The 115,343-nt window shown below is 68.9% G+C and carries 80 protein-coding genes and 2 pseudogenes (2 of these 82 running past the window's edge); 49 read left to right on the top strand and 33 right to left on the bottom strand.

Features of this window, described 5'->3' with window-relative positions:
- Together KEG38_RS04165 and KEG38_RS04160 are read left to right on the top strand one after the other, a co-directional pair.
- Nucleotides 1–36 carry the 3' end of a hypothetical protein gene (locus KEG38_RS04165; RefSeq protein WP_272417677.1) on the top strand. 327 nt of this gene lie to the left of the window's left edge, so the window shows 36 of its 363 coding nt (coding positions 328–363); its start codon lies beyond the left edge, outside the window; it ends in the stop codon at nucleotides 34–36.
- 18 nt (nucleotides 37–54) lie between these two features.
- Nucleotides 55–486, top strand: coding sequence for an acyl-CoA thioesterase (locus KEG38_RS04160; protein ID WP_272417676.1), 432 nt, complete (start codon nucleotides 55–57; stop codon nucleotides 484–486).
- On the opposite strand, the gene KEG38_RS04155 is transcribed toward KEG38_RS04160, so the two are convergent.
- Entirely contained in the window at nucleotides 476–1,735 is a 1,260-nt protein-coding gene (locus tag KEG38_RS04155) for a PAS domain S-box protein (RefSeq protein ID WP_272417675.1), read from the bottom strand. The two genes, KEG38_RS04160 and KEG38_RS04155, sit on opposite strands and share 11 nt — an antisense overlap.
- Complete coding sequence (locus KEG38_RS04150; protein ID WP_272417674.1) at nucleotides 1,732–3,258, bottom strand: leucine-rich repeat domain-containing protein; 1,527 nt, start codon at nucleotides 3,256–3,258, stop codon at nucleotides 1,732–1,734. The genes KEG38_RS04155 and KEG38_RS04150 overlap by 4 nt, the downstream gene beginning before the upstream one ends.
- A gap of 86 nt (nucleotides 3,259–3,344) precedes the next feature.
- Between KEG38_RS04150 and KEG38_RS04145 the strand changes: the two genes are divergently transcribed.
- On the top strand, nucleotides 3,345–6,239 hold the full coding sequence (locus KEG38_RS04145; RefSeq protein WP_272417673.1) for a vWA domain-containing protein: 2,895 nt from the start codon (nucleotides 3,345–3,347) through the stop codon (nucleotides 6,237–6,239).
- A gap of 71 nt (nucleotides 6,240–6,310) precedes the next feature.
- A complete protein-coding gene (locus KEG38_RS04140; RefSeq protein ID WP_272417672.1) occupies nucleotides 6,311–7,831 on the top strand; it encodes a GMC family oxidoreductase in 1,521 nt (506 codons plus the stop codon).
- On the opposite strand, the gene KEG38_RS04135 is transcribed toward KEG38_RS04140, so the two are convergent.
- Nucleotides 7,832–8,872 (bottom strand): hypothetical protein, encoded by a 1,041-nt coding sequence (locus KEG38_RS04135; RefSeq protein ID WP_272417671.1) that lies wholly within the window; start codon nucleotides 8,870–8,872, stop codon nucleotides 7,832–7,834.
- Between the two features lie 16 nt (nucleotides 8,873–8,888).
- Nucleotides 8,889–10,220 carry a hypothetical protein gene (locus tag KEG38_RS04130; protein WP_272417670.1) on the bottom strand — a complete coding sequence of 444 codons (1,332 nt, stop codon included), beginning with the start codon at nucleotides 10,218–10,220 and terminating at the stop codon, nucleotides 8,889–8,891.
- Between the two features lie 242 nt (nucleotides 10,221–10,462).
- Here KEG38_RS04130 and KEG38_RS04125 point away from each other — a divergent pair, with 242 nt between their 5' ends.
- From KEG38_RS04125 to KEG38_RS04115, 3 genes are read left to right on the top strand one after another with little or no spacing between them, the layout of a single operon-like run.
- Nucleotides 10,463–12,973, top strand: a complete 2,511-nt coding sequence (locus tag KEG38_RS04125; RefSeq protein WP_272417669.1) for a S1 family peptidase — start codon at nucleotides 10,463–10,465, stop codon at nucleotides 12,971–12,973.
- A 22-nt stretch (nucleotides 12,974–12,995) separates the two neighbouring features.
- Complete coding sequence (locus KEG38_RS04120) at nucleotides 12,996–15,083, top strand: caspase family protein (protein ID WP_272417667.1); 2,088 nt, start codon at nucleotides 12,996–12,998, stop codon at nucleotides 15,081–15,083.
- Nucleotides 15,084–15,120: 37 nt separating this feature from the next.
- Nucleotides 15,121–15,567, top strand: a complete 447-nt coding sequence (locus tag KEG38_RS04115) for a CoA-binding protein (protein ID WP_272417666.1) — start codon at nucleotides 15,121–15,123, stop codon at nucleotides 15,565–15,567.
- A gap of 9 nt (nucleotides 15,568–15,576) precedes the next feature.
- On the opposite strand, the pseudogene KEG38_RS04110 reads toward KEG38_RS04115, so the two are convergent.
- Both KEG38_RS04110 and KEG38_RS04105 read right to left on the bottom strand, forming a co-directional pair.
- Nucleotides 15,577–15,996 (bottom strand): annotated as a pseudogene (locus tag KEG38_RS04110) (hypothetical protein); the annotation flags it as partial.
- Between the two features lie 12 nt (nucleotides 15,997–16,008).
- Nucleotides 16,009–16,401 (bottom strand): hypothetical protein, encoded by a 393-nt coding sequence (locus KEG38_RS04105; RefSeq protein ID WP_272417665.1) that lies wholly within the window; start codon nucleotides 16,399–16,401, stop codon nucleotides 16,009–16,011.
- A gap of 82 nt (nucleotides 16,402–16,483) precedes the next feature.
- Here KEG38_RS04105 and KEG38_RS04100 point away from each other — a divergent pair, with 82 nt between their 5' ends.
- The 6 genes from KEG38_RS04100 to ftsH all read left to right on the top strand — a co-directional run bounded on the left by KEG38_RS04100 (nucleotide 16,484) and on the right by ftsH (nucleotide 25,645).
- Nucleotides 16,484–19,219: a serine/threonine-protein kinase gene (locus KEG38_RS04100; RefSeq protein WP_272417664.1), complete on the top strand. Its 2,736-nt coding sequence runs from the start codon at nucleotides 16,484–16,486 to the stop codon at nucleotides 19,217–19,219.
- A gap of 12 nt (nucleotides 19,220–19,231) precedes the next feature.
- On the top strand, nucleotides 19,232–20,626 hold the full coding sequence (locus KEG38_RS04095) for an FHA and sigma-54 interaction domain-containing protein (RefSeq protein ID WP_272417663.1): 1,395 nt from the start codon (nucleotides 19,232–19,234) through the stop codon (nucleotides 20,624–20,626).
- A gap of 196 nt (nucleotides 20,627–20,822) precedes the next feature.
- Nucleotides 20,823–21,368: an AgmX/PglI C-terminal domain-containing protein gene (locus tag KEG38_RS04090; protein WP_272417662.1), complete on the top strand. Its 546-nt coding sequence runs from the start codon at nucleotides 20,823–20,825 to the stop codon at nucleotides 21,366–21,368.
- Between the two features lie 46 nt (nucleotides 21,369–21,414).
- Entirely contained in the window at nucleotides 21,415–23,268 is a 1,854-nt protein-coding gene (locus tag KEG38_RS04085) for an FG-GAP repeat domain-containing protein (RefSeq protein ID WP_272417661.1), read from the top strand.
- Between the two features lie 49 nt (nucleotides 23,269–23,317).
- Complete coding sequence (locus tag KEG38_RS04080) at nucleotides 23,318–23,632, top strand: hypothetical protein (RefSeq protein ID WP_272417660.1); 315 nt, start codon at nucleotides 23,318–23,320, stop codon at nucleotides 23,630–23,632.
- A gap of 111 nt (nucleotides 23,633–23,743) precedes the next feature.
- Nucleotides 23,744–25,645, top strand: coding sequence for an ATP-dependent zinc metalloprotease FtsH (gene ftsH / locus KEG38_RS04075; protein ID WP_272417659.1), 1,902 nt, complete (start codon nucleotides 23,744–23,746; stop codon nucleotides 25,643–25,645).
- Here the strand turns inward: ftsH and KEG38_RS04070 are convergent.
- On the bottom strand, nucleotides 25,540–25,989 hold the full coding sequence (locus tag KEG38_RS04070; protein WP_272417658.1) for a hypothetical protein: 450 nt from the start codon (nucleotides 25,987–25,989) through the stop codon (nucleotides 25,540–25,542). The two genes, ftsH and KEG38_RS04070, sit on opposite strands and share 106 nt — an antisense overlap.
- 214 nt (nucleotides 25,990–26,203) lie before the next feature.
- Here KEG38_RS04070 and KEG38_RS04065 point away from each other — a divergent pair, with 214 nt between their 5' ends.
- The 12 genes from KEG38_RS04065 (at nucleotide 26,204) to KEG38_RS04010 (ending at nucleotide 38,542) form a co-directional block, all read left to right on the top strand.
- Nucleotides 26,204–26,968, top strand: a complete 765-nt coding sequence (locus KEG38_RS04065) for a class I SAM-dependent methyltransferase (protein WP_272417657.1) — start codon at nucleotides 26,204–26,206, stop codon at nucleotides 26,966–26,968.
- A gap of 135 nt (nucleotides 26,969–27,103) precedes the next feature.
- Nucleotides 27,104–27,583: a chemotaxis protein CheW gene (locus KEG38_RS04060; RefSeq protein WP_272417656.1), complete on the top strand. Its 480-nt coding sequence runs from the start codon at nucleotides 27,104–27,106 to the stop codon at nucleotides 27,581–27,583.
- Nucleotides 27,580–29,076 (top strand): CheR family methyltransferase, encoded by a 1,497-nt coding sequence (locus KEG38_RS04055; RefSeq protein WP_272417654.1) that lies wholly within the window; start codon nucleotides 27,580–27,582, stop codon nucleotides 29,074–29,076. Before KEG38_RS04060 ends, KEG38_RS04055 begins: the two co-directional genes overlap by 4 nt.
- Nucleotides 29,077–29,103: 27 nt before the next feature.
- Nucleotides 29,104–30,579, top strand: a complete 1,476-nt coding sequence (locus KEG38_RS04050) for a CHASE3 domain-containing protein (protein WP_272417653.1) — start codon at nucleotides 29,104–29,106, stop codon at nucleotides 30,577–30,579.
- A gap of 190 nt (nucleotides 30,580–30,769) precedes the next feature.
- A complete protein-coding gene (locus tag KEG38_RS04045; protein WP_272417652.1) occupies nucleotides 30,770–31,360 on the top strand; it encodes a chemotaxis protein CheW in 591 nt (196 codons plus the stop codon).
- Between the two features lie 22 nt (nucleotides 31,361–31,382).
- Entirely contained in the window at nucleotides 31,383–33,461 is a 2,079-nt protein-coding gene (locus KEG38_RS04040) for a hybrid sensor histidine kinase/response regulator (RefSeq protein ID WP_272417651.1), read from the top strand.
- On the top strand, nucleotides 33,458–34,624 hold the full coding sequence (cheB, locus tag KEG38_RS04035) for a chemotaxis-specific protein-glutamate methyltransferase CheB (RefSeq protein WP_272417650.1): 1,167 nt from the start codon (nucleotides 33,458–33,460) through the stop codon (nucleotides 34,622–34,624). Before KEG38_RS04040 ends, cheB begins: the two co-directional genes overlap by 4 nt.
- A 31-nt stretch (nucleotides 34,625–34,655) precedes the next feature.
- A complete protein-coding gene (locus tag KEG38_RS04030; protein ID WP_272417649.1) occupies nucleotides 34,656–35,753 on the top strand; it encodes a response regulator in 1,098 nt (365 codons plus the stop codon).
- A 31-nt stretch (nucleotides 35,754–35,784) separates the two neighbouring features.
- On the top strand, nucleotides 35,785–36,114 hold the full coding sequence (locus KEG38_RS04025) for a hypothetical protein (RefSeq protein WP_272417648.1): 330 nt from the start codon (nucleotides 35,785–35,787) through the stop codon (nucleotides 36,112–36,114).
- Nucleotides 36,038–36,859, top strand: coding sequence for a Smr/MutS family protein (locus KEG38_RS04020; RefSeq protein WP_272417647.1), 822 nt, complete (start codon nucleotides 36,038–36,040; stop codon nucleotides 36,857–36,859). Before KEG38_RS04025 ends, KEG38_RS04020 begins: the two co-directional genes overlap by 77 nt.
- A gap of 112 nt (nucleotides 36,860–36,971) precedes the next feature.
- Nucleotides 36,972–37,892 carry a branched-chain amino acid transaminase gene (locus KEG38_RS04015; protein ID WP_272417646.1) on the top strand — a complete coding sequence of 307 codons (921 nt, stop codon included), beginning with the start codon at nucleotides 36,972–36,974 and terminating at the stop codon, nucleotides 37,890–37,892.
- Nucleotides 37,893–37,894: 2 nt separating this feature from the next.
- Nucleotides 37,895–38,542 (top strand): hypothetical protein, encoded by a 648-nt coding sequence (locus tag KEG38_RS04010; RefSeq protein WP_272417645.1) that lies wholly within the window; start codon nucleotides 37,895–37,897, stop codon nucleotides 38,540–38,542.
- Here KEG38_RS04010 and KEG38_RS04005 read toward each other — a convergent pair.
- The 3 genes from KEG38_RS04005 to KEG38_RS03995 are packed head-to-tail and all read right to left on the bottom strand — an operon-like array spanning nucleotide 38,539 to nucleotide 41,107.
- Entirely contained in the window at nucleotides 38,539–39,159 is a 621-nt protein-coding gene (locus KEG38_RS04005) for a hypothetical protein (protein ID WP_272417644.1), read from the bottom strand. The genes KEG38_RS04010 and KEG38_RS04005 overlap by 4 nt on opposite strands.
- Before the next feature lie 17 nt (nucleotides 39,160–39,176).
- The gene (locus KEG38_RS04000; RefSeq protein WP_272417643.1) at nucleotides 39,177–40,265 is read right to left on the bottom strand and encodes a hypothetical protein; all 1,089 of its coding nucleotides are present in this window, start codon (nucleotides 40,263–40,265) and stop codon (nucleotides 39,177–39,179) included.
- On the bottom strand, nucleotides 40,265–41,107 hold the full coding sequence (locus KEG38_RS03995; protein ID WP_272417642.1) for a hypothetical protein: 843 nt from the start codon (nucleotides 41,105–41,107) through the stop codon (nucleotides 40,265–40,267). The genes KEG38_RS04000 and KEG38_RS03995 overlap by 1 nt, the downstream gene beginning before the upstream one ends.
- A gap of 554 nt (nucleotides 41,108–41,661) precedes the next feature.
- Here KEG38_RS03995 and KEG38_RS03990 point away from each other — a divergent pair.
- Nucleotides 41,662–42,519, top strand: a complete 858-nt coding sequence (locus KEG38_RS03990) for an OmpA family protein (RefSeq protein WP_272417641.1) — start codon at nucleotides 41,662–41,664, stop codon at nucleotides 42,517–42,519.
- 39 nt (nucleotides 42,520–42,558) lie between these two features.
- On the opposite strand, the gene KEG38_RS03985 is transcribed toward KEG38_RS03990, so the two are convergent.
- Nucleotides 42,559–43,314 (bottom strand): hypothetical protein, encoded by a 756-nt coding sequence (locus KEG38_RS03985; RefSeq protein WP_272417640.1) that lies wholly within the window; start codon nucleotides 43,312–43,314, stop codon nucleotides 42,559–42,561.
- Between the two features lie 56 nt (nucleotides 43,315–43,370).
- Here KEG38_RS03985 and KEG38_RS03980 point away from each other — a divergent pair, with 56 nt between their 5' ends.
- A complete protein-coding gene (locus KEG38_RS03980; RefSeq protein ID WP_272417639.1) occupies nucleotides 43,371–44,768 on the top strand; it encodes a cytochrome P450 in 1,398 nt (465 codons plus the stop codon).
- A gap of 1 nt (nucleotide 44,769) precedes the next feature.
- Here the strand turns inward: KEG38_RS03980 and KEG38_RS03975 are convergent, their stop codons facing one another.
- Nucleotides 44,770–45,447, bottom strand: coding sequence for a VTT domain-containing protein (locus KEG38_RS03975; RefSeq protein ID WP_272417638.1), 678 nt, complete (start codon nucleotides 45,445–45,447; stop codon nucleotides 44,770–44,772).
- A 153-nt stretch (nucleotides 45,448–45,600) separates the two neighbouring features.
- A complete protein-coding gene (locus KEG38_RS03970; protein ID WP_272417637.1) occupies nucleotides 45,601–46,221 on the bottom strand; it encodes a hypothetical protein in 621 nt (206 codons plus the stop codon).
- Nucleotides 46,222–46,734: 513 nt separating this feature from the next.
- On the opposite strand from KEG38_RS03970, the gene KEG38_RS03965 reads away from it, so the two are divergent.
- The 3 genes from KEG38_RS03965 to KEG38_RS03955 all read left to right on the top strand — a co-directional run bounded on the left by KEG38_RS03965 (nucleotide 46,735) and on the right by KEG38_RS03955 (nucleotide 50,592).
- A complete protein-coding gene (locus tag KEG38_RS03965) occupies nucleotides 46,735–47,493 on the top strand; it encodes a hypothetical protein (RefSeq protein ID WP_272417636.1) in 759 nt (252 codons plus the stop codon).
- 120 nt (nucleotides 47,494–47,613) lie between these two features.
- Entirely contained in the window at nucleotides 47,614–48,702 is a 1,089-nt protein-coding gene (locus KEG38_RS03960) for a hypothetical protein (RefSeq protein WP_272417635.1), read from the top strand.
- Between the two features lie 129 nt (nucleotides 48,703–48,831).
- Nucleotides 48,832–50,592 (top strand): N-acyl-D-amino-acid deacylase family protein, encoded by a 1,761-nt coding sequence (locus tag KEG38_RS03955; protein ID WP_272417634.1) that lies wholly within the window; start codon nucleotides 48,832–48,834, stop codon nucleotides 50,590–50,592.
- A 6-nt stretch (nucleotides 50,593–50,598) separates the two neighbouring features.
- Here KEG38_RS03955 and KEG38_RS03950 read toward each other — a convergent pair whose 3' ends face one another.
- Genes KEG38_RS03950 through KEG38_RS03940 form a run of 3 tightly spaced genes read right to left on the bottom strand, consistent with a single transcriptional unit; the run spans nucleotide 50,599 to nucleotide 55,582 of the window.
- Entirely contained in the window at nucleotides 50,599–51,408 is an 810-nt protein-coding gene (locus KEG38_RS03950; protein WP_272417633.1) for a nucleotidyltransferase domain-containing protein, read from the bottom strand.
- A 7-nt stretch (nucleotides 51,409–51,415) separates the two neighbouring features.
- Complete coding sequence (locus tag KEG38_RS03945; RefSeq protein WP_272417632.1) at nucleotides 51,416–52,735, bottom strand: DNA polymerase beta superfamily protein; 1,320 nt, start codon at nucleotides 52,733–52,735, stop codon at nucleotides 51,416–51,418.
- A gap of 9 nt (nucleotides 52,736–52,744) precedes the next feature.
- Nucleotides 52,745–55,582, bottom strand: coding sequence for a CHAT domain-containing tetratricopeptide repeat protein (locus KEG38_RS03940; RefSeq protein WP_272417631.1), 2,838 nt, complete (start codon nucleotides 55,580–55,582; stop codon nucleotides 52,745–52,747).
- A 50-nt stretch (nucleotides 55,583–55,632) separates the two neighbouring features.
- On the opposite strand from KEG38_RS03940, the gene KEG38_RS03935 reads away from it, so the two are divergent.
- The 5 genes from KEG38_RS03935 to KEG38_RS03915 are packed head-to-tail and all read left to right on the top strand — an operon-like array spanning nucleotide 55,633 to nucleotide 65,659.
- Entirely contained in the window at nucleotides 55,633–59,373 is a 3,741-nt protein-coding gene (locus tag KEG38_RS03935) for a DUF4132 domain-containing protein (RefSeq protein ID WP_272417630.1), read from the top strand.
- Nucleotides 59,370–60,455 carry an AAA family ATPase gene (locus KEG38_RS03930; protein ID WP_272417629.1) on the top strand — a complete coding sequence of 362 codons (1,086 nt, stop codon included), beginning with the start codon at nucleotides 59,370–59,372 and terminating at the stop codon, nucleotides 60,453–60,455. Before KEG38_RS03935 ends, KEG38_RS03930 begins: the two co-directional genes overlap by 4 nt.
- Before the next feature lie 4 nt (nucleotides 60,456–60,459).
- On the top strand, nucleotides 60,460–62,700 hold the full coding sequence (locus KEG38_RS03925) for a DUF5682 family protein (protein WP_272417628.1): 2,241 nt from the start codon (nucleotides 60,460–60,462) through the stop codon (nucleotides 62,698–62,700).
- A complete protein-coding gene (locus tag KEG38_RS03920) occupies nucleotides 62,697–63,830 on the top strand; it encodes a VWA domain-containing protein (protein WP_272417627.1) in 1,134 nt (377 codons plus the stop codon). Before KEG38_RS03925 ends, KEG38_RS03920 begins: the two co-directional genes overlap by 4 nt.
- Nucleotides 63,827–65,659 (top strand): YehQ family protein, encoded by a 1,833-nt coding sequence (locus tag KEG38_RS03915; protein WP_272417626.1) that lies wholly within the window; start codon nucleotides 63,827–63,829, stop codon nucleotides 65,657–65,659. Before KEG38_RS03920 ends, KEG38_RS03915 begins: the two co-directional genes overlap by 4 nt.
- Nucleotides 65,660–66,322: 663 nt before the next feature.
- Here KEG38_RS03915 and KEG38_RS03910 read toward each other — a convergent pair.
- The gene (locus KEG38_RS03910; RefSeq protein WP_272417625.1) at nucleotides 66,323–71,833 is read right to left on the bottom strand and encodes an AAA family ATPase; all 5,511 of its coding nucleotides are present in this window, start codon (nucleotides 71,831–71,833) and stop codon (nucleotides 66,323–66,325) included.
- Between the two features lie 53 nt (nucleotides 71,834–71,886).
- Here KEG38_RS03910 and KEG38_RS03905 point away from each other — a divergent pair, with 53 nt between their 5' ends.
- Both KEG38_RS03905 and KEG38_RS03900 read left to right on the top strand, forming a co-directional pair.
- Nucleotides 71,887–72,207 carry a hypothetical protein gene (locus KEG38_RS03905; RefSeq protein ID WP_272417624.1) on the top strand — a complete coding sequence of 107 codons (321 nt, stop codon included), beginning with the start codon at nucleotides 71,887–71,889 and terminating at the stop codon, nucleotides 72,205–72,207.
- Nucleotides 72,208–72,292: 85 nt separating this feature from the next.
- The gene (locus KEG38_RS03900; protein ID WP_272417623.1) at nucleotides 72,293–73,516 is read left to right on the top strand and encodes a 1-aminocyclopropane-1-carboxylate deaminase/D-cysteine desulfhydrase; all 1,224 of its coding nucleotides are present in this window, start codon (nucleotides 72,293–72,295) and stop codon (nucleotides 73,514–73,516) included.
- A gap of 7 nt (nucleotides 73,517–73,523) precedes the next feature.
- On the opposite strand, the gene KEG38_RS03895 is transcribed toward KEG38_RS03900, so the two are convergent.
- Both KEG38_RS03895 and KEG38_RS03890 read right to left on the bottom strand, forming a co-directional pair.
- Nucleotides 73,524–74,225 (bottom strand): hypothetical protein, encoded by a 702-nt coding sequence (locus KEG38_RS03895; RefSeq protein ID WP_272417622.1) that lies wholly within the window; start codon nucleotides 74,223–74,225, stop codon nucleotides 73,524–73,526.
- Nucleotides 74,225–75,031 (bottom strand): hypothetical protein, encoded by an 807-nt coding sequence (locus tag KEG38_RS03890; protein ID WP_272417621.1) that lies wholly within the window; start codon nucleotides 75,029–75,031, stop codon nucleotides 74,225–74,227. Before KEG38_RS03890 ends, KEG38_RS03895 begins: the two co-directional genes overlap by 1 nt.
- 115 nt (nucleotides 75,032–75,146) lie before the next feature.
- Between KEG38_RS03890 and KEG38_RS03885 the strand changes: the two genes are divergently transcribed.
- Nucleotides 75,147–76,928, top strand: a complete 1,782-nt coding sequence (locus KEG38_RS03885; RefSeq protein WP_272417620.1) for an FG-GAP repeat domain-containing protein — start codon at nucleotides 75,147–75,149, stop codon at nucleotides 76,926–76,928.
- Nucleotides 76,929–77,019: 91 nt separating this feature from the next.
- Complete coding sequence (locus KEG38_RS03880; protein ID WP_272417619.1) at nucleotides 77,020–77,889, top strand: SDR family oxidoreductase; 870 nt, start codon at nucleotides 77,020–77,022, stop codon at nucleotides 77,887–77,889.
- Nucleotides 77,890–77,899: 10 nt separating this feature from the next.
- On the opposite strand, the pseudogene KEG38_RS03875 reads toward KEG38_RS03880, so the two are convergent.
- Nucleotides 77,900–78,205 (bottom strand): annotated as a pseudogene (locus KEG38_RS03875) (ArsC family (seleno)protein); the annotation flags it as partial.
- Nucleotides 78,206–78,405: 200 nt separating this feature from the next.
- Here KEG38_RS03875 and KEG38_RS03870 point away from each other — a divergent pair.
- The 3 genes from KEG38_RS03870 to KEG38_RS03860 all read left to right on the top strand — a co-directional run bounded on the left by KEG38_RS03870 (nucleotide 78,406) and on the right by KEG38_RS03860 (nucleotide 81,512).
- The gene (locus KEG38_RS03870) at nucleotides 78,406–79,710 is read left to right on the top strand and encodes an APC family permease (protein ID WP_272417618.1); all 1,305 of its coding nucleotides are present in this window, start codon (nucleotides 78,406–78,408) and stop codon (nucleotides 79,708–79,710) included.
- 279 nt (nucleotides 79,711–79,989) lie between these two features.
- Nucleotides 79,990–80,778 carry a C-type lectin domain-containing protein gene (locus KEG38_RS03865; protein WP_272417617.1) on the top strand — a complete coding sequence of 263 codons (789 nt, stop codon included), beginning with the start codon at nucleotides 79,990–79,992 and terminating at the stop codon, nucleotides 80,776–80,778.
- Nucleotides 80,775–81,512: an alpha/beta fold hydrolase gene (locus KEG38_RS03860; protein WP_272417616.1), complete on the top strand. Its 738-nt coding sequence runs from the start codon at nucleotides 80,775–80,777 to the stop codon at nucleotides 81,510–81,512. The genes KEG38_RS03865 and KEG38_RS03860 overlap by 4 nt, the downstream gene beginning before the upstream one ends.
- Here KEG38_RS03860 and KEG38_RS03855 read toward each other — a convergent pair.
- Nucleotides 81,509–82,822 (bottom strand): glycosyltransferase family 4 protein, encoded by a 1,314-nt coding sequence (locus tag KEG38_RS03855; RefSeq protein ID WP_272417615.1) that lies wholly within the window; start codon nucleotides 82,820–82,822, stop codon nucleotides 81,509–81,511. The two genes, KEG38_RS03860 and KEG38_RS03855, sit on opposite strands and share 4 nt — an antisense overlap.
- A gap of 149 nt (nucleotides 82,823–82,971) precedes the next feature.
- Between KEG38_RS03855 and rseP the strand changes: the two genes are divergently transcribed.
- Together rseP and KEG38_RS03845 are read left to right on the top strand one after the other, a co-directional pair.
- Nucleotides 82,972–84,645 (top strand): RIP metalloprotease RseP, encoded by a 1,674-nt coding sequence (rseP, locus tag KEG38_RS03850; protein ID WP_272417614.1) that lies wholly within the window; start codon nucleotides 82,972–82,974, stop codon nucleotides 84,643–84,645.
- Nucleotides 84,638–85,987: an RsmB/NOP family class I SAM-dependent RNA methyltransferase gene (locus KEG38_RS03845; protein WP_272417613.1), complete on the top strand. Its 1,350-nt coding sequence runs from the start codon at nucleotides 84,638–84,640 to the stop codon at nucleotides 85,985–85,987. Before rseP ends, KEG38_RS03845 begins: the two co-directional genes overlap by 8 nt.
- 21 nt (nucleotides 85,988–86,008) lie before the next feature.
- Here the strand turns inward: KEG38_RS03845 and KEG38_RS03840 are convergent, their stop codons facing one another.
- The 4 genes from KEG38_RS03840 to KEG38_RS03825 form a co-directional block, all read right to left on the bottom strand.
- A complete protein-coding gene (locus tag KEG38_RS03840) occupies nucleotides 86,009–87,415 on the bottom strand; it encodes an FAD-dependent oxidoreductase (RefSeq protein ID WP_272417612.1) in 1,407 nt (468 codons plus the stop codon).
- A gap of 50 nt (nucleotides 87,416–87,465) precedes the next feature.
- Nucleotides 87,466–88,020 carry a hypothetical protein gene (locus tag KEG38_RS03835; protein ID WP_272417611.1) on the bottom strand — a complete coding sequence of 185 codons (555 nt, stop codon included), beginning with the start codon at nucleotides 88,018–88,020 and terminating at the stop codon, nucleotides 87,466–87,468.
- Between the two features lie 4 nt (nucleotides 88,021–88,024).
- The gene (locus tag KEG38_RS03830; RefSeq protein WP_272417610.1) at nucleotides 88,025–90,199 is read right to left on the bottom strand and encodes a flotillin domain-containing protein; all 2,175 of its coding nucleotides are present in this window, start codon (nucleotides 90,197–90,199) and stop codon (nucleotides 88,025–88,027) included.
- A gap of 100 nt (nucleotides 90,200–90,299) precedes the next feature.
- Nucleotides 90,300–91,124 (bottom strand): OB-fold-containig protein, encoded by an 825-nt coding sequence (locus tag KEG38_RS03825; RefSeq protein WP_272417609.1) that lies wholly within the window; start codon nucleotides 91,122–91,124, stop codon nucleotides 90,300–90,302.
- A 177-nt stretch (nucleotides 91,125–91,301) separates the two neighbouring features.
- Between KEG38_RS03825 and KEG38_RS03820 the strand changes: the two genes are divergently transcribed.
- The gene (locus KEG38_RS03820; protein WP_272417608.1) at nucleotides 91,302–92,258 is read left to right on the top strand and encodes an amidohydrolase family protein; all 957 of its coding nucleotides are present in this window, start codon (nucleotides 91,302–91,304) and stop codon (nucleotides 92,256–92,258) included.
- On the opposite strand, the gene KEG38_RS03815 is transcribed toward KEG38_RS03820, so the two are convergent.
- From KEG38_RS03815 to KEG38_RS03805, 3 genes are all read right to left on the bottom strand, one after another.
- Nucleotides 92,250–93,017 carry a DUF1295 domain-containing protein gene (locus tag KEG38_RS03815; protein WP_272417607.1) on the bottom strand — a complete coding sequence of 256 codons (768 nt, stop codon included), beginning with the start codon at nucleotides 93,015–93,017 and terminating at the stop codon, nucleotides 92,250–92,252. The two genes, KEG38_RS03820 and KEG38_RS03815, sit on opposite strands and share 9 nt — an antisense overlap.
- A gap of 3 nt (nucleotides 93,018–93,020) precedes the next feature.
- On the bottom strand, nucleotides 93,021–94,004 hold the full coding sequence (locus KEG38_RS03810) for an NAD-dependent epimerase/dehydratase family protein (RefSeq protein WP_272417606.1): 984 nt from the start codon (nucleotides 94,002–94,004) through the stop codon (nucleotides 93,021–93,023).
- Nucleotides 94,005–94,076: 72 nt separating this feature from the next.
- On the bottom strand, nucleotides 94,077–96,554 hold the full coding sequence (locus tag KEG38_RS03805; RefSeq protein ID WP_272417604.1) for a tetratricopeptide repeat protein: 2,478 nt from the start codon (nucleotides 96,552–96,554) through the stop codon (nucleotides 94,077–94,079).
- A 446-nt stretch (nucleotides 96,555–97,000) separates the two neighbouring features.
- Between KEG38_RS03805 and KEG38_RS03800 the strand changes: the two genes are divergently transcribed.
- Entirely contained in the window at nucleotides 97,001–97,795 is a 795-nt protein-coding gene (locus KEG38_RS03800) for an enoyl-CoA hydratase/isomerase family protein (RefSeq protein ID WP_272417603.1), read from the top strand.
- Nucleotides 97,796–97,846: 51 nt separating this feature from the next.
- Here KEG38_RS03800 and KEG38_RS03795 read toward each other — a convergent pair whose 3' ends face one another.
- A complete protein-coding gene (locus KEG38_RS03795) occupies nucleotides 97,847–98,728 on the bottom strand; it encodes a 3-hydroxybutyryl-CoA dehydrogenase (RefSeq protein WP_308216876.1) in 882 nt (293 codons plus the stop codon).
- Nucleotides 98,729–99,055: 327 nt separating this feature from the next.
- Between KEG38_RS03795 and KEG38_RS03790 the strand changes: the two genes are divergently transcribed.
- The 3 genes from KEG38_RS03790 to KEG38_RS03780 are packed head-to-tail and all read left to right on the top strand — an operon-like array spanning nucleotide 99,056 to nucleotide 111,884.
- Nucleotides 99,056–110,293, top strand: coding sequence for a tetratricopeptide repeat protein (locus KEG38_RS03790; protein ID WP_272417601.1), 11,238 nt, complete (start codon nucleotides 99,056–99,058; stop codon nucleotides 110,291–110,293).
- Complete coding sequence (locus tag KEG38_RS03785; protein ID WP_272417600.1) at nucleotides 110,290–110,985, top strand: lysophospholipid acyltransferase family protein; 696 nt, start codon at nucleotides 110,290–110,292, stop codon at nucleotides 110,983–110,985. Before KEG38_RS03790 ends, KEG38_RS03785 begins: the two co-directional genes overlap by 4 nt.
- Nucleotides 110,986–111,005: 20 nt before the next feature.
- Nucleotides 111,006–111,884, top strand: coding sequence for an aminotransferase class IV (locus KEG38_RS03780; protein WP_272417599.1), 879 nt, complete (start codon nucleotides 111,006–111,008; stop codon nucleotides 111,882–111,884).
- An 84-nt stretch (nucleotides 111,885–111,968) separates the two neighbouring features.
- On the opposite strand, the gene KEG38_RS03775 is transcribed toward KEG38_RS03780, so the two are convergent.
- The 4 genes in view from KEG38_RS03775 to KEG38_RS03760 are tightly spaced (at most 36 nt apart) and all read right to left on the bottom strand, a layout consistent with a single transcriptional unit that may run on beyond the window.
- Complete coding sequence (locus KEG38_RS03775; RefSeq protein ID WP_272417598.1) at nucleotides 111,969–114,041, bottom strand: hypothetical protein; 2,073 nt, start codon at nucleotides 114,039–114,041, stop codon at nucleotides 111,969–111,971.
- 36 nt (nucleotides 114,042–114,077) lie between these two features.
- Nucleotides 114,078–114,458, bottom strand: coding sequence for a RidA family protein (locus KEG38_RS03770; RefSeq protein WP_272417597.1), 381 nt, complete (start codon nucleotides 114,456–114,458; stop codon nucleotides 114,078–114,080).
- Between the two features lie 16 nt (nucleotides 114,459–114,474).
- Complete coding sequence (gene recR, locus KEG38_RS03765; protein ID WP_272417596.1) at nucleotides 114,475–115,146, bottom strand: recombination mediator RecR; 672 nt, start codon at nucleotides 115,144–115,146, stop codon at nucleotides 114,475–114,477.
- Nucleotides 115,146–115,343 carry the 3' portion of a YbaB/EbfC family nucleoid-associated protein gene (locus KEG38_RS03760; RefSeq protein ID WP_272417595.1) on the bottom strand. 126 nt of this gene lie beyond the right edge of the window, so 198 of the gene's 324 nt are visible here — the last part of the coding sequence; the start codon falls outside the window, past its right edge — the gene reads right to left on this strand; the stop codon is at nucleotides 115,146–115,148. The genes recR and KEG38_RS03760 overlap by 1 nt, the downstream gene beginning before the upstream one ends.

Here is a 115,343-nt window from a genome sequence, read left to right as displayed (position 1 = left end):
GCGTGGGCCGTGCAAACGGTGGACTCTTCCCGCTAGCTGCTATTCTCCGCCACCATGACCCGCTTTCACGAGACGCTCATGGGCGTCTACTTCGACGACCTCGACGCCTTCCAGATCCTGCACAACGCTCGGTATCTCCTCCTCTTCGAGCGCACGATCGGCTCCTTCTGGAAGCACCTCGGGTGGGGCGGCGTCCTCGACGCCCAGAAGAACCCCGATCAGTTCCACTTCGTCCGCGCCAACAACATCGAATATCTCCGCCCCGTCGTCGGCGTCCGCGACGTGCGCGTCCGGGTCTGGATCGAGAAACTAGGGCGTTCGAGCCTCACGTTCGGCTTTCGCGTGCTGCCCACCGATCAGGACGAGGACTTCGCCCGCGGCACCCGCACCGTCGTGCGCGTCGATCCCACGACACACCGACCCGTGCCCTGGACCGACGCCTTCCGCGCCACGCTCGAGCCCTACCGCGCCGACCTCAACGCCTGAGCGCCCAGGCGATCCCCGCCCGCAGCGTCGAGCGCGTGGTGAGGCCGCCGAAGCCCTCGCCGAGGTGCACGAGCGTCTGCGCCAACTCCCCGCGGATCCCCGTGATCACCACGCGCGCCCCGAGCAGCTCGGCCGCGCGCGCCGCCCGCACGAGCGCGCCCGCGACGTCGATGTCCATGTTCCGGACCCCCGTCACGTCGAGGATCGCCGTATGCGCCCCGTACCGGTTCACGCCATCGAGCAGCGTATCCATGATCTCCTCGGCCCGCTGCGCATCGATCGCCCCCACGAGCGGCAGCGCCACGACCCCCTCGGCGAGCGGCATCAGTGGCGTCGACAGCTCCCGCAGCGCGGCCTTCTGCGCCTCGATCACCTGATCGCGCAGCAGGGCTTGCTCCTCCTCGGCGCGCCGGCGCTCCGTGATGTCCGTGCAGATCACCGCGATCGCCATCGGGTTTGCCTGCGCGTCGAGCACGGGGAACTTCAGCGCCAGGTACGAGAGCGGCCCGTCCGGCGAGGGCAAGGTCTGCTCGTACTGCATGGCGCGGCCCGTCCGGAGCGCCTCCTCGTCCTGCCGGTGGAAAAACGCGGCCACGTCGCGCGAAAAAATGTCGTAATCGGTCAATCCCGCGATTTCGGCGCGTGATTTCCCGAGGTACGCCTCGACCTGCCGATTGACGAGCAAGAACCGCCCCTGCATGTCCTTGACGAACACGTAGCTCGGCGTGTTGTCGAGCACCGCGAGCAAAAGCCGCTGGCTATCGCGCAGCGCGCGCTCCGTCGCCTGCTGATCGGTCACGTCCTCGACCTCCGACAAGACCTCCGTCGGCTGCCCCTCCGCATCGCACAGCACCGTGTGCGACCATTGCACCTGGAGGGCCCGCCCGTCGCTCGTCATGTACTGGGCCCGCATCGTCGCCGTCGGCTGCGACATCATTCGATCGGCCCATTGCCGAAGCTCCTCCGGCGTCCGCTTGTGGGTGCCCATCAGGTCCGTGATCAGCATCCCCAGCGCCTGCTGGCGCGAATAGCCGAGCAGCCGCGCTGCCTCCTCGCTCCAGCGCGTCACGAGCCCTTCGAGGTTCCAGCCGATCGTCGCCCGCCCGAGCGACCCGATGAACGCCTCGTCGAAGCTCACCTCGGCGGAAGCCGGTCTTCCCGCGGCCTTTGCTTCGAGCTCCGCGACGCGCGCGCGGAGCACCCGGACCTCTGCTTCGAGCTCCGCGATCCGCGTCGCGTCGTCCTTCATCGACCCGTGTCTCCGCTACGACGACTCTTCGTCCCGCCGCTCGCTTGCGCGCCGTCGAGCAGCTGCTCCAGCACCTCGTGCCAGCCGAGCTGATCCTTCGCCACGAGCTCGATCAGCACCCCCACCGCGCCCCGCGTCGTCACGCGCCGCCGCGGCGCCTGCACGAACACCAGCGCGTGCAGCCGCTCGAGCACCTCCTCGTCCACCGGCCGCAGCCGCCCTGCCGCCGGCAAACGCCCCCCGCGCTCGCGTGCGATCACCCACTTGGCGATCTCGACATCGTCGAGCCCCGTATCATCCCGCAGGATGTAGATATCCTCCAGCATCGACCGGTACGTCGCCGCCCAATCGACGCACACTACACGTGTCCTCGGCAGCGCGAGCGTCAGCGCCTCGACCTCGTCGGTCCGGCCGAACGGCGTGTCCGTCAGGTCGATCTCTTCGATGTGCGACATCGACCGCAACGCGGCCGGGATATTCGCGAGCGGATTTCCTTGCAGCCACAAGAATTTGAGACGCGAGAGCCAGGCGAGCGCCTCGGGCAGCACCGTGATCCCCGTGAGCGACAGATCGAGCTCCTCGAGCCCCTCCAGCGTGAAGATCACGTCCGGGGGTTTTCCGTCGCGCAGCCCCACGGGTGATCCGGCGAGAAGCAACGTCCGGAGCCCGGTGAGGCGCGCGAGCGTATCGGGCAGGCTCTCGAGCCACGTGTTTCGCAGGTCGAGCCGCGCGAGCGCGCCGAACGCCGCGACCTCCTCGGGCAACACGACGAGCGGGTTGTCGCCGAGCTCGAGCGCCTCCATCTCGTCCCACGCGTGCCCTGCGAGCGGCAGTGTGCCGATGCGGTTGCCCGACACATCGAGCGCGCGCAGCCGGAGGGCCGGAAGCATGGGCGGCAGCTCCGTGAGCCGATTTCCGCGCAGCACGAGCGCCGCGAGCGCGCCGAGCCTGCCGATCGACGCGGGCAGCCCCGAGAGCCGGTTGTCCCCGAGGTCGAGCTTCCGGAGCGCCGAAAGCGCGCCGAGATCCCCCGGCAGCGCCTCGAACCCGAGCCCCGACAGCCCGAGCTCCGCGAGGCCCGAGAGCGCGAGCACCGGCTCGGGGAACGCTTCGAGCGGGTTCTTCCCGAGCGCGAGCGCCCGGAGCGCCTTCCGGTCCGCGAGCCACCGCGGCACGGACGCGATGCGGTTCTGGGCGAGGTCGAGCGACGCGAGCGCCGGCAGATCCGCGACGAACGAGGGCACCTCGGGGAGCTTGTTGTGGCTGAGCTCGAGGACGCGCAGCTTGTCGAGCCGCCCGAGCTTGCGGGGCAGATCTTCGAGGGCGTTGCGTTCGAGCCGGAGGACTTCGAGCGACGTGAGCTCGCCGAGCCACGCGGGCACCTCCGCGAGGGCATTGCTCCCGAGATCGAGCTCGACGAGGTTCCGGAGCGCGCGGATCGCGGGCGGGACCTGTCCGAGCACGAGGCCACGCAGATCGAGCTTGCCCGTTTTTTCAGCGGTCCCGAGGCGTTCGGCCAGCATTGCGAGCATGCTAGGAAGCCCTTGCTCTGCGCGTCAACCCTTGACGCCGCGAACCGATCCTGAAATGCGTGTGTGAGGAGGCGGGCATGTTCACGGTGGTCGTCGAGGGGGCCAGGGGGAAAGAGACGCGCGACGCGTACGACAAGCCGAGCATCCTGCTCGGCCGCGGGCAGCAATGCGACGTCCTCATCGGATCGAACGGCGCCTCGCGCAAGCATGCCCGGATCGAATGGCAGGACGGCACGATCCGCATCGAGGATCTCGGCTCGACGAATGGCACGTTCGTCAATGCCGAACAGATCCAGAAGCCGCTCGACCTCGCGCCCGGCGACGTGATCGAGATCTGTGACACATGCCTGCGCATCGAGGCCGCGCCCGAGGTCTGGACCCACCCGCGAAAGGCGTCCTGGGGCAAACCGCAAAAACGACGAAAGCAGCCGAAAAAGCCCGCCCCGAACGAAAACGGCGTGCTCCTCTCCGACGCGAAAGAGGGCGATTACCTCTCCGTGCGCGCTGCCCGCGCCGACGTCCACGTCGATAGCCTCCTCTCGCGGGCCCGCCTCGTCGTCACGTTCCACAACGACCTCGGCCGCACGCTGGAAGGCGACCTCGTCTTTCCGCTCCCGCCCATGGCCGCGTTGCGCGAGCTCGTCGTCAAACTCGGCAGCCGCACGATCGAGGGCCAAATCCGCGCGCGTGGGCGGGCGCGCGCCGAGTACGAGCGCGCCGTGCAGGCCGGGCAATCGGCCGCGATCGGCGAATCCGAGGGCGAGGACCTCGCGCGATTGCGAATCGCGCCGATCGAGCCCGGCGAGGACGTCGAAGTCACGCTCACGGTCGATCAGATGCTCTTGCCGATCGCCGACGGCCACCGCCTCATCGTCCCGCTCACGTACATGCCGCGGTACGTGGAGGACGCGGCGAAAGTCACGGAGACCGAGGTCGCCGCGCTCGCTCGTCCCCGGCCGACGACGCTCGCGGCGCGGGCCCGCGTCAACGTCACGATCGAGGATGGCCCGGACGAACCCGCGAGCTTTCGCTGCACCTCGCACCCCACGCGCATCTCGCAGGCCGGCCCGCGCGCGCGGACCATCGAGGTGCACGACGCCCCGCTCGACCGCGATGTGCAGCTCGAGTTCATCAACCGGCCGCGCGGCGAAAAACCCGCCGTGTGGATCCGCCACGACGCGACGGACGGCCCCGATCAAAATGGCCCCTCGACCGCGATCGGCATTGTCCCGCCGGCGTTCGCGGACGAAGGCCCCGTCATTCCGCGCTCCGTGCTCTTCCTCGTCGATCGCTCCGGCTCGATGGGCGGCGCGCCCATGCAATCGGCCATCCGCGCCGTACGCGGCGCCTTGCGCTCGCTCGGACCCGAGGATCGCTTCAACGTCATCGCGTTCGACAACAACCTCGAAGCGCTCGCGGTCTCGCCCGTCCCCTTCGACGACGAACACCTGAAGGCCGCGGACGATTTCATCGGCCGCATCACGGCGCGTGGCGGCACCGAGGCGTCCATGGCCATTCGCGCGGCGCTCTCGGCGCGGCTCGGCACCGACGTCGCGGTTGCCTTCCCGAACCCCACGCCGCCCGACCAGACGTACCGGCTGCGGATCGTCGTCTTCATGACCGACGGCGACGTGGCGAACGCGGCGAACGTGCTCAAAACCGCCAAGGAAAAGCTCATCGACACGCGCCTGCACGTGCTCGGCATCGGCGACTCCGTCCAGCATTCGATGCTCGCCGAGCTCGCGCAACTCGGCGGCGGCACGTACATGCCCGTCGCGACGAACGAGGACCTCGAACGCGCGCTCGTGCGGCTCAAGAATGCGATCACCGCGCCCCTCTGGACGGGCATTCGTGTGCTCGTCGAGCGCGACGGCGAGCGCAAGAGCCCGAAGATGCTCGAACCCCCGAGCCCCCTCGACCTCTTCGCCGCCGAGCCGGTCCTCTTCGCGTTCCGCGGCAAGATCGAGCCGGGTGATCGCCTCGTGCTCCTCGGACAACGCGCGGACGGCGAGGAGGAGCGCGTCGCCCTCGAGCTCACCGTGCCCGCGGACGCGCGCGCCGAGGGCGCGGCCACGCTCTGGGCGCTGCTTCGCAACAAGCGGCTCACGTATCGATTCGATCCGGACGACGACGACACGCTCGAAGGCCTCGGCACCACGTTTGGCCTGGTGAACCGCAAGGTCGCGCTCGTCGGCGTGAATCCGGAAGATCGCAAGGTGACGATCGAAGGAAAGGTCCCGGTCACCCTGCCCATGCCCGCGAACGCCGCCGAGGAAGACGCCGTCATGTTCCGCTCGAACGTCTACGTGCCCCCGCCGCCTGCCATGGCCGCGCCGCCGGGCGGTGGGTTTGTCCCGCCGCCCGCGCTTGCGCGGCCCGGCGCGCCGCAGCCGCCGCCCAGGGTCCCTGCCCCCTCGCCTGCGGCGAAAGCCAGCAAATTGCCTCCGCTCGACGGCGGCAATGAACACGACGAGCGCACCCGCGTGGCCCAGGTCGTCGCACCCCCGCCGCCGCTCCGCGCCCCGGCCCCGACCCCGCGCCTCTCGGATGACGACGCAGGCCTCCGCGCGCTCCTCCTCCATCAAAAGGCCGACGGCCTCTTCGACGCCGACCTCGGCGCCACGCTCGCCGCCGTCGCGGCCCTCGTCGGCCGCGGCCATACCGCCCGCGAGGGCCTCTTCCGGGCCGAGCTCCGCCGCACCACGGTCACCCTGCGCGGCAAGCTCGCGGGATTGTCCTCCGAGGACAAACACCTCGCCCTCCTCGCCCTCCTCGCCCTCGCGCTCCTCACGATGCCCCACGGCGACCCTGCGCCCGAAGGCCTCCCGGCCCCGATCGCCGCGGCCCTCGCGGGCATCTCGCTCGCCGATCGCCCCTCCGCCGCCGGAAAGATCGGCGTCGCCCTCGGGCACTTGCCTTCTGGCTGGGCGGAAAAGCCCCTCGCCGCCGAGATAAAGCGGGTCTTCCTGTAAAACCGTTTGCCACGGAACCCGAGCGTCCGGGGCGACGTGAACCGTTCCGGAAAAATGGTAGGCTCGGGCCCATGCAAGCGGAGACCATCGTGGTGGGCGCCGGTTCGTCCGGCGCGGTCATCGCGGCCCGCGCGACCGAACGCGCGGATCGTGAGGTGCTGCTCGTCGAGGCCGGGCCCGACTATCCCCCGAGCGGGGTGCTTCCCTCGGATCTCGTGGACGGCACCCGCAACTCGATGACCGCCCACGACTGGGGTTTTTCCTATCTGCCCATGCCCGGGCACAAGCCCTTCCTGTACCCGCGCGGCAAGGTCGTCGGCGGCTCCTCCGCGGTGAACACCTGCATCGCGCTCCGCGGCCAGCCCTACGATTACGACGAATGGGCGGCGCTCGGCCTGCCCGAGTGGAGTTTTGACGGGTGCTTGCCCGCGCTGAAACGCCTCGAGGACGATCAAGACGTCCAGAATCGCTGGCACGGCCGCGGCGGCCCCATTCCGATCCGGCGCCACTCGACCGAAGAGCTCTCGCCGTTCCAGGTCGCCTTCATGGAAGCCTGCCGCGCCCTCGGCTTCCCGGCCTGCCCCGATCAAAACGACCCCGACCCGTTCGGCGTCGGCCCGCAGCCCATGAACAAGATCGGCGGCGTCCGCATGAGCGCCGCGCGTTGTTACCTCGACGACGACGTCCGCCGCCGGGAAAACCTCAAACTCCGGCCGCGGACCAGTGTGCGCCGCGTCCTCTTCCACAATGCCAAAGTCACGGGCCTCGAGGTCGAAACCGACGGCAAAATCGAAGTCCTCGCGACGAACCGGGTCATCCTCTCGGCCGGAGCGATCGCCACGCCGGGGATCCTCATTCGTTCGGGGATCGGGCCACGCGCCTTGCTCGAACGGCTCGGTGTGGACGTCGTCTCCGACCTTCCGGCCGTGGGCGCGCGCCTCTTCGATCACCCGGGCTCCCTCGCGCTCTTCGTCCCGCGAACGTACGGATTCGCCAGCATCCAGCATCCGCTCATTCAAACGGTGCTGCGTTACACCTCCGAGGGCAGCCCCTTCCCGAGCGACATGCAGCTCCAGCCGTTTTCCTTTTTCGCCTGGCCCGGCAATTACATGCCGCTCGTCGGCATCTCCTGCTGCGTCGGCAAACCCCGCGGCCACGGCCGCATCACCTGGACGAGCGCCGATCCTTCCGCCAAACCGCTCATCGAGCTCGACACGGTCACCCACCCCGACGACCGCGCCTGCGCCGTCGAGGCCATGGAGCTCGCCGGCCAGGTCGCGCGCACGAAACCCCTGCGCGACCTCGTCGTCCCTTTCTGGCCGAACGATCGCGTCCTCCGCAATCGAGCCGAAATCTCGCACTGGATCGAATGGAGCTCCGGCTCCGGGTATCACCCTTCCGGCACCGTCCCGATGGGCCCGGAAGGGGATCCCGAGGCGGCCGTCGACGGACGGGGCCACGTGCGTGGCGTCTCGGGCCTCGTCGTGGCGGACGCGAGCATCATGCCGACGATCGTCAGTACGAACACGAACGTCACGGCATTGATGATCGGCGAGCGATTCGGGGAGTGGCTGCGGGACGGGGGGCTCTGATCAGGGCTCGGGAGGGGGCTGGGGCGCGGGGAACTGGTCGTAGATGCTCGGGCTGCAGCGGCCCCACGTGGCGTTGCAGCCGGTGAACCCGAGCGTCTTGCAGTCGACCTTGTCGATCCGGCCAGCGTTGCAGACCACGACCGAATCACCCTCGCACGTCGCGTCGGCGCCGAGCGTGGGATCACACTCGCCCGCGAACCCGCAGAAGCTCGACTCGCCCGACGTTTGGCAGGTCAAACCATTCGCGAGCGTGCCGCAATCGACGGCCTGCTCGCCCCCGTTGATGCAGGCGCGCAGCTCCGGCCCGTCGCAGCCCAGGCCCGAGTCGTAGTAGATCCCGAGCCCGCTTTCCGTGCCCGACTGGCACGTCGCGCCCGTCCCGGCGCAGCCGACGCCGCCGAACTGGAGATCCTTGCAAGCGAGCCCGTAATCAGCGCACCTCGGGCCGTTCGTCTCCACTTCGTCGTCGCACACCCGGGGAACCCCGTCCTGGCAGGTCTCCACGAACGTGTCGTAGCTGCAGGCTGGCCCGGCGGTGACGCTCGTGTCGACGCACCCCTGGGTCGCGGAGCACGTGAGGCCGAGCACGCTGCAATCGCCCATGAACGCGAGCTGGTCGTCGCACCCCTTGAACACGTTGCCGGTGCACGTGGGCATGCAGGGGCCGGAGAGGTCGACCTTCAGCCCGAGGCACTCCTCCACGCCCTTGCAGCCATTGGTCTTGCTCGCGAGGCATTTCGTGTAATCGCGTACCTGGAGCTTGTTGGGGCTGCCGCCGCGCTCCGAGTACATGTCCCAGAGAATGGTCTCGATGCCGCCGTCCGGGATGCAGCTCCCCATGAGGATCGCTGCTTTCAGCGCGGCATCAGGATCCTTGGGTCCAGCCGGATCCTTCGCGGTCCCGCCGCCGCCCGCGCCGCCCGCGCCGCCGGTGCCGCCCGCGCCGCCCGAGCCGCCCGCGCCATTGGTGGCCTCGGGTCCACACGCCAGGACAAACCCGGCGAGGACCGAGGCCAAGACGATCGCATTTCGATGAAGCATGGTCCTCTTCATCCGCTCAGTTGGCGCCACCCGGATCGCAGGCGAAGAGCACGGCGATCTTGGCCGCGGCGTCGTTCTTGACCACCCCGCAGGTATCCGGGCAGAGGATGATCTTCTTCGCATCCTTGTCGATGTAGAACGACTCCGGCGCGCATGCCGCCACGTCCGCGACCTGCTTGAATTGCTTGTTCGGCGACATGTCGCCGGGCGTGTAATCGACGACCACGCTGTTCAGATCGACGGTCGTTCCCATGGGCGGATCGGGGATCGCGAAATCGCAGGAGACCTGCGCGCCCGCGACGACGCCCTCGGCGATCGCCTGGAACACCACGTCGTACGAGGTCGTGTCGCAAAGCGGGAAGCGGAGACCGCCCGTGAGCACGCTGAGGGCTTGATAGCCGGTGCCGGGGTTCGCCGCGGTCGGGCACTCGGCGGTCGTGATCGGATCGGCCGGCTCCCAGGGCTTCGTCTGCGGGTCGTTGTATGCCATCGCGACGATGCTGTAGAAGCGATAATTCCGCGCCTCCTTCGTCCCGAAATGCTCGGGCGAAAGCGCGAGCAGGGACGTGTCGAACTGCTCGGCGGCGGAGACACCGCCGGCCGCCGTGTTCCCGTCGCTGTACGACACACCTCCGAACGAGCAGCCCACGCGGTCGTCCGTGAGCTCGATGAACGTCTTGAACGAGTCCGGCCGCACCCACTCCTGCCAGCCCGTCGGGGCGCCGCCGCTCGGCTCGGCGGTGGTGAACGTCGACAGGACCTTGCAGAGCGAGTTCACGCTGTCGATTTCGGTGTTGTAATGGTAGAATTTGCCCGCGTTGTTGACGGGGGCCGCCGGAGGCGTCTCGCAGCCGCCCGCGGGGATGCCGGAAAGCGGCGCCTCGATGCAGACCGACTCGTCCGGGACCGCCTTGCCGTGCTTGGCGATCATGATGACGCGATAATCGAGCCCGCTGTTTTCGATGATCTGCGCGAAGTTCTGGTTGATGTTGTTCTGAACGCCGACGATCTCGTCGCCCATGCTGCCGGAGTTGTCGATCACGATGATGATGTCGACCGGCTTCTTCACGAGCGTCGCCTCGGAGCTCTGGCTCACGCAAGCGCTGTCCTCGGTGAGCGCGCCGTCGCCGGCCCCGGCGTCGAAGAAGTTGATGTCGCCGCCGCCGTCGCCGCCATTACCACCCTGCCCATTGCCGCCGCCGCCCTGCGACGAGCCGGACGAGTTGCCGCCCGTGTTCGCCGAACCCGAGGCCGAGTTCTCACCGCCGGAGCAGCCCACGCCGAGCGCGGCGCCGCTGAGAGAGAAAGCAGCGAACGCGCAAAGGAAGATGGTTCGTTTCGTGCGCATATTATTCCTCCGACCTCCAAGCATCGGGCAGCACGCCTCTGAATGCAAGGACTCGAAGCCCGAAGCAGCGCCACAACGACCCCGCGCCCCCCCGATCGCCCGCGTTCCGTGACACCCCCATGAAGATCGCGCGGCGCTCGCCGTCCACCCTGGCTGCGCGAAGCAACGTTCGCGGCCAGGGGTTTCTGAACCGTCCCGAATTTGGTATGGGTTCGAGAGCGGTAGCGCGCTCGGAGGAGAACATGGGCAAGCGATGGTTCGGCAGGTTGGGCGGGTCCTCGGGGTACGTCGCAGCAGCGATCCTCGGGCCGCTCGTCGCAGCGTGCGGCGGCGCGACGCCGGCCCCTCCGCCCGATCCCGCGAGCGCGAAGGCGGGCCCCGCCCCCGCCGCGAAGGCCACGAAAGCCGAAGCGACGAAGGCCCAGGCACCGAGCACCGCGCGTGTCCCGAGCCGCAGCATGCTCGACCTCCTGCGCCGCGCCGAGCTCCTGCCGAGCCCCGACGCGGCCAGCACGAAGAGCGCCCTCGCGTCGTTGCCCGAGGGCGGCAAGGGCGACGTGCGGGAGAACTACCGCGCGGTCGCGCCGGCCACCGTGATCATCCGGACGCCCACGGGCCTCGGCACCGGCGTGATCGTCGGCCCCACGGGCTGGATCCTCACGAACAACCACGTCGTCGACAGCGGCGAGCGCGAGGACTTCCGCATCAAGGTCTCGGTCGAGCTCGGCAAGCTCGACAAATCGGGCGCCATGGAGCGCACGAACAAACCGATCACGGCCTGGGTGCACAAGGCCGATCCGATGCGCGACCTCGCGATCATCAAGCTCGAAGGCAACCACAAGGACCTGCCTTTCATCCGCCCGGCCGCGAAGGATCCGGCCCCCGGCGAGCCCGTCGCGAGCCTCGGCCACGCCGGCTCGGGCCTCGTCTGGGCGATCAAGGACGGCGAGGTCGCGGCCGTCGGCAAGCTCGCCACGCACCTCTCGCAGCTCGTCTCGCTCGAGTGCAGCGGCAGCGAATCCGCGGGCGACGACGCTTGCCCCAAGCGCAAGCAGGAGATGTTCGAGGGCCTCAAGAAGGTGTTAGAACACGACAAACCCCTCATGGTCGTGCAATCCACCTGCCCGAACTGGCCGGGCGACAGCGGCGGCCCGCTCGTCAATCGGGGCAACGAGCTCGTCGGCCTGAACAGCTTCGGCTACGGCAACAGCGAGAACCGCGCGACCTTCCATGTGCACGTCTCCGAGATCCGCACGTTCCTCTCGGAGATCCCGGTCCAGCCTGCGGACGTCCTGCCCGACCCGTGGTTCGACGGCGGCGAGGAGGCGACGATCGAGGACGCGGATCTCGACGGCCGCTACGACGTCCTGCGCACCGAGGGCCGCGCGGCGATGGCGCGGTTTTACGACCTCGACCAGAGCACGATCGGCGATGGCGCGGGCAAACCCGACGTCGGCGCGCTCTACGGCAAGCGCGGGTTCGACGCGGAGGTCATCTACCTGGCAACGCGGGACGGCAGCTTCGCCTGGTACGACACCGACGACGATGGCCGTTACGACGTGGTTCTTCATGACGAACGCGGCTCGGGCCGCGTGACCCACGGCTACCGCATCGGCAAGAACGGCAAGCTCGGCAAGGACGACGCGCTCGGCTCGGGCGGCCCCATGATCCAGCCCGACCTCGTGGTGCAGAGCGCGGAACGGAATGCGCTCGCGCGGCTCGGGTCGATCACGCTCGGCGCGTCGATGGTCGAGTCGCGGGGCGGCGAGCCCGCGGAAAACCTCCCGAGCCCGCTGCTCGGCGGCGGCCGCGAGGTCGCGATCGAGGACATGGATGGCGACGGCCGCACGGACACGCTCGTCACGCGCTCGGTCTACAGCCATGGCTTCGTGTTCGACGTCGATCAGGGCACGCTCGGCGAGGTGCACAAGAACGACGCGGCGCAGGCGCTGCTCGAAAAGCAGGCGGTGGACGCCGAGGCCACGATGATCGCGCAGGGCCCGCGGCTCTGGGTCTATTACGACCGAAACGACGACGGCAAATTCGATTTCCTCACGTACACGAGCCGCGCCGGCACGGGCGTCGCGCTCGAAGCGTACCGGCTCGGCGAGGGCGGCCGGAAAGAACCCGCGCCCGAGCACGTGGGCCGCAAGATGCTGCGCCCGCGGCTGCTCGAGAATGGCACACTCGCGGCGCGTCTCGGCCGCGTGGCGGTGCGTGCCATTCCCTCGGCGACCTCGGCGATCGCCGACGACGGGCTCGACTCGTTCCCGGATCCGCTGCGGCACGGCGGCATTTATTTCAGCTTCGGCGACACCTCGCGGTGGAGCACGGGTTTCGGCCCCAAGACGGGCTGGGACAAGGCGGTCATCGTCTCGGCGGGCATGACGTCGACCTCGCTCGTCGTCGACGTGAACAAGGACAGCCCCGCCCCGGGCAAACTCTCGGCGCAGGAGGTGATCACGGGCGGCAAATTCAAGCCCGAGTTCGCGTTCTTGCACCGCGACGGCGCCGAGTGGACCTATTACGACACGGACCAGGACGGCCGCTTCGACCTCGTCCTCTTCACGGGGTCGCCCTCGACGGGTCTGGCCGAGCGCGCGTATCGCATCGACGCGAATGGCGCGGCGACGATGGATCCCTCGCTCGCCGGCGGCAAGATGGTCCGTCCTTCGGTCTTCACGAAGAAGCCGACCCAGGCGCAGTTCAAGAAGGTCGCCGGCGAGCTGTTCCAGGCCCGATCACTCGAATAGAAACCTTTCGAGGAGTTTTCCCATGGGCCCTCTCGCAGGACTCTCGCTCGTATGGGCCGCGGAAGGCGTTCGCCCCGAGATCGCGACGCTCTGGCTCGATCGAAAGGCCGCGGCGGGGCACGATTCGCTCTCGCTGCTCGTCTTTCGCGGCGAGGCGCCCTTTGCCACAGAGGGCGCCGCGCTCGAAGGCGCCACGATTGCGATTCGCTCGTTTCCGCACCTGGACGAAGCGTGGGCGCTCTATCTGCTCACGTGCAAGCGGCGCGGCGAGGCGCTCCCGCCCGCGTGGGAAGCGATGTGCCGGTATGCGGGCGACGTGCGGCAGGGGCTCTGGCCCGATCGCGTGGAGCCCGAGCACGCGGTGCAGGCGGTTTATCTCGCGCTCGCGCAGCACCATTTGCTCGAAGACCCGCCGCGGCGGGAGGCCTTCCTCGACGACGCGCTCGCATTTTGCGCGGTCGTCGGGAAAAAGCTCGCCGCGGGCGCACGGCTCTACGACGACGACCTCGTCGCGGGCGAGGCGCGCCTCGAACGGTTTGTCGCATTGCTCGCGCAGGACCACAAGCTCTACGAGGAGGACCTCGGGCGGAGCCTGGGCTTTTTCGCCGAATTGCCTGGCGCAATGAGCGGCGGCGTCGCGCGGACGCTCCCGCTGCTGTGCATTCAGCGCCCGATCGCGACGCAATTCAAGCTGTGGGCGCGAACGGATGCCCGCGCGCCGGGCGGTCGGGGATATCCGCTCCTGCTCGTCGAGCAGGACAAGAAGATGATCGTCTTGAGCGCCGATCCCGCGAGCCGCGCGAAGGTCGGGCTTCTGGCGAAGGCGCTCGGGGAGCGGGAAAACCGGGCGCGGGCGGCGCAAGGAAAAGAGGCGGCGCCGTGGTACGACGGCAAGGATCACGGCGGCACGCTCGCCGCGGCGCCGCGCGAGGGGACGGCGCTCTCGTTCGAGGAGATCGTCGAATGCCTCGAAAAGGAATTGCGGCTCCGGCCGATTCGAAAGGGAAACGGGCGCGGGCGGCTCGTCGCGGCCGGCGCGCTCGCGGCCGCGGCGCTCGCTGGCGCGATCGGGGTCGGATGGATCCTGCATAACCAGGACAAACCTACCGTGGTCGCGGACGCGCGGCCGGCGGCGGTTTCGAACGACGACACGACCGAGACAAACGTCCCCGCGAAGGAGGGTCGTCCGCGAGGTAGCAAGGGCGATCCGCTGCCCGCGGCGGAGGTGATCAGCCTCATCGCGAAGAACGACGGACCACGCTCGATCGAGCCGTACGCGCTCGTCGCGGGCGTATGCGGCTACGAGGGCGAACACGCGCTGCATTCGCCCTGCCGCGACGCGCGGGCGATGCGCGACCTGCTCATCACGAAATACGGCTACAAGCGCGAAAACATCCTGTACCTCGTCGACCAGCCCGCGCCGGGCGACAAGACGGACGGTGTTCCCACGGCCGAAGGCCTCAAGCTCGCGGTCGAAAAATTCCGCGCGCGGTTCGGCGACAAGGAGGACAGCTCGTTCCTCTTTTATTACTCGGGCCACGGCGGTTACATCAAAGGCGCGCGCCAGGATTACGGCGTCCTCCAGCCGGCGGAGTTCTTCGGCAAACTCGCGCATTTGCCGAGCTCGCACAAAGGCTGGGACATGCAGGACCTCGTGAGCGACATCCGCAAAGGCGTGCCCGCGAAGCATGTGATGCTCCTGCTCGATTGCTGCTACAGCGGCTGGGCCGTGGGCGCGAAGGGCGACGACGAGCTCGAGACGCACCTCGGTTCGTTGTGGAAAGAGCGCGCGGAGGTCGTTCTGACGGCGGGCAGCAAGGGCCAGCGGGCGTGGGAGGACGACCCGGACGAGCGGGCGTGGGCCTGGGGCGGGCATTCGGCGATGACGGCGTTCCTCCTCGAAGGGCTCGCCGTCTCGGCCGCGGGCACGGCGGCGGCCGACGCGAACCAGGATCACGTGGTGACCGACGAGGAGCTCGCGAAGTTCGTCAAGGAGCGCGTGCCCCGCTCGGTCGAGGACAAGAAGGAAGCCAAGCAGACGCCGACCCTCTTCCGCTTCGACGCGAACCTGCCGAAAAGCGGCCAATTCCTGTTCGTCCCCAAGCCCTGACGTGCATGCCCGCGAACCCGTGGTTAGGCTCCGCCGCATGGCCACAGCCGAACCGAAGGGTCGCATCGTCACGGACAGCCGCCGCATCGCGGAGATCGCCCGCAATGCCAAGCGGGTCGCCGTCCTCGGCATCAAGACCGAAGAGCAAGCAGGCCAGCCTGCGTACTACGTGCCCGCGTATCTCCAAGGCGCGGGCGTCGAGGTCGTCCCCGTCCCCGTCTATTACCCCGACGTCACGCGCATCCTCGGCCAGCCCGTGTATCGGCGCCTCGCCGACGTGCCTGGCGAGATCGACATCCTCGACGTTTTCCGGCGCCCGAGCGACATCCCGCCGCACCTCGACGACATCCTCGCCATGCGCCCGAAGGTCGTCTGGTTCCAGTCGGGCATTCGCAACGACGAAGCCGCCGCGCGCCTCGCCGACGCGGGGATCGAGGTCGTGCAGGACCGTTGCTTGATGGTCGAGCACCGGCACGCGCGCTGAAACGAATCGTTATTTGGCGAGCTCGGCCTGGATGGCCTGGACGATGGGGTTCGTGTCAAAGCTGTCGTTCGGGTTCTGCGGATCGTCGCCGGGATAGGTCGACGAGGTCCACTCGGCCACGAGTTTTCCGTCCTTCGAGATCAGGTACTTGTGGAAGTTCCACAAGGGCTCGATCGTGGGCGCGGGGCCTGGATTCGGCTGCGCGAGGATCCATTGCCAGACGGGCTGCGGCACCTCCGGCCCGGCGCCGTCCGGATCCTTCACGTGATCGATCGCGAATTGCTTGAAGCTCAAATGATAGCTGTCGATGCACCCGCCGATCTGTTCGTCCGAACCTCCTTGATTGCCGAAATCGTTGCTCAAAAAGCCGAGCACGTGGAAACCTTGACCGCTGAACTTGTCCTCCAAGACCTGGAGGCCCGCATATTGCGGCGTGTAGCCTCAAGCGGCAGCGGTGTTGACGATGAGCAGGACCTCGCCGCGGTACTTGCAAAGCGGCACCGGTTCGAGGTCGTTCACGTCGTAGGACTCGACCGAATGCTCGTACAAGCTGCCGGGCTCGGCGGGCGGATCGCATACGAACGACATCGTGCCGCCAGCGCCGCCGGAGCCCACGCTCGCCGCTGAGCTCGCCACAGCGCCCACGCTCGACGAGGACGAGGCGACCGTCGTCGTCCCCGCATTCCCGCCCGATCCCGGGCCCACCACGCCTCCCGCGCCGGCCGTGCCGCCCTCGCCGCCCGCACTTTCTCCGCCGCCCGAAGAGCAAGCGAATGCGCCGAGCGTGATGGCCAGGGCGACGCACCATCGCTTCCCATCCTCCAAGGTAACCATCGTTAACGCCTCTCCGCGGCCCGAGGCCGCTGCCGAAAGATTCGGCGAGTATACCAAAAAGATACCTCGGCTCCGAGACCTTGTGCACAATGGCCCGGGCTCGATGCTCGCCGAGAACACCGTCTTCGCCGGACGTTACCGGATCGTACGTCGAATCGCGGCGGGCGGCATGGGCGCGGTCTACGAGGCGCGGCACCTCGAGACCGAGCGGCCCTCGGCGCTCAAGGTGATGCTGCCGCACGTCGCCGAGAGCGCGGCGCTGCGCGAGAGGTTCCGGCTCGAAGCGCGCGCCGCGGCGCTCGTCGAGAGCGCGCACGTGGTCGAGGTGCTCGACGCCGGCGTCGATGAAGCGACCGAAAGCCCGTTCCTCGTGATGGAGCTGCTCCGCGGCGAAGACCTCGGCCGCAGGAAGGCGCGGCTCGGACGGCTCTCGCCCGAAGAGGTCGCGACGTGGATCACGCAGACGGCGCGCGGGCTCGACGCGCTGCACGCCGCGTCGATCGTGCATCGGGATCTGAAGCCTTCGAACCTGTTCGTGGCGGAGCGCGCGGGCGAGGCGCCGCGCATCAAGCTGCTCGATCTCGGCGTGGTGAAGCGCGTGGCCGAGACGGCGGGCACGACCGCGGCCGTGGGGACGCCGTTCTACATGGCGCCCGAGCAGCTCCGGAACAGCAAGGTCGGTCCGGCGACGGACGTGTATGCGCTCGGCATGGTAGCGTTTTCGCTGCTCGTCGGGCGCGAGTACTGGGCCGACGAGGCGCTCGCCTCGGAGAGCACGCTCTCGTTCGCGCTGACGACGCTCGACGGGCCGAAGGTGCCCGCCTCGGAACGCGCGGCGAAGTCCGGCGTCACGCTGCCCGCCGCGTTCGACACGTGGTTCGCGCAGGCGACGGCGAAGGATGTCGAGGCTCGTTTCCCGAGCGCGGGCGCGGCCGCTGAGGCGCTCGCGCGCGCGCTCGACGTGAAGGCCGAGAGCGCGATGCAGGCGGCCCCGGAGGCGCCCGCGCGCGTGGCCTCGCCCGACGCGGAGACGGTGCCCGAGGTCGCGCCCGCGCAGGAGCGGACGCAGACGCTCTCGCTCGGGGGCGAAGAAAAGATTGTCCTGCCACCCCCGAAATCCGTCACGGCTCCGGAGGCCGCGGCGGTCTCGCAGGCGCCCGCGGACGAGCCCAAAGCGAAGGGACGATCGCTCGGGCGGAAAATCGCGGCGGCGCTCGGGATCGTGGCGCTCGCCGCGGGCGGCGTGCTGTTGCTGCGAGAAAAAACGCTCGCCCCCATGCCAACTCCGGCGCCCGCGCCGATCGCGGTCGTCGAGGCCGTCGAGTGCGCGGCCGCGACGATCACGGGGACGGGCGCGACGGCCGCGCTCGGCGATGCGCTCGGCAAAGGGGCCTGCGCGCGCCTCGCGATCGAGCTCGGGGTGGTTTGGAAAAACGAACCCGCCGCGCGGCTCGACGTGAACGCGGAGATCGCCGAGGGGTCCACGAAGGTCACGCTCGCCATCGCCGGCAAGAAGGCCGAAGGCAAAGGCGAGACGCCGATCGCCGCGACGAACGCCGCGATCCAGGCGCTCCTGCCGGCGCTCACCCGGCCGGCTCCGTCGAAGGAGCACCTCGTTTGGTGGGGCGCATCGGACGCGGAGAGCGCGCGCCGGATCGAGCGCGTGGTGCGGCGGCGCGCCTTCGGCTTCGCGGCGTGGGACGGCGTCGAGACGGAGGCGCTCGTCCGATCGCAGCCGACCTCGGCCGTGGCGCACGCGCTCTTCGCGTGTGATCTCCGGAGCAAGGGAGATCCGGCGCGGACCCAGGCGGCGAAGGAGGCTGCGCTCGGGCGGCTCGGGGGTCTCTCCCAAAGTCGCGCGAACCTGCTCGAAGGTGTTTTGAGGACGTACGTTCCTCCCTCGCCGCAGCCGGAGGTCGAGCGTGGCGTGTCGCTTCTGATCCAGTCGTACGGTGAGCTCGCGGAGGCCCCGGATTTCGCGGCGCTCTACACGTCGTGTGGGTGCATCGTGACGGATCAGACGCTGCCGATGGCCGATTGGCTCGCGAAGCGCTGGCCCACGATGGCGCTGCCGATCCTGCGCTGCGCGCTGCCCGCGGCGGACGACGACGATCCGCGTTTCTCGCGTTTCCTCGGCTGGATGGGCGCGACGCTGCCGGAGATGCGGGGCCGGTGGACCAAGCGGCTGCTCGAAGCAGGCCGCATCGAGGAGGCGCGCGAGGCGGTCGAGATCCGTGGCGCGCTCGGCGTGGAGACGGCGACGCGCGCGGAGATCGCCCGGGATCGAGCGTACGTCGCGTTCGCCTCGCTCGACGGGCGGGCGGCGATCGCGATCGCGGAGGAGCTGCTCGGCGAACCCGATCCCGAGGCGAACCACGAAGGCGCCACGTTGCGCATCGGCGCGATGCTGCTCTCCGGCCGCGTGGACGACGCCCTCGCGGCGTGGAAGCTCGAAATCGGGCGGCAGAAGATCCTCGGACGCGAACAACAAGCGGAGGCGCTCGCCAAGGACGAGCTCCGCATCCGTCGCTTGCTCGGGCGCGAGAAGGGAGACGCGCGCGCTGCGGAAGGCGAGTTCGAAGCAGCCCTCGCCCTGGAAAAGCGCGGTTCGAAGAAAGAAGCGGAGGAGGCATACCGGGGCTGCCTCGTGCAACCGTGGGACGTGCCGTTCGATGCGATGGCGGCGCGCGTTCGGCTCGCGGAGATGCTCCGCGCGGCCGGAAAGACGGACGAAGCACGCTCGCTCGATGCCGCCGTGGACAAGGCCTGGGCTGGGGCGGATCCGGGCCTGCGCGACTTCGTTCGCCGCATGAAGTAAAACGGCTCTCGCATGACGAGCAGCGACACGAAGACGCTCTCGCCGACGAGAGACGCGGGCAGCGATCGCGCGGCCATTCGCGCGCCGCTCCTCTTGCTCTGCCTCGAGAGCCACCGCCCGTTCGCCCCCGCCGCGCGCCTCTCGCTCGCGGGGCTCGACGAGGTCGCCCTCGGCCGCGGCTCCGCGCGATCGTTCGAACGCGTATCATCGCGGCGGCTCGCCGTGCGCGTGGACGACGCCTGGATGTCCACGAACCACGCGCGGATCGGAAAAGTCCTCGGCCGGTTCACGATCGAGGACAGCGGCTCGAAGAACGGAACCCGCGTGAACGGCGAGCCCGTCACGCGCGCGGCGCTCGCCGATGGAGATCTGATCGAGCTCGGCCGCACGTTTTTCGTGTTCCGCGAGGGGCTCGAGGTCACGCCCGAGGATCCGCCCGTCGTCGAGGTCGCCTGGGACAAGGCAAAAGCGCCAGGCCTTGCGACGCTGTTGCCCTCGCTCGGCCGCGCGTACGAGACGCTCGCGGTGATCGCGCGGGCGACGCTCCCGATCCTCGTGACGGGCGAGACGGGCACGGGCAAGGAGGTCACGGCGCGCGCGATCCACGCGCTTTCGGGGCGATCGGGGGCGTACGTCGCGGTGAACTGCGGCGCGCTGCCGGAGTCGCTCGTGGAGGCGGAGCTGTTCGGCCATCGGCGCGGCGCGTTCTCCGATGCGAAGGAGGATCGGCCGGGGCTCGTGCGCGCGGCCGATCGCGGCACCTTGTTCCTCGACGAGATCGGCGAGCTAAGGCCGCCCGCGCAGGCGGCGCTCCTCCGCGTGCTCGAAGAGCGCGAGGTGCGGCCGATCGGGGCGACTTCGCCGGTGAAGGTCGACGTGCGGTTCGTCTCGGCCACGAACCGCGGCCTCGAACGCATGGTGGAGGCGGGCACGTTTCGCGCGGACCTCTTCCATCGGCTCGCGGGCCATCGCATCGAGCTCTTGCCGCTACGGGAGCGTCGCGAGGACCTCTGGCTCGTCGCGGCCTCGCTGATCGAGCGTCACGCGGGGCCCGAGGCGCCTTCCGTGCGGCTCCATCCGTCGGCGGCGCGCGCGATGTTCGAGCATGCGTTCCCGGGCAACGCGCGCGAGCTCGAGAAGGTGCTCGGCGCGGCACTCGCGCTCGCGGGCGGGGGCGAGGTCACGCTCGACCACCTCCCGCCCTGGGCGCGCGACGAGGCGCCCGCGGAGGAGCCCGCGGCGGCGAAGGACCACGAAGGCGAACCTTTGCGCGAGGAGCTCGTGCGGCTCTTCCGCGAGCACAAGGGCAACGTCTCGGCCGTGGCGCGCGCGATGGGCAAGGCGCGGATGCAGGTGCAGCGCTGGATGAAGCGGTACGGGATCGAGCCGGACGCGTTCAAGAAGTAGGGGTGCAACGGGTGCAACGGGTGCAACAGGGGGTGCAACCGGTGCAACCGCCACGCGGCAGCCGGAAGCAGGCGTGTTTCAGAGAGCCAGGCCACGAATTCCCGCGCCCCGGGGCCCGTTTGGGCATGGCACGCCTGCTGCAATGGCTCCTCGACGAAGCCAACAACAACCCCGGCTGAATCGAATGGAGGTTCCCATGACGACGCTCAAGCACTCGATCCTTTCGCTCACGATTGGCCTTTTCTCGGCGATATTCATCGGCGGCTGCGCGGCCGATGCGGCAGGGGTCGACGAGAAGACGACGGCGGAGGCGGTTTCGGAGTCGGGCAACGCCAAGAAGGGCGATTATGGTTATGAAATGAAAGACCTCCGCCTCGTGTCGGGCGAGGCCGTGCCCGCGGCGGACGCGGTGACGCCGGATGGGCGCGTCGCTCCGGAGGAGGTCATGCGCCAGGCAAACGCGAAGATCCCGGCGCTCCGCGCCTGTTATGCGGAGGCGCTGAAGAAGGATCCGGGCCTCGGCGGCAAGGTGATCGTCCGGATGCACGTGGAGAAGGACGGCTCGGTGAGCTCGTCGCGCGTGAGCGGCGGCTCGATCGGCGACGCGGCGCTCGGGAGCTGCCTCGCGAAGGAGCTCGGCTCGATGACGCTGCCGGCCGCGACGAAGGGCTCGCTCGAGGTGTTCTATCCGATCGAGCTCAACCCGTCGGATCTCGCGTCGAGCGCGCCCTCCGGCGCCTGATGCCCGAACGCTCGACATCGGGGCGCGTGCCGCTACCCTGCGCGGCATGCGCCCTCGACTTTCAGCTTGCCTCACCCTGCTTACCCTCACGAGCCTCCCGGCCTCTGCGGCCGCGGCGCCGATCTTCGTCGAAAAGACGGAAAACCTCGGCTCCCCGCAGCCCTGCGCCGCCTCGAACGAGGGTTGCTATTCCCATTACGTGCTCCTCGTCGACCTCGACGGCGACAAAGATCTCGACGCCGTCTTCGCGAATGGCGGCGGGTATTATACGCCGTCCACGACCGCGCCGCTCGCGGCGTACTTCAATGACGGCACGGGCAACTTCCAGGAGGTCGGCGGGACCTCGTTCGGGGGTTTTTCCGGGCGCGTGCGACAAATCGCGGCCGCCGACGTGGACGGCGACGGGGACGTCGACCTTTATGTGCCGGATTCATACGGCATGCAGCCCGACGCGCTCTTCGTGAACAACGGCCAGACCCCGCCCCTGTTCACGAACGAGGGCGCCGCGCGGATCGGCACGTCGTCGCGCTCGGCGGGCGCGCGGTTCGGCGATCTCGACGGCGACGGGGATCTCGACCTCGTCTCCACGGACTGGGGGTCTGATCCGCCAGACTCGGCCGGCACGGCGCGGGTCTACCTCAATGACGGCGCCGGGGTTTTCCAGGAAAAGGCCGAGGCCGTGCCGCAGGGCACGCAGGCGATCGGCACGGGGCCTATCGACGCGGACCTCGTCGACGTGGACGGCGATTTTGATCTCGACCTGCTCCTCGCGAGCCGCAAAGGCGAATCGCTCCTGTTCCGGAACGACGGCACGGGCACGTTCGTCGACGCGAACGGCGACCTGCCGGATCAACCGGGCCCGTACGTGTACGGCCCGGACGCGTGTGACGTCGACGGCGACGGCGACCTCGATCTGTGGCTCGACAATGGCGCGACGAACCTGCACGAGCAGCTCCTCGTGAACGACGGGAAAGGCGTCTTCGCGGACGAGACGGCGGCCCGGGTCGTGGGAAACATCGGCGCCGACGACAACGAGGTGCAATGCGCGGACATCGACGGGGACGGCGATTTCGACGCGGTGATCGCGTCGCTTTCGGGGAACGAGCGGGTCCTCGTGAACGATGGCACGGGCCATTTCACGCTGCTCGCCGGCACGTTCCCCACGGAGAATGACGCCACCCTCGGGCTCGATCTCGGCGACGTGAATGGCGACGGGATCCTCGACGTGATCACGGCGCAGGGCGAGTTCGGGGATTTCCGCAATCGGCTTTATTTCGGGGTGTCGCCGCAGCCGATCGACACGCGCCCGCCGGTGATCCGCGCCGTCGAGGCGCTGCCGAGCGGAATGCCAGGCGGCGAGCGGGTCGTGCGGTTCGCGGTGAGCGACGGGTCGACGACGGACGCGGGGCCGAGGCTCGCGAAGGCGTTCGTCGAGCTGGAAGGCGCGGGCGGCGTGGCGCTCGCGCAATTCATCGGGGGTGATCTTTTCCGCGCGACGTTCGTGGCGCCGGGAGACACGACGGTCGTCTACCGCGCGTGTGCCGAGGATCGGCAGGGAAACAAGGCGTGCAGCGCGTCGCAGAGCTTCACGACCGGAAGCGGCAACGGCAGCGGTGGCGCAGGCGGTAGCGGCGGCGCGGGCGGCATCGGCGGCACGGGCGGTAGCGGCGGCGCGGGCGGAAGCGGCGGCGCGAATGGTGGAATGGGCGGCGCGGGCGGCGCAGGTGGCCAGGAAAAACCCGACCTCGTCGTCGAGGACGAGGGAGGCTGCGGCTGCCGGATCCCCGGATCCCGTGGCCCCGATGCCGGCGCGATCGGCCTCGTCGCGCTCGTTTTCGGCTGGCTCCTCCGGCGTGGAATCTCCCGTGACCACCGTGCAGTGTCACGCCAAAAACATTGAAATCCTGCGGCGGGTCGCGCGTGTGGCGCTCTTCTGGTACGCTCCGACCATGAAGAACTTGCTCCTTTCCTCGATCCGCCCGCTCTTCCTCCTCGGCATCCTCACCGCGGCCCTGCCCGCGTGCCGCACCGACGCCGAGGCCGTCTGTGACATGAAGTGCGATTGCGAGGGCTGCAGCGCCCCGCAGCTCGACGACTGCTATCGCCACATCGACAACGAAGAAATCGAGGCCGATCGCCGCGGCTGCATCGATTACTGGGACGAGCTCCAGGCCTGCGAGTACGACACCGGGCGCTGCGGCGGCGCGGATTGGTCGACGAGCTGCAAGGACGAACAGGAGCGCTGGAACAACTGCAGGAAGTGACGCGCGCTCGTCCGCTTCCCGGATGGCTCTGACCGCTCCCTGTTCGCGGAAGGAAAGCATGGGCGCAAGCGGGTTGCTGGGGCGCTCCGTCGTCTCCATGGCCCCCTTGGAATGCCCGAGGTCAACCCGAAACAACGCGCGTGGAGCTGGCTTTTCTATGCGTTCCTGATCCTCGCGGCGCTCGCGTTTTCGGGCGTCTTCGGGCCTACGGGCGCGCGCACCGTGCCCTACGACGAGGCCGTGCGGCTCGTCCAGGAAGGGCGCGTCGCGTCGGCCTCCGTCACAGCCGATGACGTCGTCCTCCGGCTGAAGGCGGAAAGCCCGCCGCCCGCGGAGACCACAAAAAAGCCGCCGAGCTTCCTGCCCAGGCCCTCCCCGAAAGGCGAGGAGGTGCGCACCGGCCGCATCCCCGGCATGGAGCGCGAGCCGCTCATCGACGCGCTGCTCACGAAGGACGTCGCCGTCGACGCGCGCCCCTCGCGCACGCCGTTCTGGGTCATCGCGCTCTGGTGGATCGTCCCGCTCGTCATCATCAATCTCCTATTTTTCGCGGCCTTCCGGCGCGGGGCCGGCGGCGGCGTGGGCGGGCCGCTCGGGCTCACCCGCGCGCGGACCCGGCTCTACGACCGCGCGGCGCGCGAGCCGGTGCGTTTCTCCGATGTCGCCGGCGTGGACGAGGCCAAGGCCGAGCTCGTGGAGGTCGTCGACTTCCTCAAACACCCGGCGCGTTACCGGGCGCTCGGCGGGCGGATCCCACGCGGGATCCTGCTCGTCGGACCGCCGGGGACCGGAAAAACCCTGCTCGCCCGGGCCGTCGCCGGCGAGGCCGAGGTGCCGTTCTTCTCGCTCAACGCGAGCGAGTTCGTGGAGATGTTCGTCGGCCTCGGCGCCGCGCGCGTTCGCGATCTCTTCACCGAGGCCCGGAAAAACGCGCCGTGTATCGTGTTCATCGACGAGATCGACGCCGTCGGCCGGAGCCGCGGCGGGCTCGGCGCGCTCGCGACGCACGACGAGCGCGAGCAGACGCTGCAGCAGCTACTCGCCGAGCTCGACGGCTTCGATCCACGCGCGACCGTCATCCTGATGGCCGCGACGAACCGGCCCGAGGTGCTCGATCCCGCGCTGCTCCGGCCCGGTCGGTTCGATCGGCAGGTGATCGTCGATCGACCCGATCTGGCCGGGCGCGAGGCGATCCTCGCGGTGCACGCGCGGCGCTTGCCGCTCGGGAGCGACGTGGACCTCGGCGCGGTCGCGCGGCGGACGCCGGGCATGGCCGGCGCGGATCTCGCGAACATCGTGAACGAGGCCGCGCTCGCGGCGGCGCGACGGAGCGGCACCGAGATCACGCAGGCCGATTTCGAGGACGCGCTCGATCGCGTGCAGCTCGGTTTGCGCCGCCGCGGCATCATGATGACGCCGGGCGAGCGGCGTCGCGTCGCCGTCCACGAGGCGGGACACGCACTCGTCGCGCTCGCCTTGCCCGAGGCCGATCCGGTGGAGCGGGTGTCGATCGTGGCGCGCGCGATCTCGCTCGGCGTGACCATTCAGGTCCCGCGCGACGAGCGACACGTGCTCACGGAGTCCGAGCTCGAAACGCGCGTGATGGTGCTGCTCGGCGGTCGCGCGGCGGAAGAGCTCTGCCATGGCTCGCCGTCGACGGGCGCGCACGACGATCTCGGGCGAGCGACCGCGCTCGTGCGAGAGATGATCACGCGCTTCGGGATGAGCCGGCGGCTCGGACTGCCCGCGCTCGCGCGGACCGTGGGCTCACCGCTGCTCGGCGTGACGCAGGAAGAGCGGCTCTGCAGCGACGAGACCGCGCGCGAGATCGACGAGGAGGTGCGCGACCGGCTCGCCGAGCTCTTCGGTCGGGCCAGGGCCTTGCTCGAAGCCCGGCGCGCGAGCCTTCAGGCCGCGGCGGAGGCGCTGGTCGCCCGCGAAACCTTGACGGGGGCCGAGCTCGCGCGCATCGCGGACGAGGCGGCTGCGCGCGAGGCGCCGGGCGCGGCTTGACCGCGAAGGGCCGGGACAAGTCCCGCGATGCCGAGGGCGAGGAGCGGGTATCCCGCCAGGATGAAGGCCAAATCGCCGACGATGAAGCCGCAGAACAGCATCATCAGCACGATGCAGAGGCCGACCTGCGCCTTGTCGCGGTAGGACAGGCGCGGATCGAGGGCCGCGAGGCCGACGGCGACGACGCTCGCTCCGACGGAGCCGATGGAGCCGGCGATGATGACCCCGAGCCCACCGCGACCGATGATCACGGCGGCGAGTCCGAGGGCCGTGAAGACGCTCGCGAGGACGAGATCCTTTCGGGACGAGCTCCGCGAGGCTTCGTCTTCTCGAACCGATTCCATGCGCACCATGAACGTCCCCACGGTGCACCTCGCGTGCCCGGCCGGATCCATCGGTAAAACCCACGATCGGATCCCCGCGCACCTCGCGCAAATGGCGGAAAGCTCACGCTACGGAAGGCGCGCGGATTGCGTGCTACGCGCATGCTTTGCGTTTCGAATGCGGATAGAGGGCATGATATCGTTACGCAACGAAAGCCGCTCGAGGGAGCTTGCAATGTCGATGCCGGATCATGTCGCGAAGAACCAGGAGTACTGGAACCGAATCGCTGGTGAATACCAGCAGCAGCACGCCGAGCATCTCGGCATCGTGGAGCCGACCTGGGGGGTGTGGAGCATCCCCGAGCGCGACCTCCAGATCCTGGGCGACGTCGCGGGCAAGGACGTGCTCGAATTCGGCTGCGGCGCCGCGCAGTGGTCGGTGGCGCTTTCGCGCCGCGGGGCGCGCATGACGGGGCTCGATCTCTCGACCGAACAGCTCCGCCACGCGCGCGCGCTCGTCGAGCGGGAGGGCGTTTCCGTGACGCTCGTGCAAGGCAGCGCCGAGGCGGTGCCGCTGCCGGACGCGAGCTTCGACCTCGTGTTCTGCGATCACGGGGCGATGACGTTCGCCGACCCGCACAAGGCCGTCCCGGAGGCGGCGCGGCTCCTGCGTCCGGGCGGGATGTTCATCTTCAACATGGCGACGCCGCTGCTCTACCTCGTCGTCGACAAGGCCACGGATCTCGTGGTGCCCGCGCTCGTGAACGATTACTTCGACATGAAGCCGTGGGAGGATCTGGACGGCGCGACGTCGTTCCAGCTCCCGTACGGCGAGTGGATCCGGCTGTTCCGGCGCTCGGGGTTCGTGGTCGAGGACCTCGTCGAGATCCGGCCGCCCGAGGGCGCGAAGACGACCTACGAGGGATATGTGCCGCTCGAATGGGCACGAAAGTACCCGGCCGAGCACGTGTGGAAGGTGCGGCGCGAGCCTGCGCGATGAAGTGAAACAGCATCACGCCGACACTTCACCAGCCATTCGCGGTTTCGCACGGGGATCGTCGATGTTTTGACGGGGGAAAGCGCGGGATGACCACTTTACAAGGGCTGTCTGCGCGTGCGATGGAGATAGATAGCCATGGAAGAACCCACGGGTCGACGCACCTTTTTGCTCGTCCGGGCGCGCTCCTGGGTGTGCGCGTTACCCGCGTCGTCGGTCGTCGAGACGATGCGCCCGCTTTCGATCGACCCCGTCGCGAACGCGCCGCGCTTCGTCGTGGGCGTCTCCGTGGTCCGCGGCGAGGTCGTTCCGGTCGTATCGCTATCGTCCGTTCTCGGTGGCAGCGAACGAACGGAAGCGCGGCGCCTCGTGCTGGTGCGAGCGGGCGAGCGGCGGATGGGGCTGCTCGTGGAGGACGTGGTGGGCCTCGAGGAGTTCGACGAGAAGCGCCTCGAGGCGCTGCCGCCGCTGCTTGGCGCGGCGCTCCCCGCGGAGGTCGAGCGCATGGGCTCGCTCGATGGGCAGGCGCTCGCGGTGCTGGACGCCGCGCGCCTGCTCCCGGCGGACGCGTTCGCCGCGCTCCCGGGCGCCGCTTCCCTTTCCGACGAATCACGATGAACGCCCCGCGTGACGCCAAGGGCATCGAGGACCTCATCGAGGCCCGCTTCGGCCTCGCGCCCTCGGCGTTTCAACGCGACCGCATCGAGACAATCCTCGACGAAAAGCCGATCAAGAGCGGCGGGCCGATTCCGCTCGAACGCCTGGTCGAGGCGGTGACGGTCGGCGAGACCTATTTCTTTCGCGAGCCCATGCAAATCGACGCGCTCGTGCGGCGGGTGCTCCCCGAGCGCGCGCTCGTGGGGCCGCGGGGGCGGAAGTTACGTATTCTCTCGGCGGGCTGCTCGTCCGGCGAGGAGCCGTATACGATGGCCATCGCGGCCGAGGTGACCACGCCGGAGCTCTCGCCGCTCCTGTCGATCACGGGGCTCGATTTGAACGGGGCCGCGATCGAGAAGGCGCGGCGGGCGCGTTATTCGCCCTGGGCCGTGCGCGGGGCCTCGCAGAAGATCCGCGAACAGTTTTTCAGGAAAGACGGCGAGACGTTCGTGCTCGATCCGCGCATCCAGAGCCGCGTGACCTTCGAGGAGGGCAACCTGCTCGACGTGCTCGCGCGCGTGCCGGAGGCCACGTACGACGTCGTTTTTTGCCGCAATGTGCTCATTTATTTCTCGGAGCGCGCGCTCCACCGGGCGCTCGCCGGGTTTGGCCGGGCGCTCCTGCCGGGCGGATATCTCTTCCTCGGCCACAGCGAGTCCCTCCGGGGGATCTCCGACGGCTTCGAGCTCGTGCACGAGCACGACGCATTTTATTATCGATTGAAAAGCCCGAGCGCCCCGACGATCACGACGACGCCCGCGTTCTTGCCGCTTCCGCTCCCCGAGCCCCCGATGCGCGCGCTCTTGCCCACGCCGGAGGACGGCACGTTCGCGTGGGCGGAGGAGATCCAGCGCTCGGCGGACCGGATCGCCCGGATCGCGGAGACGCGGGAGGCCGGGGATGCGGCGAGCGTGGGCCAAGCGCGGGCAGCGGAGGCGCCTTCCGCGCTCGCGCGTGTGCTCGATCTGCTCGAAGCGGAGCGACACGACGAGGCGCTGCTCCTGGTTTCGACGGCGGGTCCGGGCGCGCCGCCGGAGCTCGAGCTCTGCCGGGCGGCCATTTACGGCGAAAAAGGACGATTGCGGGACGCGGAGCGCACGCTCGGCGCCTTGCTCGCGCGGGGGCAATGCGAGACGGGGGCGCATTACCTGCTCGGGTTGCTCCGCGAAAACGAGCGCGACATCGAGCGGGCGGCGTGGCATTACCGCGAGGCGAAGCGGCGGGATCCGCTCTTCTCGCTGCCGCGTTTGCGGCTCGGCATGGTGCTCCGGCGCGAGGGATACGGCGCCCAAGCGTGCGTGGAGCTCGAAAAGGCGCTCGATCTGCTCCAGCGCGAGGAGCGCGCGAGGATCGTGATGTTCGGCGGGGGGTTTCGCAGGGAGGTGTTGCTCGAGCTGTGCAAGGCCCAGCTCGGTGCGCTGGGTGTCCCGAAGCGAGACCCGACACCCGTGTGATCGGATGGAAAGAGGGAGGCGGGCAACGTGCGCAAATCATGGACGGTCGGGCAGCAAATCGCGGCGGGGTTCTTGCTCCCGCTCCTCATCCTGATCGCGCTTGGTGCTTTTTCGTATCGGAGCACGCAGCGGCTCCTCGCGACGAGCGAGGCGGTCACACACGCGCACGAAGAAATGACGGGGTTGTCGAGCTTCCTCGCGGCGCTCGACGAGACCGAGACGGGCAAACGCGGATTCGTGATCACGGGCCGCGAGGAATTCCTGCAGCCCTATCACACGGGTAAAAAAGGCGTCGGCATCGAGCTCCGGCAGCTCGAAGAGCTTTTCGGCGACGACTCGGACCAGAGAGTCCGCGTCAAACAGCTCCGGCCGCTCGTGGAGGAGCGCCTGCGCGAGATCGACGAGACGATCGACACGCGGAGGACGCAGGGGTTCGACGCTGCGGTGAAGATTGTCATCGAAGGCAATGGTGCGAAGGTGATGGATCGGATCCGGCACGTCGTGGCCGAGCTGAAGACCCACGAGCAAAGGCTCCTCACCGAGCGCAGCACGGATGCGAAGCAGGCCGCCGCATGGTTGAGCCAGATCCTGATCTTCGGCACGCTCGCGGCCGTGCTCATCGTGGCGAGCATCGCGGTGTTCCTGACCCGCGGCCTCGGGGCGCGGATCGGCGCGGCCGTGCAGCACATCCGGAGCGCGGCGGCGGAGCTCGAAGCGGCCGCGACCCAGCAGGTCCGGGGTGCAAAAGGCCAGGTCTCCGCGGCGACCGAGGTGAGCACGACGGTGCGCGAGCTCGTGACGACGTCGCGGCAAATCTCGGAGAGCGCGCAGCGGGTCACGCAGGTCGCGAGCGAGACGGCAATGGCCGCCAAGGGCGGCAATCACACGGTCGAGGGCGCGCAGGAGGCGATCGAGACCGTGCGGCGGCAGGTCGATCAAATCGTCGCGCACATGCTCGATCTGGGACGGAAATCGCAGGAGATCGGCGGGATCCTCGACATCGTCTCGGAGCTCAGCGAACAGACGAACATCCTCGCGATCAACGCGACGATCGAGGCCGTCAGCGCGGGCGAGACGGGGCGTCGGTTCGGGGTCGTGGCGGGCGAGATCCGCAAGCTCGCGGATCGCGTGGGTGGTTCGGCGAAGGAGATCCGCCGGCTCATCGAGGAGATCCGGGCCGCGGCGAATACGACGGTGATGGCCACCGAGGACGGAGCGAAGGCCGTGGAGGCGGGAACGCGTCGGTTCGGCGAGGTGGCGCAGAGCTTCCGGCGGATCGTCGAGTACGTGGGCTCGACCGCCGAGGCGTCGCGTGAAATCGAGCTCAGCACGAAACAACAAACGAGCGCGATGGAGCAGGTGGCCTCTGCGATTGCGGACGTCGCCCAGACGGCGCGCGAAAGCGAGTCCGGTTCGTCGCAGACATTGAACACCGCCTCGCAGCTCTCCGGGTTGTCCGGCGACCTCGTGCGTCTCATCCGACAAGAGGAGCAGGCCGCGTGATCCCGCGCCGATCGTCCCGAAGGCATGGGCCCCTCGCCCACCGGACGCTGCCATTGCAATTGGCAAAACGGGCCGTGCGCGAGAGAAGCACGAAACGAGCGGTATCATACGGGGGCGAAGGATTGTGCGGGCCCCAGGGTTCGTGCTATCTTCATGATTCTTTTTCCGGTTCCGGGGTCGAGGGGGCTCGATGAACGGTCGTTCGCAGGAACGGGACAAGTCGGGCGACGAGGCTCCGGTTTCCGCGCCCAACATTGCAGCGGAGCGACACGTCGTGGAGCTGCGCCGCGCATTCGACACCTCGTTCGCCGCGCCGCCCCGCGACGCCGAGCGATCCGGTGAGCTCGTCCTCGCCATTCAGGCAGGTGGACAGGGCTACGCCCTTCGGCTGTCCGACATCGACGGCGTGCACGAGTGCCGCAAGGTCGTGCCCCTGCCCGAGGGTCCGCCGGGCCTGCTCGGGATCACGGGCATTCGCGGCCGGCTCTTCGCGGTGCACGCGCTCGGGGCGCTGCTCGGCCTGCCGACGTGGAACGAGAAGCCGCGCTGGCTGCTCATCGCGGGCGGCGACGAGCCGATCGCCATCGGCGTCGCGTCGATCGAGGCCTGCCTCGAAGTGAGCCCCGCCGATCTCGTGCCCGTCGATTCGGCGAAGGAGGACGAGGCGCACGTCCGCGAGATCGTGACGCTCGCCGGAGAAGCACGCGGGGTGCTCGTCCTCGAATCGCTGGTCGCGCGGGCATTGGAGCGGGCCGGAGAGCGCCGCGAGGGCGCGTCGTGAGCGAGCCCCGGGAGAATCGCCCATGAACGAGCTCGAGGATTATTTCCGCGACGAGGCAAACGAAATCGTCGAAGGGCTCACGCGGGACCTGCTCGCGCTGGAGAAAAACCCGACGGATGGGTCGATCCTCGCCCGCTGCATGCGGCTCGCGCACACGCTGAAAGGCGCGGCGCGCGTGGTCCGGCAGGTTCGCATCGGCGAGATGGCGCATACCATCGAGGACGCGCTCGCCCCGTTCCGCGACGCCGGCGAGACCATCACCAGCGATTACGTGAGCGATCTGCTCCGGATCCTCGAACGGATCCGCGAGGAGACCATGAAGCTCGGGGCCACGATCGCGCCCGGGCCCGCCTCGGGGCCCGAGGGCAAGGGCGCGAGCAAGCCCGCGCCGCCGCCGATCGACGATCGACTGGAGACGGTGCGCGTCGACATCGCCGACATGGACGCGCTGCTCGAAGGTTTGTCGGAAGCGTCCATCCAGGTCGGCCCGCTGAACGGAGGCCTGGTCGCGCTGCAGCACGCGCTAAGGCTCGCGGTCCTCCTGCGCGAGGAGCTCGAGCTCGGACAAACCCCGGGCGAGCGAGGCCGAAGTCCGCGGCTCGCGGCGCAGATCGCCGAGATCACGCAGAGCCTCGTGCACGCCGAGCGGGACATCGGCGCGTCGCTCGGGCGGATCGAACGCGAGCTCGGCGAGGTGCAGTCGCGCGCGGCGACGCTGCGGCTCCTGCCGGTGGGCGCGATCCTCGGCACGCTGGAGCTCACGACGCGGGACACGGCCGAGGCGCTCGGCAAGACCGTGAGCTTCTCGGCGCGAGGCGGCGAGGTGCGCCTCGAAGGGCACGTGCTCTCGGCCGTGCGCGATGCGCTGCTGCACGTGATCCGCAACGCCGTGGATCACGGCATCGAGCCGTTCGAGGAGCGGATCGGCTGGGGCAAACCCGAGGTCGGTCGCATCCACCTGGAGATCGAGCGGCGCGGCCGGATGGTCGCGTTCCGATGCAGCGACGACGGGCGCGGGATCGACGTCGCGGCCGTGCGGCGAGCCGCCGTGCATCGTGGCCTCGCAACAGGCGAGGAGGAGCTCGACGAGGAGGCGACGCTCGCGCTCGTGTTCCGCTCGGGGCTCACGACGGCCGCGGAAGTGACGGAGATCTCGGGCCGCGGCGTGGGGCTCGACGTCGTGCGCGAGGTGGCGAGCCGGCTGCGCGGATCGGTGCAGCTCACGAGCAAGCTCGGCGAGGGCACGACGATCGAGATCGAGGTGCCGGTGTCGCTCTCGTCGATCCCGGTGCTGTCCGTGATGTTCGGCGGATCGACGGCGCTCGTGCCGCTCGACGCCGTGCGTGGCACGCGGCGCTTGAGCGCGTCGGAGCGGCTGCAAGGGCCTGACGGCGAGCGGATCCTGTTCGGCGATCGAGCTGTGCCGTTCACGCCGCTCGGCGCGGTGCTCGTGCCCGAGAGCGAGGGGCACGATCTGCCGCAGGCCTGCTCGGCGGTGATCGTGCAGTCGGGCGAGGCGTGGATCGCGCTCGGCGTGGATCGGCTGCTCGGCACGATGGACGTCGTACTCCGGCCGCTGCCGCCGGGCGCGGGGACGCCGGCAGCCGTCGCGGGCGCGGCGTTCGACGCGCAGGGCGATCCGCTGCTCGTGCTCGATCCACCTGCGCTCGCGCGGACGGGCGCGCGACGCGGGGCGGCGACGGAGACGCGGCGCGAGGCGCCGAAGCGGCTGCCGATCCTGGTCATCGACGACTCGCTCACGACGCGGATGCTGGAGCAGAGCATCCTCGAGTCGGCTGGCTACGAGGTGGATCTCAGCGCGTCGGCCGAGGAGGGCCTGCGCAAGGCGAAGACGCGCAAGTACGGCCTGTTCATCGTGGATGTCGAGATGCCGGGCATGAACGGCTTCGAGTTCACGGCGACGACGCGCGCGGATCCCGCGCTGCGCGACGTGCCCGTCATCATCGTCACCTCGCTCGCCACCTCGAAGGATCGCGAGAAAGGCGCCGCGGCCGGAGCCTCCGCGTACATCGTGAAGGGCGAGTTCGACCAGAAGCACTTCGTCCGGAAGGTCGCCGAGCTTCTGGGGGCGGCTTCATGAGCAAGACGCGCGTCCTCGTCATCGAAGACTCGCTCACCGTGCGGCGCCGCCTCGTCCAGGCGCTCACGGCCGATCCGGGCTGCGAGGTGGTCGGCGAGGCCGAGGATGGAGCGCGGGGCATCGCGCTCTGCGAGTCGCTCCGCCCCGACGTCATCACGCTCGATCTGATCCTGAAGAAGGGCAACGGCGTCGAGGTCACCGAGCACATCATGGCGTTCTGCCCGACGCCGATCGTGATCGTGTCGGCCTCGTTCAACCGCGGCGACATGATCAAGACCTACGACGCGCTCCGGGCCGGCGCGCTCGAGGTGATCGACAAACCGACCGGCGACGAGCCCGACGAAGCCTGGGCGCGGCGCTTCGTCGAGACGGTCAAGCTCGCCGCGAAGATCCGCGTGATCACGCACCCGCGGGCCAAGCTCAAGCCGAGCCCGCCGCAAGTGCGGCCGCCGGTTCCTCCTCGCGTCCGCCCGACCGAACGAATCCCCGAGCGGATCCCCGAGCGAATCCCCGAGCGGATCCCGCCGCGCGCCCCTGTCGTGCCCGCGCCGATGCCGCTCGCCGACACGGGCACGTCGCACTCGCTCATCGCGATCGGCGCCTCTACCGGCGGGCCGGGCGCGCTCGTGCAGATCCTGCGAGAGCTCCCCGAGACGTTCCCGCTCCCCGTACTGCTCGTGATCCACATCGGCCAGCCCTTCGGCCGCGCGTTCGCCGACTGGCTCGACGGCATGGTGCCGCTCCCCGTCTTCGAGGCGAAGCACGGCGACCTGCTGCCGCCGCCGGGCACGGGGCGCATCCTGATGGCGCCTCCCGAGCGTCACCTCGTCGTGCGCGGGGGACGGCTCTGGCTCGACGACGGCCCGGAACGGCACTCGTGCAAGCCCTCGGTCGATGTCCTGTTCGAGTCGGTCGCCACGGAGATCGGCAGGACGGCGATCGGTTGCCTGCTCACGGGCATGGGCAAGGACGGCGCGCTCGGCTTGCTCGCGATGAAGCGCGCTGGATCGACGACACTCGTCCAGGACGAGTCCACGTCGGTCGTCTTCGGCATGCCGCGGGAGGCCATCCGGCTCGGCGCCGCCAGCCGCATCCTCCCCATCGGTGACTTCGGGCGCACCTTGCTCGCACTCGGTCGCCCGGTTCGAGGGGGAAACGTGTAATAAAGGTAGGTTCGGGGGAAAAGGGGGTCCGATGAAGCCGCAAGTCCTCGTGGTCGACGACAGCCTCACCGTACGGATGGATCTACGCGGCGCGCTCTCGGCCGCCGGCTTCTCCGTGACCGCCTGCGAGACCAAGCGCGAAGCGGAAAAGGCCCTCCGCGAGCGCACCTTCTCCCTCGCCGTGCTCGACGTGATCCTGCCCGATGGCAGCGGCATCGACCTGCTCGGCATGATCCGCGGAAGCGACGAGCTCGCCCATCTCCCCGTCATCGTCCTCTCCACCGAGGCCGAGGTGCGCGACCGCGTGAAGGGGTTGACCACGGGCGCCGACGAGTACGTGGGCAAACCCTACGACATCACCTACCTCGTCCGCCGCGCGCGCGCTCTCTGCGAGCGGACGAGCGGCGAGGAGACCGGTCCCGTCGCCGCCGCGCGCCGCATCCTCGCCGTCGACGACAGCCCCACGTTCCTCACCGAGCTCGCCTGCAAGCTGCGCGAGGATGGCCACGACGTCGTGCTCGCACACTCCGGCGTCGAGGCGCTCGAGCTCCTCGCGGTGCAGTCCGTCGACTGCGTGGTGCTCGACCTCGTGATGCCCGACGTCGACGGCATCGAGACGCTCCGCAGGCTCCGCCGCATGCCGGGCCGCGAGTCCACGCCGACGGTCATGCTCACGGCGAGCGAGGATCCGGCCCTCGCGCGGCGCGCCACGGATGCGGGCGCGTCCGACTTTCTCCACAAGAGCGTGAACCTCGACGCCGTGCGCGCGAGGATCCGCAACCTCCTCCGCAACCGTCGTGCCGCGCAGGCAAGCGCTGCACCCTCGCGCGCATCGAGCGCCGAGAAGCCGCCCGCTTCACGACCGCGCGACGTGGCCTCGGAGAAACCCCTTCTCGCGCGCGTCATCGCGGCGATGGGGCTCTCGCCGCTGCTCGCGCGGAACGTGCTCTCGAAAGCGTGCAGCCGCGCCGGCGTCGACGCGAGCGCGCTCGGCGCCGACGGGATCCGGCGAGCTCTGCCGTGCATCCGCGAGGCCCTTCACATGTTCTACTCCGTCGAGGAGGCGCAACGCCGCACGCAAGAGATGGCTGCGTTGGTCGCGCCCACCTCGGATCATCCGGGGGCGTGAGCGCCTCGGCCCTTTTGCTACGCTCCGCGCCATGAGTGCTCCGGATGCAAGGCAGCTCTTCGAACGCGTTCTCTCGCTCGTCGAGGCGATGGAGGAGAACCAGCGGCAGAAGGTCCTCTCCTTGGCACGGCGCCTCTTGCCGGGGCTCACGCCGGAGGACATCCGCAATCCTCATGATTTCCCGGACCTCGACGACCCCGACTGGCACTTCGAAGACGGGCAACTGACGGGAATTCAGTCGGTGCGGTTTGCGCTACGGGCGCTCTCGGGTGAAGTTCTGTCTCATGGCGACGAAGGCGCGAGCCGGGCGGACCAGCACCAAGAAGACGCAGAAGAAGCCGAGCAAACAGGCGGCCGATAGTCCCTTCTTCCGCCCGTTCGCGAAGCTCGCGTCGAAAGGACGCAAGGGCAAAGCGGAGAAGGGCGAGAAGGCCGACAAGGCCGACAAGGCCGAAAAATCTGCGCCTGTGACGAAACAGGAAGGCGGCGCGAAGAAGCAGGCGTCGCAACGTGTACCTGTACAGTTGACGAACGAGCAGGCCGAGCCGGAGGTGCAACCGAGCGACGCCGAGACGTTCGCCATGTACATGGCGGGCGTGCGCACGCTCGAGGATCGCAAGGCGCGCGTCCCTCGCTCATCCACGCCGATCGAGCCGAAATCCAAGGCTCCGCGCGCCACGAAGGACCTCGATGCCGACGCGCGTCACATGCTGCACTCCCTCGTCGCCGAGGGCGTTCGCTTCGAGGTCACCGACGATGGCGAGCGCATCGAAGGACGCAGGCTCGATGTTGATCCGCGCGAGGTGCGACGCCTTCGACGCGGTGCGTATACGGTCGATGGTCGGCTCGATTTGCACGGCATGAACGCAGGTGAGGCGCGTCGCGAGGTAGAGAAGTTCGTACGCAAACGGCGCGCGGACGGTGATCGTGTCGTGGCTTTGATCCACGGTCGGGGGAACCACTCGCCGCGCGGCATCGGCGTGCTGCGCGGCGAGATTGCGGCGTGGTTGAGCCAGGGTCCGGTCGCCCACCATGTGGCCGCGTTCGCGTCGGCACCCGAGGACGAAGGCGGCACGGGAGTCGTGCTGGCGCTCTTGGCACGCTGACGGGATCGGGCTAGTTCCTCTCTCGCACTCCCCCTCGCAGCGGACGGCGAACGCGGGGTGGAAGCGGCATCGAACGAAGCGTCGGAACGACGAACCTCCGAAGGAGCGCGTGATGGTCGACAAGCTGAAGAAGATCTGGATGGAAGGCGAGTTCGTCGACTGGGACGACGCCAAGGTGCACATCCTGACGCACTCCTTGCACTACGGGCTCGGCGCCTTCGAAGGGATCCGCGCCTATCGCAGGACCGACGGCGGCACGTACGTGTTCCGGTTGAAGGAGCACATCGATCGGCTCTTCGACACCTGCAAGCTGCTCGCGATCCAGCCGCGTTTCACCAGGCAGCAAGTGGCCGACGCGACCGTGGAGTTCCTCCGTCAGAACGACATGCAGGAGGGCTACATCCGCCCGCTCGTGTACATGGGCGACGGGCCGATGGGCGTGTACGCGCACGACAACCCCGTGCGCACCACGGTCGTCGGATGGCACTGGGGCGCGTACCTCGGCAAGGGCGCGACCGAGAGCGGCATCCGCGCGAAGATCAGCGCGTTCGCTCGGCACCACATCAACGTGGGTTTGCCCAAGGCGAAGATGATGGGGCAGTACACGAACAGCTCGCTCGCCAAGCGCGAGGCGCGCATCGCCGGCTACAACGAGGCGATCCTGCTCGATCCGAACGGCTACGTCAGCGAGGGCTCGGGCGAGAACATCTTCATCGTGCGCCGCGGCCGTCTGCTCACGCCGCCGCTCTCGGCCTCGATCCTCGAGGGCATCACGCGCGACACGATCCTCACGCTCGCGCGCGAGGAGGGCATCCCCGCGTCGGAGGAGATGATCACGCGTGATCAGCTCTACCTCGCCGACGAGGCGTTCTTCACGGGCACGGCCGCCGAGGTCACGCCGATCCGCGAGGTCGATGATCGCACGATCGGCGAGGGCCAGGTCGGCGCGATCACGCGCAGGCTGCAGCAGCGCTTCTTCGGCATCGTGCGGGGCGAGGACAACTCGCACCCCGAGTGGCTCACGCGCGTCTGACCGTGCGCGCGCCCTTCGCGCTCGCCCTCGCCCTTCTCTGCGGCTGCGGCAGCGCGCCCTCTCCCCAGACAAACCCGCCGCGCCCGCTCCCCTCCGCGGGGAGCGCGGCGCCGAAGCCCGCGCCCGACGCCATCGCCGCGGCCTCGTCCTTCACGACGTTCACCTCGGCGCGCTTCGACCTCTCCTTGCCGCTGCCCGACGGCTCGGCGTTCCGTGTCGACGATCGGACCGAGCGCTGGCTCGTGGCTCGGCACGAGGCGACGAGCTCGGTCCTGCTCGTGCGCACGTGGCGCGAGGACGAAGTTGGAAGCCGCGCGCGATGCGAGGCGCGCGCGCGCACCTGGCGCGACCTACCTTCACGCGACGGACGCCGCCTCGTCTCGGCCTCGCACATCGCGGTGCCTCCGGATCACGACACCCTGGTCGAGGTCCTCCTCGGCCCACATTCCACGAACGGCGAGCCCACCGATGGCTTCGTGCTCGCCTTCGGCGGCTGGGCCAAGAAGTGCTTCGCGTACGTCTTCGCCACGCGCGACGCGAACGAGCGCGTCGTCATGGAGCGCCTCGCGGTCATGGTCGACGGCTCCCTCCGGCGCATGCGCTTCCAGAGCGAGCTTGCCCCCGCGCGCTCCCGCGAACGTTTGCCTTAAAGCCCCGCAAACGTCTGGCAGAACTTGCTCGTCTTCGCCTCGTCCTCCACGAGGATCCACGTCCCCTGCGAGGCCTCGCCGTTCGGCGACATGCCCAGCATCTCCGGTAGGACCAGACAAACCACCTCGTACCGCCCCTCGATCGTCCCCGCGGGGAACGTCTCGTCCTCCGTCTCGAACTGCCCTGTGATCTTGCCGGTCGACGTCCGGAGCGAGAGCGTCCCCGGGCCGATGATCCGCGCGCCGCTCTGCGACAGATGCGCGAGCGTCCCTCCGCCGTAGCCGTCGGTGAGCGCCACCGAGAAGCTCTGGTCGAGCAGCGTATCCGTGCTGATGTCGAACGCCACGCTGAGCCCGTAGCCGCGCCGATCGGCCGTCGAGAGCGTCACCGACGCCGTCGACGGTGGTCCGTTCGGCAGCGGCGCGCGCACCTCGATGCTCGCCGGATCGCCGCGGAAGACACGCCCGTCGGGCATCCGGATCGTGAGGGCGTCGTCCACGGCCGTCGTCCGGAACGCGAACAGATCACTCACGTCACCCACCGAGCAGGCCGTGGTGCAGAGGGCTGCGGACGCGGCGCATGCGCGCAGCAGGAACTGGTTTTTCTCGTCCTTCATCGACGTATCCTCTGGCTTCAGCACCCGCAGTCGAGCACCTGGATGGTGAGCGGGTTGTGGATGACGTTGTCGCTCTCCGAGCTCTCCACGACCGCGTTGCCCGCGTCGACCTGGTGGTAGAGCCAGTACAAACCCTTCGGCGTGCCGCACGGCACCGTGGTCGTCACGCTCGGGTGGACCTGCTTCTCCGCGTTCACCGTCGCGCCGAACCACGTCCCGAGCGTGATCCCCGCCCACGCGTGCGCGGTCGGGCTCGTCGCGATGAAGAAGCGCTGGTCCGATGCCACGCTCTTCGTCCCGGTGTTGGCCGTGGTGAAGTGAAACGAGAAGGTGTCGCCGCGGCAGCGCTGGATCGTCTGCCACGCGGCCGTGCTCTGGATCTTCCCGTTCGTGAGACGCTGCGCGGAGGCCATCAGGTTCGTCTCGCCGACCGTCGACGGGTACAGGAAGCGCCCGCCGGCCGCGTCGTCCGGCATGGGCTGCGCGAACATCGCGCTCGGCCCGCCGCCGAGCGGCACGGGCGGCGAGGGCCGCATGACCGTGAAGTCGAGCGTGTGGTTGTCGGCGCCTCCCGGGGACGAGATCGACAAACCGTGCGCGTGGCCGAGCTCGTGGAGGAACGTGGACCTGCCCGTCCGCGTCGGGCTGTACGGGCAAGCGCCCGAGGCAAACGCCTCGTCGGGGTTGTCGAAGCTCTGCGTCGACAGGTTCGCGAGCAGCACGTTCACCTCGTCGATCTGATCGCAGCTGCGCACGATCACCGTCGTCCCGAGCGAGCCGTCGATGCTCGACGCCTCGACGAGCGCCACATCGTTCCAGCCGTCGTCGAGATCCACCCAGCAGTGGGCCGCGGACCAGGATCCGTAGTGGTAGACGGCGTCCTGCATGCCGCCGACGCCACGCCACTGCCCGATCGCCGCGGCGTAAGCCTTCGCCTGGCTCGATCCCGACGGGATGCTGCAGAGGTTCTGCACGAGCCCGAACGGCGACTTCCACCGGACGTTCTTGCCGTTGCACGTGAGGAAGCGGAACGCCTCGGCGTGGCTCGTGAGCAAGAGGCACGCGAGGACCAAGCACGCAGCGACGATCAACGGATGCATGCGCATCACGGCGCACCTCCGTCTTCACACACGGCGAGCTCCTTCGTCGACGTGTCGGAGAGGCCCACGGGCGGGTCGAAGCACGCGAGCAGACCCTCGGTGCTCGCGGGGCTCTCCGTGGGCGTGGGCGCGCGCCACGTCGTCACGCGCCGCCACGGGCCGGCCGACATCGGCGCGGGCGAGAACGATCCGTGCGGCCACGCGCCGGTCGCGCGGGCGAACATGCGCAGCGCCTCGGCGAGCTCCACGGCGTCGAGGGCTCGATCCACGTCCGCCTCCGTGATCCACGTCGAGAGCCGCGGCGGCGTCGAAGCATCGACCGCGCCGCTCGGCCGCGTCCAGAGCAGTGGTCCGGGCAGGATCTCCGTCGCGCCCACGCCTGCGACGAGCCGCCCGTAGGCGTCCACGAGCGCGCGCTTCTTCCCCACGGTGTCCAGGCGGAACACGTGCCCGAAGGCGATCGGCGACAGCGTCCACTCGGTGTTGCGCAGAAACAGGAAGTACCGTTTGCCCGTGGCGAGCTCGGGCACGTGTGTCGCGACGATCTCCCGACCGTCGGGCAGGTACCCGCCGAACGAGCGGATCTGGAGCGAGCTCGGCGGCGACTTGCCGAGCGATCCCAGGTGGACGAACACGTTCTTCACGGTCGCGACCGTCCGCGGCCCTTCCACCTCGTCGAAATGGAAGCTCACGTCCTCGACGTCGCCTTCGATCACGGCGGCGGTTTGTCGCAGCACGTCGGCGAGCGTGTCCACGGGCGACGGGAGTGGGGCGGCGTGGGCCGCGCGGGCCCCGAGCGAGGCGCAGACGATCACGGAAGCGATGAAACTCGGACGGACGGATCGCATCGGACCTCCTCCGGCGGTTGGGTCTTCTCACGCGGCGGCGCGGCCGGAGTCGCGCGGCGTCGCCACCACGCCTTCCTTCTGCCTGCGCGGCGGCGCGACCGGGCCGGGACGAACTCGGTCCCGGCGAACGCGAACGATCTGGCGCATCGGGAATAAGCGAGCCATCGGGCAGTCAAGGCCGTTGGTTCGAGGACTTTCCCGCCTCTGTCAGGGAAGGGATGTATGCGACCGAGATCGGCGTGATCCCGCGGAGGATCCCGGGTCCGCCCGGTTTGTCTTCCCGGTGCCTGGTTTGTCTGTCTCGACGCCGCTGGTTTGTCCTTCGCGGGTGCGGCAAGCGAGCAAGATCACGACTCGGGCGTAGACCGGAACCGGGAGGCAGGGGGTTCCCCGGGTCTTCGAAGCAAGAATCCCTACATGAAAGGCCGAGTCCGCGGGATCCGCCCGGGGCTTCTGGCGGAATGGACTTTCGCGGGACGGACGACCTCGCTACGGTTCAAGGATTGCTCGTCCCAGGGACGTATTTTCCCCTGGGATGCACCGGGGAGAATGTCATGAACGTGCGCATCCTTGCTGCCTCCACGCTCGCCGCGGCGCTCGCTGTGAGCGGCTGCGGGTATTCCGAGGAAGAGTGGCAGGCGCAGCTCGGCAAGTACAACCAGCTCCTGGCCGACAAGAACGCGAGCGAGCAGGCCGCGGCGGCCGCGCAAAAGAAGCTCGCCGAGGAGCTCGCGGCGGAGCAGGCGAAGGTCTCGGACCTGACGAAGAAGCTCGCGGACGCCGGCGTCGACATCAGCAAGCTGAACGAGAGCCTGCAGGCGTCGGCGACGAAGGTGTCGGCGCTGAGCTCGACGCTCGAGGAGCGCGAGAAGGCGCTCGCCGAGTACAAGGCGCGCGCCAAGCAGCTCGAGCAGATCAAGGCGCGCTTCGAGATGCTGCGCAAGAAGCTCGACGAGCTCACGAAACTCGGCCTCGCGGTGAACATCCGCAAGAACCGCATGGTCATCTCGCTCCCCGGCGACGTGCTCTTCGACTCGGGCCGCGAGACGCTGAAGAAAGAGGGTCAGGAGATCCTCTTGAAGGTCGCGAACATCGTCAAGAACGACGCCTCGCTGCTCGGCCGCGACTACCAGGTCGCCGGGCACACGGACAACAAGCCCCTCGCAGGCGGCATCTTCCGCGACAACTGGGGCCTGTCGCTGATGCGCGCGCGCGAGGTGTTGCTCTACCTCGTGAGCGAGAAGGGCGGCAACATGCCGACCGCGAAGTGGAGCGCCGCCGGCTTCGGCGACACGGACCCGATCGCGTCGAACGACACGGACGAGGGTCGCCAAAAGAACCGCCGCTGCGACCTCATCGTGGTGCCGAGCGTCGAGGAGATGCTCGACCTCAAGGCGATCACGACGCAGTAACCGCGTCGGCGCGCCTCGCTTCCCTCCCCGCCTTCTGCCTCAGGGGCAGCCGCCATCGTCGTACCAGGGATTCTGGCTATGGATCAGGCTGCACTGATCGAAGCACGTCCCACCGGCGCAGCCCTTCGCCTTCGCCCCGGTCACGGAACACGAAATGGGCATGCCCCAGCAAACGCCCATGGCCATGGGTGAACAGGCGTTCGCCGTCGCGACCATACGATTGCAATGACGCCCCCCGGGGCAAGGCGTCTGCGGATCGCAGGCCACCGCCTCGGCCGCGGGGCAGGCGCCCGCCGATTTCACGCTCGACCCGAGCACCTTGGCGATGTCCGCATTCCAGTACGTGACGCCGTCGCACCCGCACACGAGGTCGGGGTCCTGCGATTGCAGCCCCGGCGGCGGCTTCTGCGCGCAAACGCCCGCCCCGCACCCCGGCGCATTGCAATAAAGACCCGGATCACACCCGCCGACGCCCCCATTGCACGGCGCGCCCACGCCATTGCCGCCCCCCGCGCCGCCGCTGCCGCTGCTACTGCTCGCGCTTGCGCTCCCGCCGCCGCTTCCGCCGCCGCTTCCGCTTCCGCTCGCGCTTCCGCCTCCGCCGCCGCTCCCGCCCCCGATTCCGCCGCCGCCGCCGCTCCCGCCCCCGCTCCCGCCTCCGCCCCCGGACGCACCCGTTCCCGCGCCGGACGCCCCGCTCCCGGCGGTCCCATCGCCCTCGTTGCTGCAGGCCGTGACGACGGCGGACAGGCCGGCTGCAAAAACCACCAAAATCAGGATCGATTGCGCTCGCATAGCGGCATCTTACACCGGATCTCCCCGCGACGTGCCCTCGCTGCTACGCTGCTCCCGTGACGACTGCCTCCGCCTCGCGCTCGCCCTCCGCCGCCTTCGCGCCGGGACCTCCGGGTGTGCCGCTCCTCGGCAACCTCCCCGCGCTTCGCCACGATCGCATCCGTATCTTCCTCGACGCCGCCGATACCTACGGCGACGTCGTCCGCTTTCAATTCGGCCCTGGCCCGCGGCACGTAGCCCACCTCCTCCGCCACCCCGACCACATCAAGTACGTCTTCGTCGACGCGGCCGAACGTTTTACCAAGCAAACCCCCGGCCTCGACGCGATCCGCCCGGTCCTCGGCAACGGCTTGCTCACGAGCGAGGGCGACTTCTGGCGCCGGCAGCGCCGCATTGCGCAGCCGGCCTTTCACAAGCAACGCATCGCCGCGTTCGCCGGCGTCATGGTCCGCGCCGCCGACGAGCTCGTCGACGGCTGGATGCGCAGGCCTCGCCCCGACGCGCCCGTCGACGTCGCCGACGAGATGATGCGCCTCGCTTTGCGGATCGTCACCGAGACCCTGCTCGGCACCGACGTGCCCATCGACGCCGCCGCGACCGCGGGCGCCCTCGACTTCATCCTCGAGGACACGCGCAAGAACCTCACGCGGATCCTCAAGATCCCCCGCAGCGTGCCCACCCCCGACAATCGGCGATTCCTCGAGGCCGTCGCCGTCCTCGACCGCGAGGTCCTCCGCATCATCGAGCACCGCCGCAAGGCGCGCGAGACCGGCACCGACCTCGTCTCCATGCTCATGGCCGCGCGTGACCCCGAAACAGGCGAAGGAATGACCGACCGCCAGCTCCGCGACGAGGTCATGACCATGTTCGCCGCGGGCCACGAGACCACGGCGAACGCGCTCGCCTGGACCTTTTATCTGCTCTCCACGCACCCCGACGTCCGGCGCCGCGCCCGCGCCGAGGTTTTCCGTGTTCTCGGCGATCGCCTCCCCGACTTCGGAGACCTCGCCGCCCTCGACCTCGTCGGCCGCGTCTTTCAGGAATCGATGCGCCTCTATCCGCCGGCGTGGATGATTTCCCGACGCGCGGCCGAGGACGATATCGTCGCTGGGTATACGATCCCCAGGGATTCCCTCGTCCTCTTGAGCCCCTACGTCACCCACCGCCACACCGCGTACTGGGAGAACCCGGAAGGGTTCGATCCCGACCGTTTCGCCGGCGGCGCGCTCGCCCGGATGCCGCGTTTTGCTTATTTTCCGTTCGGCGGCGGCGCGCGCCAGTGCATCGGATCGAGCTTCGCCATGGTCGAGGGGACGCTCGTGCTCGCCACGATCCTGCGCCGCGTCCGCCTCGACCTCATTCCCGGACAGACCATCGAGCCCGAGCCGGGAATCACGCTCCGGCCCCGGGACGGCATCTCCATGCGTGTCGTCCCCGAGCCGCTCCCGAGTTGAATTACGAGGACTTCGCGTTCTCCGCGGCCGCCGCCTTCTTCGAGGCGAGGTGCGTCCGGATTGCCCCGATGATGGGCGGCAGAACCGAAATCACGATGATCAGGTAAACGACCTTCTCGATCTGCTTCGCGCCGAGCACCTTGCCGAGGAAGTAGCCGAGGAACGTCATCGATACGACCCAGCCGATGCCGCCGAACACGTTGAACATGATGAAGCGGCGATAACTCATCGCGCCGATGCCGGCGACGACGGGCGCGAACGTGCGGGCGAACGGCATGAAGCGGGCGAGCACGATCGTCTTGCCGCCGTGCTTCTCGTAGAACTTCTGCGTGGCCACGAGGTAGTCGCGCCGGAAAAACAGGCTTTGCTCCCGGTTGAAGAGCTTCGGGCCCGCCTTGTAGCCGATCGAGTAGCCCACCGTATCGCCCACGATCGCCATGACGCAGAGCACGGCGTTCAAGAGCAGGAGGTTCGAGAAGGTCGGGAGCTTGAGCGGGTTGATCAGATCCGCGTTGACGAGCACGCCCGCCGTCACGAGCAGAGAGTCGCCCGGAAGGAAGAATCCCACGAGGAGCCCGGTCTCGGCGAAGATGATGGCCATGAGCACCGGGTAGCCGCCCCAGGTGAGCAGCTCCTCGAGGTGGCGCAGCTTGGAGAAGAACTCGCGTAGAAGGTCCACGGCCGACCGACTAGCGCACCTTCGGGTTTTTGTCGACGTTCTCGTCCCGAGGGGGACGCCTCGCGTCCCCCTCTCGTCCGGGCAAAGCCCGGTCGATTCACCCCCCGAGGCGAGCTCGCTACGCGATCTCGCAGCATCGAACCATTCGATGCGCTACTCCCAGCTCACCTCGCGCCGCACGCGCACCACGTCCATCCCGTGCGCGCGCCCCTCTGGTACCTGGGAAAGCCACCGATGCCGCACCCGCCGCGCGCCCGCGAGCTCGAGCGCGTGCACGACCCCGAACTCCGTCGCCACCATGTAGGCCGGCGCCGCGATCGAAGGGACCCCGGAGGCGCTCAACACGAACGTCTTCGGCCGGACCTCCGCCACGTCCACGCGCACGAAATCGTAATACGCGCCGACGATGCGAGACAGGTTTCGCATGGTCATTTCGGGCGACGCCATCTTGAGCAGAAACCTGTAGAGCTTCGTGAACTGCCGCGGAATCCGCGCCCGCGACACCATTCGAATCATCTCCAGAAACGGCTGCGCCATCACCACGGACGCCGATCCGTGCATCGCGAGCAGCGGAAACAGATCGTACCAGCCCCCGACCACGAACGGGCGGCCGAGAAATTCACGCAGTGCGGCATTCGTCACCCGATCGAGGACGACGGCGCGCCCGCCGCGCACGTTCTCGTCGAGGAAATCGAGCGTGTCCACGTAAAGCACGCCTTTGCAGCGAAAGGGAGAGGTTCCCGGCGCGAAGGGAATGCCATCCATCGAGAACATGGACTCCACCTCTCTCCCGCGTGCCCCGGCCCGAGTGACCATCTTGCACCGGATCACGAAGGAACGGCAAGATGGACAGAATCGACGCCCGCTTTTCGCGAGCCCTCGTCGAGTGCAGGTTCTCCGGCCTGTCGCCCGCCCCACGCCTCCGCAAGTACCGCGATTTTCCTCGATGAAGCGACGAATGACCCCCCGTTGGTTCCGTCACTGACGAATGGGCCGTGGTGTGCAGGGACGGGCGATGCTTCCCTGCACGGACGGACGCCTGGGGGACTCCTTATCGGTCGGGCGTGACGGTCCGTGCCGGTCATGTGCGGGAAGACGCCCGCTCCCTGTATCCGTCCGGATCGGACGGATCTCGCCTCGGAAGCGTCGGCGCCACGAATTCACGCTGAAGTGCGCTCGGGACCGGGGACGGCAGGAGCCTTGCAATGGGTCCTGGCTGCGTGAACGAAGCCGGCCGAGGCGCGCTCGCCCGGTCTCGGAACGCGACACGAAGTGGAGGAGGATCCCATGCTCAAGCATATCGCAGCCGCCGCTCTCGTCTCGACCTTCGCTCTCGGCGCCACGGCTTTCGCGGAGACGGGGGCTGGTCAGAACGCGGGGCTCAAGCAGCTCTCGTGGCAGCAGCTCCAGTCGGCCTGTCAGAATCCCGCGGCGTTCCAGAGCCAGCGCCAGCCGAATGCCATCCGGCTGACCTGCGAGGATACCCAGCTCGTCTGGGAGGCCGAGCAGACCGACCGCGTGGAAATGGATAACTCGCGGCAGATCACGGCGTCGCTGAGCTCGGACAAGTATTACGTCATCCGGCAGGACCAATCGGTGGAGAATGGCATCTCGCAGACGATGTGCCCGCGCTTCAGGGAGGTCCAGGTCTCCCATACGCAGAGCTTCTCGCTCTCGTGCCAGGAGATCCAGAACTTCCAGGGCAACATGAACGACTTCTGCAAGGCCCGCCTCGACACCGCGGTCAAGGGCAACCAGCAGCTCGCCACGCGCACCGCGACGGGTCGCGTGTACGACATGTGCGCGGCGCCCGCGCTCGTGAATGAGCCCCCGAAGGCTCCGGCGCCGCCGGTGGCTCCGGCGCAGAATGGCGGCAAGGCGCAGCCGGGCGGCGCGCAGCCGTCGCAGCCGGGCGGCATGCAGCCGTCGCAGCCGGGCGGCATGCAGCCGTCGCTCCCGGGCGGGCAGATCGGCGGCGTGCGTCCGAGCATCGGCGGGCAGCTCCCGAGGCTCCCGGGCCTCGCGGGCGGCAACAAGTCGCGGTGAAGAAGTCGCGCTGACATGAAGTGAGCGCGCTCGTCAGGCGGCCGGGCCGCGTGGCCCGGCCGCCTGGCCTTTTTAAAAATCCCCTGAGCATTCCGGGACAAACATCCAAGGAGACGGCTCATGGCGATTCGCATCGTGACGACCTCTACCATCCTCGTGATCGGCCTCGTAGGCGCCGGTTGCGGCGTCGTCGGCACCACGACCACCGGCGGCGGCGAACCGGATTGCGAGCCGGTCGAGGATTGTCCGGACAATACAGGCGGACATGGAGGCAGCGACGGAAGCGGCGGTGGCGGAACCGGCGGCAGCGGCACCGGCGGCAGTGGTGGAACCGGCGGCAGCGGCACCGGTGGCTCGGTAGCGGGTCAGCCCCTCTTCTGGGTCGAGAAGGGAGAGCGCACGGCGGAAGCGACGAGAAAACCCTGGTCGTCCTGGTGGTATCCGCTCTGGGAGGACACCTTGTTCCAGGGGAAAAACGGCGAGGCCTCGACGCTCGAGAAATACGACGTCTGGGCGGAGAAAGCCGGCAATACGCGCACGTCGGCCGCGGCCTACGAGCGCAAGGAGCTCTACCAGCCGCGCGCGGCCTCGTGGTCGGGTCTCTGCGACGCGTGGGCACTGGCGTCCATCCTCGAGCCCGAGCCGACACGCTCCGTGACGCACGGCGAGGTGACGTTCTCGGTCGGCGACCTGAAGGCGCTCCTTCTCAAGACATACGAGAAGGTCCCGCCGCTCACGCTCGTCGGCACCCGATTCGACGGCGAATGGGACGACGTCTACGAGGACGTCCGGCCCCACGAGCTGCACCGGGTCATCGAGACCGAGCTCATCGGCCGCAAACGCGCCTTCATCATCGACGAGGACGCGGGCCCCGAGGTGTGGAACGAGCCGGCGTGGAAGGCGATCACGCGGGTCGAAAAGGACGAGGACGACAGCACCGTCGCGCACGTCCGCACCTGGCTCTTCCTTGCGAGCCCGCACGTCGAAGATCGCAATTTCGTGGGCACGATCGAGGACTCGCGCGAGTACACCTACGACCTCAAGGGCAAGTGGCAGGGCGAGCGATTCGGCGTGACCTCGAGCGCCTGGACCGACCGGTCGCAATGGGACCACCCCGATTACGCGATCATCGTGCCCGACCGCATCCCGCGCGGCAGCCACAACCCGCAGATCCGCACCGAGCTCGTCGATCGCATCCGCGGCCGATAAAGAGCCCGGCTCCGGGGAGCGAGGCCGAAACCTCGCTCCCCTGCGGCCCCTCCGTCCGAGACGCGTCCCTCGCGCGCCGGGTCCGAATGCGCTTGCCAGGGCCTCGGGCTTCGGCCGATGATCGGCGCCATGTACGACGTCAAGATCGTGGGCGGCACCCTCGTCGACGGCACGGGCGCGCCGCGCTTCTCCGGCGATATCGGCATCAAGGACGGCAAGATCGTCGACGTCGGCGACTGCGCCGAGAGCGCCGCGCGCACGATCTCGGCCCACGGTGCCCTGGTGATCCCTGGCTTTCTGGATATCCACACGCACTACGACGGCCAGATCTCCTGGGACGAGGAGCTCGCGCCCTCGTCGCTGCACGGGGTCACGACCTGCGTGATGGGCAATTGCGGCGTCGGATTCGCGCCCGTACGGCCGAGCGACCACGAAAAGCTCATCGAGCTCATGGAGGGCGTCGAGGACATCCCCGGCAGCGCCCTCGCCGAGGGCCTCACCTGGGGCTGGGAGAGTTTTTCCGAGTACATGGACGTCCTCGAAAAGAGGCCACGCGCGATCGATTTCGTCTGCCAGGTCCCGCACGACGCCCTGCGCGTGTACGTGATGGGCGAACGCGCCGTCGCCGAGGAGAGCGCGACCGAATCCGACATCGAATCGATGCGCGCGCTCCTCCGGGAGGCGCTCCTCGCCGGCGCGGCGGGCTTCTCCACGGGCCGCACCGACAACCACAGGAGCGCCCGGGGCAAACCGACCCCCGGCTCCGAGGCGCGCGAGGGCGAGCTCTCCGGCATCGCCCGCGCCTTCGCCGGCCTCTCGCACGGCGTCATCCAGGCCGTCAGCGATTTCGACATGTTCCGCGGCGAGGAGATTTTTCCGGCCGAGTTCGACCTGCTCGAACGGATGGCCGAGGCCTCCGGCCGCCCGCTCAGCGTCTCCACCATGCAACGCGATCATGCCCCGCGGCAATGGGAGCGCATTTACGAGCGCGCCGAGCGCGCCGCCCTCGCCGGCCGGGACATTCGTTGCCAGGTCGCGGCGCGCCCCATTGGCGTCTTGCTCGGCCTCACGGCCACGTTCCACCCGTTCATGGGCTTCCCGAGCTACAAGGAAATTGCCTCCTTGCCGCTCGAAGCGCGTGTCGCGCAGATGCGTGATCCCGCCTTCCGCGCCCGGCTCCTCTCGGAGAAGAGCGGAAAGGTCGCCGGCGACGGTAGCCCCTTGCCGCCGCTCGCAGACTTTTTCCTGGCAAACCCGCTTCTCGTGGCGATGCGCCTCTTCCGGCTCGGCGAATCGCCGAATTACGAGCCTTCCGGGCTCACGAGCCTCGCGGGCGACGCGACCCGCGGGGGCCAGCCGCTCCTCTCGGTCATCTATGACGCGATGCTCGAGCAGGACGGCCGCGCGCTCCTTTATTTCCCGCTCTACAACTACACCGAAATGAACCTCGACGTGGTTCGCCGCATGCTCCTGCACCCGCTCTCGCTGCCGGGGCTCGGCGACGGCGGCGCGCACGTGGGCACCATTTGCGACGCGAGCTTTCCGACGTTCCTGCTCACGCACTGGGCCCGCGACCGGGCCGAGGGCAAGATCCCCGTCGAGCGCCTCGTGAAAATGCAGGCGCACGACACCGCGCGGTTCCTCGGTTTCGCCGATCGCGGCACCTTGAAGCCGGGGCAGCGGGCGGACATCAACATCGTCGATTTCGACAACCTGCGCCTCCGGTCCCCCTTCATGCAGCGCGACCTGCCGGCCGGCGGGCAACGCCTCATGCAGCAGGCGGAGGGCTACGTGGCCACGCTCGTGGCCGGTGAGGTCATCGTGGAGAACGGTCGATTCACGGGAGCGCGGCCGGGGCGGCTCGTGCGGGCAGGAAAGGCACGCGGCTGATACGCCTCAAAATCGCTCTTTGCGAAGCGCGATGAGCCAGGCCGAGAGCGCGCGGAACGCCTCGTCCTTGGGCGTCTCGGGCAGGACCGATTTGTCGCGCGCTTCTTCGAGCATCCGCATCGCCCGGTCGAGGCTCTCGCGGAATCGCTTCGCTTCCTTCGCGGACAGCTTCGTTCGTTCCCCGGCGCGCTTCATCGTGACGAGCGCGTTCGCCTCCTCGAACCCGTATTCGGGGAACAGCCTCGCCACGTCCGTCACCACCTCGCCCGCGCGAAGCAGGTGCGTCCCCGTCAGCGCCGTGCGCAGCACGTAGAGCACACGCTTCGCCGTCGTCCCGCCCTCCTCCTCGGCCGCCTTGCGCTGGTTCTGGGCAAACCCCGCGTAATGCCGGAACACGCGCCGCGACAGCGCCGCGCGCACGAGCGGGCGCAGCCCTTCGAGCAGCGGGCTCTTCACGAGCGCGGGCGCGCCGAGGATCCGCTCCACGTAATTGCCATTTCCCCCGAGAATCCCGGCGAGCACGGGGCCGATCTCGTTCGAGGTGTAATCGATTTCCACCCCCTCGATCACCTCCATGCGATCCCGCGCGGCCGGCGCCATTTCGAGCCCCACGAGGAGCGACGTCGACACCACGTGCACCGCCTTCAGATCGAGATCGCTGTCGGGCGAGGCGAACCCGTACGCGTGCGCGCCGCTCAAGAGCACGACGAGGTGCTCGCGGGCCTTGCCCTCTTCTTCCAGAACGCCGCGCGCCACCTTCGCTTGCGCATCGGGCAGGACGTCGAATTGCATCACGAGCTCGATCGCCTTCGTCATTGATCCCTCATTCGTCCCAGCGCGCCTCCGGTGCGGTCGGCGCGTCCTTGCCGAAGGGCCCCTCCCTGCCCTCGAAAAACCTCCGCGCGGCCTCCTCGCGGACCCTGCGCAAAGCAACCTCGGCCCGCCGCACGTCCGCGCGCCGCGGCAACTTGCTCTCCCGCCGCGCCGCTTCGAGCTCCGGCGTGAGCGACTCCGCCAGCGTGATCACCTCCGCGAGCGGCACACGCCCTTTCTTGATGTCGAGCAGCACGGGTCGAAGCTCGTCCCGCACGCAAAGCTCCGGCTCGCCCGTCCGGAGCCACCGGATCGACAGATCGATGAGGCGCACCAGGTTGTAGGCATTCTTCGGCCGGAGCTCGCGCGGCGTAGGCAACGACGAACCCTCGCTCGCGCGCGCATACGCGGCGAGCGCCGTCCACTCGCGCCCTTCGAGCAAGCCCTGATCGGCCATCGAACGATAGAGCTGCTTCAGGTACTCGCGCGCGCGGAGAATCGCGTCCTCGGGCGTCGGCGCCACGATGTCCGTCTCCTTCGCGAGCCGCGCCGCCGCCTCGTCGAGCCCGAGCGTCGGATCCTCGCGCAGCCACCCGAGCACGATCGCGCGATGCTCCGCGAGGCGCGTGTCGTGCGAGAGGCGTGAGAGCTGCGAGAGCGCGTAACGGCCGAAGCTCGCGTGGATCTCCACCGAGACGAACGCGTCGCGCGCCTCGATGAGCCAGCGGCCCATCGGGTCCTTCTCGCTCGCCGGCTGCGACGCGGCCGCGAACAGCATCTCCAGCGTGTTCGGATCGGCCCGGAGCGCCTGCCGGATCGCCTTTCCCATCTCCCAGTACGTGCGGCTGCCGTCCTCCGACACGAGGTCCTGCGGCGGCTCGACGAGCCCGGTCATGAACGGGAACGGCAAGACGAACACCCCGCGCCGATCCTCGTCCGAGTTCTCGTCCGACAAACCCCACGTCCGCGACCCGACGACCGCGTCGACCACCACGCACGGCAAGAGCGCCGACCACGCGTCCTCGCGCCGCCGCGCGTAGCGCACCTGCCCGACCTTGCGCGGCACGAGCTCCTCGCGCGAATACCGCACGGTCCCCACGCCGACGACGAGCACATCGAAAAATTCCCGTTCGACGTTGGGGGCTCCGCTCGGCGGAGCCGAGCTGTGCCCCCAAACCCCCCGGCCGGACCCGACCACGCGACCGAGCGCGCCTTGCGGGACCAGACGCTCGCCGAGCGTCCGATCCACACGGGTCGTCACCTCCGTCCCATGCGGGAGAGGTACGGCGAGGGGATCGACGTCCCCCATGCCGGAGAGCCTTCGCGACATGGGCCGAGCTTATCGCCCCGCTCGCGCGCGAGCCACACGAATGCGGCGCGCGGCCGCGAGCGCAAGGAGCGCCAGAGCACCGGCCCCGGCCGCCTGCGTGCCTTCGTTCGTTCCCGCGACCTCGCATCCGCAGCCCCGCGCTCCACCCGGCGGAACGACGCCGCGCGCCGCGGACTCCGCCTTTGCGGGGGAGACGCCTTCGAGCGGCCCCCATGCGCCGGACACGATGAAGCTCGCCCAGAAGTACGGGTGGCTGTATTCCGGCCGCTCGAGCAGGCGGATCTGCGATTCGCGCATCGCCTCGGCGCGCCCTTTTCCTTCGCGGAAGAGCTTTTGGTAGTAGCTCGTCATGAGGTCGCGCGTCGCCTCGTCATCCACCTGCCACAGGCTCATCACCTGCGTCTCGGATCCTGCAAGCACGAGCGCGCGACGGAGCCCCCGCACGCCTTCGCTCCCGGCGCGCAGGCCGAGCCCCGTCTCGCACGCGCTCAGCACCACGAGCTCCGTTCCTTGGAGGTCCAACGATGACGCCTCGTACGCCGTGAGGATCCCGTCGTCGGCCTGCCCTTTGCGCACGTTCGCGCCGGCGAGTGCGATGCCCGAAAGGAACATCGGGTGCGGCACGGGCAGCTTGCGCCCGTCCACCTCCGACGCGACGTGCGGCAGGTTCTCGGGCGGAATTTCGAGCTCGAGCCCGCGCGCCTTTCCTTGCCCGGCCTTGCCGTCGTTGCCCAGGAAAAATCCGTGTGTCGCGACGTGCAGGATCCGCGGCGAGGAGACCTGCTTCAGCGCCGTCTCCGTGGCGACGCGTTCGAGCTTCACGGCCGTATCGGGCACGAGGGCCCGGATCGCCTCCGCCTCCTCCGCCGTGCCCGGCAGCGACGAGAACTTCACCCGCGCAATCGTGGGCAACGCGCCTTTCGGCGCGTCCGGCAGCGCCGTCGCCCCTGCCTCGCCTGGCGCATCGTAATCGGGGTTCGCCACGAGCAGCGGCGCCGACCGCTTCACGCCGCTCGCGCCGAGCCGCAAGAGATCCCGCCCCGTCGAGAGGTAGGTGAACGAATACTTCGAGATCAAATACTTGTTGTCGCGACCGATCAGCGCACCGAACGGCACCAGGGCGAGCGCCGCGTCGGGCGAGATCAACACGTGCTTCACCCCGACGAGATGGTCGCTGACCTCCGCGAAGAGGACGGCGTGCAGGAGCGCGAGCTGCGTCCCGGTGTCGCGAACTTTCGCGGCCGGGTCCGCGAGACCGCTGCGGATGATCTCGACCTTCCGATCGACCTCGGCCGCGCTGACCGGCACCTGGTGGTGCAGGATCTTCCCGTCCGGCCAGAGCACGTAGGCCATGTACCTCGGCCCGCCGAGTCTTTCGCTTGCCGCGCTGTAGAAATGGATGCTCCGCGGCTGGTACCGGACGAACTCCATCAGCACCGCGTCTTTCGGAATCCGCGCGGCGACGGCCTCCACCGTCACCTTCGCCTTCCCGCGGCGATACCCGGCGCTGTGCTCGGCGATCTGGGCCTCGATCGCATCCGCCTCCGCGCGAAGCCGCTCCGTCTCGGCGTTATGCTCGGCCACGGTCATTCCGCGCGGCCCCCGCGTCATGGCGGCCGCGTAGGCGCCACGCACCCGGGCGAGCTCGTCCAGCAATTTGCGGTCCTCGGGGCTCATGCGCTCGCGTAATGCGCCCACGTGCGCGGCCGACGCTTCGAGCACGCGTGCCTTGTTGCGCAGCATCGCGCCGAGGGTGAGCCGCGCGACTTCCGGCCGGCCCAATCCATTGCTTCCGAACTCGAACGAGACGACCCGATCCATGATCGTCTCGAGGCGCGACGCATACAGCGTCTTGTCCTCTTCCGAGCCGCCGACGAGCGCGCTCTCCAGCCATTGCTCCTCGATGTCGAGCGCTTTCTCGTAGAGGTCGATGGCCTGCTTCCAGCCGGACCGCGTCCGCAGGAGCGCCCAGTCGCTGTACACCGAGGCGAGATCGGGGTGCCGCGGTCCGAGCGTCCTCGTGAGGATCGCCTCGGCTTTTCGATAATGCTCCTCGGCGAGGTCCTTCTGGCTCGACCCCGTCAAGAACACCGCGATGTTGTGGTACAGCCGGCCCACGTCGGGGTGGTTTGTCCCGTGCACACGCTCGGCGATCGGCAGCGCGCGGTTGTACTGCTCGGCGGCCTTGTGGTAGTGCCCCATGCCTCGATACAGCGCGCCAAGGCTGCCGACGTCGATGAGGAGCGAACGCTCGGGGCCATTCTTTTCGTGGAGGGCGATCGCCCGCAGAAACAGCTTCTCGGCCTGCACCAATCTCCCGCTCGCCATGTAAAGCCCGGCGAGATTCGCGAGCACCGTCCCGAGGGCCGCTTCGCGCGCCGCGCCGCCCTTCTCTTCGAGGGCGATGGCGCGTTCGTAGGCCTTCTCCGCGCCCTTCGTATCGCCTTTTTTCTTGAGCAGCGTGGCGAGGTTGCCGACCGCCGTGGCGAGCAGCTCGTCGGGCGCCTTCGACGCCTCCAGAATCTCGACCGCACGCCGCAAAAACCCTTCGGCCTTCGGGTAATCGCCCGTCGCGAGGTACATCCCGCCGAGATCGGACAGCGCCGAGCCCGTCTTCGGATGCTCCTTGCCGTACTTCTGCTCGCGCAGCGCCACGAGCTTCTGCGCCGCCGCGAGCGCCTCGCCGTACTTTCCCGCGCCGTAGAGCGCCTCGACGTCCTTTTCGATCTTCTCGTCGTCGGACAGCGCCGCGGCGGGCTTCGCGGGGGCGTCCGCGCGCGCGACCCCTCCCGAGAGCGTGCCGAGGGCGAGGGTGAGGGCGAGGGCGACGTTCGCGAGGCGACGCATCACGGGAGGTTCTACCATCGCTCGCCGCACGCGTGGTAGCCTCCCGCGCCATGCGTCGGTTCGAGTTCGTGGACGGGTCCTCGAAGAAGTTCTGGCAGATCGAGCGTGATGGCTCGCAGCTCTCGATCCAGTGGGGCAAAATCGGCACGGCCGGTCAAAGCCAGGTCAAGGATTTTCCGAGCGATCAGAAGGCCCAGGCCGAGCACGACAAGCTCGTCGCGGAGAAGACCAAAAAAGGGTACGTCGAGGTCGCGGCCTCGGACGCGTCGGCGGCGCCGGCCCCGGCTCCCAAAAAGGCTGCGGCCGCCGCGGCGCCTGCCGCTCCGAGCGCGGCGCCGGCCCCGGCCCCGAAAGCGGCGAGCGCCCCGCAGGCCTCCGCGGACGAACCCGCGCCCGCGCCTCTGCCTGCGGCGCCCGTCGTGGTCGAGATCGCTCCGCCCGAGGTCATTCTTGCGAGCCTGGACATGCCCCATCGCAAAGGGGCCCTCCGACCCACGGCCGAGGAGCTCGCGGCTGACCCCTGGCAGGCCGTGCAGAGGGCGTGGGCCGGCTGGGTACGCCATTACTCCTGGGACGAGATGACGATTCCCGCCGAGCTCGCGCCAACCATTCGCGAGCTCGTCGCCTGGCTCCACGGCAAAGGCCCGACGCCGCTCTCGCCGCTCGCGGCCGCGTGCGCCCTCAGCGTGCTCGACGTGCCCTTGGGGACGCCCGCTTTGCCTTTCTTGCGTGCGGTCGCCGAGCCCTCGATCGCCAAGGATGGCCCGTCGTGGCTCATCGACGCGGTGCTTGCCACGATGCGCGTCCGCGTTGACCCCTACCCGTCCCAGGTCCGCAAGGGCGAGGCGAAAGAGTTCAGCGCGTTCCACCTCTACCCGGAGACCACGGGGCCCTTCGAGATCGCATTGAACGCGATGACCGTCTTCGCGTTTTACACGCAAAACCTTTCCGAGGAGGCGCATGCCGCCGTCATCGCGGCCGTCACGGCCCGCTGGCCGACGTTCTCCTACTGGCAAAAGCGTCTCGTCCTCACCTTGATCGCCGACCACACGCCGCTCGCGGACGCGCTCGGCGAGGACTGGCTCGCGTGCGACGGTCACATCGAGGGGTACGCCCGGGCCTCGTGGGACAAGGACGGCATGAAGCCGGAGTTCCATTTCGCGTACTCGCGCCCCATGCTCGTCAAGCTCGCGAAGAAGGCCGTCGGGATGTCGTACGCCAGCTCATACCTCGGGAACCATCTCTGGCAGCTCTTCGACCTGTGCGGCGCGGACGTCGTCCCGGTTTGCCGGCTCCATTGCGACAACGCCGATTACCCGGGCAGCATCGTCGAGGGCCTCCATGTCGCCGGATACGTCCGCGGGCCCGAGACCGCCTCGCTCATGGTCTCGCAGCTGACGCAGAAGCGCGAGATCGCCGAGGTCGCCGATCAATGGCTCGCGAAGCATCCCGCGCTCGCCATTCCCCCGCTCGCCGACGCGATCGCCGCGGCCTCGGCGCTCGGGGATCGGGCCGCGCCGGTGTTCCTCGCGATCGACCGCGCACACCCGGGCCTCGCGGACAAACTCGACCTTCGCCCCGCCGCGCGCACGGCCCTCCAGAAGCTCCGCGAAAAGATGGCTCCGCGGCCCGAAGCCTCCCCGATTGAATTGCCCCGCATCCTCCTGGATCCACCTTGGATCTCGGGCCGTTGGTCCACCGCGCTGCCTATCGTCGTACGCGCCGCGATGCAGCCTTACCCCGAGGTGCTGCACGACACCTACGGGGAACTCTCGCAGGCGAAAGCGGATCGCGAGCAGCAAATAAAAACCGCGACGCTCTCCTTCGAGGAAGCCTCCCAGAACCTGGGCGCCCGCTGGTCCGGCAAGTACGTCTCGGGCAGGTTGCTCGAGCTCTCGGACGCGGACGTGAAACGAGCCTTCGCCGAATGGCCCGCGACGGCGTGGGACGCCGGTTATGCCCTGCTCGTCCCGCTCGTGGTCCTCGGCGTCGACGCGATCGGCGGGTATCCGCGCATCGCCTCCAGCAATGCCGCGCACTTCGCGGCCGCCCTCGCCGACGTCGTCGAGTCCCCGCGGCTCGCGACCTTTTTTGCCCACGCGCGCACCCTAAAATCCGCGCGAAAACCGGCGGAGCGGTGGTTCTTGAAGTTCCCGAAAGCCGCGGCAGTCGGCCTCATCCCCACGGCCGTCGGACCTCATTCCCAGGCGCGCGAGCGCGCGGAGGAAGCCGTGCGGTTCCTGGTCGCGAAGGGCCACGGCGAAATCGTCCGCGAGGTCGCCGAATCCTATGGCTCCGAGGTCGAGGCCGCCGTGAAGGCCGTCCTCTCCACGGACCCGCGCGACCGGTTCCCTGCGAAATTGCCGAAGATCGGCGATTGGGCCAAGCCCGAGGCCCTGCCGACGCTCCTCCTCGCCGGCCGCTCCAAAGCCTTGCCGCGACCCTCCGTCGAGGCCCTCCTCGTCATGCTAGCGATCTCCACGCCGGAAAACGTGTATGCTGGCCTCGAGGACGTGTTCACGGCCTGTGATCCCGCCTCGCTGGAGGAGTTCTCCTGGGCGCTCTTCAATGAATGGCAGCGGGCCGGCGCTCCTTCCAAGGAAGCGTGGGGCTTTCAGCAGCTCGGGCTGCTCGGCGGCGACAACATCGCGCGCAAGCTCACGCCGCTCATTCGCGCCTGGCCCGGGGAAAACCTCCAGGCCCGCGCCGTCTCGGGCCTCGACATCCTCGCGCGCATCGGCTCCGACCTCGCGTTGATGCACCTCAATGGCGTCGCGCAGAAGGTGAAGTTCAAGGGCCTCCAGGAGAAAGCGCGCGCGAAAATGGACGAGGTCGCGCAAAACCGCGGCCTCTCCGCCGATGAGCTCGCCGATCGGCTCGTGCCCGACCTCGACCTCGACGAGGACGGCTCGCGCACGCTCGATTTTGGCCCGCGGCAATTCCGCGTCGGATTCGACGAGGCCTTGAAGCCGTTCGTCATGGATGGGTCCGGAAAAACCCTCTCGGATTTGCCGAAGCCGGGCAAATCGGATGACGCCATGAAGGCGAAAGAGGCCGATACGACCTGGAAGGCGCTCAAGAAGGACGTCAAGGCGATCGCCCAGAACCAGATCACGCGACTCGAACTCGCGATGTGCGCGGAGCGACGCTGGGAGGTGAGCTCGTTCCGCGCGCTCTTCCTCGAACATCCGCTGCTCGTGCACCTCGTGCGGCGGCTCATCTGGGGCGTCTACACCGAGGAGGGCAAATACCTGAATGCCTTCCGCGTCGCCGAGGACAGCTCGCTCGCCGACGCCGGCGACGCGGCCTTCGATTTGCCCGACAACGCGTTCGTCGGCATCGTCCACCCGCTCGCGCTCCCGGACGCGACGCGCGCGGCGTTCGGCCAGATCCTCGGCGATTACAACATTCTTCAGCCCTTCCCGCAGATCGGCCGTGACACGTATGCCCCGACGGACGTGGAGGCGAAGGACAACTCGATCAAGCGCCGCGCGGGGCAGTTCGTCCCCGTGGGCAAACTCCTCGGCCTCGTCGAGCGCGGCTGGCGCAAAGGGGAGCCGCAGGACGCCGGCTGGATCTGGGACATGGAAAAGCGTTTGCCCGGCGGCGTCGTGGCCGCGCTGGCCCTCCGCACCGGCATCGGCGCCGACATGCAGATGACGGAGCCGAAGCAGGAGATCGGCGAGGTGTACGTCTCGAAAAACCGCGACGGCTTCAAGCTCGGGGAGCTCACCCCCGTCGTGTTCTCGGAGCTCGTGCGGGACATCGTGCAGCTCGGGAGCGCCTCGTGAAAAAGAAACAGGCCGGCCTGCAGCGCGCCCCGGCGGAGCTGCATTTTAAGGACGAGCTCGCGCGGCTCGCCGCGGAGGACACGGGCCCTCGCCCGCCCGGATGGAAGCTCTCGCCGCGGGCGGTGCGGGCCTTCGTGCTCGGCGATCCGGCGCGCGACATCAAGCCGAAATTCGTGGGCCATTCCGCGGTGATCGATCGAGCCATGGTCTCGCTCGCGACCTCGCGCGGGCTTCTGCTCATCGGCGAGCCGGGCACGGCGAAGAGCTGGCTCTCGGAGCTGCTCGCCGCGGCGATCTCCGGGCAATCGACGCTCACGGTGCAAGGCAGCGCGGCCACGAGCGAGGACCAGATCAAATATTCGTGGAACTACGCCTTGCTCCTCGCCGAGGGCCCGGGCGAACGCGCGCTCGTGCCCGGCCCCGTGCTCACGGGCATGCGAGAAGGCAAGGTCGTTCGATTCGAGGAAATCACGCGGTGCCCCGCCGAGGTGCAGGACGGGCTCCTCTCGATTCTCTCGGACCGCGTCCTCACGATCCCCGAGCTCGGCGAGCAAGGCGTGGTCTTCGCGCGCGAAGGATTCAACATCATCGCCTCGGCGAACACCCGCGATCGCGGCGTCAATGAAATGAGCGCCGCGCTCAAGCGCCGTTTCAACTTCGAAACCCTCTTCCCGATCGGCGACCTCGCAGCCGAGATCGAGCTCGTCCGCCGTGAATCCACGCGCCTGCTCGACGCCTCGGGCGTGAAGATGACCTTGCCCGAGCCGGTGCTCGAAGTCCTCGTCACCACGTTCCGCGAGCTGCGCACGGGCGTTTCCGGCGATGGCCAGCCTGTCGAGCGGCTCTCGACCGTCCTTTCCACGGCCGAAGCGGTCTCCGTCGCGCATGCCGTCGGCGTCCGGGCGGCGTTCCTCGGCGACGGCGCGCCGCACCCGGGCGACGTGATCGATTGCCTCGCGGGCGCCGCGGTGAAGGATAACGCCGAGGACTTGGAAAAACTGCGGCGGTATCTCGAAACCGTAGTGAGCAAGCGCAAGGCGCCGCATTGGGCCGCGCTGCACGCGGCGCGGTCGAGGCTCTAGGACCGTGTCGGGAACGCTCCACGTCGTCGGCGTGCGGCACCACAGCCCCGCGTGCGCGCGGCTCGTCGAGGCCGTGCTTGCGCGTATCGATCCGGCCGTGGTGCTGATCGAGGGTCCGTCCGACTGGAACGTCAAAATGGCGGAGCTCGCGCGGGGCCACACGCCGCCCATCGCGATCTTCACGCATTACCTGACCGAGGACGGCCCGGCCTCGTCCTTCACGCCGTTCTGCGCGTTTTCCCCGGAGTGGGTCGCGCTCCGGTGGGCGTTCGCGCACGGAAAAACCGTGCGGTTCTGCGATTTGCCCTCGTGGAGCAAGGCGTTCGTCGGCGTGCAGAATCGGTATCGCGACGAGGACGATCGATACGAACGAGCGATCGAGGCGCTTTGCCGTCGTACCGGCACGTCGGACCTCGACGCCTTGTGGGATCACCTCTTCGAGGGCCGCTCCCCGGAGGAGCTCGAACCCGCGCTCGAAGCCTATTTCCAGCAGATCCGCGGCGACGCGGAGGCCGGCGAGCGCGACGCGCCACGCGAGGCATTCATGCGGGACTATGCCTCCTGGGCACTCACGCGCGGCGACGTCGTCCTCGTTTGCGGCGGGTATCATGCGCCCGCGCTCGCCTCCATCACGCCCGGCGGCCCCGAGCCCGTCTCTCCGACGCCCCCGCTCGGCGGCCAGAGCCACCTCGTGCCCTGGACCTATGCTCGCATGGATGCCTTCGCCGGATACCAGGCCGGCATGCCCTCGCCGATGTGGTGGGAGCTCGAATGGAACCTCGGCGCGGGCGTGGCGGAGGCGATGCTCGATCGCAGCCTGGAAGCCTTGCGCAAGAATACGCAACGGCCCACGGTCGCCGATCATATCGCGGTTCGCACGGGGATCGGGGCGCTCGCCGCATTACGCGGGCACGAGACGCCGAAACGCGTCGACGTGCTCGACGGGCTGCTCTCCGCGCTCATCCGCGAGCCGCTCCCCGGTCCGCCGCCCTGGTCGCGGCGCGGCATCGTGACCGGCGATTTGCATCCGACGCTGGCGACGCTCCTCCGCACGTTCACGGGGGATCGGGTGGGCCGTTTGTCCGCCGAAACGGAGCGACCGCCGCTCCTTCGCGAGGTGCACGAGACGCTCGATCGCCTAGGGCTCTCTCCGCCGAGAAACCCGCAGACCGTGTCGCTCGATTGGCGTATCGAGGGGGATCGCGAGCGATTGCGGGTCCTGCATCGATTGCGGCTCCTCGAGATCCCCGGGTTTGTTCGGCTTCACGGCCCGGCGTGGGGCACGGACGCGCGGATGGCCGAGGCCTTCAAGCTCGTATGGCGGCCCGATCAGGACCCGGCCATCATCGAAGCCTCGCGCTGGGGCTCGACGCTCGAAGGCGCGGTCTCCTTGCTTCTTTCGCACCGCTTGCTCGCGGCCGAATCGCTCGCCGCGCGCGTGGACGCGCTTGGGGATGCCGCATTCGTGGGGCTCACGAAGCTCGCCGGCGAGATTCTCGATCTCGTGGCGAACGCGGTGGCCACCACGCCCTCGTTCAGCGCGCTCGGGCCCGCGATCGAAAAACTCCTCGGCCTTTGGCGGCACGGCGAATGGCTCGAGGTCGTCGGCGCGCCGCTCTTTTCGCCCGTGCTGCGCGCGGCCGGCGAGCGGTCGCTCTCGCTCCTGGCGGGCATTCAGGGGACGGATCTGCTCCCGGCCGATCTCACCGCGATGCGCTCGCTCGCCGAGCTTTTGCGCCATGGCGAGGCGCTCGACCTCCCTCCGGACGATACCCGCGCCGTGCTCGCGCGAAGGGTCGCGGACCGGGCTGCCCCTGCAATGCTGCGCGGCGCCGCGCTCGGCGCGATCTGGTACCTCGACACCGAGGCCGCGCCCGTCGATTCGGCCATCGACGGCGCGCTCTCCGCTTCGTCGGAGGGTCGGCTCGGCGATTACCTCGCGGGGCTGTTTGCCCTTGCGCGTGGGCCCGCGCTGCGCGACGATCGGCTCATCGGCGCGGTCGACGCGGCCCTCGGAAAGCTCGACGACAATGCCTTCCTCGTCGCGCTGCCCGCATTGCGCCTCGCCTTTTCGTGGTTTCCTCCCGGCGAGCGCGCACGGATCGGCGCGCTCCTCGCCGCGCGCTGGGGCAAACGGCCGGATGCGTCCTGGATCGGGGACGTCCCCGCCGACGTATTGCAATCCGGCCTCGTGCTCGACGCGCGGGTGCTCTCGTGGGGCCGCGCGCTCGGGGTGCTCGAATGAGCACATATGACGCGGAAACGCGATGGCGGCTGATCCTCGGACCGGCCGGGAACGACGGGCTCGGGGACGCGGGCGCCGGCAAGGGCGAGGCCGCGGACCTCGAACGTGCCCTCTCCTGGCTTTACGATCGCGAGACCGACGGCGAGGCGAACCGCTCGATTGCGCGCGGCCGCCCCGGAAGCGGGCCCGAACACCCGCTCGACGTGCCCGACTGGATCAATACGATCCACGAGCTCTTCCCGAAAGAGGCCATCGAGCGCCTCGAATCCGACGCGCTGCACCGCTATCACATCCTCGACGTGGTCACGCGAAAGGAGGCGCTCGAGAACGTCACGCCTTCGCTCTCGCTCGTCGAGGCCATCCTGCGCTGCAAATCGCGCATGGATGCCCATGTGCTCGACACGGCCCGCGCGATCGTCGACAAGGTCGTCGAGGACTTGAAAAAACGCCTCTGCGACGAGATCGAGCACCGGCTCGGCGCGACGCCGTTCCGGCACCGGCGCTCGCGCTTCCGCGTGACGCGAAACCTCGACGCGCTCCGGACCATCCGGAAAAACCTTCAGCACTGGGACCCGGACAAACGGCGGCTCCTCATCGAGCGCCCCGAGTTCTTCGCGCGCGTCCGGCGCTTTGGGCCGCGCTACCAGGTCATCGTGCTCGTCGATCAATCCGGCTCGATGGCGCGCAACATCATTCACGCGGCCGTGCTCGCGTCTGTCCTCTGGAAGCTCCCGTCCACACGCTCGCACCTCGTCGTGTACGACACGGAGGTCGTCGATCTGACCCCCTACGTGGACGATCCCGTCGAGCTCCTTTTGCGCGTGCAGCTCGGCGGCGGCACCGATGGAGCAAAGGCGCTGCAATACGCGGCGGAGCTCGTGGACATGCCGCACCGCACGATCCTGCTCTGGATCACCGATTTCGAGGATCAAGCGGACAAACTCGTCCGCGAGGTAACCGCGCTCGTCGGCGAAGGGGTCACGGTATTCGGGGCGGCATCCCTCGACGATCAGGTGCGCGGCGCGTACGACCACGGCGTCGCGCAGGCGGTCGCGGACGCGGGCGCGCACGTGGCGGCCACGACACCACGCGAGCTCGTCGGCTGGCTCGTGGAGAGGATTCGGCGATGAGGGCGGATCTCGCGGCCCTGACGCCCGAGGCGCTCGCCGCCATGGCAAACGTGGGCCTCGTGAAGCGCGCGCAGCGCGAAATCGAGGCCGGCCAGGGGCCGAAGGTCCACGAGGACGAGAATGGCGTCGTCGTCGCAACGTTCCCGGACGGCATTTCGACGCGGCTCCTGCCGGGCAAAGCGCTGAAGGACACGCCCTGCGGCTGCGGAGCGAAGACGGTTTGTCGGCATCGCATCGCCGCGGTGCTCGCCTACGCGGCGGCGGCCGGGACCGAGACACGGCCGCCGTGGGAGATCACCGCCGAGGAGATTCTGGTTTGGCTGGGCGAACGGGTGACGCTCGTGGACGCCGCCGAGGCCGCGGGGGTCGAAGTCGAGCTCGGGACGAACCCGCCGATCGCGCGTTTCTCCGGGTGCACCGTGCGTTTCTTGGCGGGGGCCGATCTCGCGCACGCGCGGTGCGATTGTGCGACGCCGCGGTGCGTGCACGTGCCGCTCGCGGTCCGGGCATTTCAACGACTCTCTGCGGAGGATCAGGCGCGCGGCGCGGTGCAGGTGCGCCTCGGACCGCCGCCGAAACCCACGATTCCAGCGGCCGTGCTCGCCGACGTGGAGGGGCTCTTCGGGCGAACCCTCGCGCGTGGGCTCGCGGACGCGCGTGGGCTTGCGCAAGCGCGCGAGGAGGTCCGCGCGCAATTGAAGGAATACCCCTGGCTCGACGGCCTGATCGAGGACCTCGAGGCGCAGCGCGAGGCGTGGGAGATTCGCTCGGCATTGCATGATGCCGGAGAGGTACGGAGGCTCCTCGCCGAAGGATGGGCGCGGGTGCGGGCGGCGAGGAACGGCGGCGAGCCCGCGGCATTGCTCGGCCTCGGCGAGCCGCTCGAAGTCCCGCTCGATCGGGCGCGCTTGCTCTCGCTCGGCGCGCGGCTCTCGGCGGCGGGAACGGCGCGATCGCTAGAAGTGCTTTTTTGGGACGGCGCCACGGTCGTGTCCTGGAGCGTGGCGATTCCCGACAAGGTCGATCCAGCCTCCGTGATCGCGGTCGCGGGCACGCCGCTCGGGGTCATGGCGGGCGGGCAAGTCCTCTCGCGTCACCTCGTTCGTTTGGCAAGACGTACCATCGAGATCCGACGGGGCAAGGACACCACGGTGATCCCGCAACGCGGCGCGTGGGGCGACATCCCCGCGCCCTTCGGTTTCCCCGGGCCGAGCGCGCTCCTCGCCGACGAGACGGCCCGACCGCCCGCGTTCCTGCGCCCGCGCGCCCGCACGGCGGCGCTCCGGATCGTCGCGACGAACGGAGGTGTAGGGGGTTTGTCGTGGTCGCCGGGGCGGCAAACGCTGTCGGGGTGGATCGAGGACGAGGGCGCCCGGCTGCGCGTGGAACGAGCGCACGAATGGTTTGCCCCCGGCGCCATCGCGGCGCTCGCGGAGGCGCTCCCGTCGGCGCGTTACGTCTCGGGCTGGCTGCGTGAATCACGCGGCGGGCGGGTGCTCGAGCCGATCGCGGTGGTCACGGATCGTGTCGTCATCCCGGATCTCGCGCCGGCCGCGCCGATCCCCGCGCTCCCGATCGCCGCGCCCGAGGCTCCGGATCTGCTCGGCGGCGCGCTCGGGCGGCTCGAATCCGCCCTCGACGCGCTGGCGCAGGACGGCGTGCTTTCGGCCCGGATCCCGCCGCTCGCGCCGGCGCTCGCGAACGTCGGATTGCGAGCGATGGCGGCGACGTATTCGCGTCTCGAAGCTGCACGGGCGGCGGGGGACCTCGGCGAGGCGACAAAAGCCTTTGCCGACGCGGCGATCTTGGTGGCCCTCGCGCGGGCGTGAGCGAGGCTGGTTTCATGGGAGGCACGCGTGAAAAACACATGCCCCCCGGGTTGGAAAACCCGCCCGCGAGACACGCCTCGCGCGAGCCACGGCCGCGTTTGGATCGAAACCCCCTTCGTATTGCCCGACCAGGAAGAGGACGGGCACGCGGATCCTGCCGAGCTCGTCGTCGGTGAAATACCACCCACCTTTACGGACGGTTTGCTGTATGCCATGGCCAAGGCCAGGTGACCGTCGATTCTCGCGTTTCGAGGGCTGCCTTTGGCATACAGCCATCGAATGTAGCTCTCTCGACGTGAATCGGTGCGTATGATCGCGAAGGCGAGCATGCGCATCCAAACTTCGAGCGACAGCGGGGCGAACCCCGCCGGCGCTATGGGGACAATCTTCTCCACTCGGTCCGGCGCATAAATGGCGATGAGCGTCGTAAAGAAGCCGCCATGAGAGTGCCCCGCAACGCGGGCCTTGTCGATCTTCAGCTCGTCGAACACCCGGCCAACTGGGCCTCGTAGTCGGCCATATATTTCGCTTCGCCGGCGGAGCTCCAAAAGACAGAAATAGGTTTGGACACGCATGCAGCATAACGAAGGCTGCGTATGGTGTGCAAACAGATCCAACCAGCACAACGGCGCTCGACGCCCCCTGCTTCGCCTGGACCCGTGTCTATTCGAGCGCCGCCGTCGCCGCCTCCGTGGCGCGCGGCAGCCGCACGGTGAACGTCGCGCCCTTGCCAGGCTCGCTCTCTACCGTGATTGTGCCGCGATGGCTCGCGACGATCTGGTGGGTGATGTAGAGCCCGAGACCCAGCCCGCCGTAATGCTCGACGGGCACGGCTCGCTCGAATCTCCGGAAGATGCGGTCGCGGGCCCCGGGCTCGATACCGATACCATGGTCGGTGACGGCCAGCGTCGCCTCGCCGTCATTCGCGGAGACAACCACCTCGATCGGCTTGCCCGCGCCGAATTTCATGGCGTTCATGAGCAGGTTCGTGGCCACCTGCTCGAGCCGTAGCTTGTCCCATTGGCCCACGACGGGCGCGCCGAGCTGCGCCTGCACCGGACATCGGCACCGCGTCAGATCCCCATCGAGCCCGACCAAGACCTCGCGCACGACGAGCGCCAGATCCACGGGTTCGAAGTGCAACGTGAATTGCCCCGTCTGAAGGCGCGAGACGTCGAGGAGCACGTCGACGAGCTGGCCCAGCCGCTTGGCCTGCCGCTCCGTGACGGCCGCGAGCTCGCCGACCGTCTCCGGTGAGAGCGTCGCCTTGACGACGAGCCGGCGGAGGCGCTGCGTCGCGAGCTGCAATGAGGTCAGCGGCGTCCGGAGCTCGTGGGACGCGACGGACAGAAACTCGTCGCGCAGCCGGACGGCCTCGCGCAACGCTTCCTCGCCGCGCTTGCGCTCCGTGATGTCGGTCGCGATGGCGCAGATCCCATAGGGCTGCCCGGTCGCGTCGTAGACGGGGAACTTGAGCGAGAGATAGGTACGCTTGCTGCCGTCCTTGAAGACCGTCTCCTCTAGCTGCATGGGCTTGCCGGCCGCGAGCACCGCGCGGTCGTTGGCGCGGTAGGTCTCGACCTCCTCGACGCCGAGGGCCTCGTCATCGGTCCTCCCGATGATATCCGCTTTGTTCCGGTGAAAGAGCTCCTCGAACGGCCGGTTGATGAGGATGTATCGGCCCTCGAGATCCTTTATGAACACGATGGCGCTCGTGTTGTCGATGATCGCCTGGAGCTGCTGCTGGCTCTCGCGGACCGAGGACTCGGCCCGCCTCCGCTCGGCGTTCTCCTGCTGGAGATCGGCATAGAGCTTTGCATTTTCCAGCGAAATCGCCGCCTGCGAGAGGAGAAAATCGAGGACGGTGAGCTTGTCCTGCGTGAATGCGCGCGCCGTGAGGTTGTTCTCGAGGTACGCCATGCCAACGAGCGCATCTTTTCGGATGATCGGCGCGCACAAGATGGATCGCGGACGGCAGCGCAGAATGTAGGGGTCCGCCGCGAACGGGCTCGGCGACGAAGCATCGCCGAGCAGCACCCTGTCGCGGGTCCGCCGGACATAATGCAGGATCGACATCGGCAGCGATTCGAGCGCGCGCTCCGGTTCCCCCGGCACGAGCGTGACTCGATCTTGCCCCGCCTCCGCCGTCGCAGCGATCATCATGCCTTCGTTCTTCGTCAAGACGAGCGTGCCGCGCTGCGCGCCCGCGTGCTCGATCACGAGGCGCGTAAGGGTCGAGAGCAGCTTGGGCAGGACGATCTCCTGCGAAATGGCCTGCGTGGCTTTGACCACGGTGAGCGTATCGAGCTGCACGTCGCGTTCAGGCGCCGCGCCGGCGCCATCGCACGATGCGCGCTTGTCGAGCGCCGGGAATCGCGCGTCGAGCTGACGCACCTTTTCGCGCGCGCCCCAGCGACGATAACAGTCCAGGGCTTCTTGCATGTAGGCGCGACCGATGGTCGAATAACCTTTGGCAAAGTAATGAAGGCCGGCGAGCTCGTTGCCGAGGGCCTCGTACTGCACAAACCCGTGGCGCCGAGCTTCCAGGATGGCCTGCTCGTAAAGCGCCATGGCCTCCTCGCTCCGCCCCTCGAGGCGAGCGAGCTCGGCGGCGACGAGGGTCGCCTTGTGGGCGAAGTTTTCCGGGCAGCGCGCCGCCCACGCCGCGAGCCTCCGCTGATGCTCGGCCACCTCCACAAGCGCGGCGCCATCCGCAACCGGCGAGGCGCGCCCGGCGAGCCTGGCTAGGCTCAATGCGCGTACGAATGGATACACCGGGAAAAACCGATGGCAGCGCGCCGGAGTGAGGTCGGCCTTCGCCACTCCGGCCGCGGTCGCCGCGCCCTCGACGTCACCCGCGAAGAGCAGCGACTCGGCTTTCAGCATGTAATAGACGCTCCGCATCGCGCTCTGCACAGGCGCGCGCAGGCGCGCCTCCACGGCCGGCGCGTCGAGGGCCGGATCGAGGCCGGGCGCCATCGGGTCGTACAGGCGGCGGATGGCGAGCTGGATGCCGGCGATGCCGTCGATGATGTACCAGAACTGCGTTTTGCGAACGTATTCGATTCGGCGCTCGCTGTCCGCGAGGACCTCGTCGAGCGGATCGGATGCTTCCCATCGAATGGCGAGCATCTGGAAGATCAGATAACACGCATTGGTCAGATTTCCCAGTTGCAGGGCCGCTTCGAGGCCATCGCTGGTCAGGCGAGCGCTATGACGCACGTGGTGGGTCCAGTACTCCGTGTGATCGGCGAAAAGGTTGATGACCATTGGCTTGGAGGCCATGTTCTCGTGGCGCTCCGCGAGCTGGCATGCGAGGCGCCCGAACCGGTAGCCTTCGTCAAAACGTCCGAAACGGGGCCCCAGGACCATCCCGAGTAAGGAATACCCGCGCGCGGAGGCGGGGGCGGCGCCGCCCCTCAGGTTGAGCAGCGTCATCTGGCACGCGAGCAGGTAAAGGAGATTCTCGTCGGTCTGGTAGGCCGCAGCGATGAGGCTCGACATGACGTCGAGGGCCGCGCGGGCGTCTGGATCGACCATCGGCGGCTGCTCGAGCAATGACTCGATCGAGCGCTCGCCGAGCTCCACCCAAACGGCCGCATAGGCGGCATCGACCTCCTCGCGGCTCGGGTGCGGGGATATGTGCACCCCGAAGAGCGCGAGGCTCGCGAGGCAGCTCTGGGTCGCCTCTGGAAACCGAGACCGCGTGATGTGCAGCTCCGTGAGCATGCGGTGGACGGATGCCATGTCGAAGCGCGAGCGCGCCTGGCCGAGCAGCGGCATGAGCAGCGTCTCGGCCTCGTCCGGGCTCCCGGCGAGGAAACGGCACTCCGCGCGGCCGAGGTGCAGCGACCACATGAGGTCGTAGCGGCAGGCCCAGGCATCTGGAGAGAGCGAGAGGAGAGAAATGCCCGCCGCATAATAATCGGCAGCCGCGCCATAGGCGGTCGCGCCGTGTGCCTTGCGGCCCGCCGCGTGGTCGAGAGCGGCGGCCGTCTCGCGCTCGCGCGGGTCGGTGATGCGCTCGGCGCCCAGGTTGAAATGGTTCGCCAGATCGAACGCGCGATCGTCCGCCGGCGATCCCGCCTCCCGGAGCAAGTGCCGGCCGATCTGTAAGTGTATGTCGCCGCGCCGCTCCGCGGGGACCAATGCATAGGCGGCTTGTTGCACCCGGTCGTGGGTGAAGGAGACGAGATTCCCGCGCTGCAGGAGCAAGCCGCCCTCCAGTGGCTCCCAGAGCAGGCGCTCGAGCGACTCCTCCGTGACGCCGGTGATCACCGAGAGGGTGCGCATGTCGACTTGATGACCGGCGCAGGCCGCCAGCATGAGCACGTCGCGCGTGTCGGGCGATAGCCTCATGAGCTTCGCTGCCATCAAATCAGCGACGCTGTCCGTATACCCCTTTTCGTGGATCCGCTCCGTATCCCAGCGCCACGCTCTCGCGGACGCGTCGAATCGGAGGAGGCCCTCGTGGTAGAGCGAGGTGAGGAACTGGTTGACGAAGAAGGGATTACCGGCCGTTTTTTCGTGGATGAGCCTCCCCAACGGCGCGACCTCGTCGCGGCTCGCGTGGAGCGCGTCGACGAGCAGGGCCTCGACCTGCGGGATGTCGAGCGGAGCCAGGTGAATCATCTGCACACAGGCCCCAGCCTCGGTAATCGCGCCGATCATCCTGGCGAGCGGGTGGGCCGCGCCAACCTCGTTGTCCCGATAAGCGCCGAGGAGCGACAGATGCTGTGTGTCCGGGTGAATCATGAGGTGCTCGATGAGCTCGCGGCTGGCCGTATCCACCCATTGCAGGTCATCCAGAAAGAGGACGAGGGGATGCCCGGCGGTGCCAAAGATCGCGAGGAGCTTCCAGAGCACCCGGCGAAAGCGGCCCTGCGCCTCGGTCGGGGGGAGCTCCGGCACGGTAGCTTGCTCGCCCACGATGAGCGAGAGCCGGGGGACGAGCTCGGTCATCAGGCGCGCGTTCGGGCCGAGTGCGTCGAGGATGCGCCTTCGCCACGCCTGGATTTGCTTTTCTGGCTCACCGAGCAGCTTCTGGACGAGCTCCCCGAGCGCCTGGGAGAAAATGGCATACGGCCGCTCGCGCATGACGAGGTCGAACTTCCCGGCGGCGAAGAAGCTGTTTCGCTGTATCACGGAGCGGCGCAGCTCCCCCACGAGCGTCGATTTCCCGACCCCAGAGAAGCCGCTGATGAGAACGAGCTCAGGCCGGCCGTGCAGGGCGACGCGTTCGAATGCCGCCTTCAGCGCGGCGAGCTCCGCGTCTCGGCCATAGAGGCGCCGCGCGAGGCGGAGGCGCTCCGGGACATCGATCTCGCCGAGAGAAAAAGGCTCGATTCGCTGCTGCTCCTGCCATTGCGAGAGGCAGCGCAGGAGGTCGGCCTCGAGCCCCCGCGCGCTCTGGTAGCGGTCTTCGGGATCCTTGGCGAGGAGCTTGAGGACGATGTCGGAGACGATCGCGGGAATCGTGGGGACCCGCGCCGCCGGGGCTCTCGGCTGCTGGGCCATGTGGCAGTGGATCCACTCGAGCGTATCTTGCGCCGAGAATGGCAGGGCTCCGGTGAGCATTTCGTAGAAGATGACGCCCAGCGAATAAAGGTCCGCGCGACCGTCCACGCGCGTCGCGCGTCGCGCTTGCTCGGGTGACATATATGGCAGTGCGCCTGCGATTCCCTGCGACTCCGCCACGGGGCCCTCATCGTGGCGCAGGACGAACGCGCGGCTGAAATCGCCGAGCTTCACGTCGCCGTCCTCCCCGAGGACGAAGATGCAGCCGGGCCTGATGCTCCGGTGCACGATTTGCCGTGCGTGCAGCTCCGAAAGGGCGCCGGTGATCCGCGCCGCGAGCGACAGGAAGCGATCTTCCCGCATAGGCTCGCCGAGGAGCTGCTCCAGGGACACGCCTGCGACGTCCTCCAGGACGAGCACGGGTCGAGCCGTCGACGTGTCGAGGGCGTAGGCCCTGATGGCTGCCGGGATGTCGAGATCGTGGGAAATCTCGTATTCGTGCCTCAGCCTGGCGTGCTGGTCGGGCGTGGGGCGCTCGCGGCGGAGCGTCTTGAGGACCACCCGCAGCCCATCTCGTTGCCGATGCGCTCGGTACAGAGCCGTTTGGCCCTCCTCGAAGAGCAGCTCGTCCGTGGAATACCCGGCGATTTCGAACACTGGTCAACCCTGCGTCTGGTCGCTCCTCACCCCACCGTACCCCCCAAATCTGTGTGTGGCGCACGACTCGTGTCGTCATCCCGGATCTCGCGCCGGCCGCGCCGATCCCCGCGCTGCCGCTCGCCGCGCCCGAGGCTCCGGACCTGCTCGGCGGCGCGCTCGGGCGGCTCGAATCCGCTCTCGACGCGCTGGCGCAGGACGGCGTGCTTTCGGCCCGGATCCCGCCGCTCGCGCCGGCGCTCGCGAACGTCGGATTGCGAGCGATGGCGGCGACCTATTCGCGTCTCGAAGCTGCACGGGCGGCGGGGGACCTCGGCGAGGCGACAAGAGCCTTTGCCGACGCGGCAATCTCGGTGGCCCTCGCGCGGGCGTGAGCGAGGCTGGTTCTATGGGAGGCACGCGTGAAAAACACATGCCCCCGGGTTGGAAAACCCGCCCGCGGGCGTTGAGGGTCGACGGATGAAGATCGACCGACGCACCTTCTCGGCCCTCGCGCTCGGCACGCTCGTCGGGTGTGAGCAGCGGACGCAAAACACCGCCGATGCCGCAGCTTCCGCTCCCACTTCCGCCGCCGCTCCCGCTTCCGCGTCTGCTCCCGCCTCCGCTTCCGCGCCCGCCGATTACCTCCCTCCCCTATTCCGCGCCCATCCGGGCCTCGCGCCCCACCTGCCGCGCCTTCCGCTCGGCCTTCTGCCCACGCCCGTCGAGCGCGCTGCGAAGCTCGGTGAAAAGGCCGGGCTCGCGGGACTCCACGTCAAGCGGGACGACCTCGCCGGCGCCGCATACGGCGGAGGCAAGACACGCAAGCTCGAGTTTTTCCTGGCAGAGGCGCGTGCGAAAGGCGCGCGCGAAATCGTCACGTTTGGCGCCTTCGGTTCGAATCAAGCCGTCGCGACGGCCCTGTACGGCGCGGCGCAGGGATTTGCGGTCACGCTGCTGCTCGCCCCACAGACGCCGAGCCCGTACGTCCGGAAAAACCTGCTCGCCGCGCGGCGCGCCGGGGCCTCGATCCGGGTCGTGATCGGCGGGGTTACAGAGGCCGAGGCGCTGGCGAAACGGACGGCAAAGGCGGCGAAAGGCGGCGCGCCGTATCTCGTGCCCCCCGGCGGATCTTCCCCGCTCGGAAACCTCGCGTTCGTCAATGCTGGCTTCGAGCTTGCCGAGCAGGTTGGCGCCGGGCATTGCCCTCTCCCCGATTGTGTCTATCTCGCGATGGGTACGATGGGCAGCGCGGTCGGCCTCGCGCTCGGGCTCGAGCTTTCCGGGCTCCGGACCGAGGTCGTCGCCGTGCGGACGTCGAGCCCCGAGACGTCGAGCGAGGCGCGGTTTTTCGCGATGGCCCGGGAGACCGTGGCCTTCGCGCGTTCGCTCGATCCGACCTTCCCCGACGTGCGCCTCGGCCGCGCCCGCGTGCGATTCGCGACGAACCATCTCGGCGCAGGTTATGGCGCGCCGACACGAAAAGGAGAACGGGCGATCACGCTCGCCCAGGAAACGGAAGGGATGGCGCTCGAACCGACCTATACGGGAAAAACCCTCGCGGCTTTGCTCGACGACGCAACGCGCCTCGCGGGGAAGGTCGTGCTCTTCTGGAATTCGCAGAACAGCCGGCCGCTCGTGACCGAGGGCGTCCGGCCCGAGGATTTTCCGCCCATTCTCCGGGGAATCGTCGCCGATCGCTGAGTCGCCCTCAAGGCGTCCAGGTCACCTCGACGGTGCGGCTCAGCACGAACCACGCGTAAAGCCCGACTTGCGTCGCCGGCGGTGCGATCGGCTCCTGGAGCGTCGCGGTCCGCGTGAGCGTCACCTGGAGCGGACACGGGCCGGGCATGGCCGGATTCGCGGGCACGAGCTCGGCCTGGGAAATTTCGTATTGGCCCACGTCGTTCGGCAACGTGCGGCCGAGCGGCTTGATGCACGTGCCAGAGGCGGCCAGGCCGAGCACGTGGTTGCCCTCGGGCGCCGCATTCCAGGTGAGCTTCAGCGGAGCATCCCCCATGAGCGGCTCGGCGGAGAGCCCAATCGGCGGCGGCACGGGGATCACGCGGCCGATGATGCTCCGATCCGCGCGGCGCTCCAGGTCGAACGTGATATCCCCCGACAAACCCTCGATCTCGGCCAGGTAGACGGGGCGATCGTCTTCTTCCACCTCGCGCAGCGGGAGCGGTGTTCCCTCCATGCTGAGGCGCAGGGTGTCACCATCCGACAAACGCAATTCACCGACCGGGCTCGAGATCCGCACGCGCACCGTGGCGCCGTTTCCCTCGTCGCTGGCGTCGAGAGAAAAGAGCATGTCGAGCGTCGAGACGTCGGTCGAGCGCACGGGCTCGTCCTCGCAACCCGCGAGCGTCGCGAGGGCGAGGACGACGATCGGGAGCGCGCGCATCTTCATCAGAACACCACGAGCCCGGCGAAGACGCCTCCGCCAATCGATCGATAAAGCCTCAGAGGATCGCCGCCCCGCACCTCGTCGACCCGCACGCGCGCGCCGACCTGCAGGAGCCCCGTGCTCACGCCGAGCTCGACGTCGTGCTCCTGGAGCGCAAGCTCGTTCGTGGTGATCGGGACGAAGCGGTAGCTCGTTTGAAGTCCAACGGTCTCCGTGGGGAAAATTCGGAACCGCGCGACGCCGAAAGGCGCGCCGTGATAGCCTGGTTCGAGCCAGACGGGGCGGCCGTACTCGAAGGTGCCGCCCACGCCGAGGACGAACGAGCCCGGCGCCCGGCCCTTCCAGCGGAGCGGCGCGACGAGGCCCGCGCCGGAGAGGCCGATCTCGACCTGCGCATTCTCGTCGAATCCGATCGGACCGCCGTTCAGGTGAATCTCGAAGCCGAGCCGCTCGTGCGGGAAACGCACGACGTCGAGGTCGATGACGCCGACGAGGACCTGGTACCGCGCGAGCGTCCCGAACCCCAGCATTTTCAGGCCGCGGACGTACATGACGCCCGCGTCGAGCCGCGCCATCTCCACCGTCGAGCGCTCACGCGGCGCGGCATTGCTCGCGGCGGGCGCGGACGGCGCCGCCACGGGGTCGGGCGGCGGCGGGAGCTCGGGCAGAGGATCGGCCGGAGGCGAGGACGCAGCCTCGTCGGCCGACGCAGCGCCGAGCACGAGGGGCGCGAGAAGGCAGAGCAGCGCGCAGACGGCGCGGCTCTCGTGGGTTCGTGAAGCTCGGTTTTCCGTGGCAGACGCGCGCATGGCTCACCGGGGTCGCACGAGGCGACCTTACCACGACCGGACGAAGTTTGATATCCTCGGACCCGCCGCCGCTGGGGGCGGACGCGGCACCTTTCTTTTGCGCGACGAGGACGACATGACCCACATGCGCTCATTCCATCGCTCGATGTCCCGGCGGGGCAAACCCCTCCTCTTCTTGCTCCTCGCCTCGGGCCTCTCCCTCACGGTCGCCTCCTGCGGCGACAGCGAGGGCGGCCCCGGGGGCCGGACCGGGGGCTCCACGACCGGCGGGACGCGCAACACGACGTGCGAGAAGGGCGAAAGCAAGGGCGAAGTGATGGCGCCCGAATACAAGATGACGCTTCCCGGCGAGACGAGCTGGTTCGCCTCGCCCGTCGTGCGGGACCTCGACGGCGACGGAAAACGCGAGCTCATCGCGGCCTATTATTCGGTCTTCGTCCACGACGCGGAGGGCAAGGTGCTCGCGAAGGCCGAGGGAGGCGAGGGACGCGTGTACGCCCCGCACATCGTCGCGGACCTCGAAGGCGACGGGCTCGTGGACATCGTGTACGGCAGCGATCACGAGGTCTGGGCGTACGAATGGAAGGACAAGGCGCTCGTGCCGAAGGCGGGTTTCCCCGCGAGCACGACGACCGCGAACAACGCGCCCGAGGTGCGCGGCATGGCCGCCGGTGATCTCGACGGCGACGGCGTGCTCGAGATCGTCGTGACCACGACGCAAACCGCGAGCACGGAGGACGGCGGGGCGCAGGTGTTCGTGTTCCGCGCCGATGGATCGCTCCATCAACCGGCGGGGCTCGGTTTTCCGGCGTGGCCTCGATACAATCCCCTCACGGGCGCCGGGAACGACGCGGATCGCAATGGGATGGGGCACTCCGGGTATGGCTGCTACGGGCTCAACGTGGCGGTCGGGAACATCGACGACGACCCGGAGCTCGAGGTGCTCGCGACCTACGACAACCACCACATCCAGGCCTTCAACCACGACGGCGTGGCGATCGACGCCGCGCCGTTCTTCACGAACCGCGCGAACGAATTCGAGGGACAACGCCTCACGTGGGGTCAGTTCATCCGCTGGGCGGATCCGAAGATCGAGGCGGACCATTACAATCTGCACACGGGCGAGTGGCCGCACCCGTCGTTCGCGGAGTGGCTCCAGTGGACCGCGTCGCCGCCGAACGTGGTCGACCTCGATGGAGACGGGAAAAACGAGGTGCTGGGGCTACCGAACATCGAGAAAAACGAGCCGTACGAGACGGTAGGCTATGCGATCATGGTGCTCGAAGGCGCGCACGGTGACGGGAGCCGCTCGGCGATGCGCAAGCCCGGCTGGGAGACGTTGCCGCGCGGGGAAAAACCCATTCAGGTGGAGGGGTATTATCCGCCGGGCGGCATCCCGACGGCGACGACGGTGAACATCCAGGGCGACGACAAACCCGAGATCGTGGCGCCGTTCAACGACGGGTTCGTGTATGCGTTCGGCGCGGACGCGAAGCAGATCTGGCGATTCAACTACACGCACGGAAAGTCGATCATGTTCGCGACCGAGGTGACCGTCGCGGACCTGAACCAGGATGGCTCGCCCGAACTCATCTTCGCCACGTACGGCGATCCGAACGAGCTCGACTCGGGGTATCTCGTGATCCTCGGCGCGGACGGGACGCTCCTCCACGACGTGCCGCTCCACAACACGGGCGAGCAAAATGGAAATGGCAATGGCGCGCCCGCGGCACCCGCGGTCGGCGACCTCGACGGCGATGGGCAGGTCGAGATCTTCGTGCAGACCTTCGAGCACGGACTCGATGTGTTCACGGTGCCCGGATCGGCCGAGAATTGCCTGCTCTGGTCGACCGCGCGCGGCGGCCCGCTCCGCATGGGTCAGCCAAACGGAGATTGAGGTTCGATTTTTTGCTCGGTGACGGGTCGCCCCCTTCCCACGCGGCGGTGCTGTGATTATCTAGCGCCCTTCCCGTTGGGAGGAGAACCCGATGAGCCAGAACGTCTTCGTCACCGGTACGAACAGCGGCTTCGGCCGCCTCATCACGCTCACGCTCGTGAAGAAGGGCCACACGGTCTTCGCGACGATGCGCGACATCGCGGGCCGCAATGCGACGGCCGCCGCGGAGCTCACGAAGGCCGGCGAGGGCCGCGTGCACGTCCTCGAGATGGCGGCGACCGACGACGCGTCCGTGAACAAGGCCGTGGCCACGGCGCTCGAAAAGGCCGGGCACCTCGACGTCGTGGTGAACAACGCCGGCTACGCGTCGCTCGGCCTCGAAGAGACGCTGACGAGCGAGGAGCTCCTCCGGCAATACGACGTGAACGTGGTCGGTCCGCACCGCGTTCTCCGCGCGGCGCTTCCGTCGATGCGCGCGCGGGGCAAGGGCCTCGTCGTGCAGATCTCGAGCGGCCTCGGGCGCGTGATCTTCCCGGTCATGGGCGCCTACGGGTCGAGCAAGTTCGCGCTCGAAGCGCTCAGCGAGGCCTATCGTTATGAGCTCAAAGCGACCGGCGTGGAGCTCGCGCTGGTGCAGCCGGGCGCGTTCCCCACCGAATTCGGCCAGAAGGTCGCCGTGGGCGGGGATCAGGAGCGCGCGAAGGGCTACGGGCCGTTCGCGAACGCGGTGGAGATGATGGCGAAGTCTTTCGAGCAGATGTTCTCAGGCGACAACGTGCCGAACCCGCAGCTCGTGGCGGACGCGGTCCTCGCGCTCGTCGAGGCGCCCGCGGGCAGCCGCCCCGCGCGCGTGGTCGTCGATCCGATCTCGGGGCAGGCGACCGAGGCGCTGAACAAAGCGCACGCCGAGGTCCAGAAGCACCTGCTCTCGGGCATGGGCATGGGCAACCTGGCGGATTGATCCTGCCCGCTCACCCCTTCCCGAGCCCGAGGACCTCGGCGTAAATCTCGGGATCAAAGCCCACCACGAGCGTTTGTCCTACCCGCATCGTCGGGGCCCGGAGGCCGCCCGTCGGCCCGAGCATGGCCCCGAGCACCTCTGTATCGGGCGGACGCGCGCGCATGTCGAGCGTGACGCGCTTTTTTCCTTTCACCGCGACGACGCGCTCGGCCTGCCGGGCGAGCGCGAGCGCGCCCTCCTCGCCAAGCTTGAGCTTGCCCGCGTCGGCCATTTCTCCAATCGCCACATTTTCTTGCGCGAGAAACTCCCGCGCTCGGGTGCACGAGGTTCACCCCTTGCGGTGATAATACCAGTCGGCTCGCTCGTTCATGCCGGATTCCTCCTGTGCCCGCACGATGAAGGGTTTTACCGGGAACGTCAAGCCGAAGGACGATCGAAGGGGTTGCTTCGCGCGGCCCGCGCGTCCTAGACTGTTGGCCCCGCTTCGATCGTCTCCTCCTGCATGGGGTCCGCATCATGAGCGTCTCCGCCCTCGGCGACTCGACCCAAGTCCAGGCGCCCTCCCTGCGGCGCAGGCTCACGTTGTTCGACGTCCTCTGCATCGGGGTCAACGCCACCGTGGGATCGGGCGTGTTCGCGTTGCCCGACGACATGCACCGGGTGATGGGCGGGTTTTCCCCGCTCTCCTTCGCGCTCTGCGCGCTGCTCCTGATGCCGGTGGCGCTCTGCTTCGCCGAGCTCTCGGGCAGGCACGTCGACACGGGCGGGACGTACCTCTATGCGCGCAATGCGTTCGGCGACCGGGCCGGCTTCCTCGTCGGCTGGTTTTGCTGGGCGAACACGTTCGTGAGCTGGGCGGCGAACGCGAGCCTCTTCGTGGAGCTCGTGGGGATCCGCGCGCCGATCGTGGGGTCCGCGATCGCCGCGGCGGTCGTGGTGGCGCTCGGGGTGGTGAATTATTTCGGAGTGAAACCAGGCGCGTGGGTCGTGAACGCGATGACGCTCGGCAAGATCGGCGCGATCCTGTGTTTCCTCGTGGTGGCGGTGTCGCTCTTCGATCCGTCGCGGCTCGGGGGAAAACTGCCGCTCGGCGCGCTCGGCGTGGGGCAAGGAGTGTATCTCGCGCTCTTTCCGCTGCAGGGTTTCGAGGTCGCGCCGATTGCGGCGGGCGAGACGCAAAATCCCCAGCGCAACGTGCCGCTCGGGACGCTCGGAGCGCTGTCGATTTCGGCGCTGCTCTTCATCGTGGTGCAGGCGGTGCTGGTCGCGACGTACCCGAAGATCGGCGAGGAATCGGGGCAGCCCTTGGTCGACGCCGCGCGGTTCATCGGTCCCACGATCGGCGCGATCGTGGTCGCCGGCAGCTTGCTCTCGGTCGGCGGATTCACGGCGGGCAGCGCGCTCGGGTCGCCGAGGTACGCGCAGGCGATCGCGGCGCACAAGCTCATGCCCGCGGCGCTCGCGCGGATCCACGGTCGCTGGGGGACGCCACACGTGGCGATCTTCTGGACGACGGCCATCACGGCGGCGCTCGCGTTTTTCTTCGATTATCGGCGCCTCGTGGGGATGTCGAACATCACGATCGTGATCCAGTATCTGTTCACGTGCCTCGCGGTGCCGGTCTTGCGGAAAAAGGACGGCGAATCGAAGGGGTTCCGGGTGCCGGGCGGGAAGATCATTCCGATCGTGGGCGCCGCGGGATCGGTGGCGCTGCTCGCAGGCGCAGAGAAGCCGGAGTTCTTGTTCGCGGGGGTGACGCTGGTGCTCGGGATCCTGGTGGCCCTCGGCACGAAGCGATTCGCGCGCACCGAGAGCGCGTGAATGCCTTGACAGGAAGGCCCGGGGGCTGATGCGATCCGGACCATGCGGACGTCCGGTTCGTCGTGGTCTGTCGTTTTGCTCGCCCTCGCTGGCTGCGGTCCGGGTCCGACGATCGTATCGAACCCCGACGAGGCGCTGACGCCACGAGGCGCGGAATCCGCTTCTGCGACTCCCTCGGCGTCCGCTTCCGCTTCCGCCCCCGAAAAACCGAAACTCGAAGTGGCGGACGGCGCGCCGAAACCACTTCCGCCTTTTTCGTGTGGCAGGGGGAAGGAAATCGTGGCCGCGACGGGCACGTATTGCGTGTTCACGGAGCTGCAATCGTGGCCGGATGCCGAGCGGCATTGCGAGGAGCACGGCGGGCACCTCGCGTCGATCACGTCCGAGGCCGAAGTGCAGGTGATCCGCGCGGCGATCGTGTCGCCCGTCAGCGGCGAGAACGTGTGGCTCGGGCTCGTGGAGCCGACAGAGGGGCGGTGGCTCGGCCCCGACGCCAAGCCCATACGATTCTTCGCGTGGAACGGCGGCGAGCCGAACAACGACGGCGGCGCGGAGAACTGCGGCTCGTGGCTCCTCGGGAGCGGGCGGTGGAACGACGTCGATTGCTTCGTGCCGCGCATGGCGCTCTGCAAGAGCCGATCGCCGGCGGGGACGAAAGGCGCGCTCAAGTGCGCCGAGAGCGCGCGGCTCGTCGTCGGGAAGCGCGAGTATTGTTTGCAAGATGCCGCGACGTGGCAAAATGCGCAGGCGCGGTGCGCGCAATCGGGCGGGGACCTCGCCGTGATCGAGTCGGCGGAGGAGAACGACGCGCTGTTTGCGGCGATCGGTGCGAAGATCGACGTCGGGTCGATGTGGATCGGGCTCTCGGACGCGGCGAAAGAAGACGACTTCCGGTGGGCCTCGGGCGAGCCGGTCGGCGCGCCGCCATGGCGGAGCGGAGAGCCGAACAACCTCGGCGACGAGGATTGCGCGGAGTGGCTCCCGAGCGACGGACGCGCGAACGATCTCGCCTGTCAGGAAAAACGCGCGAGCCTGTGCGAAAAACCCAAGGTGGAGGCCGCGAGATGACGGCGACGTTCGTCCTGGTCCACGGCCCTTTCCTCGGCGGATGGGGGTTTCGGCGCGTCGCTTCGGAGCTCGAACGCGCAGGGCACACGGTCTTCACGCCGACGCTCACGGGCATTGGCGAGCGCTCACATTTGCTCGGCCCGCACGTGGGTTTGTCGACGCATATCGATGACATCACGAACGTGCTCGTGTACGAGGACCTCCGTGACGTGATCCTCGTGGGGCAAACCTACGGCGGGATGGTCATCACCGGCGTCGCGGACCGTGTGCCGGAGCGGATTGCGCGGCTCGTGTACGTGAACGGGCACGTGCCGACGAACGGGCGCAATGCGATGGGCGCATTCGGCGGAGGGACGGCCGGCAAGCTCGATGATATGTCGGGCAACGAGGGGCCCCGGCTTTTGCCGCCATTTCCCTTCGAGGCGATGGGCATCTACGATCCCGCGGACCGGGCCTGGGTGGGGCCGAGGCTCTCGCCGCATCCGATGAAATGCCTCGAAGAGCCGATCGTGCTCGCGCACGGCGAGCCCCGGATGCCCCGCGCCTACGTGCTCGGCACGGCGCGAGACGATCTGATCGCGTTCTTCAAGACGGATCCGATCGCTCACTTCGTGGAAAAGGCGCGGGCGGACGGCTTCGAGTTTCACGAGGTCGCCGCCGGCTTGTTCCCCATGATCAGCCACCCGAAGGAACTGGCTGCGGTGCTCGAACGAATCGCCTCCTCCGCTCGTTAGGCGGCCGAGGACGCGCTCGTTTGTCCCTGCGGAACGACGATGTCGCGGAGCACCTCGGCGAGGCGGCCAGCGATGGCGCGGCGGTGGAAAGGTTCGAGGCCGACAGGATGGGAAGGAAGGAGCGGCTCGCCGCGCTGAAATGAGAGCGCAATCCGCTCGAGCGCCGCGGCAATGGCGGCGGGCTCGCGCGGGTGCACGACGAGGCCGAGCCGATGTCGCTCGACGAGGCGCGAGAGCGCGCCCTCGGGCGCGAGCGCGAGGCAAGGCCGGCCGACCGCCATGATGTCGAAGATTTTCCCCGGATAAATGGCCGCATTGCCCGGGATGTCGTCGACGATGACGAGCGCGAGGTGGCTCTCCGCGAGGAGCGAGAGCGCCTCGTCGTGCGGGCGAAAACCGAGATGCCGGACCATCGGGAGCGGGTTTTCCTCGAAGACGGCGCGCTCGGTATCGACGACGCGGCCGATGAAACGAATGTCGAAGAGGTTCGCAAGGGCAGGCGCGCGCTCCGCGAGGAGGCGCAAGCCCGCGAAGAGGCCACGCGGCGAGGTATGCCAGAAGGTCGTGCCGGCATAGGTCGCGACGAGCTTGCGGCCGGGCGCGTAGGTCCGGGGCGGAGGCGCGTCGAGGATGTGCGCGAAGTCGTCTGGATCGTAGCCGTTCGTCAGCGTGATGACGCGGCGCGGGTCGAGGTCGCGATAACGCGCGAGCAGGTTGTGGCGGAAGTCCTCGGTGGCCGTGAGGATTCGCGCGGCGCGCCGGACGAGCGCGGGTTCGATCGTGTCGATCGCGCGCGCGAGGAGCGGGCCGCCGTGCATTTCATAGGTGGCCGCGGTGCGCCATTCGTCGCGATAGTCGAGGACGAACGGGACACGCGCGAGCGGGCCGAGCAAAAAAGGCGAAAAAGGCGGGCCGCTGACGAGGACGACGTCGACGTTCGCCGAGAGGCGGCGAATCGCGGCCGCGGCGGCGGGGAGCCACAGGATTTGCGGGTCCGGGACGAGCGCGGCGGAGGCAAGGCGCGCGAGGACACGGCGCGCGCCGGAGAAGCGGCCCTTCGACGCAGCGCCGCGCCAGACGGCAGCCTTTTTCTCGTAGCTCGGTTCGAGGGTCCGGGCGCGGACGACCTTCACTTCGGCCGGGACGTCGCGGAGCAAACTCTCGTCCCGGATGGGGACGGACGGGTTTTCCGCCGTGAGCACGGTGGTCTCGACGCCGCACGAGGGCAGGTACTTCGCGAACTTGGTGACGCGCTGGACGGCGACGCCGCCGACGGGCGGAAAAGCGTACGAGACGATGAGCAGGCGCAAGACGGATCCCCCCTTCCGAATGCAGGGGCGAACGATTGCACGGCGGTGCGGGCCGGGCAAATAGGGGCCCCTTGTGAGCGGAAAGAGCGTCCTGGGCGCGGTTTTGTCCTTGGCGCCCCGGCGGGATCTCGCGTAGAGATACGCCAGCCGTGGATCTGCTCTACTTCGCGCTTCTCTGCTCCGTGCTCATCTTCGTGCACGAGCTCGGCCACTTCGTGTGGGCGAAGATCTTCGGCGTGAAGGTGCTCACGTTCTCGATGGGTTTCGGGCCGAAGGTGCTCCGGTTTCGAGGACGAGAGACGGAGTATTGCGTGGGGCTCTTGCCCCTCGGCGGCTTCGTGAAGATGCTCGAGGAGAACCGGCAGGAGCCGGTGCTGCCCGAGGATCGCAAGCGTACGTTCGAGGCGCAGGCGCTCTGGAAAAGGGTGATCATCGTCATCGCGGGCCCGGCGATGAACATCCTGTTCCCGGTCCTCCTGTATTTCTCCGTTTTCGTCGGGGAGACACGATTCTCACCCCCCACGGTCGGCTTCGTTTTGCCCGGACACCCGGCGGAGGGAAAACTCGTGCCGGGCGATCGGGTGCTCGAGGTGGACGGCGAGCGAATCTCGACGTTCGCCGAGCTCGCGCGGATCATCGGCGAGAGCCCCGGCAAAGAGCTGCGGCTCAAGGTGTTCCGCAACAACGAGCACGTCGAGGTCGTGGTGGTGCCGGAGGAGAAGGTCGTCCGGAAACCGCTCGACATCGTGGAGAAGGTCGGCGAAATCGGCATCAAGCCGAGCCGGCCCGCGGCCGTCGTGGGCATCTCGCGGCCGGATTCGCCGGCGTATCGCGCAGGGCTCCGGACGTTCGACCTCGTGACCGAGGTGCGAGGCCGGCCGGTGAAGACATTCGCGGATCTCGAAACGGCGCTGTCCGAGAATCACGGCGAGACGGTGCCGGTGACGTATTTGCGGCCGGTGAAGGTGCCGCGCGCGTTCGGCGGGCTCGCGGACATGGCCGTGTACGAGTCGGGCGTGGCGGCGCTGACGCCGGAAGCGAGCGGGCACGGCGATCTGGAGGAGCGCACGGGGCTCGAATCGGCGGACCTTTACGTATTCGACGTGGCCGAGGGTTCGGCGGAATGGAACGCCGACATGCGGCCCGGGGATCGTATCGTGGAGGTGGACCAAACCACGGTGACGGCCTGGGCGACGTTCCTCGAACGGCTGCTCGCTTCGCCGGATCGTCCGCACACGGTGACGTGGCTCCGCGGCGGCGTGAAGAAGAGCGGGACGATTCTTCTGCGGCGCGAGGACTGGATCGACGAATACGGGCAGCACCGGCCGCGGTATTTCGTGCGGGCGTCGAACTGGTCGCCAGTGGTGCCGGAGGCGTACGTGGAACACGCGTCGCTCTTGCCTTTCGCGCTCCGGAGCGCGCTCGACGAGACGTACGACGTGATCCGGTTCATCGTGGTGGGAATCGTGCGGATCGCCGAAGGCAAGGTGAGCATCTCGACGCTGGGCGGGCCGATCACGGTGTACGACGTGGTCGGCGAGGAGGGCTCGAAGGGCGTCTCCTATTTCGTGTGGGCGATGGCCGTGATTTCCATCAACCTCGGGCTCGTGAATCTCTTGCCGATCCCGGTGCTCGACGGCGGTCATCTCCTGTTTTTCCTGTTCGAGGCGGTGTCACGGCGGCCTCTGCCGCTCCGGGTGCGGGAGATCGCGAGCCTCGTGGGCCTGCTCGTGCTCTTTGCATTGATGGGGGTGGCGTTCAAGAATGACGTGGAGCGGCGGTGGGACGTGATCCAAGGGCAGTTGAGGGAGCTCGTTGATTAGCGAAGCGAGGATCATCGCGGCCCGCGTGCTCGCGCGGGTGTGGAGCACGGAGGCGTTCGCAGCCGCGGCGCTCGACGCCGAGCTCGGGCGGCATTCCGAAATGGATCCGCGCGACGCGGGGCTCGCAACCGAGCTCGTGTACGGGGTTTTGCGTACGGAAGCGGCGCTCGTCGCGAGGCTTTCGGCCTTGACGCCCAAAGGCAAGCTCGACCTGCCGTCGCCCATCGCGCGGGCGCACGTGCTCATGGCGGCGTATACGATCTGCTTTCTGGATCGGGTGCCGGCGTTCGCCGCGGTGAACGAGGCGGTGGGGGCGATCCGCGCGGAAGGGGACGTGCGGACGGGGTCGTTCGCGAATGCGATTTTGCGGAAGCTGTCGGCGGAGGTCGAGGCGAAGGGGCGGCCCTTGCTGATCGAGGCGGCGAGCGCGTCGGCACCCGGATGGCTCCGAGGATCGCTGCGTCGGTCGCTCGGGCGGAGCGCGGCGGAGGCCTATCTCGCCGCAGGCCCGGTGCCGCCGCCGCTGGGTTTGTCGCTCGCGCTGTCGGAGGATCGGGCGGCGTGGGTCGCGCGATTGCGTGAGGTTTGTCCGGACGGCACATTCGAGGAAGGACACGCCTCGCCGCGAGCGATCCTGGTGCGCGGCGCCGGGGACGTGCGGCGATTGCCGGGCGCGGGAACCGCGTGGATCGTGCAGGAAGAAGGGGCGCAGGTGGTGGCGCTCGCGCTCGGGGCGCGGCGAGGCGAGCGGGTGCTCGACGCCTGCGCGGGGCGCGGAAACAAGACGTGGCTGCTCGCGGACGAGGTGGGCCCCGAGGGCGCGGTGGACGCGGCGGATCTGTACGCCGCGAAGCTCGAGCGATTGAAGGAGGGTCCGGCGGGGCGAGGGGCGCGGGCGGCGTACGCGGTCGACTGGGCGGCGCGGACAGGGGCGTTCGCGGAGGTGCCGGAGGATTACGATCGGGTGCTGGTGGACGCGCCGTGTTCGGGCGTGGGGACGCTGCGGAGGCGGCCAGAGATTGCGCTTCGGCGGACGGCGGAGGACGTGAAACGTTTGTCGGAGCTGCAGACTGCGATCGTGCGGAACGCGGCGACGCGGGTGAAGGACGGGGGGCGGCTGGTCTTCGCGGTGTGCAGCGTGCTGCGGGAGGAGGCCGAAGAGGTGGTCGAGCGGCTCGTCGGGGAAACGCCGGGGATGGCGGTTCGGCTGGAAAAACTGCCGATCGAGGCGGAGCTTCCGCGGGAGATTCTGGGCGAGGGGGCAACGAGCTTCCGGCTCCTGCCGCACGTGCAGGGGACGGATGGGTATTTCGTGGCGGGGTTTTTGGTGCGGAAAGGCTGATTCAGGGGCAGGCAGCCTGCCCTACCCCGCCCCTCCCACGAGCCCCCCCACCACCTCGCGCACGGAAGTCCGCACGGGCCGCGTCGCCCGCTCGATCACCCGTCGCGCCACGTCCGGCGCGAGCAGCGACGATACCGGATCAAGCAAGTGCTGCACCCGGACGAACCTCTGGAACACCAGTTCGTCATCCGGGATGGTATTCATGAGCTCGTCCATGTACTTCCCCACCACCCGGCTGAGCCCCCCGGGGCGCTCGCCCCGCGTCGCCGACCAGCGGAAATCCTCGGAGATCGCCATTCCCCACACCGAGCGCACGACCCGCTCGAGGCGTCGCTGGAATCGGCGCGACAAACCCGCGAGGCTCGGGCCGCCGATGCGCTCGCGTTGCTCCGAAAGGCAGGCGCCGAGCTCCAGCGCGCCGAGCACCGCCATCGACATGCCCTGGCCGTACATCGGGTTGAACGAGGCGACCACGTCGCCGAGCGCCACGAAGCGGTCCGGGAAACGCTTCAGCTCCTCGAAATGGCGGTGGCGGTTCTCCCCCTTCGCCGAGCCGTAGATTGGCGAGGCCGGCTCGGCTTTCTGCACGAGATCCCAGACCTCGGGGAATCGCAGGTTGCGGATCCAGGCGTGGAATCCCTCTTCGTCGAGCGGCGCGCGTTCGCCCGCGATGCCCATCAGCGTGACGAACCACTTGCCGTCCTCGCACGACATGTAGCCTCCGCCCCGCGGCAGATCCGGGGGGGTCGGGAGGTCCACCACGAGATTGTACCGCGAGAGGCTGCGAGGACCACGATACCAGCGGGTCGCATAAGACAGGGCCGCGTCGACCGTCTCCTCGCGCGGCGTCGGATAGCCGAGCTCCGCGAGCCACTCGTCCACCCGGCCCTCGCGGCCGCACGCCGCGACCACGAAGTCGGCCCGCAGGACGTCCTCCCCGCGGCTGTCGCGAACCTTCACGCCCGAGACCCCGTGGCCCTCGGCGACGAGGCCCTTCACCTGGACGCCATTACGAAACTCGACCCGGCCGCCACGCTCGAGCCGACACCGCATCGTGTACTCCCGGAACGGACGGCTCGCGAAGCTGACCTCGACGCCGCTCGTCGAGTGCGGCAGGCGGAAGATGGGAAAATTGATGAGCGCTGTGCCGGCATAGTCGCCCCACGGCGCCCCGGCCGCGGTGAGCTCCTCGCGGAGGCCCGGGAAGAGCCCCTCCAGCGCCTGCTCACCGCCCGCGAGCAGGATGTGGACGTGCCGAGCCTGCGGGACCCCGGCCCGGTGCTCGGCGCCGCCCGGCGGTTTGTCGCGCTCGAGCACGGTGATACGGTCGAAATGCTCGGTGAGCACACGCGCGGTGGAGAGGCCAGCGATACCACCACCAATGACAATGGCATGACGGCCGGTTCCGTGCGCTGCAGCAAGACTCATGGCGGTCCTCCTCGACGAAGGCCACATGATAGCCAAAAGCGGAAATCCTGTCAGCCCCGCACGTTCCGATCGGGTGACGGACGGGAGCCCTGGAGCTCGGCGAGGATCGCGTCGAGGCGCGCGAGAATGGCTTTCTGGAGGGCGAGTGACTCCGCTGTAGCGGCGGACACGTGCGCTTCAGCCCCATTGGAAGGCGGCGCGCCAGAATTGTGCTGCGCCGGGACAGGCGGGGCGAACGCGTTCGCCGCGACACTCGGGCCAAACGTCATGAGGAAGGTGGCGAGGGCCTTGCCGGATTCGGTCGCCGCGAACTTGTTGTCGTATCCCACCGAAAGGCAGGTCGAGACGAACACCGCGGCGTCCCAGAACGTGCGGCACCGCGGATTCTTGTCCTTCTCGGCCAGCCAAAAGAGGTAGGCGCCGCCAAGCACGGAGACGAGGAGCGTGTCCAGCGGATCCCGCTGGACGAGCTCGCGAAAACCCTGCTTCCACGTGCCATACCCGAGCGCGCCGCCCTGCGCGCCCGGGGTCGAGACGAGGCCACGCGCGATCTGCGCAAGAGCCGTGAGCGCGGCTTCATCGGGGTCTCGGCGAGGCGTGGTCATCGAATCATTCCCCAGGGAGCGGGGCCGCGGGCGGGATCGTCGGAGGGTCGATCTCGTGGACCTGAATGCCAGCGCCGGAGGGCGCGGCGCGGCCGACGCCGAGGTCGTCGAGTTTCTTCGCGAGCTCGGGGTCCTTGTCGATCACAGCGCGGAGCTCGGCCGGGAGCGTGCCGAGGAAGGCGCGGGCCTTGTCCGCGAGGCCTCGCTCGTCGACCTGCGAGAATGCGAGCATCTCGCGGAGGAGCGGGTAGGCGGCGCCCGCTTCGAGGATGGTCTTGAGGACCGGCGAAGCGACGTTGCCGAAGGGCGCGCTCGGGGCGCCCTCGCCGTTTGTCGCGGCAGAGCCGCTCGTGCCCTGGAGCTGCAGGACCTTGATCTCGCTGATGGCGCGGGCCGGGGTCATGAGCTCGCGGGTGACGGCGGGCAGGACGTCGAGCGCCTTCACGGCGACGTCGCGGAGGAGGAACTTCGTGGCGACAGCGTTCTCGGCCTCGACGAGCCTGCGCTTGGCTTCGGCTTCGGCCTCGCCCTTCTTGCGCGTGGCCTCGGCGAGGGCGATCAAGGCCTGCGCTTCCTGCGAGGCGGCCTGGGCCTTGGCCTCGGCCGAGATGCGGACGCGATCGGCGTCGGCCTCGGCGCCCTTGCGCATGACGTTCGCGTTCGCCTGCGCATCGAGCTCGCGCGCCTGCGCGAGGCCCTGCGCGCGGGCGATCTCGCCCTCGGCGGCGGCGCGCTTGGCCGCGGCTTCGCCTTCGGCGTGCGCCTTGAGCGCGGCGGCCTGCGTCTCGGCTTCGAGCTTGAGCTTGAAGGCCTCGCGCTCGGCGGCGATGCGCGAGCGTTGCGCGTCCTCCTCGCTCTTGATGACGGCGATCGCCTTTTCGCGGTTCGCCTTCGCGGTCTCCTCGACCGTGATGATCCCCTGCATCGCTTGCTGTTGCTCGGCCTCGGCCTGGGCCTTCAGAGCAGCGGCGCGCGCGGCTTGCTCTTCGCTCTGCGTGACCGCGATTTGCTTGGCGATGCGCGCGGTCTCGACGGCCTGCTGCTTGACGATCTCGGCGCTCTCGACGGCCTTCTGTTTGTCGATCGAGGCGGTTTCCAGGGCTTTTTGCCGATCGACCTCGGCGGCCTGGACGACCTTCTCTTTCTCGATCATCGAGGCCTCGATCTCGCGCTGCTTGGCAATCTCGGCGGCCTGCTGCGCCTTCTCGGCGGCGATCTGCGCTTCACGCTGGCCCCGCTGGCGCGCGGCCTCGGCGACGGCGATCGCTTGCTCCTGCTGGATACGCGCGGTCTCGGTGGCCTTGCGTTTTTCGAGCGCGGCGAGCTCCTGCGCCTGCTCCTGGACGTAGACGGCCTTCGCGGTCTCGGCCTTCTGCGTGGCGGCGTATTCGGCGACGCGGCGGGCCTGGTCGGCCTCGGCCTGCTTCTGATCCTGCTCGATCGTGAGGGCGCGTTTTTTCGCCTCGGCGTTCGTGAGCTGGATGGCGAGCTCTTTTTCGCGCTGGATCTTGGTGGTCTGCTCGGCGTTCGACTGGACGCTGTCGGTGATGGCGCGCAGGCCCTCGGCGTCGAAGACGTCCTGCGGATCGAGCTCCTTCACGGGGACCATCGCGAGCGCGGTGATCGAGACGTTCTCCAGCGTGAGGCCGTTTTTCTTGAGCTCGTCGGAGAGCGTGCTCTGGATGTGCTCGGCGAACTGCTTTCGCTGGCCGTGCAGCTCCATGAAGGTCTGGTTTGCCGAGACGGACCGGAGGGCGTCGGTGAGTTTGCCCTCGATGAGGTCACCGATGGCCTGCTCGTCAAAGTTTCGCTCGCCGAACGAACGCGCGGCGGCGAGGACGTCCTCGGCGATGGGCTCGACCTTGATGTAGAGCTCGGTCGTGACGTTGGCCTTGATCTTGTCCTTCGTGACGAGGGCGTTCTTGCCGGAGCGCTCGACGGAGAGCTTGATCGAGTGCAGCGAGACGCGCAGGAGCTGGTGGAGGATCGGATAGACGGTGATACCGCCGCCGATCACGACCTTGTTGCCGCCGGCGCCGGTGCGGACGAGGGCCTCGTCCGCGCCGCAGCGTCGATAAAACTTCGCCAGGGTGACGAAGAAGGCGACCAGGAGGACCAGGAAGCCGACCGTCCCCAAGGCGAATAACTGAAACTCGGGTTTCTGGAAGAGCTGAGGCATGGCTCGGATGCTCCGTATGGAGAAAGCACCGCCCGCGAGGGCGACGATCGATGAGACCGCCTCGCAGGGGGCCGTGGCAAGGGAGAACGCGCTCGCCCGCTCAGGGCGCGCGGCGAACGTTGGATTTATTATTCTTTTCCGAGGCCTCCGCTTCGGCCTCTGCTTCGGTTTCCGCCCGCGTATCGCCCGCGATGCGGAGCGCGGGCGCGGGAGGCGCGTCGTCGTCGTCGAGCGGCGCGACGAAGATGCGACCGTCCCTGCTGTCGTAATCGACGATGACCACCTCGCGGCCGGCCCCGATGACGGGTTCGCCCTCACGAATGCGGCAGATGACGTGCACGAAATGCCCCGCCCGGTCCTTGGCACGAATTTCGCCGAATTCGCTGGTCACGCGGCTACTGATCACGACACCCGAGCAGCCCACGAGGTTCCTGCGGCTCGTGGCCTCCTCGCCTGACGGCGCGACGACCTTGCCGAGGAGGCGCGAGGCAGAGCGCGTGACGAGGTAGGCGACGAGGAGCGAAGCGGGCAGGCTGAGCGCGAGGGTCGAGGGCGCGAGGGCACCGGCGCGGCCGAAATAAAGGGTGTTGAGCGCGAGGCCGGTGATGCCGAACGTGACGGCGAAGGTCTGCCAGAGGACTGAAAACGGGATGCGGCCGGCGCCGAGGTCGACGAGGATCTTGCCGCCGAGGCTCGCGTCGTTCTCGTGATCGGCGTCGTGATCGTGGTCGTGATCGGCGTCGGCATCGACGTCGTGATCGGCGTCGACATCCGCGTCGTGATCCGCGTCGGCGTCGTGATCGGAGCCGCCGACGAGCAGGCCGAGGACGCCGGTCATTTGCAGCAGCGCGAAGAGGATCGCGACGGCGAATACGATGGCGTAGGGGAGGTTCGCCCAGACGAACAGAGATTGGAGGAAGTCCAAGGGGCGCACCTCGACGTGCCCGGATCGTGTGGCCGCGCGAGGGCGGGGTCAAGATGAAGGGATCCGATTCGCACGATGGATGGCGGGAGGTCGAGGTTGTCCTCGCTGCAAAACGCGCCCTCGTCAGGCGGGGCGAGGGCTGTCGCGCGGAGCGCGTTTGAGGCATGCTGCGTCGCCATGCACGACTGTCCCCTGCCCTGCCTCGCCGATCACGCGCCGCCGTCCCGGGAGGCGTTCGGAGGATGGCTCTCGGCCGACCAGGCGCCGCTGCCCGCCGCGAACGACGAGGAAGGCGCGCGCCTGTCGTCGTCGCTGCCCGAGGTGATCGACGCGCACGTGCACGTGTTCCCGGAGCCGGTGTTCGAGGCGCTCTGGCGCTGGTTCGACCAGTATGGATGGCCGATCCGGTACAAGCTCAAAGCGCGGGAGGTGGTGCAATTTTTGCTGTCGCGCGGGGTGTCGCGGATCGTGGCGCTGCATTACGCGCACAAGCCGGGAATGGCGCGGGCGCTGAACCAATTCGTGGCGGGGCTCTGTCGGGAGGAGCCGCGGGTCGTCGGGCTCGCGACGGTGCTGCCCGGAGAGCCGGGCGCGAAGGAGATCCTGGCGGAGGCGTTTGGGATGGGGCTGAAAGGCGTGAAGTTGCATTGCCACGTGCAATGCTTCTCGCCGGACGAGGAGTCGCTGCACGACGTGTACGAGGCGTGCGTCCGGGCAAACAAGCCGCTCGTGGTGCACGCAGGCAGGGAGCCGAAGAGCCCGGCGTACAAGTGTGATACGTACGAGATTTGTTCGGCCGAGCGGGTCGGGCGGGTGCTCGCGGACTATCCGGGTTTGAAGCTCTGCGTGCCGCACCTCGGGGCCAACGAGTTCGACGCGTACGAGCGGCTGATGGAACGGTACGACAATCTCTGGCTCGATACGACGATGACGATGGCCGAATACTTCACGGGCCCGCCGCCGGTACGGCTTCTGCATTGCCGGCCGGAGCGGGTGCTTTACGGTTCGGATTTTCCGAACGTGCCGTATGCGTGGGATCGGGAGATCAAGCGGCTCGCGGCGCTCGGAATGCGGGAGATAGAGCTCGCGGGGATTGTCGGGGGGAATGCGAAGAGGCTGTACGGATCAGAATAGACCCGGCACGAGCGCCTTCCGCTCCGGCGGGTAATCCGGGAACTTTTCGCGGTACCAGCGGTGGTGGGAGCGGGCGCGCGGCAGGAGGTTCGCGATCGTCCAGAGCGCGAACGCGACGCCCGGCAGAGACCAGGTGCAGATCGCAAAACCGACCCATTCGATGATCTCGCCGAAATAATTGGGGCAGCTCACCCAGCGGTAAAAGCCGCCGCGCGGGATCTTGTAGCCGGTTTCGCCAGGCTTGCGCAGGTGGAGGAGGATCCAGTCGGCCTGCTGGTTGATGGCGAATCCCGCGAGGAAGATGGCCGCGCCAAGGAAGAAGCGGGGATCCGAGAGCCAGGCGCTTCCATGACGATCCGCGCCCGCAAAGCCGAAGAGCCAGCGGCCATTGAGATAGCCGTTGAGCGAGGTGAACGTGAACGCCGCCGCGGCAATGGCGATCGGCATTCGCTTGGGGCCGCTCTTGATGCGAAACGGGAAGATGAAGGCGCGGTGGACGTAATGGAGCTGCCAGAGGAAGAGGAACCCGAGCGAGGCCGGGTCCGTCGGGCAGCCGCCCAGATACCAGCACGCGAAAAAGACGAGGACCGACGGCGACTCCATGAGGAGCCAGCCGAGGCGATTGTCGATCGTGGGGCCCCAGGATTTCGTTTCGTGGCGGCCGTACGGGGCGGTGATGAAAAAGAGCGCCGGGAAGATCAGGGCCGCGATGACGAGGAATCCCCAGATGAGGAATCGATAGAACGTGGGCTCGTCCATGTATCAGCGGGGAAGCATGCCGACCTCGCGGAACCACGCATAGGTCCCCTCCAAGGTCTCTTTCGTGGAGCGCGGCGTGAATCCGAGCTCGGTCTCGGCCTTCTTGTGGCTCGTGTAGCGGTGAATGCGGAGCGCATGCAAAGAGACGCTGTTGAAGAGCGGGTCGACGCGGAGGAGCTTCGCAAGGCCCCCCGCAACAGGGGCGACGGCGCGCGCGAGCCACATGGGCGTGGTAAGGAGCGGCGGGCGGCGGCCCGTGACCTCGCCCGCGACCGCCGCGAGCTCCGCAAAGCTGAGCCAATGGCCGGAGAGGAGGTAGTTTTCCCCACGGCGGCCGCGGGTGTCGGCCGCGAGGGCCGCTGCCACGATGTCACGGACGTCGACCCACGAGAAGCCGCCCTCGACGAGCCCAGGCATGCGGCCACGCGCAAGCGATAGAAGGACACGGCCCATGCGCGAGGGCATGTAATCGTGCGGGCCGAGGACAGCCGCGGGATGCAAGACGACAGCGTCGAGGCCCTTCTCGACGGCCGAGAGGACGACACGATGGCCCGCGGCCTTGGAACGGTCGTACGGAGGCTGGCGAGGGTCCGTGATGAGCGGGCGCTTCTCGTCGAGGACCTCGGACGCAGGTTCGGTGGCGAAGGCGTGGATCGAGCTGAAATGCACGAGCCTGCGGACGCCGTGGCGCAAGCAGGCGTTCGTGATGTTGCGGACGCCGTCGACGTTGATGGTCTCGACCTCGGGGTCGACCGATTCGAGCGATATCTTGGCGGCGCAGTGGTAAACGAGCTCGGCGTCGCGGATGGCGCGATCGACGGTGTCGGGGTCGCGGACGTCGCCGGTGATGCGCTCGCAATCGACGCCGTCGAGCGCGCGCGGCGGCGCATGTCGATAAAGCACACGCACGCGATCGCCGCGCTCGACGAGCGCGCGCGTGAGGTTCGCGCCCACGTGCCCCGTGGCTCCGGTAACGACGACGTTCATGGATGATCGGTCCTCCGTGCGCCCGGCACTATACCGGGCGCGGAGGACACGACATCCGTTTTTTGGAGAAGGCTAGAGAATGCCCGGGAACTCGGTGTTGACGTCGTCGATGAGGTCCCGGCGGTTGATGCGCAGCCAGGCGTCACGCGCCGCGTAGAGGTGGTTCTTGAAGATGTCCGGGTCCGCGGCGACCTGGGCCAGGCGGTAATGCGTCCAGCCGATCGAGTAATCGTCCTTCAGCGCCGTGAAGAGGCCGAGGGCGTTCTCGTAATGCGACCGGGCCGCGTCGTGCTCGAACTGCGTGAGCGCGATGTCGCCGAGGCTCTGGATGCAGTTCGCCTCGCCCATCTTCTCGCCGACTTCGCGGAGAAGCGGGAGCGCCGCGAGGTAGTAGGCCTGCGCGTCCTCGATCTCCGTGCACGCGAGCGCGACGTCGCCGAGCGTCGAGAGGCACGTGCCCTCGCCGAGTTTGTCGCCGAGCTCCTTCAAGATGGGCAGTGCCTTCTGGTAATGCCCCTCGGCCACGGAGTGCTCGCCGAGCGCGAACGCGATGTCGCCGAGGTTCTGCAGGCACTGCGCCATCGAGAGGCGATCGCCGAGCTCTTCGAGGAGCGGGCCGACCTCCTGGTAGAGCGCGCGCGCCTCGTCGTACTGCGTGCCCTGGAAGGCGATGTCCGCGATGCCCTTCATGCAGTGGGCGCTCGCCGCCTTGTCGCCGAGGTCGTTGTAGATCGGGAGCGCCTCCTTGAAGCGAGCGCGCGCCTCGTCGTACTCGTCGCGCAAGGCCGCGATCTCGGCGAGGTTGCGCAAGCAGTTGGCCTCGCCGAGCCGATCGCCGATGTGCCGGTAGAACGGCGTGGCGTCGGTGTAGCGGAGCTTGGCCTCGTCGTACTCGTGGCGCTCGAGCGCGATGTCGCCGAGGCGCATGAGGCAAGCCGCGATGCTGAGGCCCGCGCGCGCCTGGTGGAAGAGCGGGAGCGCATCGAGGTAACGCGCGCGCGCCTCGTCGACCTCGCCACGCGCGAGCGCGATGTCGCCGAGCGCCTGCGTGCAGTCGGCCTCGCCGAGCTTGTCGCCGCCCTCGCGAGCCGCGTCGCGCGCACGCTCGACGACACGCGGCGTGCCATGGCCCGAGGAGCCGATGAACGTGGCGAGCGCGACGGACGCGTCGATGCACGCGATGCGATGCGGGCCGTCGAAGCCACGCAGGATCATCGCCTCGATGTTGTCGCTGTCCGCCGCGAGGCGCACAGCGCTGTCTTCACCGGACGGCCATCCGACGTTCGGGCCATTCGAGAGCGCGAGGCCGGTGTAGCGCTGCGTGGCCTTCGCGGACTCCTCGACGGAAGGGCGCTGCGAGGCGACAGCCTCACGCACGGCACGACGCACGCGGTACCGCCCCGATGCATCCTGCGCGAGGCCGAGGGCCGCGAGCGCGACGCCCGCGTCGGCCGTGCCAGAGGAGGCGAAGGTCGCGAGGTCGTCGGCGCGGACGCCGTTCGGCAGCGCGGCGATGAGCGGGACGAGGCGGCGCGCTTCGTCCGAGAGGCGACCGCTCGCGAGCGCGAGCGCGACGGCGATCTCGATGGCGCTCGCCGACTCGGGGCCGTCCTCGCGCATGAGGAGCTCGTTCTGCTTCTGGTGCCAGGCGCGGACCGCGAGGTCGAGCGGTCCATCCCCCGCCGCGCGCGCAAGCAAGGTGAGCGCGAGGGGGTTGCCCGCAGCCTCGGTGAGCGCGAAGGAGAGGCCCGGGTCGGAGCGGCGCGCGTCGCCGGCGACCGCGAGGAACGCTTCCCGCGCAGAAGCCTCGTCGAAGGGCTTGACGGCAGCGACGTGGAAGCCCTCGGGCCGCGCGGACGAAGACCTCGCCGTCGCGATGACCGCGACGCCGGGGATCGCCGTGAGCTTTTGAAGAAGGTCGCGCACGTTGGCGGGATCCTTCGCGAGGGGTACGTCGAGATCGTCGAGGACGATCAGGGCCGGCGCGCGGCGGAGCGCCTCGGCGATACGGTTGAGGAGCGGCGCCTCGGGCGTGACGCCGAGCGCACGGCTGACCTCGACGACGGCCGCTTCGGTGTCGGCCGTGGTGTCGAGATGCGCGACGTACCTGCGGCCGCCGAAGTGCTGGACGGAGGCAGGCGCGTGGAGGAGCGCGAGCGCGAGCGTCGTCTTGCCGAGGCCTGCGTCGCCGACGAGGAGCACGGGCTTCGGCGCATCACGATGGATGTGCGCCGCGAGCTCGGCGAGGAGCGCGTCCCGACCCACGCAGGGTCCTGCGTCGGGCACCGGCACTCCGGCGACCCGTTTGTCCTCGGCGAGCAGGTGCTCGTTCCGAGCGACGGCGACCGGGCGCGCGCCGGAGATCTTGTCGAGCAGAACCTTGAGATCGGCGTTGTCCACGAGGAGCGCGATCTTGCCGGCCCGATCGGCGCCGCGCGCGATGCGCCGGGCGATGGTGCCGAAGTTCTGTGCGACGAACGCTTCGACGTCTGCGTCTTGAGGCAGGACTTCCGCGAGCAGCCGGTTCAGACCGGCCTTGGTAAGGACCATACCCGGCAGTTTCACCCCGAGACGCACGCGGGGACAAGATCGGTTGCGTTCCGGTCGAGCCCCAAAGCTCGTTTGGAGGCCGGCGCGCCGAGGGACCATGCATCACGGTCCGATCGGTGTGCGCCTCTCGGTTCTGCCCGCTCGGTCTCCTCATTCTGCGTCAAGTAGTCCCGGGCACAACGACCTGCGCATGACGGAGACACCTCCTCGAGGACGTGACGATGCGGACGTGTTGGATCGGCCCGGTCGATCGTCGATTCCGTGCACGAGTCGCGCACTTGCGCTCGACAAGGAGCGCGCGGGTGTCACACTCTCACTCGTCGCGCGCGTGCCGGTCCGCCCCCCCCAACCGGTGCGCTGCGCGACTTTTTTTTGCCCTTACGGCACACCGCGTCGACGCCTCGTCCCGGCTTCCCACCGGGGCCGCGCCCTGGTAACGCGGCGCCATGACGGATACCGACCTCGTCCTGGTAGAGCGGACCGGCCCGATCGCGACGCTCACGATCAACCGGCCCAGCAAACTGAACGCGCTGAACGCAGAGCTCGTGGCAGAGCTCGCTCGCGTGTTCGAGGCGCTCGCGACCGAAGGTGCTGGGGAAGACGCGGTGCGCGCGGCGATCCTGACGGGCGCGGGCAAGGCGTTCGTGGCAGGCGCGGACATCGGGGAAATGGCGGAGATGACGCCGGTGGCCGCGAAGCGGTTCGCCGACGCGGGGCAGCGGCTGTGTCATCGGATCGAGACGCTGCCGTTCCCGGTGATCGCCGCGGTGAACGGATTCGCGCTCGGCGGGGGCTCGGAGCTCGCGCTTTCGTGCGACTTCATCTACGCGGCCGAGGGCGCGAAGCTCGGGCTGCCGGAGGTGACGCTCGGTGTGATGCCGGGGTTCGGCGGGACGCAACGGCTGCTCCGGCGCGTCGGCGCGGCGCGCGCGCGGGAGCTCGTGTACACGGGCGACATGGTGAGCGCGGAGCAAGCGCTCGCGATCGGGCTCGTGAACGCGGTGCATCCGGCGGCGGAGCTCGTGCAGAAGGCGCGAGAGACGGCGCAGAAGATCGCGTCGCGCGGGCCGCTCGCGGTGGCGGCGGCCAAGCGCGTGATGCTGCACGGCGAGGGCGTCGACCTCGCGTCGGCGTGCGAGCACGAGGCGCAGGCGTTCGCGGGGCTGTTCGGATCGGAAGATCAGCGAGAGGGGATGAAGGCGTTCCTGGCGAAGACGAAGCCGACGTTCGTCGGGCGGTGAGACCTCACCCCCAAACCCCCTCTCTCGCGGGAGAGGGGGTTTGACGAGGAGCTAGCGCGCGAGACTGCTCTTCGTCTTCTGGCCCTTCTCGTCGTACACGTAAAAACCGCGGCCGCTCTTCTTGCCGAGCCAGCCGGCCGCGACGAGGTTTCGCAGGAGCGCGGCGGGGCGGTACTTGTCCTCGCCGAGGTCCTTGTGGAGCACCTCCGCGATCGCGAGGACCGTGTCGAGGCCGATGAGGTCCGCGAGCTCGAGCGGGCCCATCGGGTGGTTCAAGCCGAGCTTCGCACCCGTGTCGATGTCCTCGGGGCTGCCCACGCCTTCCTGCAACGTGAAACAAGCCTCGTTGAGGAAGGGGATCAACATGCGGTTGACCAGAAAGCCCGGTCGATCCTCGGAGGTGATCACGGTCTTGCCGAGACGAACCGAGAGCTCGTGGACGAGCGTGTAGGTCTCCGGCGAGGTCTGCACGCCACGCACGATCTCGACGAGCTTCATGAGCGGGACGGGGTTCATGAAGTGCATGCCGATGACCCGCTCGGGCCGCGACGTCGCGGCGGCGAGGCGCGTGATCGAGATCGACGAGGTGTTCGAGGCGAGGATCGCGCCCGGCGCGAGCGCGGCGTCGGCCTTGCGGAAGATGTCGAGCTTGAGGTCGACGTTCTCCGTCGCGGCTTCGACGACGAGCTCGACCGTCGAGAAGGCGGTCATGCTGCCGGCGGGGGTGATGCGATCGAGCAATGCGCGATGCTCGTCGGCCGACAACTTCCCTTTTTCTACGAGCTTTCCGAGGATACTGCCGATCTGCGACTTGCCCTTGTCCGCGATCTCCTGGGAGGCGTCGCAGAGGACGACCTCGATCCCGGCTGCGGCAGCGACCTGCGCGATGCCGCGGCCCATCTGGCCAGCGCCGATGACACCAATCCGTTTCACGGAGGAAGCGTTCATGGGCCCGCTTGATAGCCCAAGGTGCGGCGGCGTGGAACGGCCGAGGACGCACAGGGGGAGGATGGGAGCTTTCCCGCGGGTTTGCCGCGCCACGAGCGGACGGCCGGGCCGGGATGGAAACGGCACCTTGATACGCTGGTCGAATGCAGCGTAGAGTCGGCTCGCGTCAAATAAATACGAGGATCCTTCTCTCGAGACGCATGGCGGGAGAAGGACGAGCTGTCTGGTCCAAGGAGCCCGCGCTGCACGTCGAGGTGAAGCGTATGGGTGACCGGATGATCGTGTCGTTGAGCTTCGCCGACCGGGGTAACGATGAGCGTTGAGAAAATTCGCGTGGCCCTCGGGGTCCTGCAGTCCGATCCCGAGAACGAGGCGGCCTGGAACGATCTCTCGGAGGCAGTGACGGCCCCCGACACGTCGACGAACGACGTGGAGCGTCTCCTGGGGCTCGCGCGGGCCAAGCAAGAGGAGCGGAAAGAATGGGGCGCGGTCGCCAAGCTCCTCGAGCTGGAGATCTCGTTTGCCTCGGGGACGCCCGTCGAGCCGCCGATGCAGGCGGAACTCGCGCGCATCTACAACGAGGAGCTCGTCGACGCCGACAAGGCTCGAGCCGCGTATCAACGCCTGCTCGAGCTCCGGCCGGATGACGAGGCCGCCGCCGAGGCGCTGGAGAGCGACACGGCGAAGCGCGAGCGGTGGAACGAGATCGTCGATCGCTACGTGGCCGAGTCCGAGAACGCGGACGGTCCCGCCTTCAAGAGCTCGCTGCTCGCGAGCGCGGCGGACATGGCGCTCCGGTACGGGCACGGCGAGGCGCGTGATCGGATCGACGAGCTCATCGGTCTCGCGCTCGCGCTCGACCCGAAGAACACCCGCGCGACGCGGCTCCTCGAGCGCGCGAGCGCGAAGGTCGCCGACTGGGACGGCGTGACGCGGGCGCTCTCGTTCACGCTGCGCGAGGGCGCGACGAAGGACGACCGCATCGCGGCGGGGATCAAGCTCGGGCGCGTCGCTGCGGAGAAGCTCGGCGACAAGAACCGCGCCCGCGACGCCTTCGCGCAGGTGCTCGACATGCAGCCCGGTCAGCCGGACGCGCTCGCGTTCCTCGCCGACCATTTCACCTCGAACGAGCAATGGGACGAGCTCGTCGCGCTCTACGAGGATCAGCTCAAGGGCGGCGGCGTGAAGCCGGGCGAGGAGCTCGGCGTGCTCATCCAGATCGGCATGGTGCACTGGCGCATGCGCGGTCAGCCGCAGGCGGCGGAGGCGTACTTCGACCGCGTGCGTCGCGCCGATCCGACGCACGCCGGCATGCTCGCGTTTTTCCGGGAACACCTGCTCGCCAAGGGCGACAAGGCGCGGCTCTACGCGATCCTCACCGACGCCCAGCGCGCGCTTCCCGATGGAGCCGACAAACGCGCGATCGCCTCGGAGCTCGCCAAGCTCGCCGAGTCGACCGAGAACGCGCACAAGGCGATCGATCAGTACAAGAACATCCTGCGCACGGACCCGGACAACCGCGACGCGCGCGATGCCCTGAAGCGCCTCTACATGCAGACGGAGGGCTACAACGCCCTCGTCGAGCTCTACCGGCAGGAGCTCGAGCGCACGCCGCAGACCGACGTGCAAGGTCGCATCCAGGTGCTGCGCGACATCGCTTCGGTCTACCGCGACCGCGCGAAGAACGACGCAGCGCTCGTCACGGCGCTCACGCAAATCGTGCAGCTCGACGAGCGGGACATCGACGCGGTGCGTGAGCTGACGCGGGTCTACGAGACGCTGGGTCGCTGGCGTGACCTGCTCGCTTACCAGCAGAAGCTCGCCGAGCTCTCGACGAGCGACGCGGAGAAGGCGAACCTCTACCGCGCGGTCGCGCGTCGCTGGGTCGATCAGTTCTCGAACGTGCAGAACGCGGTCTCGGCCTACGAGTCGCTGCTCGCGGTGGCGCCGGGCGACGAAGAGGCCGAGTCACGGCTGAAGGAGCTCTACCTGAAGCGGCGCTCGTGGGCGCAGCTCTACGCGCTCTACGAGGCGCAGCTCCCGAGGACGGAGGACGCGGCGCGCATCGAGTTGCTCGGCGAGATGGCGAAGCTCGCAGCCGAGCGCCTCGATCGCGGCGCGGACGCGATCGCGCACTACAAGCAGATCCTGGAGCTCGACGCCCAGGCGCCCGGCGTGCTCGACGCGCTGGAGAAGCAAGCGGAGCGCGACAAGGATTTCGCGACGGTGGCCGAGGTGCTCGAGCGGCGCGTGGACGCGGCGACAGACGACGCGGGCCGTCTCAACGCGCTGCAGAAGCTCGGCGCGGTGTACGCGGAGCGTCTGAAGGATCCGGTGGCGGCGGCGCGCACGTGGCGACGCGTGCTCGTGCTCTCGCCGGGGCATGCGCGCGCTCTCCGCGTGCTGCGTGAGTCGTACGTGGCGTCGGGCGACTGGGACGGGCTCGAAGAGCTCTACGCGTCGCAGAACGACTGGGAGGGTCTCGTCGAGTTCCTCTCGGGCGCGGCGGACAAGGCCGCCGAGCCGAACGTCAAGCTCGACATCTCGTTCCGCGCGGCGCGGATCTACGAGGAGCAGCTCGGCGCGCCCGAGCGGGCCGTGCGTTCGTACGAGCGCGTCCTCAGCGTGTCGCCCTCCGACGCACGCGCGGCGGCGGCGCTCGTGCCGATCTACGAGAAGGAAGAGAAGTGGGGGCGGCTGCCCGCGCTCTACGAGATCCTGCTCGGCGCCACGCAAGACGTGGAGGAGCAGGTCTCGATGCTGCGCAAGCTCGCCGCCGTGACGGGCGGGCCGCTCGCGGACAAGCAGAAGGCGCTCGGCTACGCGCGGCGCGCCTACGAGCTCGACGCAAGCGAGGACGGGCTGTCCTTGCTCGAAGCGTGGTCGCGCGCGGCGAGCTCGTGGAATCCGTTCGTCGAGGCCGTCGAGGCGCGGCTGAAGCGTGACGCGGATCTCGACGGCCTGACGCGGCGTGCGCTGAAGCTGCGTCTCGCGGAGGTGTACGCGCGCGAGCTCGGCAAGGTGGACGAGGCGGCGGCGACGTACCGCGAGCTCGTCGAGGCGGATCCGACCGATGAGGAGACGATCCGCGAGCTCGACGCGCTGCTCCGCGCGAACGAGAAGAAAGACGACCTGCGCTGGCTCTTCCAGCTGCGCGCCGATCAGGTCGAGGGCGAGGCCCGCGCCGAGATCCTCGAGGAGTGGGCGACGCTCGAAGAGGAGGTCTTCGGCGACAACGCGAAGGCGATCGAGCTCCTGCGCAAGGTCGTCGAGGTGACGCCGGCGCGTGGCGAGGCACTCCGTGCCCTCTCGCGCCTGCTCATCGCGGCGGGCGAGGCAGCCGCGGGCGCCGAGGTCGTGGCGCGTCACCGCGACGTGTCCGAGGGCGAGCAACGCGGGCAGTGCGAGGTCGAGCTCGCGACGTTGTACCTGGAGAAGCTCGAACGGCCGGTGGACGCGTTCGACGCGGCAGTGCGCGCGCTGGAGATCCTCCCGCACGATACGGATGCGGTCGGGATCCTCGCGCGGCTGCTCGACAAACCCGAAACGCGCGCGCAGGCAGCGCAGGTTCTGTCGATCGAGTACGCCGAGACGGGCGACGCGCGCCGCGAGGCGCACGCGATCAAGGTGCTGCTCGAGTCGGAGACCGACACGGCCACGCGGCTCGCGCTCTTCCTCCGGCTCGCGGACGTCAACGAGCAGAAGCTCCGCGCGGTGGGCACGGCGCTCGACGTGGTGCTCGGCGCGCTGAACGAGTTCTCGAGCGAGCTCACGGTGTGGGATCGCGCCTCCGAGCTCGCCGCGCGCGCGGGTCGCCCGACGGACCTCGCCGAGGCGTACCGGACGCACCTCGTCACGTCGCGCAGCGACGGCGAGAAGAAGCTGCCCGACGATGTGGAGATCGAGCTCTGCGAGCGCGCGGCGATGCTGCACGACGACCAGCTCGGCGATCCGGAGGGCGCGATGCCCTACCTCGATCGTGTGCTCGCGGTGGACCCGACGAACGAGCGCGCGTTCTCGCGCCTGAAGCAGATCCTGACCAACGCGGAACGGTGGAGCGAGCTCGAAGCGCTCTACGACAAGGCCGCGCAGGGCACGCCGGATCAAACGACGCGGATCTCGTTGCTCAACGACGTCGCCGTGATCGCCGAGGAGATCATGGGCGATGCGGCGAAGGCCATCCGCTACTACGAGCGCATCCTCACGCTCGACTCGTTCTACGAGCCGGCGCTCGACGCGCTGCAGAGGCTCTACGAGCGCGAGGGGCGGTGGAAGGATCTCGCGGCGCTGCTCGAGCGGCGGCTCGAGACGGCGACCGACGAGGAAGCGGCCGACATCAAGCTGAGCCTCGGGCGGATCTACCTCGACCGGCTGCACGAGCCGGCGCTGTCGCTCGAACACCTCGAGCGCGTGCTCGAGCAACGTCCGGGTGACGGCGAGGCGCGCCAGCTCGTCGAGCGTCTGCTCGAAGTGGGCAGCCTGCGTCTGCGCGCCGCGCGCGTGCTGGAGGTCGTGTACGAGGCACGCGACGAGGTGCGTCAGCTCGTGCGTGTGCTCGAAATCCGGCGCGAAGGCGCGCAGGAGGAGCACGAGCGTCGCGAGCTTCTGCGCCGCGTGAGCACGCTGCGCGACGACCGTCTGCGCGACGACGCGGGCGCGTTCGCCACGTTGAGCGAGCTCGTGCCGCTCGAGCCCGACGACGCGGTCGTGCGCGAGCGCTTCGTCGACATCGGTCGCAGGCTCGCCGAGCACGAGAAGATGGCGACCGTCCTCACGGCGGCCGCCGACGCGTGCAGCACGCCGCCGACGCAGGGCGAGATCCTCATGGTCGTCGCGGAGATCTGCGCGGACATGCTGGGCGACCTGGATCGGGCCGAGAAGGTCTACCGGCGCGTGCTCTCGATCGACGAGACCGATCCGAACCTTGTGATCCCGGCGGCGCAGGCGCTCGCCGGCATCTACACGGGCAAGGGCAAGCACGAGGCGCTCGCCGAGGTGCTCGGCATCGAGGTGCGCCTCGAAGAGGACCTCGAGAAGCGTCGCAGCCTCTACCGCCGCATCGGCGAGGTGTACGAGTCGGTCCTCGAAGCGCCCGACAAGGCGATCGGGGCCTGGCGCGCGCGTCTGTCCGACGATCCGGAGGACCTCGAAGCGCTCTCCGCGCTCGAGCGCCTCTACGAGCGCACGGGCGAGTGGCGCGAGCTCGTCTCCATCCTGGAGGCGCGGCAGACGCTCTCGAACGACGCGACCGAGCGCAAGCGGACGATGGTGCGCGCGGCCGAGACGCTCGCGAGCAAACTCGACGACGTGGCCGGCGCGATCAGCGGCTGGCGCAACGTCTCCGACGAGTTCGGCCCCGAGCCGGCCACGCTCTCGGCACTCGAAGCGCTCTACGAGAAGGCCGAGCGATGGGCAGATCTCGCCGACACGCTCGACGTGCATCTGTCGCTCGCGACCGAGCTCGACGAGCGGCTCGATCTGTTCGCGCGGCTCGGCGACGTGCGGCGCCTGCACCAGAGTGATCTGCCGGGTGCGCTCGACGCGTACCGCCAGGCGCTCGTCCTCGATCCGGCGAACGCGCGCTGCAGGAACGCGCTCGAAGCCCTGCTCGAGGATCCCGAGGCGCGGCGCGACGCGGCCGAGACGCTGCATCCGCTCTATGAGGCCGATGGTGACAGCGAGAAGCTGCTTCGCGTCCTCGAGATCGAGGTGGAGACGGCGGACAACACGGGCGAGCGCCTCTCGAATCTGCAGAGCGCACTGCGCACGGCGGAAGGTCCGCTCAGCGACACGGGCCGGGCCTTCGGGTACGCGGTGCGCGGCGTGCGCGAGGCCGCGGGTGAGCCCGAGGTCGCGCAGTGGATCGAGACGGTCGAGCGCCTCGCGAAGGCGACGGGTCGGTGGGCGGAGCTCTCCGAGCTCTACCGCTCGGTCGTGGACTCGATCCTCGACGGCGACGTGCAGCAGAACGTGCGGCTGCGCGTTGGCGAGCTCGCTCGGACGAAGCTCGACGACAAGGCGCTCGCGGTCGAGTGGTACAAGAACGCGCTCGAAGCGAGGAGTGACGATCGCCGCGCGATGATCGCGCTCGAGGAGCTCTACGGCGAGGCGAACGACGCGCCGAACCTCCTCGAGATCCTCCGCCAGCGCGTGGAGAACGCCGAGGACGACGTCGAGAAGAAGCGCCTCCTCTTCCGCCAGGCGGAGCTGCAGCGCGACGCGCTGAAGGATCCGACGGGCGCGATCGAGACGTACGAGGCGCTGCTCGACGTCGAGCTGAACCCGAAGGCGATCGACGCGCTGGAGACGCTCTACAAGGAGTCGAAGCGCTGGGAAGACCTCATCAAGCTCTACGAGCGTCAGCTCGACGGAGCGGTGGGGGCGCCGGCCGAGCTTCGCGTGAAGATCGCGAAGGTCGCGCACGAGAGGCTCGAGGATGTGTCCCGCGCGTTCGACGAGCTCGCCGAGGCGCTCGTGATCGACGCGGCGCACGTGGGCGCGGTGGGCGAGCTCGAAGCGCTGCTCGAAGCGTCGGAGAACCCGGCGCACCGGGCGCGCGCGGGCGAGATGCTGGAGCCGGTCTACCTCCGCCGCGCCGACTGGGCGCGCGTGAAGATGGCCCTCGACGCGCGGCTCGCCGCGAGCGAGGACCCGTCGGAGCGGCGCGAGCTGCTCACGCGCCTGGCGACGCTGCACGAGGAGCAGCTCGAGGACTACAAGGCCGCCCTCGAGACGGTGGCGAAGCTCCTGCACGAGGACCTCGGCGACGAGGGCGTGTGGCACGAGCTCGAGCGCCTCGCGAAGGTGGCGAGCGCGGAGCGGAGGCTCGCCGAGATCTACTCGGCCGAGCTCACCGAGATCACGGTCGACGACGCGCAGAGCGCCAAGCTCTGCCGCCGGACGGGCGAGATCTACGCGGACCTGAACGACGTCACGAGCGCGCTCAAGTGGTACCGGCGCGCGCACGAGTTCGAGCCGGAGTCGCGCGAGCTGTTCTCGGCGATCGACGGCCTGCTCGTGAGGGAGCGCCGCCACGAGGAGCGCGTCGAGCTCTACCGCTCGTCGCTCGACTACCGCTACGACAAGGATCGGCTCGATGCGCTGCACACGATCGCGCGCCTCGAACGGATCGAGCTCAAGCAGCCCGAGAAGTCGATCGAGACGTACCGGGCGGCCCTCGACGTCGACGAGTCCGACGCGCGTGCGCTCGACGCGCTGACCGAGCTCTACGCGGAGCTCGGCCGTGATCAGGACCTCGCCGACCTCTACCTGCGGCGTGCCGAGGCCGCGGCGAACGGCGAGGCCGGCGCGCCGTACCGCCTCGCGCTCGCGCGGCTGCTCCGCGACAAGATCAAGGACACGTCGGCTGCGATCGATCAGCTCGAAGCGATCGTCACCGACGTGCCCTGGCACCAGGAGGCGATCAAGGAGCTCGAAGCCCTCACGCGCGACGACGAGCACAAGGCGCGCGTGGTGGAGATCCTCCGCCCGCTTTACGAGCGCAGCGACGACTGGCGCCTGCTCGTGAAGCTGAACGAGGAGCGCTACCACCTCGCGAGCGAGGTGCACGAGAAGGTCGCCGTGCTGCGCGAGACCGCGCAGCTCTGGGAGACGCGCGGCAACGACAAGAGCCTCGCCTTCCGCTCGATGCGCGCGGCCTTCGCCCTCGATCCCGAGGACGGACAGACGCGAGCCGAGCTCGAGCGCCTCGCGACCATGCTCGGCGCCTGGGAGCGGCTCAGCGAGAGCTACGAGCAGGGCATCGAGAAGACGACCGACGACGTGGTGAAGCGCGAGCTCTTGCTCGCGGTGGCCAAGGTCTACGACGAGAAGGTCGACGATCCGCGGCGCGCCCTCGGCGCCTTCCGGAGGCTCAGCGAGCTCGATCCGAGCGAGCGGGATCCGCTCGAGGCGATCGACGTGCTGTCGATGCTGCTCTCCGACTGGCAGACCTTGATCGCGGTCCTCGAAAAGAAGAGCGAGCTCGCCTCGGACGACGAGAACGCCGCCATCTGGCGTCGGATCGCCGAGACGAAGCTGCAGATGCTCGACGACGAGGAGGGCGCCATCAAGGCGTACGAGCGTGCCCTCGAGCTCGATCCGGAGAGCACGGTCACGGTCGACGCGCTCATCCCGCTGTACGAGCCGCGCGACGCAGCCCAGCGCCTCGTCGAGCTCTACGCACGTCGCGTGGAGCTCGCGGGCTCGGGCGAGGCCGACCTCCGGTACGACCTCAACGTGCGCGCGGCCGAGCGTTACGAGAAGTCGCTCGACAATCGTCGAGAGGCGATCAACGCGCTCAACGCGGCGCTCGACGCGCGGCCCTCGGACGCGGCGGTCCTCGCCTCGCTCGAGCGGCTCTACCGCGCCGAGAAGATGTGGGACGAGCTGCTCGACAACCTGAAGCTCCAGGCGAGCACGGCGGACACGCGTGAAGCGCGCGTAAAACTTCGGACCGCGATCGGCGACCTCTACGCCGCCGAGCTCGCGAGCCCGCAGGACGCGCTCGAACACTACCGCCTGGTGCTCGACGACGACGCGACGAACGATCACGCGATCAAGGCAATCCGCACGATCGGCGAGGGTCGCGAGGAGCTGCGCCTCGACGCGGCCGACGCCCTCGAGCCCGTCCTTCGCGCGGCCTCGCGCTGGGAAGAGCTCGTTGGCGTCCTCGAGATGCGCCTCAAGGCGCAGACCGAGGGCAGCGACCGCGCCCGCACGCTCCGCGCGATCGCGATCGTCGAGGACGAGAAGCTCGGCAAGCCGCTCGCCGCCGAGGGGGCGCTGCTCCGCGCGCTCGAAGACACGCCGGACGATCCCGAGCTCCACGCCGAGATCGAGCGGCTCGCCGAGCGCTCCGAGGGCTTCGGTCGGTACTGCGACGCCCTCTCGCAGCGCGCGGCGGCGACGTTCGACGCGGTCATCGCGAAGGACCTCTGGCTCCGCGTCGGTCGCATCGCCGAGGAGAAGCTCAAGGACGATCGGCGCAGCGTCGAGGCGTACGCGAAGGCGGTCGAGCAAGCCGGCGACGAGCCCGCGCTGCTCGAATCCCTCGATCGTCTCTACTCGCGGCTCGGGGACAACAAGGCGCTTGCCGACGTCCTCGAACGTCGCGTGGCCGCGATCTCCAACGAGCGCGAGCAGGCGAACTTCCATCACCGGCTCGCCACGATCCAGATCGAGGCGTTCGGCGAGAAGTCGCAGGGCCTCGCGACGTTGAAGCAAGCCCTCGAGCGGGCGCCCGATCATGGGCCCTCGCGCGAGGCGCTGGAGAAGCTCACCGACGAGCGGTCGCTCTTCGAGGAGGCCGCCGAGGCCCTCGAGAGCGTCTACAAGTCGCAGGGCGATCACGCGGCGCTCGCGAAGCTCTACGAGAAGCGCATCGGGTTCGTCGCGACGCCCACCGAGCGCGTGCGGCTCCGGCTCGATCTCGCCAAGGTCCTCGAGGATCGCTCCGGCGATCCGAAGGCGGCCCAGGGCGCGCTCGAAGCCGCGCTCAAGGACGACCCGGCCGATGTCGACGTGCTCGCCGAGCTCGAGCGCCTCGCCCCGATCACGGGCGGGTGGGCGGGCGCCGCGGACGCGCTGGAGAAGGCCGTGTCCGAGAAGAGTGATCTCTCGACGGACGCGGCGCGCGACCTGTGGATGCGCATCGCCGAGTGGCGCAAGGACAAGCTCGCCGACAACGCCGCTGCTGAACGCGCGCTCGAACAGGCGCTCAAGCACGACCCGACGAGCGAGACGATCCTGCGCAACATCGAGGGCCTGCAGCGCGCGGCCGGCCGCGAGCGTGATCTCGTGGGCACGCTGCGCCGCCTCGCCGGGCTCGACGGCCTCGGCCACCTCGCCTCCGACCTGCGCCGCGAGGCGAAGGGCCTGGCCGAGGGCGTGCTCGCGGACGACGCGCTCACCGAGGCGATCCTCCGCGACATGATCAAGGCCGACGACAGCGACGCGTGGGCGCTCGCGGAGCTCACGAAGGTGCGCGACAAGGCCGGCGATTCGAAGGAGGTCTTCGATCTCCTCGTGCGTCAGGCCGAGCTCGCGGCCGAGGGCGAGAAGATCCGGGACCTCAAGCACCGCGCGGCCTCGGTCGCCCGGGAAAAACTCTCGGACGACAAGAAGGCCCTCGACCTCTACAGCCAGATCTTCGAGGACGAGCCGAACGACGCGAAGGCCTCCGACGCGCTGCGCGAGCTCTATGCGAAGGCCGGCAAGCACAAGGAGCTCCTGAACGTCCTCTCGCGCCTCGTGGACCTCGCGGAGACGCCTTCCGCGCGCGCCACGCTGCGCCTCGAGAGCGCCCGGATCTGCATCGAGAAGCTCGACGCGACGAGCGAGGCGATGGAGCACCTGCGCGCGATCCTCGACGAGGAGCGCACGCACGAGCAGGCCACGCTGCTCCTCTCGCAGCTCCTCGAAAAGTCGGGCCGCGACGACGAGCTGGCGGAGCTGCTCAACACGCAGATCGACCTCGCGAAGGAGCGCGGCGATCTCTCCGCGGAGCTCGTCTACAGCGTGCGCCTCGGTGAGGTCTTCGAGAACCGTCTCAACAACGTTCCGAAGGCGATCGAGACGTACAAGGCGGTGCTCGAGCGCGACGGCAACCACAAGGGTGCGCTGCTCTCGCTCGCGCGGCTCTACGAGAAGAAGGGCGACAAGGCCGAGGCGGCCAAGGCGCTCGAGACGGTGCTCTCCTCCGCCAGCGGCGAAGAGGCCGTCAAGACGTCGCTCCGCCTCGCGGATCTGTACACGGCGCTCAAGGACGAGGCGGCGGTCCGTCGCGTCCTCGAAGCCGGCCTCAAGGCCGACGAGCGCGCCGCGGACATCCGCAAGAAGCTGCACGCGCTTTACGAGAAGCAGCAGGCGTGGGCCGAGCTTGCCGATCTCGTGAAGGGCGACGCCGAGGCCGCGACCGAGTCGGGCCAGAAGGTGCAGCTCTTCCGGAAGGCCGCGGAGATCCACCTCGGCAAGCGCAACGATCCGGGCGCCGCGGCGGACCTGCTCGTGAAGGCCTCGGAGCTCGCGCCCGGCGATCGGGAACTGCTCCTCGCGCTCTGCGACGCCTACAGCGCCTCGGGCCGTGGCAAGCAGGCCGCGGAGGTGCTGCAGAAGATCGTGGAGTCGTACGGCGGCCGTCGCTCGAAGGAGCTCGCGACGATCCATCACCGACTCGCCAAGGCGTACCTCGCCGAAGGCGACAAGGACAAGGCGCTCGCGGACCTCGACATCGCGTTCAAGATCGATCCGGGTTCGATCGCGATCCTGCGCGACCTCGGCGTGCTCTCGATGGAGCTCGGCGAGGCCACGGAGGAGAAGGCTGCACGCGACGCGCACTTCGAGCGCGCGCAGAAGACCTTCCGCGCGTTGCTCCTGCAGAAGCTCGACGAGAATTCGCCGATCTCGAAGGCCGCGGCCTTCTACTACATCGGCCGGATCCTCCACGCGCAGGGCGACGACAAGAAGGCGATCCAGCAGCTCGATCGCGCGATCGACGCCGACAAGAACTTCGCGCCCGCGAAGGAGCTGCTCGCCAAGCTGAAGAAGTGACCGCCGGGGGTTTGGGGGCGAAGCCCGACTTGCTCGGGCGTAGCCCCCAAGCGTCGAATACGCGGCGACGAGCCCTCGGCCACGCTGTAGGACTCGTCGCCCGCGTCCTCCTCCGCACCGTCCGCTTCTCCCTTCTCACGCACCCCGATCTCGACGGAACCGACGGCACCCCCTGGGTGCTCGCCTTCTGGCACGGTCAGCAGTTCGCGCTGCACCGCTGGCCCAAGCGCCGACGCACCGCCGTGCTTGTCAGCCTCTCCGACGACGGCGAGGTCCAGACCGGCGCGCTCGGCTCGCTCGGACTTGTCGTCGAGCGTGGTTCGTCCTCGCGCGGCGGCGCCATGGGCCTCAAGGGCATCGTTCGTCGCATGCGCCAAGGTCATGACGCGGCGTTCGCCGTGGATGGACCACGCGGGCCACGCGGCGTCGTGCGTGGCGACGGTGATCGTGTCGGCGCGATCCTCGCGGCGCAGCTCGGCGGCGGCCTCGTCGTGCCTCTCGCCTCGGCTTGCTCCTCTGCGTGGGTCCTCGCGCGGACGTGGGATCAGTTCGAGATCCCTCGTCCCTTCTCGCGTGTCGCCGTCGCGCTCGGCGCGCCGCTCGATCCACGCGGCCTCGACACCACGACCCTTGCGCGCGCGATCGACGCGGCTCGCGAGACCGCCCTGCGCGCGCTCGGCGCTGATCCGTGACACGCTCCGCGGGGACGACCATGAGCCGCATCGCCTGCATCGACGGAAGGCTTCACGCGCCCGAGGACGCCAAGGTCTCGGTCTACGACCGCGGCTTCCTCTACGGCGACAGCGTCTTCGAGACCATCCGCACCTACCGCGGCCGCCCCTTCGCGCTCGACGAGCACGTGCAGCGCCTCGAACGATCGGCCGCGCAGGTCGCGATCCCCATGCCGATCGATCGGGCCGCGTTCGCCGCCGAGATCGAACATGCTCTCGCGGCCGCGGCGAACCCCGAGAGTTACGTACGCGCCACGCTCACACGTGGCTCCGGCCCGCTCGGCCTCGATCCGCGCCTCGCGACGCATCCGCTGCGCGTGATCCTTGTCGAGCAACTCGTGCTCCTCCCGGCGGCGATGTATCGCGATGGCGTCGCCGTCATCACGCATCGCACCGAGCGTGCTTGTGATGCTGCGCATGGCGCCAAGGTCGGCAACTACCTCGCCAGCGTGCTCGCGATCCGCAAGGCGTGTGACGTCGGCGCGCACGAAGCGCTCATCATCAACACGGCGGGACAGATCGTCGAAGGTACGACCTCCAACGTTTTCGTGGTGCGCGGACGAACGCTGATCACGCCGCCCGAGGAGGCGGGGATCCTCGCGGGCATCACGCGCGCGCACATCCTCGCGATCGCCGGCGAGGCAGGGCTCTCCGTCGAGCTACGTCCGCTCGTGCCCGATGACGTGCGCACGGCGGACGAGGTGTTCCTGTCGTCGAGCTTGCGGGAGCTCTTGCCGGTTGTCGCGGTCGACGGCGCGCCGATCGGCAGCGGCAAACCGGGCCCGAACACGCGGGCGCTGCACCTCGCGTTTCGGCGTCATGTGGGGATGGGCGACGCGAAGGCGCCCTGGGAAGGCTGAGCCTATTCCCCCCCGCAATTCTCCCCCTCTCCACGGAGTGGAGAGGGGGTTGGGGGGTGAGGTCTGTGGAGAAGGGGGGAACGATCAGGTCGACGCTTCCGCCGACCCCTCCGCGGGAGCCTGCGGGGCACCCTGCGGCGCCATCGGCGCCACCGGGATCCGCAGCGAGCCGCCGCCCTGTTGCGCGAGCACGCTGATCCCCTTCTGGAAGAAGCCCAGCAGGAAGGGAATCTCGTTCGGCGGCGACGTGATGAGCCCCGCCTCCTTCACCGCGCGCGCCACCGCGAGCACGTCCGTCGCACGGTCGCTCCCCTTCCGCGCGCGGACCGAGATCGCCGCGTCTCGCATCCGCGTCGCGACGACCGCGCGCGCCTCCGGCGAGAAGAAACGATCCGTCGCGCTCGCGATCTCCTCGCGCAGCGCCTCGTTCACGGCCTGCGGATCACGCACGCCCTCCGGCCCGAGCCGCTGGCCGAGCCGCTGGAGCAGATCCTCCAGGCTCCTGCGATCGGGCAGCCACGAACGGAACTCCGGCTCCTCGTGCAGCGTCGCCGAACCGGGCGCGCGGGCCCAGGCGATCTCGCTCGTGATCTCCGCTTCGAGATCGGCCACCGGATGCGACGGCTCGGCCTCGGGGCACGGCTCGACGAGCTCGCGACAGCCCTCGAACCCGAGCGGCACGATCTGCCCCGACGTCGCATTTTGCTTCCGCGCCGTGGCGATCCGATGACGCGCCCACTCCACGGACACGGGGGCCGGCGACACGCCGAGCCCTTCGAGCGCGCGGTTGCGGCCTTCCTTGAGCTGCGACCCGCTCATCCACGCGCTGCCCGCGTTCAGGATGCCGATCGGGTCCCTCACGATCACCTCGGCCAGGTGGTAACGACCGCTCGCGTCGCGGCTCGTGATCGAGATGGCCGACGTCCCGCTGCCGTCGGGCGGCAGGAACGTCGCTTCGAGCGCCACCTCGGCCCGCGTGTCCACGCGCGCCACCCGCGGCCGCGTCGGGATCGTCGTCCCGCGCGACTTCAGGATGTTGATCGCGCGACGCGCGGCCTTGCGCGCGGCGCCCGGCGCCTCGTCCGCGTCGGCCACCGCCGCGATCGCCTCCACGTTCGAGCCCGCGAGCCACGCGTCCACGAGCGCCGCGCTGCGGTCGCCTGCCTTGCGTGCGGCCTCCACGGCCGTGTCCCAGCCGGCCGACAGATCGGCCGCCTCGAACGCCGGGGCTACCGCGGCCGCCGGGGCCTCCGTGGCGCCTTCCGCTTTCACGGGCTGCGCCGGGGCCTTGCCCTTCGCCTGCGCGGCCTTCGCCTTCGCGGCGAGGGCTTCCTTTGCCGTCAGCGCCGGCTTCGGCGCGGAAGCCTTCGGACCGCCGCTCGCCTTCGGGGGCGGCGCGATGATCGTCACGATGTTCGGCTTCGGCGCGGCCGGCTTCGCGACGGGCGCGGGCGCGGCCGGCTTTGCGGGCGGCGCGGCCGGCTTCGCGGCGGCGGCCGGCTTCGCCTGGGCCTCCCCAGCGGGCGCGACGGCGCTCGGCGCGCCGGCTTGCGGACGATCACGACGCGGGCCTGCGCCCTCCGGACGCGGACCACGATCCGGCCTCGGACCTCGATCCGGCCTCGGACCACGATCCGGACGCGGACCACGATCCGGCCTCGGGCCCCGATCCGGACGCGGGCCTCGATCGAGACGCGGCGGCCTCTCGCCGCCTTCGGCGCGGGCTTCCCCGGGCGGGGCGCCGGGACGGGCGGGCCGGGCCGGGCCCATGGCCGAGCGCGCGGCGTTCGGGCCGGGCCGCGGACGCATCCCTTCTTCCTGACGCGGCACGAAGTCGCCGCCGGTGTCCCTGCGGGGACCGCGGGGCGGCGGCCTGCCGCTGCTCGGCCTTGCGGTGCCGGCGGGCGGGCGGGGCCCACGCATGTCGATCCGGCGCACGCCTTCGGGCCTACCGCCGGGGCTCGGGGGCTTCGGCGCGGATGCGGCGGCGCCTTCACCTGCGGCCGGCGCCTGCTTCGCCTCCCCGGCTTCTTGCGTGGGTGTTGCCTCCGCAGTCGGGCTGTCGGTGCCGGGCTCGCCCTCGCGCCGCGTGCTCGCTGAGCGGACGATCCTGCGCGTCTTCTTCTCGGGGTTGTCGCTATCGTCCTTGGTGGTCATTTCGAGGCTCCCCTGGGGATTGGCTTTGCCCAGGCGTCAAACATGGGCAATCGCATCGATTTCGACGGCGGCGCCCTTCGGCAGCGCCGACACTTGAATGGTCACGCGTGCGGGCGGCTCGGCGCCCACGACTTCTCCGTAAATCCGGTTGACGACCGCGAAATCGCCGAGATCGACGAGCCAGATCGTCGTCCGCACGACGTCGGGCCACGACGCGCCGGCGGCGCGGAGCACCGCGCCGAGGTTGGCGAGCGCTTGCTTCGTCTGCGCCTCGATCCCGCCCGCGACGAGCTCACCCGTCTTCGGGTCGATGGGGATCTGGCCGCTGCAAAACACGAGGTTCCCGGCGCGCGTGGCCTGCGAGTACGGGCCGATCGCGGCGGGGGCGTCGTTCGTGGAAATGATGGTTTTCGACATCTCTCGTACCCTCCGTTCAGCCGAAGCTCTTCCGGCCCTCGATGGCGCGGCCGAGCGTGACTTGATCGGCGAACTCGAGGTCACCGCCGTGGGGCACGCCGCTCGCGATGCGGGTCACGCGTGCGCCGAGCGAGGCCATCTCGCGCGCCACGAGCAGCGCCGTCGCCTCGCCGTCCACCGACGGCGGCGTCGCCACGAGCACCTCGCTCACGGGCGCCTCGGGATCCTTCACGATTCGCCGCAGCCGCTCAAGCGGCAGATCCTCGGCCGAGATCCCGTCGAGGGGTGAGAGCAGCCGTCCGAGCACGAAGTATTTTCCGCGCATCACGCCGCTCCGCTCGATGGCGAGCAGGTCTTGCACCCGCGCGACCACGCAGAGCAGCGCCTTGTCGCGCCGCTCGTCTCGGCAGATCGCGCAACGCACGGGCTCGTCCGGCTGCGCGCCTTCGGCGAGCTCGGCGATGTTGCCGCAGCGGTCGCAGGGCCTCACGTGGTCGCGCAGCGTGGCGAGCTCGGTGCCGAGATCACGCGCGACCTCCTCGTCCGCTGTCGCCAGGAACAGGGCGAAGCGCTGCGCGGTCTTCTCGCCGACGCCGGGCAGCCGCGCGAACAGGTGCGCGACGCGGGTGAGGCGTTCCGGCAGAGAAGAGGTGCGCGTGACGTAGGAGGTGGGGCTCCGCGTGGCCACTACGTGTGCATTCCCGGGATCTTCACGCCGCCCGTGACCTTCGCGATCTCGGCTTCGACGTGCTTGTCGGCTTGCTCGAGCGCCGAGTTCGCTGCGACCGCCACCGCGTCGAGGGCCATCTCCAGGCCCTCGGCGGCGAGAAAGTCCGGATCGATCGCGATCTTCCGGACCTTGCCTTCGCAGGTCACGGTGACCGA

The organism is Polyangium jinanense, from assembly GCF_028435265.1.
Taxonomy (GTDB): Bacteria; Myxococcota_A; Polyangia; order Polyangiales; family Polyangiaceae; genus Polyangium; species Polyangium jinanense.
Note: the sequence above shows the minus strand (reverse complement) of the source record. Positions and strands in the feature narration are given on the sequence as shown.

Bases quoted from the DNA above. Each gene is read 5' to 3' on its own strand.
- ftsH (WP_272417659.1), top strand. From the start codon at position 23,744: ATGCCCGAGGTCAACCCGAAACAACGCGCGTGGAGCTGGCTTTTCTAT.
- KEG38_RS03940 (WP_272417631.1), bottom strand. From the start codon at position 55,582: ATGCGTCGCCTCGCGAACGTCGCCCTCGCCCTCACCCTCGCCCTCGGC.
- KEG38_RS03985 (WP_272417640.1), bottom strand. From the start codon at position 43,314: ATGCGAGCGCAATCGATCCTGATTTTGGTGGTTTTTGCAGCCGGCCTG.
- KEG38_RS03810 (WP_272417606.1), bottom strand. From the start codon at position 94,004: ATGAACGTCGTCGTTACCGGAGCCACGGGGCACGTGGGCGCGAACCTC.
- KEG38_RS04070 (WP_272417658.1), bottom strand. From the start codon at position 25,989: ATGGAATCGGTTCGAGAAGACGAAGCCTCGCGGAGCTCGTCCCGAAAG.
- KEG38_RS03995 (WP_272417642.1), bottom strand. From the start codon at position 41,107: ATGCGATCCGTCCGTCCGAGTTTCATCGCTTCCGTGATCGTCTGCGCC.
- KEG38_RS03820 (WP_272417608.1), top strand. From the start codon at position 91,302: ATGCACGACTGTCCCCTGCCCTGCCTCGCCGATCACGCGCCGCCGTCC.
- KEG38_RS03965 (WP_272417636.1), top strand. From the start codon at position 46,735: ATGCTCAAGCATATCGCAGCCGCCGCTCTCGTCTCGACCTTCGCTCTC.
- KEG38_RS03990 (WP_272417641.1), top strand. From the start codon at position 41,662: ATGAACGTGCGCATCCTTGCTGCCTCCACGCTCGCCGCGGCGCTCGCT.
- KEG38_RS03935 (WP_272417630.1), top strand. From the start codon at position 55,633: ATGCGTCGGTTCGAGTTCGTGGACGGGTCCTCGAAGAAGTTCTGGCAG.
- KEG38_RS04130 (WP_272417670.1), bottom strand. From the start codon at position 10,220: ATGCGCACGAAACGAACCATCTTCCTTTGCGCGTTCGCTGCTTTCTCT.
- KEG38_RS04125 (WP_272417669.1), top strand. From the start codon at position 10,463: ATGGGCAAGCGATGGTTCGGCAGGTTGGGCGGGTCCTCGGGGTACGTC.
- KEG38_RS03800 (WP_272417603.1), top strand. From the start codon at position 97,001: ATGACGGATACCGACCTCGTCCTGGTAGAGCGGACCGGCCCGATCGCG.
- KEG38_RS03840 (WP_272417612.1), bottom strand. From the start codon at position 87,415: ATGAGTCTTGCTGCAGCGCACGGAACCGGCCGTCATGCCATTGTCATT.
- KEG38_RS04025 (WP_272417648.1), top strand. From the start codon at position 35,785: ATGAGTGCTCCGGATGCAAGGCAGCTCTTCGAACGCGTTCTCTCGCTC.
- KEG38_RS03870 (WP_272417618.1), top strand. From the start codon at position 78,406: ATGAGCGTCTCCGCCCTCGGCGACTCGACCCAAGTCCAGGCGCCCTCC.
- KEG38_RS03835 (WP_272417611.1), bottom strand. From the start codon at position 88,020: ATGACCACGCCTCGCCGAGACCCCGATGAAGCCGCGCTCACGGCTCTT.
- KEG38_RS04150 (WP_272417674.1), bottom strand. From the start codon at position 3,258: ATGCTGGCCGAACGCCTCGGGACCGCTGAAAAAACGGGCAAGCTCGAT.
- KEG38_RS03915 (WP_272417626.1), top strand. From the start codon at position 63,827: ATGAGGGCGGATCTCGCGGCCCTGACGCCCGAGGCGCTCGCCGCCATG.
- KEG38_RS03805 (WP_272417604.1), bottom strand. From the start codon at position 96,554: ATGGTCCTTACCAAGGCCGGTCTGAACCGGCTGCTCGCGGAAGTCCTG.
- KEG38_RS03780 (WP_272417599.1), top strand. From the start codon at position 111,006: ATGAGCCGCATCGCCTGCATCGACGGAAGGCTTCACGCGCCCGAGGAC.
- KEG38_RS03895 (WP_272417622.1), bottom strand. From the start codon at position 74,225: ATGAAGATGCGCGCGCTCCCGATCGTCGTCCTCGCCCTCGCGACGCTC.
- KEG38_RS04085 (WP_272417661.1), top strand. From the start codon at position 21,415: ATGCGCCCTCGACTTTCAGCTTGCCTCACCCTGCTTACCCTCACGAGC.
- KEG38_RS03900 (WP_272417623.1), top strand. From the start codon at position 72,293: ATGAAGATCGACCGACGCACCTTCTCGGCCCTCGCGCTCGGCACGCTC.
- KEG38_RS04040 (WP_272417651.1), top strand. From the start codon at position 31,383: ATGAACGAGCTCGAGGATTATTTCCGCGACGAGGCAAACGAAATCGTC.
- KEG38_RS04055 (WP_272417654.1), top strand. From the start codon at position 27,580: ATGAACGCCCCGCGTGACGCCAAGGGCATCGAGGACCTCATCGAGGCC.
- KEG38_RS03775 (WP_272417598.1), bottom strand. From the start codon at position 114,041: ATGACCACCAAGGACGATAGCGACAACCCCGAGAAGAAGACGCGCAGG.
- KEG38_RS03885 (WP_272417620.1), top strand. From the start codon at position 75,147: ATGACCCACATGCGCTCATTCCATCGCTCGATGTCCCGGCGGGGCAAA.
- KEG38_RS04030 (WP_272417649.1), top strand. From the start codon at position 34,656: ATGAAGCCGCAAGTCCTCGTGGTCGACGACAGCCTCACCGTACGGATG.
- KEG38_RS03830 (WP_272417610.1), bottom strand. From the start codon at position 90,199: ATGCCTCAGCTCTTCCAGAAACCCGAGTTTCAGTTATTCGCCTTGGGG.
- KEG38_RS04120 (WP_272417667.1), top strand. From the start codon at position 12,996: ATGGGCCCTCTCGCAGGACTCTCGCTCGTATGGGCCGCGGAAGGCGTT.
- KEG38_RS03770 (WP_272417597.1), bottom strand. From the start codon at position 114,458: ATGTCGAAAACCATCATTTCCACGAACGACGCCCCCGCCGCGATCGGC.
- KEG38_RS04005 (WP_272417644.1), bottom strand. From the start codon at position 39,159: ATGAAGGACGAGAAAAACCAGTTCCTGCTGCGCGCATGCGCCGCGTCC.
- KEG38_RS04140 (WP_272417672.1), top strand. From the start codon at position 6,311: ATGCAAGCGGAGACCATCGTGGTGGGCGCCGGTTCGTCCGGCGCGGTC.
- KEG38_RS04060 (WP_272417656.1), top strand. From the start codon at position 27,104: ATGGAAGAACCCACGGGTCGACGCACCTTTTTGCTCGTCCGGGCGCGC.
- KEG38_RS04135 (WP_272417671.1), bottom strand. From the start codon at position 8,872: ATGCTTCATCGAAATGCGATCGTCTTGGCCTCGGTCCTCGCCGGGTTT.
- KEG38_RS03815 (WP_272417607.1), bottom strand. From the start codon at position 93,017: ATGGACGAGCCCACGTTCTATCGATTCCTCATCTGGGGATTCCTCGTC.
- KEG38_RS03890 (WP_272417621.1), bottom strand. From the start codon at position 75,031: ATGCGCGCGTCTGCCACGGAAAACCGAGCTTCACGAACCCACGAGAGC.
- KEG38_RS03790 (WP_272417601.1), top strand. From the start codon at position 99,056: ATGAGCGTTGAGAAAATTCGCGTGGCCCTCGGGGTCCTGCAGTCCGAT.
- KEG38_RS04000 (WP_272417643.1), bottom strand. From the start codon at position 40,265: ATGCGCATGCATCCGTTGATCGTCGCTGCGTGCTTGGTCCTCGCGTGC.
- KEG38_RS04090 (WP_272417662.1), top strand. From the start codon at position 20,823: ATGACGACGCTCAAGCACTCGATCCTTTCGCTCACGATTGGCCTTTTC.
- KEG38_RS04095 (WP_272417663.1), top strand. From the start codon at position 19,232: ATGACGAGCAGCGACACGAAGACGCTCTCGCCGACGAGAGACGCGGGC.
- KEG38_RS04015 (WP_272417646.1), top strand. From the start codon at position 36,972: ATGGTCGACAAGCTGAAGAAGATCTGGATGGAAGGCGAGTTCGTCGAC.
- KEG38_RS03955 (WP_272417634.1), top strand. From the start codon at position 48,832: ATGTACGACGTCAAGATCGTGGGCGGCACCCTCGTCGACGGCACGGGC.
- KEG38_RS03860 (WP_272417616.1), top strand. From the start codon at position 80,775: ATGACGGCGACGTTCGTCCTGGTCCACGGCCCTTTCCTCGGCGGATGG.
- KEG38_RS04080 (WP_272417660.1), top strand. From the start codon at position 23,318: ATGAAGAACTTGCTCCTTTCCTCGATCCGCCCGCTCTTCCTCCTCGGC.
- KEG38_RS04045 (WP_272417652.1), top strand. From the start codon at position 30,770: ATGAACGGTCGTTCGCAGGAACGGGACAAGTCGGGCGACGAGGCTCCG.
- cheB (WP_272417650.1), top strand. From the start codon at position 33,458: ATGAGCAAGACGCGCGTCCTCGTCATCGAAGACTCGCTCACCGTGCGG.
- KEG38_RS04115 (WP_272417666.1), top strand. From the start codon at position 15,121: ATGGCCACAGCCGAACCGAAGGGTCGCATCGTCACGGACAGCCGCCGC.
- KEG38_RS03960 (WP_272417635.1), top strand. From the start codon at position 47,614: ATGGCGATTCGCATCGTGACGACCTCTACCATCCTCGTGATCGGCCTC.
- KEG38_RS03970 (WP_272417637.1), bottom strand. From the start codon at position 46,221: ATGTTCTCGATGGATGGCATTCCCTTCGCGCCGGGAACCTCTCCCTTT.
- KEG38_RS03880 (WP_272417619.1), top strand. From the start codon at position 77,020: ATGAGCCAGAACGTCTTCGTCACCGGTACGAACAGCGGCTTCGGCCGC.
- KEG38_RS03950 (WP_272417633.1), bottom strand. From the start codon at position 51,408: ATGACGAAGGCGATCGAGCTCGTGATGCAATTCGACGTCCTGCCCGAT.
- KEG38_RS04155 (WP_272417675.1), bottom strand. From the start codon at position 1,735: ATGAAGGACGACGCGACGCGGATCGCGGAGCTCGAAGCAGAGGTCCGG.
- KEG38_RS03920 (WP_272417627.1), top strand. From the start codon at position 62,697: ATGAGCACATATGACGCGGAAACGCGATGGCGGCTGATCCTCGGACCG.
- KEG38_RS04065 (WP_272417657.1), top strand. From the start codon at position 26,204: ATGTCGATGCCGGATCATGTCGCGAAGAACCAGGAGTACTGGAACCGA.
- KEG38_RS04145 (WP_272417673.1), top strand. From the start codon at position 3,345: ATGTTCACGGTGGTCGTCGAGGGGGCCAGGGGGAAAGAGACGCGCGAC.
- KEG38_RS04020 (WP_272417647.1), top strand. From the start codon at position 36,038: ATGGCGACGAAGGCGCGAGCCGGGCGGACCAGCACCAAGAAGACGCAG.
- KEG38_RS03945 (WP_272417632.1), bottom strand. From the start codon at position 52,735: ATGTCGCGAAGGCTCTCCGGCATGGGGGACGTCGATCCCCTCGCCGTA.
- KEG38_RS04105 (WP_272417665.1), bottom strand. From the start codon at position 16,401: ATGGTTACCTTGGAGGATGGGAAGCGATGGTGCGTCGCCCTGGCCATC.
- KEG38_RS04160 (WP_272417676.1), top strand. From the start codon at position 55: ATGACCCGCTTTCACGAGACGCTCATGGGCGTCTACTTCGACGACCTC.